111 protein-coding genes and 1 tRNA gene (1 of these 112 running past the window's edge) are annotated in these 115343 nt (G+C 36.2%); 69 read left to right on the top strand and 43 right to left on the bottom strand.

Going from position 1 to position 115343, the window contains the following annotated elements:
- The first annotated feature begins 675 nt into the window (after positions 1-675).
- From FN817_RS21205 to FN817_RS21225, 5 genes are all read left to right on the top strand, one after another.
- The gene (locus tag FN817_RS21205; protein ID WP_142719666.1) at positions 676-1842 is read left to right on the top strand and encodes a T9SS type A sorting domain-containing protein; all 1167 of its coding nucleotides are present in this window, start codon (positions 676-678) and stop codon (positions 1840-1842) included.
- Between the two features lie 126 nt (positions 1843-1968).
- Entirely contained in the window at positions 1969-4620 is a 2652-nt protein-coding gene (locus FN817_RS21210; RefSeq protein ID WP_142719667.1) for a 4-alpha-glucanotransferase, read from the top strand.
- 139 nt (positions 4621-4759) lie between these two features.
- On the top strand, positions 4760-5761 hold the full coding sequence (locus tag FN817_RS21215) for a hypothetical protein (protein ID WP_142719668.1): 1002 nt from the start codon (positions 4760-4762) through the stop codon (positions 5759-5761).
- 187 nt (positions 5762-5948) lie between these two features.
- Entirely contained in the window at positions 5949-6398 is a 450-nt protein-coding gene (locus FN817_RS21220) for a hypothetical protein (RefSeq protein WP_047420317.1), read from the top strand.
- Between the two features lie 127 nt (positions 6399-6525).
- Complete coding sequence (locus FN817_RS21225; protein ID WP_047374012.1) at positions 6526-7035, top strand: ferritin; 510 nt, start codon at positions 6526-6528, stop codon at positions 7033-7035.
- Positions 7036-7135: 100 nt separating this feature from the next.
- Here FN817_RS21225 and FN817_RS21230 read toward each other — a convergent pair whose 3' ends face one another.
- Positions 7136-10276 (bottom strand): UvrD-helicase domain-containing protein, encoded by a 3141-nt coding sequence (locus FN817_RS21230; RefSeq protein WP_142719669.1) that lies wholly within the window; start codon positions 10274-10276, stop codon positions 7136-7138.
- A 182-nt stretch (positions 10277-10458) separates the two neighbouring features.
- On the opposite strand from FN817_RS21230, the gene FN817_RS21235 reads away from it, so the two are divergent.
- From FN817_RS21235 to FN817_RS21250, 4 genes are all read left to right on the top strand, one after another.
- Positions 10459-11205, top strand: a complete 747-nt coding sequence (locus FN817_RS21235; RefSeq protein WP_142719670.1) for a hypothetical protein — start codon at positions 10459-10461, stop codon at positions 11203-11205.
- Complete coding sequence (locus FN817_RS21240; RefSeq protein WP_142719671.1) at positions 11206-12012, top strand: carboxypeptidase-like regulatory domain-containing protein; 807 nt, start codon at positions 11206-11208, stop codon at positions 12010-12012.
- Between the two features lie 15 nt (positions 12013-12027).
- A complete protein-coding gene (locus FN817_RS21245) occupies positions 12028-12831 on the top strand; it encodes a carboxypeptidase-like regulatory domain-containing protein (RefSeq protein WP_228451628.1) in 804 nt (267 codons plus the stop codon).
- Between the two features lie 84 nt (positions 12832-12915).
- Positions 12916-13650, top strand: a complete 735-nt coding sequence (locus FN817_RS21250) for an SIMPL domain-containing protein (protein ID WP_142719672.1) — start codon at positions 12916-12918, stop codon at positions 13648-13650.
- 242 nt (positions 13651-13892) lie between these two features.
- Here the strand turns inward: FN817_RS21250 and FN817_RS21255 are convergent, their stop codons facing one another.
- The 5 genes from FN817_RS21255 to FN817_RS21275 form a co-directional block, all read right to left on the bottom strand.
- Positions 13893-14405 carry a GNAT family N-acetyltransferase gene (locus tag FN817_RS21255; protein WP_142719673.1) on the bottom strand — a complete coding sequence of 171 codons (513 nt, stop codon included), beginning with the start codon at positions 14403-14405 and terminating at the stop codon, positions 13893-13895.
- A gap of 3 nt (positions 14406-14408) precedes the next feature.
- The gene (locus FN817_RS21260; RefSeq protein WP_034695702.1) at positions 14409-14630 is read right to left on the bottom strand and encodes a PspC family transcriptional regulator; all 222 of its coding nucleotides are present in this window, start codon (positions 14628-14630) and stop codon (positions 14409-14411) included.
- A 92-nt stretch (positions 14631-14722) separates the two neighbouring features.
- Positions 14723-15979, bottom strand: a complete 1257-nt coding sequence (locus FN817_RS21265; protein ID WP_142719674.1) for a DUF2851 family protein — start codon at positions 15977-15979, stop codon at positions 14723-14725.
- A 28-nt stretch (positions 15980-16007) separates the two neighbouring features.
- On the bottom strand, positions 16008-17156 hold the full coding sequence (gene bshA, locus FN817_RS21270) for an N-acetyl-alpha-D-glucosaminyl L-malate synthase BshA (RefSeq protein WP_047374001.1): 1149 nt from the start codon (positions 17154-17156) through the stop codon (positions 16008-16010).
- A 26-nt stretch (positions 17157-17182) separates the two neighbouring features.
- Positions 17183-18886, bottom strand: a complete 1704-nt coding sequence (locus FN817_RS21275) for a glycoside hydrolase family 3 protein (protein ID WP_142719675.1) — start codon at positions 18884-18886, stop codon at positions 17183-17185.
- Positions 18887-19002: 116 nt separating this feature from the next.
- On the opposite strand from FN817_RS21275, the gene FN817_RS21280 reads away from it, so the two are divergent.
- A complete protein-coding gene (locus tag FN817_RS21280; protein ID WP_142719676.1) occupies positions 19003-19551 on the top strand; it encodes a hypothetical protein in 549 nt (182 codons plus the stop codon).
- Between the two features lie 264 nt (positions 19552-19815).
- Here FN817_RS21280 and ribA read toward each other — a convergent pair whose 3' ends face one another.
- From ribA to FN817_RS21320, 8 genes are all read right to left on the bottom strand, one after another.
- A complete protein-coding gene (gene ribA / locus FN817_RS21285) occupies positions 19816-20412 on the bottom strand; it encodes a GTP cyclohydrolase II (protein ID WP_034695719.1) in 597 nt (198 codons plus the stop codon).
- An 18-nt stretch (positions 20413-20430) separates the two neighbouring features.
- Positions 20431-20889 (bottom strand): hypothetical protein, encoded by a 459-nt coding sequence (locus FN817_RS21290; RefSeq protein WP_142719677.1) that lies wholly within the window; start codon positions 20887-20889, stop codon positions 20431-20433.
- Positions 20886-21500: a DUF4254 domain-containing protein gene (locus FN817_RS21295; RefSeq protein WP_047420296.1), complete on the bottom strand. Its 615-nt coding sequence runs from the start codon at positions 21498-21500 to the stop codon at positions 20886-20888. Before FN817_RS21295 ends, FN817_RS21290 begins: the two co-directional genes overlap by 4 nt.
- Positions 21501-21510: 10 nt before the next feature.
- Complete coding sequence (locus tag FN817_RS21300; protein ID WP_047420295.1) at positions 21511-21723, bottom strand: twin-arginine translocase TatA/TatE family subunit; 213 nt, start codon at positions 21721-21723, stop codon at positions 21511-21513.
- Positions 21724-21754: 31 nt separating this feature from the next.
- Positions 21755-23317: a peptidoglycan DD-metalloendopeptidase family protein gene (locus tag FN817_RS21305; protein WP_142719678.1), complete on the bottom strand. Its 1563-nt coding sequence runs from the start codon at positions 23315-23317 to the stop codon at positions 21755-21757.
- Positions 23314-24165: a DUF4292 domain-containing protein gene (locus FN817_RS21310; protein ID WP_142719679.1), complete on the bottom strand. Its 852-nt coding sequence runs from the start codon at positions 24163-24165 to the stop codon at positions 23314-23316. Before FN817_RS21310 ends, FN817_RS21305 begins: the two co-directional genes overlap by 4 nt.
- A 108-nt stretch (positions 24166-24273) precedes the next feature.
- Positions 24274-25290: a sugar phosphate nucleotidyltransferase gene (locus FN817_RS21315; protein ID WP_142719680.1), complete on the bottom strand. Its 1017-nt coding sequence runs from the start codon at positions 25288-25290 to the stop codon at positions 24274-24276.
- A 152-nt stretch (positions 25291-25442) separates the two neighbouring features.
- The gene (locus tag FN817_RS21320) at positions 25443-26870 is read right to left on the bottom strand and encodes an oligosaccharide flippase family protein (protein ID WP_142719681.1); all 1428 of its coding nucleotides are present in this window, start codon (positions 26868-26870) and stop codon (positions 25443-25445) included.
- 100 nt (positions 26871-26970) lie between these two features.
- Between FN817_RS21320 and FN817_RS21325 the strand changes: the two genes are divergently transcribed.
- The gene (locus tag FN817_RS21325; protein ID WP_142719682.1) at positions 26971-28308 is read left to right on the top strand and encodes a dihydroorotase; all 1338 of its coding nucleotides are present in this window, start codon (positions 26971-26973) and stop codon (positions 28306-28308) included.
- A gap of 140 nt (positions 28309-28448) precedes the next feature.
- Here FN817_RS21325 and FN817_RS21330 read toward each other — a convergent pair whose 3' ends face one another.
- From FN817_RS21330 to FN817_RS21340, 3 genes are all read right to left on the bottom strand, one after another.
- Positions 28449-30746 carry a GH92 family glycosyl hydrolase gene (locus tag FN817_RS21330; protein ID WP_142719683.1) on the bottom strand — a complete coding sequence of 766 codons (2298 nt, stop codon included), beginning with the start codon at positions 30744-30746 and terminating at the stop codon, positions 28449-28451.
- A gap of 77 nt (positions 30747-30823) precedes the next feature.
- Positions 30824-31507 (bottom strand): response regulator transcription factor, encoded by a 684-nt coding sequence (locus FN817_RS21335; protein ID WP_142719684.1) that lies wholly within the window; start codon positions 31505-31507, stop codon positions 30824-30826.
- Between the two features lie 2 nt (positions 31508-31509).
- Positions 31510-32772: a sensor histidine kinase gene (locus tag FN817_RS21340; RefSeq protein ID WP_142719685.1), complete on the bottom strand. Its 1263-nt coding sequence runs from the start codon at positions 32770-32772 to the stop codon at positions 31510-31512.
- A gap of 160 nt (positions 32773-32932) precedes the next feature.
- Between FN817_RS21340 and FN817_RS21345 the strand changes: the two genes are divergently transcribed.
- The 9 genes from FN817_RS21345 (at position 32933) to FN817_RS21385 (ending at position 41339) form a co-directional block, all read left to right on the top strand.
- Positions 32933-33343, top strand: coding sequence for a DUF1573 domain-containing protein (locus FN817_RS21345; RefSeq protein WP_034695742.1), 411 nt, complete (start codon positions 32933-32935; stop codon positions 33341-33343).
- Positions 33344-33517: 174 nt separating this feature from the next.
- Positions 33518-34399: an SDR family oxidoreductase gene (locus tag FN817_RS21350; RefSeq protein ID WP_047382900.1), complete on the top strand. Its 882-nt coding sequence runs from the start codon at positions 33518-33520 to the stop codon at positions 34397-34399.
- Between the two features lie 84 nt (positions 34400-34483).
- The gene (locus FN817_RS21355) at positions 34484-36424 is read left to right on the top strand and encodes a M1 family metallopeptidase (protein WP_142719686.1); all 1941 of its coding nucleotides are present in this window, start codon (positions 34484-34486) and stop codon (positions 36422-36424) included.
- 366 nt (positions 36425-36790) lie between these two features.
- Positions 36791-37678: a DUF2589 domain-containing protein gene (locus tag FN817_RS21360; RefSeq protein ID WP_228451629.1), complete on the top strand. Its 888-nt coding sequence runs from the start codon at positions 36791-36793 to the stop codon at positions 37676-37678.
- A gap of 15 nt (positions 37679-37693) precedes the next feature.
- Positions 37694-38392 carry a hypothetical protein gene (locus tag FN817_RS21365; RefSeq protein ID WP_142719687.1) on the top strand — a complete coding sequence of 233 codons (699 nt, stop codon included), beginning with the start codon at positions 37694-37696 and terminating at the stop codon, positions 38390-38392.
- The gene (locus FN817_RS21370; protein WP_142719688.1) at positions 38392-38970 is read left to right on the top strand and encodes a hypothetical protein; all 579 of its coding nucleotides are present in this window, start codon (positions 38392-38394) and stop codon (positions 38968-38970) included. The genes FN817_RS21365 and FN817_RS21370 overlap by 1 nt, the downstream gene beginning before the upstream one ends.
- Before the next feature lie 12 nt (positions 38971-38982).
- The gene (locus FN817_RS21375; protein WP_142719689.1) at positions 38983-40245 is read left to right on the top strand and encodes a S8 family peptidase; all 1263 of its coding nucleotides are present in this window, start codon (positions 38983-38985) and stop codon (positions 40243-40245) included.
- Positions 40242-40445, top strand: a complete 204-nt coding sequence (locus FN817_RS21380; RefSeq protein ID WP_047420260.1) for a hypothetical protein — start codon at positions 40242-40244, stop codon at positions 40443-40445. Before FN817_RS21375 ends, FN817_RS21380 begins: the two co-directional genes overlap by 4 nt.
- A 66-nt stretch (positions 40446-40511) precedes the next feature.
- The gene (locus FN817_RS21385) at positions 40512-41339 is read left to right on the top strand and encodes an endonuclease/exonuclease/phosphatase family protein (protein ID WP_142719690.1); all 828 of its coding nucleotides are present in this window, start codon (positions 40512-40514) and stop codon (positions 41337-41339) included.
- Between the two features lie 3 nt (positions 41340-41342).
- Here FN817_RS21385 and FN817_RS21390 read toward each other — a convergent pair whose 3' ends face one another.
- Positions 41343-42029 carry a response regulator transcription factor gene (locus tag FN817_RS21390; RefSeq protein WP_142719691.1) on the bottom strand — a complete coding sequence of 229 codons (687 nt, stop codon included), beginning with the start codon at positions 42027-42029 and terminating at the stop codon, positions 41343-41345.
- Positions 42019-43341 carry a sensor histidine kinase gene (locus FN817_RS21395; RefSeq protein WP_142719692.1) on the bottom strand — a complete coding sequence of 441 codons (1323 nt, stop codon included), beginning with the start codon at positions 43339-43341 and terminating at the stop codon, positions 42019-42021. Before FN817_RS21395 ends, FN817_RS21390 begins: the two co-directional genes overlap by 11 nt.
- A 114-nt stretch (positions 43342-43455) precedes the next feature.
- Here FN817_RS21395 and FN817_RS21400 point away from each other — a divergent pair, with 114 nt between their 5' ends.
- The 3 genes from FN817_RS21400 (at position 43456) to FN817_RS21410 (ending at position 48804) form a co-directional block, all read left to right on the top strand.
- Positions 43456-44289 (top strand): GLPGLI family protein, encoded by an 834-nt coding sequence (locus tag FN817_RS21400; RefSeq protein ID WP_142719693.1) that lies wholly within the window; start codon positions 43456-43458, stop codon positions 44287-44289.
- A gap of 173 nt (positions 44290-44462) precedes the next feature.
- Entirely contained in the window at positions 44463-46832 is a 2370-nt protein-coding gene (locus FN817_RS21405; protein ID WP_142719694.1) for an outer membrane beta-barrel family protein, read from the top strand.
- Positions 46833-46938: 106 nt separating this feature from the next.
- Positions 46939-48804: a M1 family metallopeptidase gene (locus FN817_RS21410; protein WP_142719695.1), complete on the top strand. Its 1866-nt coding sequence runs from the start codon at positions 46939-46941 to the stop codon at positions 48802-48804.
- A 36-nt stretch (positions 48805-48840) separates the two neighbouring features.
- Here the strand turns inward: FN817_RS21410 and FN817_RS21415 are convergent, their stop codons facing one another.
- The 9 genes from FN817_RS21415 to clpB all read right to left on the bottom strand — a co-directional run bounded on the left by FN817_RS21415 (position 48841) and on the right by clpB (position 59889).
- Positions 48841-50253, bottom strand: a complete 1413-nt coding sequence (locus FN817_RS21415) for a phosphatase PAP2 family protein (RefSeq protein ID WP_142719696.1) — start codon at positions 50251-50253, stop codon at positions 48841-48843.
- 106 nt (positions 50254-50359) lie between these two features.
- Positions 50360-51373, bottom strand: coding sequence for a zinc metalloprotease (locus tag FN817_RS21420; RefSeq protein WP_142719697.1), 1014 nt, complete (start codon positions 51371-51373; stop codon positions 50360-50362).
- A 502-nt stretch (positions 51374-51875) separates the two neighbouring features.
- Positions 51876-52880: a zinc metalloprotease gene (locus FN817_RS21425; protein WP_142719698.1), complete on the bottom strand. Its 1005-nt coding sequence runs from the start codon at positions 52878-52880 to the stop codon at positions 51876-51878.
- Between the two features lie 248 nt (positions 52881-53128).
- Positions 53129-53770 carry a response regulator transcription factor gene (locus FN817_RS21430; RefSeq protein ID WP_142719699.1) on the bottom strand — a complete coding sequence of 214 codons (642 nt, stop codon included), beginning with the start codon at positions 53768-53770 and terminating at the stop codon, positions 53129-53131.
- A complete protein-coding gene (locus FN817_RS21435) occupies positions 53767-54423 on the bottom strand; it encodes a sensor histidine kinase (RefSeq protein WP_228451630.1) in 657 nt (218 codons plus the stop codon). Before FN817_RS21435 ends, FN817_RS21430 begins: the two co-directional genes overlap by 4 nt.
- Positions 54424-54530: 107 nt before the next feature.
- Entirely contained in the window at positions 54531-55175 is a 645-nt protein-coding gene (locus FN817_RS21440; protein WP_142719701.1) for a hypothetical protein, read from the bottom strand.
- 27 nt (positions 55176-55202) lie between these two features.
- Positions 55203-55733 carry a hypothetical protein gene (locus FN817_RS21445; RefSeq protein ID WP_142719702.1) on the bottom strand — a complete coding sequence of 177 codons (531 nt, stop codon included), beginning with the start codon at positions 55731-55733 and terminating at the stop codon, positions 55203-55205.
- Positions 55734-55972: 239 nt separating this feature from the next.
- Complete coding sequence (locus FN817_RS21450) at positions 55973-56977, bottom strand: zinc metalloprotease (RefSeq protein ID WP_142719703.1); 1005 nt, start codon at positions 56975-56977, stop codon at positions 55973-55975.
- A gap of 317 nt (positions 56978-57294) precedes the next feature.
- On the bottom strand, positions 57295-59889 hold the full coding sequence (clpB, locus tag FN817_RS21455) for an ATP-dependent chaperone ClpB (RefSeq protein WP_142719704.1): 2595 nt from the start codon (positions 59887-59889) through the stop codon (positions 57295-57297).
- 367 nt (positions 59890-60256) lie between these two features.
- On the opposite strand from clpB, the gene FN817_RS21460 reads away from it, so the two are divergent.
- From FN817_RS21460 to FN817_RS21565, 23 genes are all read left to right on the top strand, one after another.
- Positions 60257-60835 carry a TetR/AcrR family transcriptional regulator gene (locus tag FN817_RS21460; protein ID WP_142719705.1) on the top strand — a complete coding sequence of 193 codons (579 nt, stop codon included), beginning with the start codon at positions 60257-60259 and terminating at the stop codon, positions 60833-60835.
- Positions 60836-61044: 209 nt separating this feature from the next.
- On the top strand, positions 61045-62361 hold the full coding sequence (locus FN817_RS21465; RefSeq protein ID WP_142719751.1) for a phenylacetate--CoA ligase family protein: 1317 nt from the start codon (positions 61045-61047) through the stop codon (positions 62359-62361).
- Positions 62361-63446, top strand: coding sequence for a 2Fe-2S iron-sulfur cluster-binding protein (locus FN817_RS21470; RefSeq protein ID WP_047420216.1), 1086 nt, complete (start codon positions 62361-62363; stop codon positions 63444-63446). The genes FN817_RS21465 and FN817_RS21470 overlap by 1 nt, the downstream gene beginning before the upstream one ends.
- Before the next feature lie 104 nt (positions 63447-63550).
- A complete protein-coding gene (paaA, locus tag FN817_RS21475; RefSeq protein ID WP_142719706.1) occupies positions 63551-64489 on the top strand; it encodes a 1,2-phenylacetyl-CoA epoxidase subunit PaaA in 939 nt (312 codons plus the stop codon).
- A 111-nt stretch (positions 64490-64600) separates the two neighbouring features.
- Positions 64601-64882: a 1,2-phenylacetyl-CoA epoxidase subunit PaaB gene (paaB, locus tag FN817_RS21480; protein ID WP_039364405.1), complete on the top strand. Its 282-nt coding sequence runs from the start codon at positions 64601-64603 to the stop codon at positions 64880-64882.
- A 101-nt stretch (positions 64883-64983) separates the two neighbouring features.
- Positions 64984-65733 (top strand): 1,2-phenylacetyl-CoA epoxidase subunit PaaC, encoded by a 750-nt coding sequence (gene paaC / locus FN817_RS21485; RefSeq protein ID WP_047420209.1) that lies wholly within the window; start codon positions 64984-64986, stop codon positions 65731-65733.
- Positions 65734-65738: 5 nt separating this feature from the next.
- Positions 65739-66548 (top strand): alpha/beta hydrolase, encoded by an 810-nt coding sequence (locus tag FN817_RS21490; protein WP_142719707.1) that lies wholly within the window; start codon positions 65739-65741, stop codon positions 66546-66548.
- A 3-nt stretch (positions 66549-66551) separates the two neighbouring features.
- Positions 66552-67016 (top strand): 1,2-phenylacetyl-CoA epoxidase subunit PaaD, encoded by a 465-nt coding sequence (gene paaD, locus FN817_RS21495; RefSeq protein WP_142719708.1) that lies wholly within the window; start codon positions 66552-66554, stop codon positions 67014-67016.
- Positions 67017-67167: 151 nt separating this feature from the next.
- A complete protein-coding gene (locus tag FN817_RS21500; RefSeq protein WP_142719709.1) occupies positions 67168-67968 on the top strand; it encodes an enoyl-CoA hydratase/isomerase family protein in 801 nt (266 codons plus the stop codon).
- A 106-nt stretch (positions 67969-68074) separates the two neighbouring features.
- Positions 68075-69211: a 3-hydroxyacyl-CoA dehydrogenase NAD-binding domain-containing protein gene (locus FN817_RS21505; protein WP_142719710.1), complete on the top strand. Its 1137-nt coding sequence runs from the start codon at positions 68075-68077 to the stop codon at positions 69209-69211.
- A gap of 89 nt (positions 69212-69300) precedes the next feature.
- Positions 69301-69609, top strand: a complete 309-nt coding sequence (locus FN817_RS21510; RefSeq protein ID WP_142719711.1) for a hypothetical protein — start codon at positions 69301-69303, stop codon at positions 69607-69609.
- A 5-nt stretch (positions 69610-69614) separates the two neighbouring features.
- A complete protein-coding gene (locus FN817_RS21515) occupies positions 69615-70028 on the top strand; it encodes a PaaI family thioesterase (RefSeq protein WP_142719712.1) in 414 nt (137 codons plus the stop codon).
- Positions 70029-70058: 30 nt separating this feature from the next.
- Positions 70059-70754 carry a DUF6624 domain-containing protein gene (locus FN817_RS21520; protein ID WP_142719713.1) on the top strand — a complete coding sequence of 232 codons (696 nt, stop codon included), beginning with the start codon at positions 70059-70061 and terminating at the stop codon, positions 70752-70754.
- Positions 70755-70814: 60 nt separating this feature from the next.
- Positions 70815-72020 (top strand): 3-oxoadipyl-CoA thiolase, encoded by a 1206-nt coding sequence (pcaF, locus tag FN817_RS21525; protein ID WP_142719714.1) that lies wholly within the window; start codon positions 70815-70817, stop codon positions 72018-72020.
- A 97-nt stretch (positions 72021-72117) separates the two neighbouring features.
- A complete protein-coding gene (locus FN817_RS21530; protein ID WP_077413742.1) occupies positions 72118-72711 on the top strand; it encodes an acyltransferase in 594 nt (197 codons plus the stop codon).
- A 50-nt stretch (positions 72712-72761) separates the two neighbouring features.
- Positions 72762-73340 carry a transposase gene (locus FN817_RS21535; protein ID WP_142719715.1) on the top strand — a complete coding sequence of 193 codons (579 nt, stop codon included), beginning with the start codon at positions 72762-72764 and terminating at the stop codon, positions 73338-73340.
- Between the two features lie 58 nt (positions 73341-73398).
- Positions 73399-74226: an alpha/beta hydrolase gene (locus tag FN817_RS21540; RefSeq protein WP_142719716.1), complete on the top strand. Its 828-nt coding sequence runs from the start codon at positions 73399-73401 to the stop codon at positions 74224-74226.
- Between the two features lie 14 nt (positions 74227-74240).
- Positions 74241-74513, top strand: a complete 273-nt coding sequence (locus tag FN817_RS21545) for a hypothetical protein (RefSeq protein ID WP_142719717.1) — start codon at positions 74241-74243, stop codon at positions 74511-74513.
- 8 nt (positions 74514-74521) lie between these two features.
- Complete coding sequence (paaZ, locus tag FN817_RS21550) at positions 74522-77017, top strand: phenylacetic acid degradation bifunctional protein PaaZ (RefSeq protein WP_142719718.1); 2496 nt, start codon at positions 74522-74524, stop codon at positions 77015-77017.
- Between the two features lie 129 nt (positions 77018-77146).
- Entirely contained in the window at positions 77147-77764 is a 618-nt protein-coding gene (locus FN817_RS21555; protein WP_142719719.1) for a transposase, read from the top strand.
- Between the two features lie 128 nt (positions 77765-77892).
- Positions 77893-78054: a bacteriocin-like protein gene (locus FN817_RS23280; protein ID WP_167497914.1), complete on the top strand. Its 162-nt coding sequence runs from the start codon at positions 77893-77895 to the stop codon at positions 78052-78054.
- A gap of 152 nt (positions 78055-78206) precedes the next feature.
- Positions 78207-78983, top strand: coding sequence for a DUF4241 domain-containing protein (locus FN817_RS21560; RefSeq protein ID WP_142719720.1), 777 nt, complete (start codon positions 78207-78209; stop codon positions 78981-78983).
- A 2-nt stretch (positions 78984-78985) separates the two neighbouring features.
- Entirely contained in the window at positions 78986-79681 is a 696-nt protein-coding gene (locus FN817_RS21565) for an SMUG2 DNA glycosylase family protein (protein ID WP_142719721.1), read from the top strand.
- 75 nt (positions 79682-79756) lie between these two features.
- Here the strand turns inward: FN817_RS21565 and FN817_RS21570 are convergent, their stop codons facing one another.
- Complete coding sequence (locus FN817_RS21570; protein ID WP_142719722.1) at positions 79757-80578, bottom strand: T9SS type A sorting domain-containing protein; 822 nt, start codon at positions 80576-80578, stop codon at positions 79757-79759.
- A gap of 35 nt (positions 80579-80613) precedes the next feature.
- Complete coding sequence (locus tag FN817_RS21575) at positions 80614-81165, bottom strand: phage tail protein (RefSeq protein ID WP_142719723.1); 552 nt, start codon at positions 81163-81165, stop codon at positions 80614-80616.
- Positions 81166-81420: 255 nt separating this feature from the next.
- On the opposite strand from FN817_RS21575, the gene FN817_RS21580 reads away from it, so the two are divergent.
- On the top strand, positions 81421-82185 hold the full coding sequence (locus FN817_RS21580) for an enoyl-CoA hydratase/isomerase family protein (RefSeq protein ID WP_142719724.1): 765 nt from the start codon (positions 81421-81423) through the stop codon (positions 82183-82185).
- A 258-nt stretch (positions 82186-82443) separates the two neighbouring features.
- On the opposite strand, the gene FN817_RS21590 is transcribed toward FN817_RS21580, so the two are convergent.
- Complete coding sequence (locus FN817_RS21590; protein WP_142719725.1) at positions 82444-82959, bottom strand: hypothetical protein; 516 nt, start codon at positions 82957-82959, stop codon at positions 82444-82446.
- Between the two features lie 134 nt (positions 82960-83093).
- On the opposite strand from FN817_RS21590, the gene FN817_RS21595 reads away from it, so the two are divergent.
- The 10 genes from FN817_RS21595 to FN817_RS21640 all read left to right on the top strand — a co-directional run bounded on the left by FN817_RS21595 (position 83094) and on the right by FN817_RS21640 (position 89332).
- Positions 83094-83711 (top strand): hypothetical protein, encoded by a 618-nt coding sequence (locus tag FN817_RS21595; protein WP_142719726.1) that lies wholly within the window; start codon positions 83094-83096, stop codon positions 83709-83711.
- Entirely contained in the window at positions 83711-84331 is a 621-nt protein-coding gene (locus tag FN817_RS21600; RefSeq protein ID WP_142719727.1) for a hypothetical protein, read from the top strand. The genes FN817_RS21595 and FN817_RS21600 overlap by 1 nt, the downstream gene beginning before the upstream one ends.
- Positions 84332-84510: 179 nt before the next feature.
- Entirely contained in the window at positions 84511-84801 is a 291-nt protein-coding gene (locus tag FN817_RS21605; RefSeq protein ID WP_047420173.1) for a winged helix-turn-helix domain-containing protein, read from the top strand.
- 65 nt (positions 84802-84866) lie between these two features.
- Positions 84867-85157 carry a hypothetical protein gene (locus tag FN817_RS21610; protein WP_142719728.1) on the top strand — a complete coding sequence of 97 codons (291 nt, stop codon included), beginning with the start codon at positions 84867-84869 and terminating at the stop codon, positions 85155-85157.
- 30 nt (positions 85158-85187) lie between these two features.
- Positions 85188-85484, top strand: coding sequence for a hypothetical protein (locus tag FN817_RS21615; protein ID WP_142719729.1), 297 nt, complete (start codon positions 85188-85190; stop codon positions 85482-85484).
- A 12-nt stretch (positions 85485-85496) separates the two neighbouring features.
- Complete coding sequence (locus FN817_RS21620) at positions 85497-85982, top strand: Coq4 family protein (RefSeq protein ID WP_047420167.1); 486 nt, start codon at positions 85497-85499, stop codon at positions 85980-85982.
- A 99-nt stretch (positions 85983-86081) separates the two neighbouring features.
- Positions 86082-87452 (top strand): DUF4153 domain-containing protein, encoded by a 1371-nt coding sequence (locus FN817_RS21625; RefSeq protein ID WP_142719730.1) that lies wholly within the window; start codon positions 86082-86084, stop codon positions 87450-87452.
- 6 nt (positions 87453-87458) lie between these two features.
- Positions 87459-88136, top strand: coding sequence for a DUF1361 domain-containing protein (locus FN817_RS21630; protein ID WP_142719731.1), 678 nt, complete (start codon positions 87459-87461; stop codon positions 88134-88136).
- Between the two features lie 83 nt (positions 88137-88219).
- Positions 88220-88759 carry a hypothetical protein gene (locus tag FN817_RS21635; RefSeq protein ID WP_142719732.1) on the top strand — a complete coding sequence of 180 codons (540 nt, stop codon included), beginning with the start codon at positions 88220-88222 and terminating at the stop codon, positions 88757-88759.
- A 60-nt stretch (positions 88760-88819) separates the two neighbouring features.
- On the top strand, positions 88820-89332 hold the full coding sequence (locus FN817_RS21640) for a hypothetical protein (RefSeq protein WP_137905297.1): 513 nt from the start codon (positions 88820-88822) through the stop codon (positions 89330-89332).
- A gap of 82 nt (positions 89333-89414) precedes the next feature.
- Here the strand turns inward: FN817_RS21640 and FN817_RS21645 are convergent, their stop codons facing one another.
- The 4 genes from FN817_RS21645 to FN817_RS21660 all read right to left on the bottom strand — a co-directional run bounded on the left by FN817_RS21645 (position 89415) and on the right by FN817_RS21660 (position 92846).
- A complete protein-coding gene (locus tag FN817_RS21645) occupies positions 89415-91073 on the bottom strand; it encodes a S8 family peptidase (RefSeq protein ID WP_142719733.1) in 1659 nt (552 codons plus the stop codon).
- 253 nt (positions 91074-91326) lie between these two features.
- On the bottom strand, positions 91327-91923 hold the full coding sequence (locus FN817_RS21650) for a hypothetical protein (protein ID WP_142719734.1): 597 nt from the start codon (positions 91921-91923) through the stop codon (positions 91327-91329).
- Positions 91924-91932: 9 nt separating this feature from the next.
- On the bottom strand, positions 91933-92382 hold the full coding sequence (dtd, locus tag FN817_RS21655; protein ID WP_142719735.1) for a D-aminoacyl-tRNA deacylase: 450 nt from the start codon (positions 92380-92382) through the stop codon (positions 91933-91935).
- Between the two features lie 8 nt (positions 92383-92390).
- Complete coding sequence (locus FN817_RS21660) at positions 92391-92846, bottom strand: hypothetical protein (RefSeq protein ID WP_142719736.1); 456 nt, start codon at positions 92844-92846, stop codon at positions 92391-92393.
- 109 nt (positions 92847-92955) lie between these two features.
- On the opposite strand from FN817_RS21660, the gene greA reads away from it, so the two are divergent.
- The 7 genes from greA (at position 92956) to FN817_RS21695 (ending at position 98885) form a co-directional block, all read left to right on the top strand.
- Positions 92956-93426: a transcription elongation factor GreA gene (greA, locus tag FN817_RS21665; RefSeq protein ID WP_047420150.1), complete on the top strand. Its 471-nt coding sequence runs from the start codon at positions 92956-92958 to the stop codon at positions 93424-93426.
- A 56-nt stretch (positions 93427-93482) separates the two neighbouring features.
- Entirely contained in the window at positions 93483-93872 is a 390-nt protein-coding gene (locus FN817_RS21670) for an HIT family protein (protein ID WP_065401058.1), read from the top strand.
- Between the two features lie 68 nt (positions 93873-93940).
- Positions 93941-95128, top strand: a complete 1188-nt coding sequence (clpX, locus tag FN817_RS21675; RefSeq protein ID WP_047420145.1) for an ATP-dependent Clp protease ATP-binding subunit ClpX — start codon at positions 93941-93943, stop codon at positions 95126-95128.
- A gap of 74 nt (positions 95129-95202) precedes the next feature.
- On the top strand, positions 95203-97182 hold the full coding sequence (locus tag FN817_RS21680; protein WP_142719737.1) for a T9SS type A sorting domain-containing protein: 1980 nt from the start codon (positions 95203-95205) through the stop codon (positions 97180-97182).
- 6 nt (positions 97183-97188) lie between these two features.
- On the top strand, positions 97189-97413 hold the full coding sequence (locus FN817_RS21685) for a signal peptidase (RefSeq protein ID WP_142719738.1): 225 nt from the start codon (positions 97189-97191) through the stop codon (positions 97411-97413).
- 61 nt (positions 97414-97474) lie between these two features.
- Positions 97475-98767, top strand: coding sequence for a TlpA family protein disulfide reductase (locus tag FN817_RS21690; protein WP_142719739.1), 1293 nt, complete (start codon positions 97475-97477; stop codon positions 98765-98767).
- Positions 98768-98811: 44 nt separating this feature from the next.
- Positions 98812-98885 (top strand) — tRNA-Met (locus FN817_RS21695).
- Positions 98886-99272: 387 nt separating this feature from the next.
- Here the strand turns inward: FN817_RS21695 and FN817_RS21700 are convergent.
- From FN817_RS21700 to FN817_RS21735, 8 genes are all read right to left on the bottom strand, one after another.
- Positions 99273-100571 (bottom strand): HlyD family secretion protein, encoded by a 1299-nt coding sequence (locus tag FN817_RS21700; RefSeq protein WP_047420137.1) that lies wholly within the window; start codon positions 100569-100571, stop codon positions 99273-99275.
- A gap of 45 nt (positions 100572-100616) precedes the next feature.
- On the bottom strand, positions 100617-100811 hold the full coding sequence (locus tag FN817_RS21705) for a hypothetical protein (RefSeq protein ID WP_142719740.1): 195 nt from the start codon (positions 100809-100811) through the stop codon (positions 100617-100619).
- Positions 100812-100871: 60 nt separating this feature from the next.
- A complete protein-coding gene (locus tag FN817_RS21710) occupies positions 100872-103067 on the bottom strand; it encodes a peptidase domain-containing ABC transporter (RefSeq protein ID WP_142719741.1) in 2196 nt (731 codons plus the stop codon).
- 188 nt (positions 103068-103255) lie between these two features.
- Positions 103256-104770: a thioredoxin domain-containing protein gene (locus FN817_RS21715; protein ID WP_142719742.1), complete on the bottom strand. Its 1515-nt coding sequence runs from the start codon at positions 104768-104770 to the stop codon at positions 103256-103258.
- A gap of 1117 nt (positions 104771-105887) precedes the next feature.
- A complete protein-coding gene (locus FN817_RS21720; protein WP_142719743.1) occupies positions 105888-106949 on the bottom strand; it encodes a DUF3810 domain-containing protein in 1062 nt (353 codons plus the stop codon).
- Entirely contained in the window at positions 106939-108384 is a 1446-nt protein-coding gene (locus tag FN817_RS21725) for an MFS transporter (protein WP_142719744.1), read from the bottom strand. Before FN817_RS21725 ends, FN817_RS21720 begins: the two co-directional genes overlap by 11 nt.
- 30 nt (positions 108385-108414) lie before the next feature.
- Positions 108415-109152, bottom strand: coding sequence for a lysophospholipid acyltransferase family protein (locus FN817_RS21730; protein ID WP_142719745.1), 738 nt, complete (start codon positions 109150-109152; stop codon positions 108415-108417).
- Positions 109153-109155: 3 nt separating this feature from the next.
- Entirely contained in the window at positions 109156-109614 is a 459-nt protein-coding gene (locus tag FN817_RS21735; RefSeq protein WP_142719746.1) for a GtrA family protein, read from the bottom strand.
- A gap of 363 nt (positions 109615-109977) precedes the next feature.
- Between FN817_RS21735 and FN817_RS21740 the strand changes: the two genes are divergently transcribed.
- From FN817_RS21740 to sov, 5 genes are all read left to right on the top strand, one after another.
- On the top strand, positions 109978-110241 hold the full coding sequence (locus tag FN817_RS21740; protein WP_047373857.1) for a hypothetical protein: 264 nt from the start codon (positions 109978-109980) through the stop codon (positions 110239-110241).
- Between the two features lie 85 nt (positions 110242-110326).
- Complete coding sequence (locus tag FN817_RS21745) at positions 110327-111178, top strand: BadF/BadG/BcrA/BcrD ATPase family protein (RefSeq protein WP_142719747.1); 852 nt, start codon at positions 110327-110329, stop codon at positions 111176-111178.
- Between the two features lie 16 nt (positions 111179-111194).
- Positions 111195-113486: an NADP-dependent malic enzyme gene (locus FN817_RS21750; RefSeq protein ID WP_047420115.1), complete on the top strand. Its 2292-nt coding sequence runs from the start codon at positions 111195-111197 to the stop codon at positions 113484-113486.
- A 178-nt stretch (positions 113487-113664) separates the two neighbouring features.
- Positions 113665-114249: a Holliday junction branch migration protein RuvA gene (ruvA, locus tag FN817_RS21755; RefSeq protein WP_047420113.1), complete on the top strand. Its 585-nt coding sequence runs from the start codon at positions 113665-113667 to the stop codon at positions 114247-114249.
- Between the two features lie 57 nt (positions 114250-114306).
- Positions 114307-115343, top strand: partial view of a T9SS outer membrane translocon Sov/SprA gene (gene sov / locus FN817_RS21760; RefSeq protein ID WP_142719752.1) — the start only. The gene runs 6007 nt beyond the window's last position; the window shows 1037 of its 7044 coding nt (coding positions 1-1037); it begins with the start codon at positions 114307-114309; the stop codon falls past the right edge of the window.

Here is a 115343-nt window from a genome sequence, read left to right on the forward strand (position 1 = left end):
TCATCGTTCTATTGTCATCAGTATCAGAGATTATACATCATTGATCCCTCATCATTTATTATTTATTACTTATCACTTATCATTGATAACACATCTTTGTCACTCCGCAGGAGTCTAAACAACCCGGGATTGTATTGTATCATTTTCCTCAACGAATGTCTTACCAAATAATAAATTTTGGCTAAAGCCGGACAAAGACAATATTTGAGTAAACGGCTTCCTTCGACTACGCTCAGGATGACGGCCCGCTCCTATTGAATAGGATAAAACTATTATTTATAATCTGAACCTCAGAAAAACGTAACGCGAATCCCGAATCCCGCAACTCATCATTCATAATTAATCGTTCATCATTCGTCTTACCTAGCCCCGATAGGAATGGTTACCCCGCAGCTTGCGTGGGAGAGTTGTGGGTTTGAGGGTAGGAAAGCGCTGGCGCGAGGAGTATGAATGGATAGCGGGAGAATGCTCCTGAAATATATGGAGGATTAATCAATTTATATAGCTCGAACTACAATAAAACTGATTATGCAGGGTGAGGAAATAACTGATATAACTATACATTCATTAATTTATCATCAACTTTATTCAAATACCCGGGATTTTTGTTTTTTTAACTTGAAAATTGTGTAACTTAGTAATATCAAAATGATTACGAATCTAAAAATATATAGCATGAAAAAACATTTATTCCCTCTATTTTTATTGTTATTCGGTGTGAATGCACAAGCACAGCAAGATTTCTTTGCGATTGCTGGAAAACAGACTCAGAGTATCACTTTCAATGATTTCCGTACCATTGATGCGGCTAATGGAACTTCCGGAGAGAAAATTTTTACGGCCGATTCTTCAGCGAAGGTATTTTCACAGACGAGAAGAGGCATTGTAGCTGAAGATAAAAGCTCATACAGTAATTCTCAAGCCATAACGATGGCTGCACTAGCCTATGATCCTTCGAATAATAATCTGGTGTATATGCCTATGTTTTCGTCTAATATCTATGTTTTAAATCCACAGACTAAGGAGATTACATTGGTAGAAAATACAGTTGCCAGAGTATCATCATGTGATATCAATTCTCATATTACAAGAATGGCAACAGGCTATAATGGAAATGTTTACGCAGTAAATAATGCCGGAACACAGTTTTTGGAAATCAGTAAAAAAAGTGGACAATATACAGTAAATGATCTGGGGATTATTAAAGATGATCCTTCTAACGGAAGAAATTCATTCACCACTATGGAAACTGGGTTTGGCGGAGATATGATAGCTGATGCAGATAATAATTTCTATGTCTTCGCAGCTTCAGGAAATGTTTTTAAGGTTCTGACAAAAGAGTTAAAAGCAAAGTTCGTTGGTAAAATTGCCGGAATTCCGGATAATTATTCTGTTAACGGATCCGCTGTAAACGCTCAGGGTAAAGTGGTGATTGCAAGTGCAAAAGGAGCAGCCTTATATGAGGTAGATCTCTCAACTTTAGAGGCCAAACAGCTACCGGGAGAACAAGGGCTGCATATTTACGATCTGGCAAGCAAATATTTTGCGAACGATAAAGCTTCCAATATCAACGCTGTGGCAGCTAACCTGGATATTTACCCAACAAAGGTTGATGAGCATTATATTAACGTTCATACTAATAAGGATTTGAAAGGTACTATTAAACTGAATATCTTTGATATGTCAGGTAAAAATGTAATGACTCAGGCTCTGTCTGTAAAAGACACTTCACTGGATGAGAAAGTATATCTTAAAGGATTGGTGAGTGGGGCTTATATAGTAAATATTACTGATGAATCCGGAAAAGCAATTTTCAATAAGAAGATTCTCGTAACAAGATAATTACAAAATATCATTAAGAATATAAAGACCTTTTCAAATCAGTTTGAGAAGGTTTTTTAATGATTATTTGATATTCAATAAGTTTTATTTTTCGATATTATAATGTACTTTTATAAAAAAATATAGATGAAACTATACTTTAATGTAGGATATATTGTAAAGGCTGGAGAAAGTTTGCAATTGGTCATTGGTGAAGAAGGAACTGCAGTACATATCCATACTATGTTTTATGCTGAGAATGGAGTTTGGAAATGTGAAGTTGACAATTTCTCCAAATCTATTTCTTACCAATATCGGGTAGTTAATGAAAAAGGCAATGTATTAAGAGAGGAATTTGTTCCGCATCATCTTAGTTTTCCTCATAATTATAAGGAGTTTATAGTTTTTGACGAATGGAATAACAAAAATTTTCCTGAAAACTATTTAAACAATAAAATCCTTTACAATAAGCTGCATGATTTTGTTCCCGAAAAAATAACGGTTTTAAAAAAACATACCCATTTATTCCGAATAGAAGCCCCTATCTATAATCCGGATTGGAGAATTGTGCTTTTTGGAAGCACCGAATCCTTAGGAAACTGGAGTTACGAAAAAGTTATTCACCTGCATCAGACAGATTTTGGTATGTGGGAAGCTTCTGTTGAAATTCCGGAGGATGAATTGATCCAATTCAAATATTGTATTTACGATATCAAAGAAAACAGGGTCATTGATGTGGAAACCGGAGAAAACAGGTTTACGGTTGCTAATCCGTTAAGTGATGTTCTGCAGATTGTTTCCAATCATTATTTTAGATTCAAGGGATATCAGATGTATCATGATGCCGGCGTTGCTGTTCCCGTATTCTCTCTGAGAAGTGAAGATGGCTTCGGGGTAGGAGAGTTTGCGGATATTAAAAAATTAGCAGACTGGACAAAAGAGACGAATCTTGGTATTATTCAGATTCTTCCGATCAATGATACAACAGCGAATTATTCCTGGACGGATTCTTATCCTTATGCAGCAGTATCTGTTTATGCTTTGCATCCACAATATATCTCTATAGAAAAGCTTGATTATTCTTTACCGAAAGAATTAGTTGAAGTATATTTAGCTGAAAAAGAGAAGTTAAATGCTTTGGAGCTGATTGATTATGAAAAAATGATAGAAGGTAAGTGGAAATATCTTACCGCTGTTTTCTATGCGGAGAAAGATAAAATCTACAAAGACAAAAACTTCAAAAAATTCATCAAGGATAATGAATATTGGCTTGTTCCTTATTCTGCATTCTGTGTATTGAGGGACAAATATAAGACACCTAATTTTAACGAGTGGAAAACCCACAAAAAATATATTGCAGGAAAAATCTTACAGTTTTTTACAACAAAAAGTAAAGATTATGATTCCTCTATGCTTCATGCATGGGTACAGTATCAATTGCATGTACAGTTGAAGGATGCTGTTGATTATGCCCATAACCTGGGAATTTCGTTGAAGGGAGATCTTCCGATCGGAATTTACAGATATTCCGTAGAAGCCTGGACAGAGCCGGAATTATTCGGGATGGATTTTCAGGCAGGTGCACCCCCGGATCAATTTACTGAACTCGGACAAAACTGGGAATTCCCGACTTACAATTGGGAAGCCATGAAAGCAGATGATTACAGATGGTGGAAAAACAGGTTTAAAGCACTGGAACAGTATTTCGATGCAATGAGGATTGATCACATTCTTGGTTTCTTCAGAATATGGAGAATGCCTGTTTCTGCCGTACAAGGGATTTTAGGGTACTTTTATCCGGCTGTTCCTATAGTGGTGGAGGAATTTAAAGCCTGGCAGATTCCGTTTAATTTTGACAGGTATTGCAAGCCTTTTATCAATAATCAGGTTTTATGGGACTATTTTGGAAAAGATAGCGGAAAAGCTCTTGAATTTATGAACCGTAATGTAGACGGAACCTATGCATTCAAAGAAGAGTTTGATACCCAGAGAAAACTGGCTGATTTCTTTAAGAAAAAATCATACGGTCCGCTTGAAGAACAACTGATCGCTCTGTGTGCCAATGTTTTGTTTTTACCAGAAGAGAGAAACGGGAAAACAGTTTATCACCCAAGATTCAATGTATACAATACAGAGTCTTACAAACATCTTTCCGAACTGGAGCAGAAAAATATTTATGACCTGTATCACGATTATTTCTTCAGAAGACAGGATCACCTGTGGTCTGAAAAAGCAATGGAAAAGCTTCCCGTTATCCTGAATGCTACTAAAATGCTGATCTGCGGAGAAGATCTGGGAATGGTTCCTGCATGTGTACCGGTTGTAATGGACGAATTGGCTATCATCGCTTTGAAAGTACAGCGAATGCCTTCTGAAAATATTCCGTTCTATAATCCTAAGCATGCCAACTATATGAATGTAGTGACTGCATCTTCACATGACAGCTCTACCTTGAGACAGTGGTGGAAAGAAGATCCTGCCCTTACCCAAAAATATTATAACCAGCAGCTGATACAGTATGGTAAAGCCCCAGCAGACTTGAGTCCTCACCTTGCAGAGATCATCATGAAGCAGCATTTATACAACGAAGCTATGCTGGCTATTTTTCCGATTCAGGAGTTTCTGGCAACGGATGCTGCACTTACTAATAAGAACATTGATAATGAAAGAATTAATAATCCTGCGGTTTTCCCACATTATTGGCGTTACAGAATGCATATAAAGCTGGAAGATCTTAAACAGCAAAAATCTTTCAATGAAAAGATAGCTTTTTGGATAAAAGACAGTGGCAGGATGTAAATTTAACATCTGATTATCAATTGGTTAAAAATAATTTAAAAGAAGTTTGATCTTATGATTTAACTTCTTTTTTTTATTTGTATCAAAAAGATAGAATTAAGATATTCTGCTATATATTAACCAATTAACGACTATAGAGATGAAAAAAATATTTTTAGGATTAGCTTTTGGGTTGGGCGTTTTGACGGCAGCTCAGCAGTATCCGAACAATGGTTGGGGTGATGACGGTTATTATCAGAATGGAGATGGCTATTACAGCGATGAAGATGACAGAAATTATTTCCCTGACGATTATTATTACAATTATCCTCAGGACTATTATCCAAGTGATTATTATCAAAGCTATTATAACGACTACAGAGGAAGTATCATTAATATCGACTGGAACGGATTTTTCGTACAGAACAGATTAAGCCGCTGGCAGGTAGACCAGATCATGAGACTTAATAATCTGTATGCAAGTTTTACAGCGTGGGATAATTTCTACCGATATAATCCGGACAGATGGTACTATGACAGATTTTATGCACTGGAAAGAATTTTGGGACCAAGAGTATTTGTTGTTTTCCAAAATAATTATTACAGAGGTTCAAGTCCTATTGTCTATTTCCAGAATTACAGAAGATCATATTATGGACCGAGATATACTGTAATGCCAAGATATAGAAATATCAATATCAATATTTACAGAGTAGACAGATCAAGATTCCGTAGAATGGATAACCCTACTTTTGATATTGTCAGAAGAGACAACAGAGGGGGCAATGGTTTCAGAAATACGAGAACCGAAAACTCAGGTGGTTTCCGTGATAATAATGGCGGCTTTAGAAGCAGTAATGGAGGAAATAGAGGAAACTCTGACAATAACGGTGGCTTCAGAAGTAATAATGGAGGATTCAGAGGGAATTCTGACAATGGAGGAACCCGGGGAAATTCCGATAATAACGGAGGATTCAGAACTAGTAACGGAGGTGGTTTCAGAGGAAACAGTGAAATGAGAAGAGAAGCTCCCAAAAGAGAAGATAACGGCGGATTCAGAGGAAATGGAGGAGGCTCCAGACAAAGATCTGAAAGTTCTGCTCCAAGCCAGCATAACCGTGGTAATAACGGAGGCTTTAGAGGCAGCTTAGTAAAGAATTAATTTTCATATATTATATTTAAGTGGTGTGAAGGGCAGGTTTTTATAATCTGTCCTTTTTTTTGTTTGTTTACTAATTTATTTTAGTTAAAATTTAACATTATTTATGAATTTGTTAATTTAACTTATGTTTTAATTAATAATCAAAAAGGTATAATAACAAAATAACAATTAATTAAATTTTAAAAAGATGAAAAAATTAGTTTTAGCAATAGCATTTATCGGAATGGGAAGTTTTGCCATGGCGCAACAGACTACAACTCCACAGGATAGACAGGCAAGAGCCGTAGAAATGAAGCAGAAAATGGAGCAGAAACAACAGGAACGTCTTGCAGAAATGCAAAAAGACCTTAATCTGAACCAGTCTCAGGTAGCTCAGATAAAAGACCTTCAGGAGAAAAGAAATGCAGAAAGGAAAGCCGAGTTTGAGAAAAATAAAGGAGACAGACAAGCTAAGATGCAGGAGATGATGGCCAAAAGAGCACAAATGGATGCTGACATGAAGAAAATTCTAAACCCTGAACAATATGATAAATGGCAGGCTGACAGAAAAGCAAAAGCAGAAAAAATGAAGATGGCAATGAAAGAAAGAAGAATGATGAAAAAGCCGATGAATACTGGAGCTGCTGACGTAAAATAACAGCCTGTAATTTTAGTTTTTTAATGTGTTAAGGATGGATTTTTTTCCATCCTTTTTGTATTAATTTTCTTTAAAACTTTTGATTTCGGGCTTTTATTCCCTATTTTTGACTATAAATTTAATACTTATGGTTAGCGAAAAAATTGCAAAATTAATCAACGAACAAATTGCCCACGAACAATACGCCGCTCAATATTATCTTTCAATGTCTGCATGGTTTTCCGGAAAAGATCTGGATGGAATTGCCAACTATTTCAGAGTACAGAGCAAAGAAGAATTAATGCACGCAGATAAAATGTTTGATTATTTGAATGATGTAGGCGGGGAAATTATCATTGGAGAAATTCCAAAACCTCCACATGAGTTCGAAAATGCAACAGATATTTTTGAGAAAGCTTTGGCCCATGAGAAAATAGTAACTAAAAGTATTTTCAATATTGTAAAAAATGCAAACGATGAAGGAGATTTTGCAACAACGTCATTCCTGCAGTGGTTTATCAACGAGCAGGTAGAAGAGGAAGCCAGCGCTTCTCAGTACGTAACGAAAATCAAAATGGTATGTGATAATCCATCAGCACTATACCTTTTTGACCAGGAATTGTCTCAGAGAGTATTTGTTCCTGCTACGACAGCTTAAGACTTAAACTTCTTAAAATATAAAACCGCTTTTCAATAGAATAGCGGTTTTTATTTTTATCTGAAGATCTTTTAAAAAGAAAAATTGGGAATTGGAAAATTTATAAATAAATAATCTGAGTTTTAAGAACCTTTTTACCCAGACGTTCAAGGATATTTTTATAACCTTCCACCTGTGCCTCGTCCTTAGTTTTTTGTTCACCAGTTTTAAAATCAACAATGATATATCCTTCCTCACCCTTTAAAATACGGTCAGGCCTGAAGATATGACTTTCCCCGTTTTCTGAGATCATAATATCTTTCTCGTTGATCACTTCCCATTTTTCATCAAAGAATTCCGCATATGTTTTCACAATCTCCTCTAAAGTGAGCTGTATTTCATTTTTTTCCTCAAGCGTAATCTGTCCTTCCAGCGCGTAACCTTCCAGTACTTTTGAAATATCTTTTTCAGTATTGATTTTTGATAAAAGTTCATGAACAAATAACCCGATTCTTACTTTTTCATTCCGTACCTGGTAGTTTTTAGACGGTGTAGCAATCTTGATAGAAGTACTTTTTTCATTGACATTCTTGAGATCCTGAATATTCTGTGTTTTAAAAGATGAACTTTTATCTTTCGAATATTTTTTCAGCATTTCAGGATTCACTTCATACACATCAAACTCATCAGCCTGTTCCGGATTTTTTGTTTGAAGGAATTCAAGAAGCTCAAGATTATTAGAGGTCTTATTGGCTTTCTGAAGATAGAAAAACAGCTGCTCAACAGGTCTGGTGGTCGCAACATACTGCAGACATAACCTGTCAATCATGTTTTTATAAGAGTTTTTACTGTTGAAAAACAGGATTTCCTCATCATAAACTTCCAGATTTTTATTAAACTGATTGATGTTTACAGATTTTAAAGCTTCATTTTCATTTGTATCAAACCAGTTGGTAAATTCATTATCCCGGTTTTTGTTCATCATAGGAATAAAAACAATAGGGAACTCCAGCCCTTTAGACTTATGGATAGTCATGATCTGGATGGCATCAATGTTTTCCGAAGCCTGAATGGTGTAAGAAGAAGCTTCTTCATCCCAATATTTCAAAAATTCTTTCGTACTGGCACCCGCATTCTGGGTGAAGTTGAAAAGCATTTCCAGGAAGTTCAGTAAAAAGTCGGTCTCTTTTTTTTCAACAGAAAATTCGTTGATGTAATATTCTATGAAATTATACAGATTAAATCTTGGGAAATTATCCTGCTTAAGCTGCAGCGAATATTTCTGCTGAATAAACTGAAGTATTTCTTCATGGCCCTCAATATCCAGAATTTCTTTCATTTCCAAAGTGAAATCCGGCATATGAATTTTTCCCAATGTATTCAGATGATACATCATCATGATCAGGCAATGCTTATTCTTAGGATTAAGTTCCCACCGCAGAAATTCAATAACAGCCTTTAACGTATTGGAAAGTTCCAGTGTAAGACCTTTATCGGAAATTGTTTTAATATTTGTTTCCCCGCCTCGATATTGAACTTTTAAACTTCCCAGTTTTTGAGAGTAGCTGAAAATATCAAAATTTCCACGACAGAGAATCGTAATGTCAGAAAACTTAAAGCCATTATCCAGACATTCCTGGATATCTTTCCGCATTCTTTCTGAAGTATCATTGTAAAACTCTTCATTCGTAAGATTGTCGATCAGGTTCACCTTTACACGTCCGTCAAACTTTGATTTTGGACTTTGCTCAGCATCTTCCCCGAAAATATTTTTATGTTCTTCCAAAAGCCCTTCAGAATGGAAACGGTACAGCTCATTATTGAACTTCACAATATTTCTGGCACTTCTCCAGTTGTCCTTTAACACAAGAAGATCGGCTTCCTTCGGTGAAAATTCTTTTTTGTTGATAATATCCAGCATCAGTTTACTCTCTCCACCACGGAATCTGTAAATACTCTGCTTGGGATCTCCCACCAAAGTAAATGAAGTATACTCTGTAGAAACACTATGATCTCTCAGCGGAACAAAATTCTGCCACTGCAGCTCTGACGTGTCCTGGAACTCATCAAAGAAATAATGCTGAAACTGCGCTCCTACCTTTTCGTAAATAAAAGCAGAAGGTTCATTTTTAAGATTTTCATTGATCAGGATATTAAATTTAGAAAGAAGAACAAGATCATTTTCCTCTTCAATTTTTTGAAGTTCATCCTGAATATCCTTATTTACCTTTAAAGGAAGAAGAGCAGACAAAACTTTCTCTTTCTTCTGGGTCTCGATGTACAGAAGAATAAGTTTCATTCTGTGATCAAGAAGTTGGTCAAGAATTTCGAAGATCTCAGATTCTTTATGCTTTGATTTTGAAGAGGCTCCCTTTCTGTAATTGTTGATAACAGACTCTTCCTGAGTGGTGGGAAAAGGAAACCCGGGTCTTTTCTGCTGGTAAAAATCTATAACCTTTGTAAAGAAACCTCCGATTCCGTTTTTACCCTGAGCAAAATCTTCAATATCAATATTTCTGGATTTGAATAATTCAATAGAGCTGGCAGCAAGTTCTGCAGACTGTTTCTTATTGAGAACAATTTCTTTACGAAGTGTATTCTTGATCTTCTCATAATTGGCATCGTCAAAACTTTTGTTGCTTTTCAGATGCTCATAGTGAATATCCTTTACAAATTCTTTTGCCGAATCATAAAGGTTTTTATTAAGATTAATTCTTTCATTATTTTCAAGACTATAATCTACATAATCCATGAAAGAATTGGAGATCGTTTCATTTTCCCCGATCTGGTCCAGCATTTTATCAACTGCTTCTATCAAAAAGGGTTCAGCTTCAATTTCAAGATTAAAATTTTTAGCCAGTCCCAGTTCATAAGAAAAGCTTCTTACCAGCCTTGAATTAAAACGGTCAATAGTTCCGATATTCAATGTGGAATAATTGTGGAGAACATAATCCAATAATTTCTTAGAACGGTCATGAAGTTCATCAATCGTAATTTTTAACCCCTGTTCTTCAAAAGCTTTCTGGATATTTTTAAGATCCGTATTCTCAGCATAATCTTTAGCGGAGAAATTTCCCAGCCAGGATAAAATTCTTTCCTTCATCTCATTGGCTGCCTTATTGGTGAAAGTCAGAGCGAGAATATTCCTGATCGATTGTTGTTGATTAGGATAGCGGAGACAGATCATCAACAGCCTTTGTACCAGGGCATAGGTTTTCCCTGATCCGGCAGAAGCATTGATGACTGTGTAAGAATTTTGCATTGTAAAAAGAGAATTGAGACTGCAAGTTAGCTAAAATTTAAAAGAAACTTTAACAATTTAATCAGGCTATTTAACAGTTTAGAAGGCAAAAATCAAAAAGAAATATTAAAACGCGTTAACTGTGGTTAAACTTATGGTATACATTAAAAATAATTTTAGCTTTGCTCTATAAAAAACAGCCAGTGAAACTCAAACTATTCTTTTTTTTCTCCTTTATTTTTTTTGTCCATACCCATGCCCAAAGTTATATATTCGGAAAAATTACTTCTGAAAATGGTGCTGAAATGGAAGATGTGAATGTAATCAATATCCGGACTGATGAAATTGTACTTTCAAACAGAGACGGCCATTTTATGATTTCCGGAAGACAAGGGGATGAATTACGTTTTATAAAAGCCGGATATGAAAGGCTCATGAGGAAAGTTTCTCAGGAAAATATACAGTCTCCTATGAATATAACCCTTGTTCGCCAAACCATTCAGATTCCTGAAGTGGAAGTAAAGCAAGGCCTTACCGGAAACCTGAAAATAGATTCAAAGCTCTACAACAAGCCTAAAAAGGTTGAAAAGCTGCTCAAAGATATGGACCAATATATGGCTAAGAAATCTGACCCAAGAATATTGGCGGCAAAACCCGGAGAGTTTGTACAGCCTAAAGGGCAGGGGTTCTTTATAGGAAAAGTGAAAGACAAATGGGATGATGTAGATTTGATGAAATACATCAGGGCAAGTTTAGGCGATGATTATTTTACCAATCTTAAGATCGAAAAGCCTCTGATAGACCATTTTATTTACTATGTTTTCGCAGGTGGTTTTGAAAGAAAAAAAATACTGAAATACGGATTCTGTAGTGATACGGATCTGAACAGGTTCCAACGTTTTGTTCTGACAAGAATTTCATCCTACCGCGCTCCACAAACTAAAAGATAGATGGAGATGAGATATACCGGAAGATTTTTATTTCTTGTGCTTTTTTGTATCGCTTCGGGATTGTGGGCACAGCAAAAGATATCTGGAAAAGTGATCACAGGGAATGAACTGGACTTAACTCCAGTACTCGTTGTTAATATTTCACAAGGTAAAAGCATGTTAAGTGATATGTCCGGGAAATTTGAGATTGAAGCAAAAGAAAATGATGAGATCAGATTTGTTAAAGAAGGATATTACCGTGTTGATAAGAAGATTACCAGTGAAGAAATGAATTCTCCATTGAATATTATTCTCAAAAGAATGGAAATCCAGATTCCTGAAGTGAAAATTACCTATAAGCCTACAGGAAATTTAGCGAAAGATAATCAGCATTTGAATGAATCAAGAAAGCTTCAGTCATTAAAATCAGATATGGAGGATTATATGAGAAGCCCGCTTAATCAGCCTTTGCCTACCAATGCTATTTCTAAAACTTTTACCGGACACGATTTTAATGCAGGGCAGGTCAATCTGTTTGGCGTCTTTAATGCTGTAAAGAAATTAGCTAAGCCTAAGGTTACCAAAGCGAATTATAACGAAACTCAGGATTTCCTTAAAAAAGTAAAAACCCAAGTTAATTTGAATTTCCTGAAAAAATACGGAATGGATGAGGAGCAGATAGATACCTTTCTCCTCTATGCAGAAAAGACACGCTCACTGGCCAAGAGATACAGGAAGGATTTTCAAATAAGTGTTGTAGAATACGAGCTTAAAATAGCATTCGGGGAATACAGTAAAATGAATAAATTAGAAGGAACTAAAGAATAATAAAAGTTGGGGTATATGACTGAAAATATTGAAACATCTGGGCAGAGAAAATTTCTTCTTTTCCTTATGCTTCTGTGCAGTACTTTTATTTTTTCTCAGCAGACGGTAACAGGACGGATAGTAGATGATAGTGGGGAAAACTTAAGTAAAGTGATCGTTATCAATATGTCTTCTGACAAAAAAGTATATTCTGATTCAGAGGGTGTGTTTTCTATAGAAGCCAATCCTAATGATGAACTTCGGTTTGTAAAAGAAGATTTCAACAGAACGTCCAGAAGAGTTCTTACTAATGGTATTAATTCTCCGTTGTTTATTACTCTTTATCAGATTCCAAAAGATGTAGGGGAAGTAAAAATCGTAAAAAAACTTACAGGAGATCTGGAAACAGATTCAAGGATTGTAGCAAAAGTAGATAAAGGCGAACAGGTGAGAGATGCGGTAGGCCTTCCGCAGCCTGTGGGAAAAATGAGAGAAAAGCCGGCCGAAGTGAAAAGTGTTCTTTTGCCGATACTCTTGGGAAATCTGAATGTTCAGGGAGTGTATGATCTGATAAGCGGTAAAGCCAGAAGACAGAAAAGACAATATAGATATGATGATCTTCAGGAACATGTGGCCTGGATTCGGGACAGGATTGAGGATGATTACTTTGTAAAAGCCGGAATTCCTGCCGACAGAATTTCAGAATTCATACAGTTTTCATTTTTAGCGAAGCCTCAGGTACGAACTTATGTGAAAGCAAAAAATCTTTCAGGTGTAATGTTGAGATTAGAAGAAACAGCACCTCTTTTTATACAAAGATTGAAAGAGAATCAAAAGTAGTTCAAATGTTAAAAAAGTCTTAAAATATTGGAATGGTAATTGATACAGTTTTCAATGTAACAACAACCCAAATTCACAAATTTTATGAATAAAAACATTTTTGCAGTAGCTATAGCCGCGCTGGGTTTCATAATCGGGCTCGGATTTTTAGGAAATGCCATTAAAAACAGAAACAAATCTGAAAATACAATTTCCGTAACAGGTCTCGGCACAAAACAGTTTACGTCGGATCTGATCACCTGGTCCGGAAGTTTTTCCAAAAATAATGCTGATCTGAAATTGGCTTATGATGAGCTGGCGACAGACAGAAAAGTCATCAATGACTATCTGCTTTCAAAAGGGATACAGCAGAAGGAGATCGTATTTTCTTCCGTGGATATTCAAAAACAGTTCAGAAGTTATAATGATGCTAACGGAAACTATGTACAGGGCGAATTCTCCGGTTATAATCTTACCCAAAAAGTTTCTATAGAAAGTAAAGAAGTTGGCAAAATAGAAAATCTTTCCAGAAATATTACAGAAATTATCAATCGTGGAATTGAATTCACCTCTTCTTCACCAGCTTATTTTTATACCAAACTGGCTACCGTAAAGCAGGAAATGATTGCCAGTGCAACAAAAGATGCCAAAGAACGGGCTGAAAAAATTGCTGAAAACTCGGGGAGCAGCTTGGGAAACCTAAAGAAAGCAACAATGGGAGTGATCCAGATTACAGCACCCAATTCTAATGAAGATTATTCTTATGGTGGAACGTTCAATACTTCATCCAAAGAAAAAGAAGCAAGTATCACAATAAAACTGGAGTATGAAGTAAACTAAAAGTTGTCCAAACTTTACGAAACCATAAAAGTCACAAAAGCATTCATTTTAAAACACTTTAGTAAGTTTAAAATGATGCCTCAGAAGAGCTCACAGAAGATGAAAATCAAAGTTTTTCACAAAACTTAGGTGTACTTATTAAGCATAAAGCTTAGCTCTAAAAGACTTAAGTGTTTAAAACTTTTGTTCCTTTTGTGGTTAAAAAAATAAACGCCGGAATAGTGTTTCCGGCGTTTTATATTTTAATGATAAACAATATCGTAAATTTCCTTTTTCGCTTCCTCCACATTTTCAGGAGTATAATTGGCAAGCAGCCATAAGTTCAAAGACTTTTTCCCCTCACCATAGCTCGGCTGAATATGAGTGTCATCAATCAGACTGAAATTATTTCTCTGATAAAAAGAATAACGTCTTGCAGCATCTTCACTCAAATCTGCAGGTTCAATTTCTAAAATAACACCCGGATAGTTTTCTGAGATATGATTGATGATATGAGAACCTAGTTTCTTACTTCTGAATGCTTCAAATACTTCAAAATGCTCTACAAAAACAAAGTTGCTAAGCTCCCACAAGATGAGGTAGCCAATAGCCTCCGATTCATGAATAACAGACATAAACTTTACATGCGGATTAGAAAATAAGCCTGTAAATTGTTCTTTATCTCGTTGCTCATCTACAGGAAAAGTAGTGGTGTAAGAAGTATAGATTTCCTGAACTCTATGATCTTCAGCAGCTGTGATCGGTAAAAATTCCATAATTTATAAATCAAAGACGCTAGGTCTTCTGGTGATAAAAATATCTTTAATCCAAAGGGTGAACGCCAATCCCAAATAGATCAGAAAGAAGAAGCCGGCTGTGGCAAAAGTAGAGTAGATGAAGAAAATTCTCAATTTTGAAACTGGAATTCCCAGCTTGGCACCTGTTCTTGTCAGTACACCAAACCACTCTCTTTCCATTTTATGACGGATATTACTCAGCATTTCCAGATTGTTATTTAAAAGTTTAAATCCAATACTGCAAGGTAAGGAATTTTTTTGATAAGGTTTTTGTATGTTGCTGTCTATAAAGAGAATTATTCTTTTAAAAGTTTAAATCCAATCCCACATGCTAAACAGTTTTTTTCTTCACAATAAGTTTTATGATGATAGATCAGACTTTGGCTTTCCAAAGCATTAGTAATATTGAGCCCAAGTTTTTTCCATCCTATAATGATGGTGTTTTTTTCAGGAGAAACAGTTTTGTACAGTTCAATAATTTCATCTATAATCTCTTCATGATGGTATTTGTGATAGGTATACTTTAAAGGAAGAACAGTATTTAAAATAAGAAGATCAATGAAATCCTTACTCAGTATTTTAGGCTGTACTTTTGAAATGTTTCCGAAATTAAAATGAAAATCCCAGTATTCGGAAGCTTTTATAGATTTAAAAATACTATACAGCTGATCCGCATTTCTGGCTTCCATCATCTTAGAAAATAAATGCTGATGTTTATAAAGGTCTGCCAGCTGAGACAATCGGATTGTAGGGAAATTAGGTGGCCTTAACCTTAAAAACTTAGGATGAAACTTCAGATCCGGAATCGAAAATTTGGCTTTAATGAAATCAAATTCTCTTTTCCATATTTTCATCTGCCCATCTTTTGGATCCTCGAGCCATCCCGAAATTCCAAATAATAAAGCTTCCAGCTGAAGGGGATTCTGGCGGATTTTATTGATAGTACTGTAATCCACACTTTCGGCAATCTGCCGGAAAATATGGGCATTGACTTTTAATCCGAATGAATAAGCAAAACTGTGAAATAGAATGGCTTCAAAATTATTTTTATACCGGATTAAACTCTGTTCAAGTTCTTCAGATTTTTCGTCCAGTTTTTTCAGGATATTCTCTTCGTGGAAGTGAACAGGAACTTTTTGGGGATTAAAAATGTTTTCACAAGGGATAAATTCATTTCCATTAATGAGCTTTTCATATTTCAAGATGATATTTTCATCGATATGATTTTTCAGTTCCAACGTTGGAACCTGTTTTCCGGTAAGCTCTTGAATGTCTAGGTCATGCTGAAGTACAACATGCAGAATGATATTCTGATAATTGGGATCCTGGGAATGATTATGGAAAATCCAGTCTGAGGAACGAACATGCAGTTCTATGTTTCCTGCGAGAAGCAAGCCGTTGATTTTGATTTTAGCATCCAGAAAATCCGGGCCGGCATTTTTATTCCATTTTCCGAAATGGATGATTTCAACGGAATTTCCTTCAATATCCTTGAAGTCAAAATTTTTGAAAACCTTATAGTTCCAAAGATATTGAAGTAGTTTTTCCGTCATAAGTGTGACGATAAATATAATAGAAATATTATACTTTCGTCAGCTTCTTATTAAAGTTTTCTATAGTCGTTCTATACATTTTCTCATAGATAGGAAGAATGTTTTTCAAATCGAATTTTATAGCCTGATCTTTCGCGTTTTGCTTCATTTTGGTTAAAAGTTCATCATTGCTCAACAGCTTGATGGTGTAGTTGCTCATAGCCTCCACATTTCCGATTTCAGCAAGATATCCTGTTTCCCCCTGAATATTCACTTCAGGAATTCCCCCTGCATTGGAACTGATTACCGGAGTATAAGCGGCCATCGCTTCCAAAGCAGCCAGACCGAAACTTTCCTGCTCGGAAGGAAGAAGAAATACATCAGAAAGCTGTAAAATTTTATACAGATCATTCACCTTTCCTAAAAGACGGATTTTTGAGATAAGATCCGGGTTTTCTTCTAAAAACTGATTGACTTTTTCCATATCGGGACCTTCACCAATGATAATCAGTTTGGATTTTACTTTTTTCTCCACATTCTTAAAGATCTGAAGAACTTCATCCACACGTTTTACAGGACGAAGGTTGGATACGTGAATCAGGATTTTTTCATCAGGATTGGCAAACTGTGTTCTCTGGCACTCAGAGCAGTCATCAAATTCAGAATTATCAATGAAATTGGTAATCACCTGAATCTCTTTTTTGATGTTAAAAAACTGAAGGGTGTCTTTTTTCAGACTTTCAGAAACTGAAGTAATAGCATCTGACTGGTTGATGGAAAACTCTACAGCATGTTTATAACTCGGATGCTGGCCTACAAGGGTGATATCGGTACCGTGCAGTGTAGTTACCAGTGGAATGTCATTATTGTCTTCCTGAAGCATTTGCTTTGCCGTAAAAGCTGCATACGCATACGGAATGGCATAATGTGCATGAAGAAGATCCAGTTTATATAGATTTACAACCCTGTAGATCATTGAGCTCAACGCAATATCGTAAGGCTGATACTGGAAAAGCGGATAAGTCTGAACATTTACTCTGTGGAAGAAAATATTCGGATTGGTAATGTCTAATCTTGCAGGAAGTGCAGAACTGATGAAATGTACTTCATATCCTTTATTGGCAAGGGACATTCCTAATTCTGTTGCTACAATTCCGCTTCCTCCATAGGTTGGATAGCAAAGTATGCCTATTTTCATTAGATTATTGTTGTTTTGATGTTGTATTATTTGGTATTTGCTGAGGTAACTGCATTAAGATCAATCCCCATTCCTGGTTTCAGCTGATCATTAACCAGCACAGGAAGTTTTCCCCATATTTTTGTTTTTCCGTTTAAAGCATCAGCAGCAGCGTTCATAGAGTCATCATTGTTTTCATAAGAGACAAGAACGGTTGAAACTTTTGAAATATCAATATCCTTTAATGCATAAGCACTTCCGAATACATTCAGAATTACATTTTGATTTTTGGTAAGATCAGAAAGTACCTGCTTGGATTCTGCTGAAACTTTATAAGGTTTGTAAGCTGTTGAATTATCTTTATGGAAACCTACAATTACTGTTGATCCCGCTGGAATAGTATTTATTTCACCCGCTTTTTTGATGATTACATTGTTACCCAATCTGTTGGCAAAAGTCTGATAAGGGGCTTCTTCCAAAGGAACATAGTAAATCTGCTTTCCTGCAAGAGGAAGTAATTTCTTTTCATCCTTTAATAAAGTCAGGGCATTGGAATAAAGATTCTGTACCAGCTGGATATGAGAATTATTATTTAAATCAGCATTGATGTTTTCCGGATTTTTTGGTGTGTACTGTGTAAGGCCAAGGAAATACTTGGTCAACAAGATTTTTTTCACACTTTCTTCTACTCTGGATTGAGGAATTTCTCCTTTATCAATGGCTTTCTGAATCAGTTTTTTGCCTTCAGAAACGCCTTGTGAAAAAAGCATAATGTCATTTCCTGCTTTAAAAGCCATAGCATCCAGTTCTCCTGGTTTGTACTTATTGGCTACAGCACCCATGTTTAAAGCATCGGTAATGATTAAACCTTTATAACCCAATTTGTCTTTCAATAATCCGGTAATGATATTTTTAGAAACAGAAGCAGGAATTCCTTTTCCTGATTCTAAGCTTGGAACATATAAATGAGCCACCATTACCCCGCCGATTCCTTTATTCATCAACGCTTTGAAGGGTGCCAGTTCTATTGTGTTAAGCCTTTCCATCGAATGGGAAACCACAGGAAGATCAAGGTGTGAGTCTGTGCTGGTATCTCCGTGTCCCGGGAAATGTTTAATTGCTGCTAAAATATTGTTATCCTGAAGACCATTGGAATAGGATAGGGCAGAACTGATTACATTATCTACTTCAGAACCAAAACTTCTGTTACCGATGATAGGATTATTAGGGTTGGTATTAACATCCACTACAGGAGCAAAATCCCAGTTGATTCCCATTCTGTGACAATCCTCAGCAATCTTTGCAGCCATCTGATACACAAGGTTTTTATCCTGAATAGCGCCCAATGTCATTGCCCATGGAAATTTATGAGCAGTGGCTATTCTCTGGTACAGTCCCCATTCTGCATCCATACCAATCATCAAAGGAACTTTAGATTTTTGCTGAAATTCATTGACCAGGTTGATTTCTCTTGCAGCATCGTCCTGCATTAGGATCAGACCGCCTATTTTATCATTTGTAACAATATTTCTTACCTGGCTGATATAATCTTCACCTTTATTGGTATAAAGTGCCACAATAAAAAGCTGTCCTAGTTTTTCATCCTGAGAAAGGTTTTTATAGGTTTTGTCAACCCAGTGCTGAGCCTTTTTCAAATCTTCCTTAGAAGCATTTTTAGGCTGATATTGGGCGTTCACCTTAGGACTTATCAATGCGACAATAAAGAGTGAAGTATATAATAATTTCTTCATGACTTTTTGAATAAGAACAAAAATACAATTAAAAAAATGAGGAAAACAAAGTTTTTGAGATTTTTGGTATATGATTTGAATACGCAATATAAATAATAACTAAACTTTAATAAGAAATGAAAAAAATACTTCTCTTTTTATTCCTGGGCGCTGTAGGGTTTACTGCTTATAGCTGTGATAATAGTGATGACACTGTAGTACAGGGAACAGATTATGATACTATAAACCAGTCGTTTGATATATCTCCTAGTTTTACTAAAATTGATGATAATCTTTACAGATGGAGCGATGATTTTAAAAGCCCATTAGTACAGTCCGATATGGTTCTTATTTATATGCAGGTTGGAACTGACGGAGGTTCTCCTATCTGGAAACTTCTTCCATATACACGTTATGTAGGTAATGCAAATAATGATGCTGTAGATTATATTTTTGAATTCAGTAAATTTGCGGCTACCATTAATATTAATTCAACAGCTGCATTTAGTTTAACAGCTAATCCATCATATTACCAGAATAAAAATTTCAGAGTTCTTATACTTCCTGCGAATGGAACAGGAACTGGTGGTGCAAAAATGGCAAAAGGTACTGCTGTAGATTACAATGATTATAAGAGTGTAATCAAATATTACAATATTGACGAGTCTAAAATCAAGGCTAAATAATTTAGAAATATCTTTTCAGTTTTTTATAATTAAAAAAGCTCCGGGAGAAATCTCGGGGCTTTTGATTTTTAATGACCGGTTAATTAATAATCAATTTTGATTGTATAATTCAAGTGTTTTGTGAAGGATAGAAGAGAATTAAAGTATTGTCAATTAAAGACCTATTTGAGTACTTTACATGCGAAATAAGCGCGCTGAATTTAAATGATAATTCTTTAATAGTAAAAATAAAAAGCTTCAGAATTTCTGAAGCTTTTGTTGTATTTAGTTATCATTGTCATCCAATAGATGTCCAAAGAAATCTTTTTTTGTTTGCAGATATCCTTTGCTTATTTCGTTCGCGGGAATCTGTAGCGGTACTCTTGAATTAAGGTGAATATTGCTGTCTACCACATATTTTACCTTTTCAGGATTATTGGTGAGAAGGTTGATATCTTTTACATCCAGCAGATTAAGGATTTCAATGGCTACACCAAAGTTTCTGTCATCTGCAGGAAGTCCCAGTTCAAGATTGGCCTGTACAGTGTCCAAACCTTTTTCCTGCAGGGAATATGCCTTCAGCTTATTGATGATCCCGATGTTTCTTCCTTCCTGGCGAAGGTAGATGATAATTCCACCGTTTTCATGGATGTATTTCATTGCAGCATCCAATTGTTGGCCGCATTCACATTTTTTTGAATGGAAAACTTCTCCGGTAATACATTCTGAATGGAAACGAACGTTGACAGGCTTTGAAAAATCTGTATTTTCAGCAACGATGGCCATATGAGGCATCCAGTCGTTTTCGTTTTCGGAGAAAGCTATCATTCGGAAAGTACCGTGTTCTGTAGGAACATTGGCTTCCGCCTGAATTTTAATCATTGATAGTTCAATTAGTTTTTAACTTCCTGGCAAAGCATCTTCAATAACAGAGATATTGGTTTTTAAACGAACCAGATATCTGTTGAGAACTTCATCGTCATCTCTGTCAAGATTCTGTCTTAGCTTTTGAATTTTTTTGTATGATTTTTCAAAGCTTTTAAGGGCTCTGCTCTTACCGGCAGAATTACTGGCATCAATAGCATATAAATAATTCTGAAGGCTATATTTCAAACTGGTAACCTCATCATTCAACCCATTGTTTTTAAACTTGGGAAAAGTGGAGATCATATTTGAAATTTCAGAAGCATTTACATTTTCTTTAACATTGATATTAAAATTCTTCTTTGAGCCTCTGTCGGAATCAGAACCTTTGGTATCACTATAAAAATTATTTGACAACGGGGAAAGGTTTAGCTTTTCCGTTGCACAGGAAGATGTTAATATGATAAGTACTCCAAGAAAAATTAGTCGTTTCATTTCTGTTGCCCTTTTTGATAAAGGATTGGGTTAAGACTTTCATCGTTATACATTTTCATTTGTTTGTATACTTTCATCTTAACGTTACCGTTTTCAATATCAGCAAGCAACTGATTAATAGAAGTTGACAGGTCCTCTTTCTGAGTAAGCAGAACATCCAGTTTAGCCTGGCAGTTGTTTCTGTGTTCTTCAGAAGCAGATTCTCTATTCGCTTCTAACGACATATGATAAACCTTTAATGCAAGAATTGATAATCTGTCTACTGCCCAAGCGGGAGTTTCGGTATTTATTTTTGCGTCAGATTTAGGAGTTATATTTTCAAACTTAGTAAGGAACCAGCTGTCAATGTATTCTACCAGATCAGTTCTTTTCTGATTGGAAGCATCTATTGTTCTCTTGAGTTGAAGAGCTTCAGCCGGATCAATATTTTCATCTCTAATTATATCTTCCAGATGCCATTGAACGGTATCAATCCAGTTCTTTGCATACAAAATCCGTTCCAAAGTATCTTTTTCGAACGGGTTATTAATTAGAGTGTTAACGTCATCAGACACGTGATAGTCTTCAATGGCTTGATTGAAGACTTTCCATGCAGTCTCAGTAAATTTCATTAATGGAATTTTAGTTGCTTGGAGAATTAGTATCGTTCGAAGTTGGTTTCTTTTCAGAACCTGGCTTGTCTTCTTCTTTTACTGCATCTTTAAATTCCTTGATTCCTGAACCTACTCCTCTCATTAATTCCGGAATTTTCTTTCCTCCAAAAAGTAATACTAAAAGTATTGCTACGATAAGGATATGTTGCCAAGATAAGGCAAGTATTGTTAGTGTATTCATCTCTTAAAATTTTTGCAAAGTTACACTTTTTTTAATATGAAATCCAACCTAATGGATCAACTGGTGTACTTCCATTCCATACTTGGAAATCAAGGGTATAAGCGCCATCAAAATCCTGAGCTATAGTCCCTATTGCAGTTCCTGATGAAACCTGCTGTCCTTTGGAAACATTGGCATTGGATAAGTTGGAATAAATAGTAAAATACCCTCCGTGTTTAATAATTACGGTCTTGGTACCATCACTGCTCGCAACAACCGAAGATACGGTTCCCGGGAATACAGATTTAGCACGTGTACCCGAAGGCACGGAAATTTTAATACCTGTATTGTCTTCAGAGATATTTTTGAAAACCGGGTGCTGCTGTCTTCCGAAACGGTGTGTGATTTGTCCGGCTCTGTCTGCAGGATAACCAAGTCTTCCTCTGTTGTCTGCAAAGTTGTTTCCGGTAGCGGTGGAGACTCCGTAGCTTGTCATTGCCTTTGTTTCAGCTGCTTTTTTATCTTCTTCTTTTCTCTTCGAAAGGGCAGCCTCTGCGGCTCTTGCAGCCGTTAATTTATCAGCAGCTTCTTTAGCTCTTGCATTGGCTTCATCTGATGCTTTTTTAGCAGCTATTCTTCTTGACTCATCTCTTGCATTGGCCTCTGCTTTGGCAGCATCTTCGCTGCGTTTTCTTTCTTCTTCAGCTCTTTTTGCTGCCAGATCTGCTGCTCTTTTAGCTTCAGCTTCAGCGAGTCTTCTTTCTCTTTCAAGGGCTTCTGCTCTTGCTTTGGCTTCAGCTTCAATTCTTGCTTTTTCTCTTTCAGCAGCTATTTTTGCCAAACGTATTTTTTCTGCTTCTGCTTTTCTTCTTGCTTCTTCCTCTGCTTTAGCAATTCTGATTTCCTCAGCAATAATAGCTCTGATCTGTCCTTCCAATGCTTTGGACTGAACTTGTTTCTGCTTAAGTTCAGCAGTCAGTTTGGATTCGTTTTTCTTAAAATCAGTGACCAATTGCTCTTTTTGGGCTCTTTCAGCGTTGATCGTCGCCAAATCCTTCTGTTGGTTTATCAGAAGGTTTGCTTTCTCTTTTACAGAGTTTTGTCTTTGTGCAATTGTTTTCTTGATCAGGTTGGCAGCATTGGTAATTTCAGCCGCTTTTTTATCCTGATAATCCGAGTATTGTTTCAGGTACTGTACTCTACGGATACCTTCTCCTAGATTTTTGGCAGAAAGAATAAAAGTTACTTTGTTCTGTACGCCTTTATTTTTATAAGCATTCACCAAAACCTCAGCATAGTTTTTTCTCAATACAGCCAGTTCTTTATTCTGGCGGTTGATTTCCAGCTGGCGTAAATAGATATCATCCTCAATGAATCTTTTTTCTTTCTGAGTATTATTATATACCTTCTCTCTTAAAACCAGCTTTTGGTTCACACTGGAAAGATAGGCTATAGAAAGCTTAGATTCACTTCTGGTTTTGGCTAAATCGGAATTTATTTGTGCAATTTGTTTTTTAAGTTCGGCATTCTGCTTCTGCAGCTGTTCTTTGTTCTGTTGTCCCTGGTGCAGTCCAAACATCAAAACACCTATTAAAAAGCTAAATTTTTTAATCATTTAATCTCAATTTTCTTATAACTGGATGGTACAGAATAAGGTGTTTCCATCCTCGAAAAGTCAAATTTCGTATTTTCCATTAAGATCTGACTAGATTTTGAGCCTTTTATAATTATTTTAACATTTTTCGGAAGGCGGATTCCTTCATATTCATTCCAGTCACTATACGAAACATCAAGTTCGTCTGAAGACTGGATATCTTTTAAATTGACGGACAATAAATCGTAATTAGTGTCATATTGAAGTGCAATTTTATATTCCCTGTTTTTTTCATCCGTCGTGATTTTCTGATTGATGTTAGAAACCATTTTGAAGCCCTGTGCATTCTGCGTCAGATCAAACTGTCTGTCATTTATTTTGACAAAAGTTCTTCCTAAAAGGATTTTCTCCAAAGATTTATAATCAATGAAATTAACGTTCAGTAAATTATTAAGATAATCAAAGTCAGAATCTATATAGGTTTTATTGATCTTATCCTGTCCTTTTATTCCCTCAGGAGTAGCAATACCTCTGGCTGCATTGATGAATAATGCTCTGAGATTCATCCACACCTTTTTATCATTTTCAATATAAACAGTAGCATCAAGAGTAGGAACATAACTTCCTGTTTCTACACGAACTTTACTGTCTATCTTGATCTGTTCAAATTTGGGTGGAATCAATACATGTTCGAAAAAAGTGAGTTTATCCCTCACCGGCTGGTTTACATCTTTTGGATTTCCATTGTCTCTATCTACCGTTGTAGTAATGCTGTCCCGTGTCTGATCTGTATCATTTTGAACTTTGGTACGGGTCTTACAGGATGATAGGACAAGAAGCAGTAAAAGAAGGGGAATCCAATTTTTCATGTATTTATCTTTAATTAAAAAAATACGTTGCAATATTAACGCCAAACCACACAAAACATTTTGTGTGGCCTGATGATATCTTGTTTAAGTTAAATAATTTCTACTCTTTTATTTGGATAGAAAATCTAAAACGGAATAATCTCCCAAAGAAATTTCTCTGGCTACTCCGAAATATTGTGCAGAATTACCGATCATAGAATTGGAAAGGTTTCCATGATTGATTCTGGTGTTTTCCTGAATCAGGGAGTTTTCAATATTAGAATTAACAACTGTTGTATTGTTTCCTAATGAAACTCCTGGTCCTACTTTTGAGTTGGAGATTTTTACATTTTCACCAATGAAGCACGGCTGAATAATCAAAGAATTTTCAATCACGGCAGAAGCCGGATGATTCTTCATTTCCTCTCTTTCGTATTCAAGGATTTTGCTGTTGGTTTCTACAGTGGCATTTTTATTACCGCAGTCCATCCAGTCATTTACTTTTCCAAGGGTAAACTTCGCTCCTTTAGATCTAAGGTTCTCAAGTGCTGTTGTCAGTTGATACTCACCTCCGTTTTTAATATCATTGTCCATGATATAGTTGATCTCTTCCATCAGTTTTTCAGCACTGTTGAAATAATAAATACCGATGATGGCAAGATCTGAAACGTAAGTAGTTGGTTTTTCAACAAAATCTGTGATAAAACCGTAGTTGTCTAATTTTACAACTCCGAAGGCAGATGGATCTTCCACGCTTTTTACCCAGATCACTCCATCAGAATTTTTGTCTAATTGGAAATCTGCACGGAAAAGAGTATCTGCAAAAGCAATAACGATATCTCCCTGCATAGACTGTTCAGCACATTTGATCGCATGAGCGGTGCCAAGAGGGTCGTTCTGATAATATATGCTTCCTTTTGCTCCCAGCTTTTCAGCGATCTGAATAAGGGATCTTTCGATCTCAGGACCAAAATCTCCGATGATAAAAGCTACCTCTTCAATATTTTCTCCTGCAACTTTAGCAATATCTTCCACCAATCTCTGTACGATAGGTTTTCCTGCAATAGGAATAAGCGGTTTTGGAACTGTCAGTGTATGTGGACGTAATCTGGAACCACGTCCAGCCATTGGGACAATAATTTTCATAAATTATATGTATAAAAGATGTTTTATTAGTTGTTTTTAATATTAGGTTAAAGATAATAATTAAAACCTTTGAGGAGTTATGATTTATATCTTTTTAAATAATTGTTTAAATTAACAATAGGTTTGTTTACAAGCAAAATAAAGACCAAAGTTTAATTCTTCCTGATTCTCGATAAAATCAGGCTTTTTTCGGAATAAACCAAAATTCCGGTAAAGGTCAAAAAGAGTAAATTACTTGTTAGAATATTATAGTTGAGATACTTTACAATGATGAAGCTAAAAACACCAAGCAGTATCAGAAAGAAAGACATTTTTTTCATTCTGTAAGGAATAGGATAGTATTTCTGGCCCAGCAGATAGGATACAACCATCATAATAACATAGGCACCGAACGTAGCCCATGCAGAACCAATCATACTGTGATAATAAGTTAGGGCTAAAAGATTGAGTCCAATATTTATTCCTGCTCCGAGCCACGAAATAACAGTTCCTACACTGGTTCTGTCCGTTACTTTATACCAGGTGGAAAAGTTATAATATATTCCGAAGCAGAGATTGGCAATAACTATGATGGGGATAATATCTATAGCGATCCAGTAAGATTTGTTGGGAATAAAAACCTCTTTCAGCCAGGATATATTGGCGATAATTCCTAATGCTACGGCACAGGCAAAAAAGGAAAAGTATTCTGCTACTTTAGCATATGTTTTTTTAGCATCACCTTTATCCATTTGTTTAAAAAAGAAAGGCTCAATACCCATTCGGTATGCCGTGACAAACAACGTCATCAGTACGGCCAGTTTATAGCAGCCGCCATAAGCACCGGCTTCTTCATCTGAAATATGATTTCTCTGGATGGATTTATCAAAGTTTTCATTGACCATAAAAGCCAGACCAGCCAGCATGAGCGGAAAAGAATATTTGATCATACGCCCGAACAAAGAGGTCACAAACTGAAATCTTACTTTTAATATAACAGGAAGGAGTAGTAAAATTCCTAAAGCACTTCCCGCCAGATTACTGAAGAACGGGTAATCCACATTTTGATCTAAACCAAAACTTTTGGATATATTTTCCGGAATCCAGAAGAATAATGCCGCCGTAAAAACAGCCTGAAATATAGCCTGAACAACTCTTACAGCAGAATATTTGATAGGCTTATTATGAAAACGCAGCCAGGCAAATGGAATCACGAGTAAGTTATCAAAAAACGCAATCAAAGCAAACCACCTGATATATTCGGGATTATCATGATAACCTAAATAATCTGCAATAGGCTGATTGAGCAAATAGCACAAGGCAAGAAAAACCGTGGACGTTGAAAACAAAAACCAGAATGAAGTATTGAAAGTTCTTTTTTCATTATCCTCTTCCGCTGAAAAACGGAAATAAGCCGTTTCAAAACCAAAAGAAAGAATGATATTAACAAAAGAAATCCATGCATACAGTTGGGTGAAAATCGCAAAACCTTCATTGGGAATTTTATAGATCAAAAGTGGATTCAGGATGAATAAAATAATTCTGGGTGCTATAGCCCCCGCTCCATAGATGATTGTCTGCCCTAATAGTTTCTTATACAAAGTCGAAATTTTTTACAAATGTAAAACTTTAAGTATTCGTTTGGTGATTTTGGGGTGAATTAAAACATAAAATCTTAATTTTACGGGGAAATAAATTGAAATGAAAGTTCTTATAAAAAACGTAAATATCGTCAACGAAGGAAAAGTCTTTGAAAGCGATATCCTTATAGAAAATGACTTAATCTCCAGGATAGCTGCTGATATTTCTGAAGAAGCAGATCAGGTTATTGACGGTTCAGGAAAGTATCTTCTTCCGGGTGTGATTGATGATCAGGTGCATTTTCGTGATCCTGGACTTACACATAAAGGAGACATTGAAAGTGAATCAAGAGCCGCTATTGCCGGTGGAGTAACCAGCTTTATCGATCAGCCTAATACAGTGCCAAATGCTGTTACCCAGGAACTGTTAGCAGATAAATATGAGATAGCTTCCCAAAAAGCTTATGCCAACTATGGTTTTATGATGGGAGGAACCAATGATAATCTGGAAGAGGTTTTAAAAACAAATCCAAGGAATGTTCCCGGAATCAAATTATTCTTAGGTTCATCTACAGGAAATATGTTGGTGGATAATCCGGAAACACTGGAAAATATTTTCAGTAATACGCAAATGCTGATTGCTGTACACTGTGAAGATGAAGCTACCATCAGAGCCAATACTCAAAAATACATGGATGAATATGGTGAAGATATTCCTGTAAAATTTCATCATTTGATCAGAAGTGAGGAAGCATGTTATATTTCTTCTTCCAAAGCTATTGAACTTGCCGAAAAAACAAGAGCGAGGCTTCACGTTTTTCACCTTTCAACGGCAAAGGAAATGGAACTTTTCAGAAATGATATTCCTTTAAAAGATAAAAAGATCACTGCTGAGGTATGTGTACACCACCTGACTTTTACCAATGAGGATTATGAAACAAAAGGCGGGCTCATCAAATGGAATCCGGCTGTTAAAACTCAAAAGGATAAAGATGCCCTTTGGGAAGCATTGTTAGATGACAGAATTGATGTTATTGCTACAGACCATGCCCCACATACCGCAGAAGAAAAAAATAATGTGTATACAAAATGTCCTTCAGGAGCACCTTTGGTACAACATTCATTAGTGGTAATGCTTGAAAACTATAAAAACGGTAAAATCTCCCTTGAGAAAATCGTTGAAAAAATGTCTCACAATCCCGCTATCCTTTTCAAAGTTGAAAAAAGAGGCTTCGTGAGAGAAGGTTATAAAGCAGATCTGGTTTTAGTTGATTTAAATGAAAACTGGACGGTTTCCAAAGATAATTTACTGTACAAATGCGGCTGGAGTCCATTAGAAGGAATGAATTTCCATTCCAAAGTTACCCATACATTTGTCAATGGGCATCTGGTGTATGATAATGGTAAGATTGCAGAGGAGAAATTTGGAGAAAGATTGCTTTTTGAAGCAAGGGACTAATGAGATATAATCGAAGAATGTAGTCTCAGTTTAATCTGAAATTGTCAAGATAATTCAATAGGAGCGGGCTAAAGCCCGCTCTCTTTATTTGTAATATTCCATTGGCTTTAGCCAAAACTTATTATTCAATCTTCACTCTCTTACTTCTTCGCCTTACTCCCCACATAAAAAGTAAGCTTCCCTCCATTCATAATCTCAGTATGCTTCAGTGTAAAATTTTTAATCTCTTTTCCATTCAAAAGAACCTTTTGAACATATATATTTTTCGGGCTCTGATTGATCGCTTCAATTTCAAACGTTTTTCCGTTTTCCAGATTCAGTACAGCGTTATCAATCGCGGGACTTCCGATAGAATAATCTTCAGAGCCGGGAGCTACAGGATAAAAACCTAACGTACTTAAAATATACCAGGCACTCATCTGCCCCGCATCATCATTTCCTCCCAATCCGTCCGGTGTTGCTTTATACTGCATTTCCAGAATACGGCGGATTTGTGCCTGTGCTTTCCATGGCTGTCCTGCCCAGTTATAAAAATAAACAACATGGTGAGCAGGTTCATTTCCGTGAACATATCCGCCAATAATTCCTTCACGGGTAATATCTTCAGTGTCTGCGAAAAACTCATCAGGTAGATGCATGGTGAACAGTTCATCCAGTTTTGAGGCAAATTTCTTCTTTCCACCCATTAGGCTGATCAGTTCATCAGGATTTTGCGGAACAAAGAAACTGTAGTTCCATGAATTTCCTTCAATAAAGCCTTGTCCGTGAGTACTTAATACATCGAAATCTTTCTTAAAACTTCCATCTGCCAGACGAGGACGCATAAATCCGATTGTTTTGTCAAAATTATTTTTCCAGTTTTCAGACCGCTTGATAAACTGATTGTAGATTTCTGGTTTGTTCAAATGTTTTGCCAGCTGAGCAATGGCCCAGTCATCATAGGCATACTCCAGTGTATTGGAAACTGAAGTTCCGCTTTTCTCAGCCGGAATATATCCCAGATCAATATATTGTCCAATGCCTTCGTAATTTCTTTTGTTGGCCGTTTCTATACATGCTTGTAATGCTTCTTCAGGATCTCCCTCATAATTTCCTTTAATAATAGCATCTGCTACTACGCTTACACTGTGATAGCCGCTCATACACCAGTTGTCATTGGCATAATGTGACCAGATAGGCAGCATTTTCATAGAAAACTGATTATAATGAGCCATCATGGATTTTACCATATCATTGTTCCGTTTAGGCTGAATAATATTAAAAAACGGATGAAGTGTACGGTAAGTATCCCATAAAGAGAAGGTCGTATAATTGGTAAATCCTTCTGCCTTGTGAACATTTTGGTCTAATCCTTTATATTCTCCATTCACATCCATGTAAGTGGTAGGATTGATAAAGGTATGATACATTGCGGTATAAAAATTGGTCTTCTCTGTTTCAGAGCCTTTGATGACAATTTTGTTCAGTTCTTTATTCCAGTTGTTTTGAGCTTGAGTTTTAGCCTGATCAAAAGACAGATTTCCTGCTTCTTTTTCAAGGTTTTCCAAAGCATTGGTCTGGCTGACAGGTGAAATGGCAAGTTTTACTTCAATCGCTTCATTTTCATTGGTATCAAAATCAAAAAACATCTTCAGGTTCTTTCCAGCAATCTCAGGGAAATTCTGGTTTTGGTCAAATTTTCTCCAAAACCCTTTATAAACCTGTTTCTCATCATAATTTTTTTGTCCATAAGATTTAAAAGGTTTTGAAAACTTCATCGCAAAATAAACCGTTCTTGTTCTTGCCCAGCCATTGGTCTGACGATAGCCCGTGATGGTATTTCCGTTTTCTACGCGAACATATGTCCATACATTTTTCCCGTCATAATTGTAAATACCAGCCATCAGATCCAGAATAATATGAGACTGGTCAGACTTTGGAAAAGTATAGCGGTGGATTCCCACTCTTGGCGTTGCTGTAAGCTCTGCCAGAATATTATGATCGTCCAGTTTTACTTTGTAATATCCCGCTTCTGCTGTTTCGTTTTGATGAGAAAACCTACTTCTATAGCCGCTTTGAGAATTGGTTGCTGTTCCAGGATTCAATTGAAGCTTTCCTACCGTTGGCATGATCAGAAAATCTCCAAGATCGGAATGTCCTGTTCCGCTAAAGTGAGTAGAGCTGAAACCTACAATGGTTTTATCTTCATAGCGGTAGCCGGCGCAGTATTTGTAAACCTCACCATTGTATTTTCCGTTAAGTTCATAAGAAATAGTATCTGTTTCAGGGCTTAGCTGTACCGCACCAAAGGGAACTGTAGCTCCGGGATAAGTATGGCCCATCTTTTCAGTGCCGATCAGCGGGTTGACGTAGTGTATTAATTTTTCAAATTTTTGGGCATGAAAGTTTGCACTTAAAAATACTAGAGACAGAAAAACAATAGGTTTGTGATTTTTCATTAATGACAATTTTTCAAAGTTTAAAATTAATTAAAATCATCATTTGCTGTTATGTTTTAGATAAATTCGGGGTTTATTTATTCTTTTTCAGAAAAGCGAAAACCTATTCCATGCAGGTTTTCTATTAAAATATTCCTCTCTTCAGCAAGTACCTTTCGCAATCGGGAAATAAATACGTCAAGACTTCGTCCCATAAAGTAGTCATCATCGCCCCAGATTGCCTTTAAAATGTCTTGTCTTTTTACAACCAGGTTCTTGTGACAGATAAAATAGAAAAGCAGATCAGATTCTCTCTGGGTAAGAGTAATGCTGTTTTCTGTCCCTTGCAGCGTATAGTTTTTAGGATCAAAATCATACTTCCCAACCTTATATTTTTGAGGAGATGTGTCTGTTTTTTTAGTACGTTTCAGGAATACTTCAATTTTCAGCATCAGTTCTTCGATGCTGAATGGTTTTACAAGATAATCATCGGCACCTATTTTAAGCCCTTTAATTCTGTCTTCTTTTAAAGCTTTTGCAGAAATAAAAATAATAGGAATTTCAGAATTTTTACTGCGGATATGTTCAGCTACTTCAAATCCGTTCATGCCAGGCATCATAATATCCAGAAGACAGATATCAAAATTTTGACTGTTAAATGCTTCCAATGCAGATTCACCATCAGAATAACAGCTGATATCATAATAACTTTCCAGACTGTCCTCTACAAGGAAAGCGATCGTCTGGTCATCTTCGGCATATAAAATTTTAGATTTCGCCATACTTACACATGATTATTTGAAAACGGAAAAAATAGAGTAGTCGTAATTCCTTTATCTTCATTATTTTCCACAGAAATTTTCCAGTGATGCTGCTGAACTACTTTTTTTACATAAAATAATCCCAGCCCAAAACCATTCACTTCTTCACTTCTTTTGGTATGTACCCTGTAAAATTTTTCAAAAATATGAGGAATATTTTTAGCAGGGATGCCCATTCCGTTGTCTTTAAACTTTAAATATAAGCCTTTTGAATCTTTGTCAGTTGAAATTTTAATCACAGGCTTTGTTTCACAATATTTGATGGAGTTATCCAACAGGTTGTAAATGATATTCGTAAAGTGAAATTCATCAGCCATCACTGAAGTACTGTTTTCAATATCAATCTCAATGCTGAGGTCTTTATTTTTGTGCTCTATACTGTCTGCAATCTCCTGAATAAAAGGAAGTAATAGAATTTTTTGAGGCTTTAATGACAATCCTGCGGCATCATTTTTAGCAATATTCAGTATTTTCTCAATGTGGTTATTGAGCTTATGACTTTGATTGATGATAATGGAAGTATAGGTCTGCAGTTTGGTATTATCCTGCACCAGATCCTGCTTATTGAGGGCTTCGGAAGCTAAAAGTATCGAAGATAGAGGCGTTTTAAACTCGTGCGTCATATTATTGATAAAATCACGCTGCAATTCTGAAAATTTCTTTTGCTGAATAATGGTATAAATAGAATACACATACACCAGAAGAATGATGATCAGGGCAAATGTAAGGAGATACCAGAATCTTAATGAACTGATCAGGTAAGTTGTTTTATCCGGAAAACGGATAGAAAAATAATAGATCAGATTTTTGTGCTTCGGGAAATTGATCACTTTATTACTGGGACTTTCCTGGTGTGAAGTCATGTACTTTCCGTAGACCATTTTATCACTGTGGCAGTTGTATAATGCATATACATAATCTGTATTGATCTGGAAGCGGGTAAATTCTGTTTTCAGATAGTATTCCAGAACTACGGGATGAAATTCATTATTAATATTAACTACGTAATAGTCATTGGCAATATTTTGTACAGGATTTTCAGTATAGGACGTTTTTCCTCCGGAGAGCTTTTCCGCAACTTCCATTAAGGCAATATTGACCTTCTGATTAAATTTTTTATCTTCAAGATTATAAGCCTGCCGGGTCCACATCAGCTGAGCTATTAAAATTCCGATAATAGCTACGAATCCCAGCGTTATTATAATATTGAGTTTTTTTATTTTCATTTCCTGAAACAATATTATCCAAAATTATCTATTTATCTTTTATCATTAACAACTCGTTAACAAATGTTTGACAGCGGTTAACAAGTTGTAATCACGGTCTGTTTTACATTTGCTATATCGAAAGAAAATAATAAGTTTCTAACTATTAAAATTTATACTCATGAAAAAATTAAAAATTACCGCTCTTTTAGCTGTTTTGGCTTTCTCTCCTTTTTATGCGAATGTTCTTACTGCAGATGCTCCATCCATTGTGAAAATGGTTGCAGATGCTATTAAATGGAAATCAGAATCTATAGATGTAGGAAATATTCCTCAGGGAAAACCAAAATTAATCAGATTTGAATTTACGAATACAAGTTCAAAACCAATCATTATTCAGAATGTAGCACCTTCTTGCGGATGTACTACAGCTGACTATACAAAAACGCCTATACAGCCAGGAAAAAAAGGATTTGTAGAAGCTAGCTACAATGCAGCAGCAGCAGGTCCGTTCATGAAGACTGTAAACGTTACTACAAGTGACAGCAAAACTCCTAAAACACTTTCTTTCAAAGGAGTAGTAGCTTCTTAATATATTGTTTTAACAGATAAAAAATGGCCTGGTAATTATTACCAGGCCATTTTCTTTTCAAATATTTGATTTGTTTTTAAATTAATCTAAAGAATAATTATTTGTAGCATTATTTATCGACCTTTTTTAAAGGATTGCATGTCAATATTTATTATTTTTAAGAAAAAATAATTTATGAGTCTATATACACAACCTATGCTGCGCGAAGGTGCACTAAAAGATAAAGTAGCAATTGTAACAGGAGGCGGAAGCGGGCTTGGAAAAGCGATGACGAAATACTTTCTTGAACTGGGCGCTAAAGTGGTGATTACTTCCAGAAATCTGGAGAAGCTGCAGACCACAGCAAAGGAACTGGAAGATGAAACAGGAGGTAAAGTACTTTGTGTAGCTTGTGATGTAAGAAACTGGGATGAGGTGGAAGCAATGAAAGAAGCTACCTTGAAAGAATTTGGAAAGATTGATATTTTATTGAATAATGCTGCCGGTAACTTTATTTCTCCAACAGAGAAACTGACTCATTCTGCTTTTGATTCTATTCTGGATATCGTTTTAAAAGGAACAAAAAATTGTACTCTTTCTGTTGGAAAGCACTGGATAGATTCTAAAACTCCGGGAACTGTATTAAATATTGTAACAACATATGCATGGACAGGTTCTGCTTATGTAGTACCATCAGCCTGTGCAAAAGCTGGAGTTCTGGCGATGACCCGATCACTGGCTGTAGAATGGGCAAAATATGGAATCCGTTTCAATGCGATTGCGCCGGGACCTTTCCCTACCAAAGGAGCCTGGGATAGACTCCTTCCGGGAGATCTTCAGGAGAAATTCGATATGAAGAAAAAAGTTCCGTTGAGAAGAGTAGGAGAACACCAGGAACTTGCCAATCTTGCGGCTTATCTGGTTTCCGATTATTCAGCGTATATGAATGGTGAAGTAGTAACCATTGATGGTGGAGAATGGCTTCAGGGAGCCGGAGAATTTAACATGCTTGAAGAAATTCCTCGTGAAATGTGGGATGCTTTGGAAGCCATGATTAAAGCAAAAAAATCAAATTAAATTAAACTTATATTAAAAAATCTCCCGGATGTGTAACAATTCCGGGAGTTTTTTTTACCTATACAGTAAAATAATATTTTTCATATGAATTTTAAATTTCCAACCCTTATTTCCACCGTTGCAGTTCTGTTGTTTTCAGGCTCTGTATATGCGCAGGAAACCCCAAAATATGATTATGTTGAAGCATTTAAGCCATTTTTCTATCCGCAGACAGGTACATCAACGCGTTCTGCAAGCGGACAGCCGGGACATGCGTATTGGCAGAATTCAGCAGATTATCATTTGAATGTCAGCCTGAATGAAGATAAAAAAGAGATTACAGGTACGGCAGAAATTACCTATACCAACAACAGCCCGGATAAACTAGGTTTTCTTTGGCTGCAGCTGGATCAGAACCTCTTTGCAAAAGATTCCAGAGGAAACGGAGTAGTTCCGCTTTCGGGAAGCAGAAACGGAGCTCATGGTGAGGAATTTAATGGCGGTTATAAGATTAAATCAGTAAAGCTTGACGGGAAAAGAGAGGTAAAATATACCATTACCGATACAAGAATGCAGATTGATCTTCCACAGGAACTGAAAGCCAATGGAGGGGTTGCCAAAATAGAAATCGAATATTCTTTTGTTTCTCCTGACTACGGTTCAGACAGAATGGGAATACAGGACACTAAAAACGGGAAAATATTTACCATGGCACAATGGTACCCGAGAATGTGTGTATATGATGATGTTCTGGGATGGAATACACTTCCATACCTTGGAGCTTCAGAGTTTTATTTGGAATACGGGGATATTACAGCCAATATTACCGTTCCGGCGAATCATTACGTCGTAGCATCCGGGGAACTTCTGAATGAAAAGGAAGTCTACAGCAAAGAAGAAATCAACAGATGGAACCAGGCAAGAAACAGTGATAAAACAGTGATGATCCGCCCTGAGTCTGAAATCGGTAAAAATAAAACTTCCGGAACAAAAACATGGAAATTCAAAATTAAACAAACAAGAGATTTTGCGTGGGCATCTTCTGCAGGGTTTATTTTAGATGCAGCAAAAATTGATCTCCCTAGTGGAAAGAAATCTTTGGCCATCTCAGCCTATCCTGCAGAAAGTGCAGGTGAAAAAGCCTGGGGGCGATCTACAGAATATACAAAAGCAGCCATAGAACACTATTCAAAAAAATGGTATGAATATACGTATCCGGCAGCAACCAATGTAGCAGGAAATGAAGGCGGAATGGAATACCCGGGAATTGTTTTCTGTCATATGGATTCAAAAGGAGAAGATCTTTGGGGAGTTACGGATCACGAGTTCGGACATAACTGGTTCCCAATGATCGTTGGATCTAATGAAAGACTTTTTGCATGGATGGATGAAGGATTCAATACATTCATTAACGGACTTTCAACCGAAGCTTTCAATAAAGGAGAATATTATCGTAAACCGAATTTGGCAAGATCAGGAACTTATCTGCTGACCGACAGCCTGGAGCCTGTAATGGTAGGACCGGATAATATGAAAGAAAGAAGCATCGGAGCGTTGGCTTATTATAAACCGGGAACAGGATTGGATGTTTTAAGAGAAACGATCCTCGGGCCTGAAAAATTTGACAAAGCATTCAGAACCTATATAGACCGTTGGGCATTCAAACATCCTACGCCTTGGGATTTCTTCCATACGATGGAGAATGTTTCCGGAGAAGAACTGAACTGGTTCTGGAGAGGATGGTTCTTTAATAAATGGAAAATTGATCAGGCCGTTAAAAATGTAAAATACATTAACGGAGATTTTAAAAACGGAGTTCAGATCACGGTTGAAAACCTTGGCCAGCTGCCAATGCCTACCACTGTACAGCTGAAATTCAAAGACGGAACGGCGCAAACAGTGAAAATTCCTGTTGAGGTCTGGAAAAGAAATACAGAATGGACATTTAAAGTAGATTCTAACAAGGAAATTGATGAGGTGAAGTTGGATCCGAATTCAGTAGTTCCTGATATCAATCTGGAAAACAATAGCAAAAAACCTTCATAGAGATATTGGATGCATTTAAATTTATCGCAAAGTTTTCATTTGTATACTGTAATGTTTTTAAGAGAGCAAAGGATGGAACCAATGAAATTGATTCTTTCTAAGCGAACGCATAGCCATGCAGCTTCATCAGCAACTTGTTGCTTTCTTGGCTTGCTTAAGAATAAGAAGAATTCATTATCATCTTTGCGTTTATGACAGATAAACAGCAGCAAAATATACCTGTTATAAAAGCCTGAGCTTACAACTGTAAGTTCAGGCTTTTTGTTTTAGGGTGTTTTTCCGGGGTAAGTAAAGGGATTTGCCTACAATCTTTTGAGCATCGGTGATCTACTTTTGTCTCACCATATTAATCAAAAACAAAAGAACATGGAAACATTAAAATCGGTGCTTGAAGCAAGCCACGCAAAAAAAACAAAAAATGAGTTAATCGACCTTTTATCAGGAGTTGAAAAAGTACTTACTCCTGCAGTCTATGAAAAGGTATCAGGAATTGAGACTTCAGAATTGAGTGCATTGACGAACAAAGAATTATTGGGTATTGTAGAAGACTTCAAAAAGAACTATGATGCAAAGTGGGAAAAATCTTTTTCCGGAGCTTCTTCAGAAATCATGAAACTGATTGCCGGCAAAATCGCTGCCGATGAAGAAATCTTCAAAACGTCAGATGCTGCCAGTGCAGATTTCGCTGCAGAATTGGGAAGTATTGACTTTGCTACTATTATTGGCGGACCTTTGGATGCCTGTGTAAAAGCACAGTCTAATGCCTCTATTGCCACCGTTAATTTCATCAATGAAGTTGGGTTTGAACTTACAGACCCTGCCAATGCTGCCAGTCCTAAAAAGCTGAGAATGGCAGAATTCAAATACAAAAAAAACATTCCGAATCCGGATTTTAAAGAAGATGAGCCAGTAAGTGCTACCAACCCTAAAACGGTTCCGAATGATGTAGAAATTTCAGTGCCTTTTATTGCGCTGCTGAATGTTCCAAGCTTTAGAATTGAAACTTGTGAAGTAGACTTCAATGTTAAACTTAATTCTACTTACACGAAGGACGTAAGTGATGAATTTGGAATCAACGCAGGAGTTTCCGGAGGATGGGGACCTGTAAAATTCAAAGTGGATGTATCGTATAAAAGAACTTCCAGCACAGGAATCAAAGTGGAAAAAGAATATTCTTTGGGCGTAAAAGTACGTGCAACCAATGATGAAATGCCTGCCGGACTTGAAAAGGTACTTGGACTTCTTTCACAATAATTTATTTTACGAAAAATGATAAAATTATCAGACTACCTGGATTATCTCAACAACGAGATAATTCAGGCTCGTAAAAAAGCAGACGAAAATGCAGTTCTTATTGCAAAAGAATATGCCCGTCATGAATACCTTAAATATTTTAAGGTTCCGAGATATGCGCTGCCCAGTGTAAAGATGGATATTCCGATCAAGATTACAGATATAGATTCTGCTCCTAAATATAATTTTAAACTGAATCAGGATCAGTTTGTTACTGAAATAAATGAGAGAATCCTTCTGGTGAACAAAGAGAAAAGGATGAATATCCCTGAAATTACGAAGAGACAGCTCCAGACCGAAGAGTTTAAAACACTGTTCAGTAAACTGGAAAAAAATGATCAGAAATTTGGAAAACTTCCTGCCAATGAAGTGCTGAAACTGGATCTTAGAAATAAAATAAAAATTCTTAATTCCGGGATATTCAGACCTCAGGATGGGACTACAGAAGAAGAAACCGATGAGCTGAAAGAAATCTTTTCAAAGGTTTTACTGAATAAATACACTCTGGTGAATGCAAAGCTGAACAACATTTACATAGATCCCAATACCAGCGCTGCGGAAGATAAAGACAAGCTGTTCATCAACCTTCACGTAGAAATGGAGGAAGAAGGAATCAGGATTGTCTCCTATAAAGATAAAGATGGTAATGAAATAGAACAGATAACTTTTGAGTAATGCAAGAACTTATTCACTTTACAGTACAGAAAATTAAAGAACTTCTGGAACATTTCAATGATGTTCAGGCTCTTTATCTGTCAAAATCATTTGACTTTGATGCCCGACTGGATGTATTTCTCAACGAAGTCCTGGAATATTTCCGTACCAAAGGAAACACCAGCCACGAATCTGAAGTGTTGAAGATTATGAATATGATTTCCACGGTGAAAAGAGGTTTTAATCCTATTAAAATGGAGAAAATAATGACAGGAAGACGGGAACTCCTCGGAGGATTTTCATTCAATGGAATGGAAAGCATGTATGGTATTCTAATGGAAATCTACGCAAAGGAAAATAAAAAACTTGACGATGCAGAAGAACTTATTTCAGGAATCATTGTGTCATTATACCAAAATGGAATTTTAGATGATGAAAAGCTGAAAGACATGAATTCTATTCCTAAAATTGAACGCTTCTGGACTTCACTGGTTGAGCAGAATACGGCCATATCCGGGATTAATAAAAAACTGAGACTGACCATTATCCCGGAAGATATTTACATCATTCTTGAAAAAGTATTTCTGAAATTAATTTAAAAAAAGAGCATTATGGACACCGGAAGATATATCGTTTTGCTGAAAGATCAGCAGAAGACTGCACTCAAAAAAATAGAGAAAGAGCTGGAAGTGAGTATTACTTCTTCGGAACTTCTTTCCAAAGAAAACCGTTCCTATGAAATTATTGATCAGGATAACGGAGTGCTTTACAAAAACCTGGGCATTCTTGTCGTGGACCATATGGATGAAGATCAGTTGAAAAGCGCTGTGAAAAATGAATCGAATTCTATCGTTTATTACGAAAAAGAACGGGAATTTTTCCCTGCAGATGAACTGCAGTTGATTAATGAGCTTAAAAAACAGTCTGCCGGGCTCACAGAAAAAATTTCAGAACTCGAAAAATACATAACCAGCAAACCTTTGCCTCAAAAATCATTCGTTGAAATGGAATGGGGACTACAAGCGATTGGGCTGGAAAACACTCGTTATACAGGAAAAGGTATTGATGTCTGCATTCTGGATACAGGACTTGAAACTTCCCATCCCGATTTTTCTTCTGAAGAAATGGAAGGGAAATCTTTCATTGATGGTGAAGACTGGAACAGGGATCCCAACGGGCATGGTACACACTGCGCAGGAGTTGCTGCAGGAAATACGAGATCTGATACCGGAAGACGTTACGGAATTGCCAGAGACTGCAATCTGAAAATTGCAAAAGTGCTCGCTGATAACGGGAGAGGAACTACCAGCAGCGTGATTGATGCTATAGACTGGGCGATTACGAAGAAATTCAGAATATTATCACTGTCCTTAGCATCTCCGGTGAAGCTTGATGATCAGCCTTCCATACTTTTTGAAACTATTGGAGAAAGAGCACTGGAAAATAACTGTCTTATTATAGCGGCCGCAGGAAATGACAGCAACAGGCCACAGATTCCGCAGCCTGTTTCAATGCCTGCCAATTCAAAATCTATTATGGCGGTAGGAGCTATTGACGGCCAGATGAAGATTGCCCGGTTTTCAAATGCTGGAATCAATCCTTCTACAGGGGGAAATATCAATGTCTGTGCTCCCGGAGTAGATATTGTAAGTGCCTATCCTAAAAACGCAAAGAACAAAAAGAACTTTTACTATACAATGAGCGGTACCAGTATGGCTGCACCACATGTTTCCGGACTTGCAGCTTTATATATGGAACAGTTTCCTGATAAATCAGCAAAAGAAATCTGGGAACTTATTGAAAACAAGGCAAGACCTATTGAAGGCATAAAATACAGAGATATTGGAAACGGATTAATACAGGTATACCTATGATCACTTATCTCGCCGTTTTAAAGAAAGATATAAATTTAAAAAAGCTTGAAGCTCTTCTTAAAAATAAAAAGATCAGGCTGGCTGCTCACTATACAACCATTGGGGTGGTAAAACTTGAAAGCAGTATACCTGTTTCAGAAACTGATTTTAAGGAGTATTTTATATCTATAGAAGAAGAAAAAGATAATTTAACAATATAATCATATCAATAAAGCTTTTCTGTCACAGAGAAGTTTTATTTTTGTCTCTTACTGATAAAATAACATATGAATTTAAGATTTTCAATGGTGTTCCTGATGTTTTTTGCATTAGGATTTTCACAGGACCTTACCGTAATGAGTTTCAATATCAGACTGAATGTTGAATCCGATAAAGACAATGCATGGCCGAAGAGAAAACAGGATGTTGCAGATTTATTAACCTATTATCATCCAGATTATTTCGGAGTACAGGAAGCGCTTCCGGGACAGATGAAAGATATTAAAACAGGATTAAAAAACTATGATTACATAGGAGTAGGAAGAGACGATGGTAAAGAAAAAGGAGAATTTTCAGCTATTTTTTATGATACCAACAAGCTTGAAGTAATAAAATCAGGAACATTCTGGTTGTCCGAAACTCCGGAAAAACCCTCAAAAGGCTGGGATGCTGCTCTGAACAGAATCTGTACTTATGCTATATTTAAAGATAAAAAATCAAAAAAAGAATTCCTTGCGATGAATCTTCATTTCGATCATGTAGGAAATGTAGCCAGAGTAAAATCTTCCGAACTGATCCTGAAAAAGATCAAAGAACTGAATCCAAAGAACCTTCCGGTAACTCTGAGCGGCGATTTTAACCTCACAGATGATTCAGAACCGATTAAAATTCTTTCCCAGAATATGAAAGACACTTTTTATCATTCCGAAACCAAGCATTACGGGCCGGTAGGAACTTTCACAGGCTTCAATGTCAATGAAGTTCCGAAAGACAGAATTGATTATATTTTTACACAAGGCTTTAAAATAAGATCTCACAGACATATCAATGACAGAAGAGAAAATCTGTTGTATCCATCGGACCATTTTCCGGTGATTGTGAATTTGTCTCTATAAAAATCAGTGGGTTGGAAAATCGACTTCAAATCCAATTCCTCTCAGGGATTGGATTTTTATTTGGGGATCGCTGTTGAAATACTTGCGGAGTCTGCTGATGAACACATCAAGGCTTCTTCCGGTAAAATAATCATTCGTTTCCCAAAGATTATCCAGAATATTATCTCTGGTGATGATCGTCCTGTTATGCTTCAGAAGATATAATAAAAGCTCCTGTTCCCGTATGGTAAGCCGGTTGTTTCCGTTAGGATGCGATAATAGAAGTTTGGTGGTATCCAATGAAAATTCCCCGATTTTTATCTGGCTTTCCGTAGCGACAGGAAACGTTCTTTTCAGAATGTTTTTAATTCGTAACACGAGTTCTTCAGGGTCGCATGGTTTGGCAATATAATCATCGGCGCCTATTTTCAACCCGGTCAGTCGGTCTATTTTTTGATTTTTAGCCGTTAAAAACAGTAACGGGAAATTACTTTTTTCCTTTAAAATCATTTGAGCCAGAGAAAAACCGTCGAGATTGGGCATCATCACATCAAGAATACCCATTTGAAAAGGAAAATCAGATTGAAGTAACGGGACTACATCTTCCGGATTCTGAAACCAGCTGACTTCAAAATCTTCCAATTCAAGATACTGCTTCAGAATCATTCCGAAATCCGGATCGTCTTCTGCCAGAAGGATTTTAGTTTTCATAAGGAATTGATATTTTAAAAGTACTTCCTGCCTGAGGTTTACTGGAAACTTCTATTTTACCTCCGTATTTTGTAATGATTTTTTTAACGAAGTAAAGTCCAAGTCCCAGCCCTTTGCTGTTGTGGATATTATTGTTCTGAATTCTGTAGAATTTTTCAAAAATATGATTCAATTCTTTTGTTTCCATGCCTTGCCCATTATCTGAAACTTTAATTTCAAGATGTTGAGAATGGTTTCGGGTATTTATTGTAACAGCAGATGCCCCATATTTAACACTGTTTTCACAAAGATTTTTAATGACTGTTTCCATCAGGTTTTTATCATAAGGAAGCTTTTGTGAAACTGAATTTTCAAGTTTAAAATCAATGTTCGGGTAAGTAACCGCAAGATCCTGAATGAAAAAATCCCAGTCTTCAGGTTGTATTTCAACCATTTCATCCGGCGTTTCATCCTTATGAAGCTGAACCATCAGGCTTTCAAGGCGGGAAATCTGGCGGTCAATAAGAGGCAGTGTTTCCGGGTTCCATTCTTTTTTTAATGCTTTGGAAGCTATTTTTAAAGTAGCAATCGGAGTTTTAAACTCATGTGAAATGTTATCCACAATCGTGTGGAGAACTTCTACCTGTTTCTGCTGCTGAATCAGATTTCTGATCGTGAAGATATAAAGTAAAAGAACTCCTGCAAGAAGTATAATACAGCAAATGATCAGTAGGGTAAGCTCTTTGAAAACAATACTTTTTATATTTTTAATCTCAAAATCTGTCTGGGTTTTAACCAGAAAACTATTCTTTTTTTCAACCTGCCCATTATCCGTATCATCTCTTTTGGTGGTTGAGGTTTCCCAGCTTCCATTACTGGCGATACGTGGATTTTTAAGCTTATCCTGTGTCTCAAAAATGACAATAGGTTCTGTAATTACTTTTGCGCTGTCTGGCAGATGGACAATGGAAAGATACCGGATTCTTGCGGAAATCTCATATCCGTCTTTCTGATAGCGGCTGTCGATATAATGGATCAGTCTTTCTCTGGCAGATTTCCTGTTTTCTATAAAATAATTGAGAAAATTCCTTTTGTTGATCTCGTTATTATGATACCTTATAATGATTTCCTGAAGAGAGTCATCATTTCTTTCTTTCACCTCCTGGATGTCTTCAAGACTGTCTGTAAAATGGGTAAGCCCGTCATTCACGGATCTGTAGATATCCCTTTCTTTTACCTGATAGGTCTTGTACATAAAGTAGACCTGTATTCCCAGTAAAAGCAGGAACAGAGCGGCAAAAACCGGAATCAGAATTTTACTTTTGGCTATCATTGAAACAAAGATAAAACTTTAACATTTTACTGAAATAGTATTTTTGTCATTAACCTTTTATTAACCTGATGGTTAATGTGTTTTTGGTAATTTTAGAAAATTAATGACCATTTAATGAAAAAGATACTCATTCTTCTGATTCTTATGCTTGGGATGCATACCAATGCACAAACCCATCGCTTTATATATGAACTTCAGTACAGATTTGAACCTAACGGGACCAATTATGATAAAGAAGAAATGGTGCTGGATATCAATCCTGATGAAGTGAAGTTTTATGAATCTGAATTTTTAGCAAGCGATTCCCTGAATATTCTTCACGGAGGAATTTCTTCCCAACATACCAGCCAGTCCGGACAAACCATTATCCGAAAAAGAAATTCCAATAAAAATAAAAACTTTGTTCAGATCATGATGATGCCTTATTATTATGTTTTTGAAACGGAGGATAATATCCAGTGGAAAATAGAGGCTGATACTAAAAAGATCAATAATTATAATTTACAAAGAGCAACTGCTGTGTTTGGAGGAAGAAACTGGACCGCTTGGTTTACGCCGGATATCAACATTCCTGAAGGACCTTATAAATTCAGAGGATTGCCGGGATTGGTTCTGTATGTAGAAGATGACAAGAAAGATTTTATATATTCTTTCTCCCGAAATAAAAACCTGCCAAAAACATACGATACAAAAAGCTTTCTCGAAAAACATTATTCACTGGATGCTATTGCCATTGACTTAAAGAAATGGGTAAAACTGAATCTGGAGTTTTACAATGATCCATATGCCAGAATGAGAACCGATTTTCAGCCGGACTGGAATGTCCGTATTAATGGGCAGCAAATCAAAAGCAAAGAAGAATTTGCAGGTTTGACTAAACAAACGCAGACAGACATCAAAAAATATTATAATCCGATTGAACTGGATAAAGCCATTCCTTATCCATAAAAAAATATACTCTATTAATTTTGAAACCTGAATTTACGAATTCAGGTTTTGTTATTGTAAAGAAAAGACATTAACCTATCATTAACCCATCATTAACCGAAATTCTCCCTTTCAATACAGAATTTTGTAGCCATAAAACAGAACAGTGTTTTTGTTAGGATAAAAAAATGACCATGTATAAAATTCTTTTTTTTCTGTGTTTTCCGGTTTTGATTCTTGCCCAGAAACAAAAACTTAAAGGAACAGTTATGAACACTGAAAATGAAAAGCTTTCATCGGTAAAAATAGAGCTGTATAATTCTCAGAATACATTAATTAAAGAATTAAAAACGGATGAAAACGGAAATTTTATACTGGAGGGAATAGCAGAACAGGATGTAAAACTGGTAGTTAAAAACCTGGGATACTCTTTATTTGAGAAAAAACTTGATCTGAAAGAGCTTGATCCTCTGAATGTTATCCTTAAAAAAGAAACGCAGGAAATAGAAGGAGTGGTAATGACGAAACGCAAGCCCTTGGTGAAAAGAAAAGTGGATCGCCTGGAATTTAATGTTGAAAACAGCAATATTTCCTCACTCAATGCCTGGGAAATTCTAAAGAATACACCAAGTGTCACCGTAAACAATGATGTACTCGGTGTAAAGGGAAGTACTGCAATTTTGGTGACCATTAATGATAAAAAGATAATGCTGACGGGTGATGAGCTTAAAAATCTTTTAGAAAATACACAGGGAGATGATGTGAAATCGGTAGAAGTGATTACCAATCCGCCAGCAAAATATGAAGCTTCAGGAAGTGCAGTGCTGAATATTGTTCTGAAAAAGAATAAAATTGAAGGCTACCGCGGAATTCTTTCATCCAAATATGTGCAGACACAATATGCGAAAGGCGTTTTTGGTCTTTCCCAATATTATAAAAAAGATAAACTTTCCGTTATGGGAAGCTATTATAGAGGGCTGGGGACGTACTACCGGGAAGGAACAGACTATGTAAACTACCCGGAGAGCCAAACCCGATGGGTTAGTACGATGAACAGGAAGGATAAAAACTATAACCAGAATACCCTGAATTTTAATGTGGAATATGAATTGGACAGCTTAACCAATGCAAGCCTCAACTACTCAGGGTATTTTTCTCCGAAATCCTTCGGAACCTACAATGTTCCTACACTGATCTATAATAATCAGGATATCGTAGAATCCAATTATACCACCATCAATGATCACCGCTCCCGTTCCATTAATAACTCTGTAAGTTTTCAGATAGACCGGAAGCTGAATAAGAAAAGCAGTCTTTCATGGATTAGCTATTTTACGGGAAACAACGCCGATAAATATCAGAATGTCATCACCAATCTGAACTTTGCGGGCCAGCCTCCAAAAGAAGATAATTTTCTTACGAAAAATAAAGCCGATGTTCAGCTGTATTCCACTCAATTCGATTATCAGTGGAAAAGTGATAAGCTGGAGCTGGAATCCGGAGCAAAATATAGTTTTGTAAAGACAAGCAGCGCACTTGATTTCTCTGACAATGAAAATGGAATATTACAATACCGTCCGGAAAAGAGCAGTATCTTTGATTATAAGGAGCATAATTTTGCCCTGTATTCTTCATTAGCCTACAATATTGGAAAATGGAATTTCAAAGGAGGGCTTCGCACAGAAATGACAGATCTGGAAGGAGTAGTCTCTGAACCTTATGAATTGAATAAAACCAACTATTGGAAGTTTTTCCCCACTTTTTACGCACAATATACCACAGAAAATAAACAGGAATTCGGTTTCTCTTATGGGAAAAGGATCAGCAGACCTTCCTATTCATGGTTGAACCCTGCAAAATCTTATTACAATCTGTTTTCGTATTATCAGGGAGACCCAAAGCTAAAGGCAACCATTACCCATAACCTCAATCTTACCTACTCATGGAAAGAATGGAATGTGGATCTGTATTACCGTAAAGAAATCTATCCGTCTATGGAAATTTCATATCAGGAACCCAATACCAACAGTCTCATTTATTACTTTACCAATATTGAGAAGGGAGAAGCTTTCGGGTTAAGTTTATACAAAAACTTTCAGGTCAAACCATGGTGGAATATCATTATGTCCGAAAACCTTGAACACAATGAAAATTATTTTAAAGGAACAGACGGAATGTTATATAAAAATAAAGTCTGGAACTGGGTTTCCAATATCTCAACAAGCTTTACACTCGATAAAAATAGTGATTGGAAGATGGAAATGGGACACCGTTACTATTCTCCCGGAATACAAGGGACTTTTAGAATTTCTGCGGCGTGGTCGGCATATTTTGTGATGAACAGAAAGTTCCTGAATAAAAAGCTGGAAGCAAGTCTTATATTCACTGATATTTTCAGAACAACAGGCCAGAAAGTCAGTACAAAATACGCGAATCAGGATAACTATTTTCTGGATTATACGGATGCGCAAGGCATTTCCTTTTCACTGAAATTCAACTTTGGAAATCAATCTGTGAAAAATGCAAAAACAATAAAGAAAACTGCCGAACAAGATAGACTGTAGAATAATATGATATAAACATCATTACAATAAGATATTATTATAAAAGAAATAACCTACTGATGTTACATTTTTGCTATTTTTGACACCTATCTTTAAAAAGGTCATTATGAAGAAAATTTTTTCCGGAATGCTGATGGTTGTTTCCTTGCTGCAATTGTCTGCACAGGAACTCTATATGCCGAGGAATATTAAAAAAGCGTATGAAAAAGGGACCCGCGATATCTCCGGAGCACCAGGTAAAAACTATTGGCAGAATAAGGGAGTATATAATGTGGATGTGAAAGTGGATGCCAATACCAAAATGGTTTCCGGAAAAGAAACAATTGTTTATACGAACAACAGCCCGGATAGTCTGAATGAACTGGCTATTCGATTTGTGAATAACCTTCATAAACCGCAGTCACCAAGATCGGGATTTGTGTCTAAAGATTTTCTGTCTTCAGGACTTAAGATTAAATCTTTCATTGTAAACGGAACAAAATATGACGTTAACAGTGATGATTGGAGTACTGTTGAAAAAGTAAAATTAAAAACAGCTTTAAAACCTAAATCAAAAGCTGAAGTAAAAATTGAATGGGAATATCCGCTTTCAGTACAGAGTGGAAGAGAAGGTCAGATAGATCCGGAAACATTTTATGTTGCTTATTCCTATCCAAGAATTTCTGTGTATGATGATTATAACGGATGGGATATGCTTCCACACTCAGACAGACAGGAGTTTTACAATGACTTCAACGACTACAGCTTTGCGATTACAGCACCTAAAAATTTTGTAGTCTGGGCAACAGGAGATTTCCTGAACCCGGAAGCAGTCCTTCAGCCGGAGTATTTAAAAAGATATAAAGCTTCATTAAAAAGCGATAAAGTAATGCATATTGCTACAGAGCAGGAAATGAAGTCTGGGAAAGTAGCCAAACCTAATAAATGGAATGTCTGGAAATTTAAAGCCAGTCACATTACAGATTTCTGTTTTGCAATGAGCAACCATTATGTGTGGGATGCATCAAGTGTTCAGTTAAAATCGAAAAGAGCAAGCGTTCAGGCAGGATATAAAAATGGCGCAGCAGATTTTGAGCACTATGTAGACTGGATGCGTTATAATCTTGATTGGTTCTCTAAAAACTGGCCGGGAGTAGAATATCCTTATAATGTAATGACTGCTATTCAGGGATATGCAGATATGGAATATCCAATGATGATCAATGATACCAGTATTCCTGATGATCTTCAGGATGCAAGGCTGACTGCAGATCATGAAATTGCGCACACCTATTTCCCTTTTTATATGGGTATCAACGAGACGAGATATGCATTTATGGATGAAGGCTGGGCAACTACCCTGGAATATCTTATAGGAGTTGATGAAAACGGCGAAGCTGCAGCCAAAGAATTTTATAAAAACTTCAGGGTTAAAAAATGGATCAATGACCCATCTGCAGAACAGGATCAACCGGTGATTACCATGAGTACGCAGGTGAGTGGTTCCGGATATGGAAACAATTCTTATGTAAAAGCTTCTTTGTCTTATCTGGCATTGAAAGATTATTTAGGAGACGAACTTTTCAAAAAAGCATTACATCATTATATGGACAACTGGAATGGAAAACATCCGGTTCCATGGGATTATTTCAACTCTATGAATACAGGATCAGGGAAAAACCTGAACTGGTTCTTCCAAAATTGGTTTTATACCAATAATTATATTGATTTAAAAGTAACAGGTGCATCCCAGATTAATGATATGCTTACAGTAAACATAGCCAATGTAGGTGGTTTTGCAATTCCCTTTGATGCGTTAATAACATATGAAGACGGGACTACAGAAAAACTGCATTTCTCTCCTTCTGTCTGGGAAAAAGATCAGAAGCTGACCGATCTTGTGATTCCTATTAAGAAGAAAGTGAAATCTGTAAAGTTGGATGGAGATCTGTTTATGGATTATACTCCCGAAAACAATCAGAAAAACTTATAAAATAAAAGCCTTCAGATTCTGAAGGCTTTTGTATTTTTAAAAATAGGCAGTTAATCTTAACCCTAATGTAATATAATTGATTTTTTCTTTAGCAATAAGGTGGTTAAGTTCCTGATCCAGCTCAGCACTTTCCTTGATCTCATCACTGAAGCGATACCGGATCGTAGAGTTTATCTGATTGTAATCCGTATAGAACGTAAGACCCAGCCCCGGATTGAACCTGTAAGTCATCGCTGCTCCTGTATTCCAACGGAAAGCGGGTTTAGGCTTGTATCGGGCTATCTGAAGTTCGTGGTTAGGAGCGTCTATATCATCTCCTTTTACAAAAACTTTTCCACTGGCAGTAGTAGCATATCCTCCGGTTAACTTTAAAGTAAGCTGCCATTTATCTGAAAATTCATGAGAAAAATAAGGCCCAATCCCTGCAGCCAGGAAGCCCATGGACTGTGTTTTGATTTCATGGTTGCCAAAATCCTGCCCGTCATCAAAAGTTATTCTCTGAGATTTAATAGGGAAGCTGCTGAAGGTAACATCTGCACCCACACCCCATTTTTTTGAAAAGAAATAAGCTCCTTCCAATCCGCCTTCAAAACCTACTTGTTTTTTGTCATCCAGTTCAGATTCCCTCAGGAAATTAGTCGTACCTAATGCGGTACCCATCTTCAGGGTAAGAAAAGAGGGATAATCATTTCCTTGTATTCTGGATAAGATACTTAAATTATCCCCTTTATTTTTATAAATTTTATCAATAAAAAAGTACCCCAGTTCTGTAGATATAATTCCGATACCAGCGCCGGCAAGAATATCCGGAACCCAGTGTCTGTTATTCAAATTTCTGCCAAGTCCTGTAATAGCGGCAGAACCATATCCTGCAATACTGTAGGCTGGGTTTACCATACCATATTCTTTATGCAGAAAACTTGCATTGGTAAAAGCCATTGCTGCATGTCCTGATGGAAATGAATTGTTTTTGGAGCCATCCGGACGTTCAACTTTTGCTGTATATTTAATAGAATTAACTAAAATAGCCATGATGACTAAACTTGTACCATAAGACAGAGTGGCCCGGCCCATATTATTCCGGCCTTTTACACCTGCCAGTTTTAATCCGTAAACAGTTGCAGCCGGGGCATACTGAAGATAATCATCAAATTTGACCTTGAAATTAGGAAGATAGCGGTTTCTTACTTCGCGGATATTCTCTTTTTCTCCCCATGTTGCAGCAGCAGCCGTGAAAAGAAGGGCAGGAGCTACTGATTTTTTCACCCACTCCTTTTTGAAAAATGGTGTTTTCTGCTGAAATACACAACCGGTGGAATTGGTAGGCACAATGTCTTCCATAAGATTTCGGGATCGGATGGTATCCTGTGTTTTAATTTGGATAGTATCCTGTGCTTTTATACAATATAGATGCAATAGTATTCCTGATGCTAATGCTAATTTTTTCATCGTAGTGGTGCTGAAATGTAAGTCGAGTAAAAATATTAAAAAAATCTATCCCAAAAATTGAGATAGACTATTTTAATATTTTTATAATATTCAGCTAACTTGCTAATTATCTTAAGCCAGATCTTGGCCCGGACGCTGCTACTACAGCCTGCATTCTTGTTTTTTGATTAGCTGAGAACATTACCATAGATTTGTCATCTACATAATCCATATAGTTCATGAACATCTGAGAACGGCTTACTCCTCCGCAAATTCTGTTCAGAGGATAAGTTGGGTTTCCGTAGTTAGGGCCTGGAGACACAGGAGTGTCATTAGAGTAATCTGTTTGGCATCCTGTATCAGATGATCCCCAAAGGTGTGGCAGATTCAGATAGTGTCCTACTTCGTGAGTTACCGTTCTTCCTAAGTTGAATGGAGCAGAAGCACCGGTTTTTCCGATATATTGGTATCCTATTACAAGACCATCATACCATTGTCCTGCATTTTCAGGGTAATAAGCATAGCCTAAGGTTCCTGGTTGGTTATTCTCATCAAGGATTGAGTTAACAACCCATATATTCATATTTTTAGTCACATCAGTAGCATCAATACCCCCTGTGCTTGCCTTTTTCATTTGCTCAAGATCAGATCTCCAACCTGTTTTTGTACTTTGTTTACGGTTGGTGGCTACTAATTTGAAACGGATTTTTACGTCTCCTGCTGCCGAAGGTTGAAATGCTGAAGGAATTTTATTAATGTCAGAATTGGTAGCACCATAATCAGCATTCAGTACTGCAATTTGTTCTGCGATTCTTGCGTCAGAAACATTTTGAGCGGAAGTATTGTAAATTACATTAAAAACTACCGGAATCTCAACGGTACCGTCTGCCAGAACTTTTCCCAATTTAAGATTTTCAGCAAATTTTTCAGTACCGAATTCAATATCGGCCATTTTTTGTTTTAGTGCAGGGTTTTTCAGAAGCATTGCCTGTCTTATTCCTTCTGAAGGACAGCTTCTTTTAAGAGCGCCTGGAGCGGAAGCTTCCTGATCCACAGGCGTTTCATTTTGATTACTTAAGTTGTCGGAGTTACATGCTGACATAAAGCCCAGAACCAGGGCTCCGAATAAGAATTTTCTCATATCGTTATAATATAATTTGGTTGAGGCTGTGAAATTATATTATTTAAAATTGATATGCAAACAATTTTAGAAAATATTTAAAGAATATTTATTTAATGGTTATTTTAATTGTGTTTATCTCATCTTAATTTAATATTTATTGAATTTTAATCAATTTTATTGATTTGTTTTATATTTCACGTATAAGTGTATTTTTAAGTGTAAATAATTTTATACTCTATATAATTTGTAGGATATTTTTTATTTAAAATTCGTTAATAAAAATATCTTAAATACATAATTAAAGTGATGTGTTTCATGCATTATTCCCATTTTTAGTTTTTTTTACTGTCCTATATGTTTTTTTAATAAAAAATATAGGTCATCTCTGGCTTTGTTTGTTGAATATATTACTGAGCTAATAATAGAATGGTATTGCTGAGTTTTAATCTAAAAAAGGTACAAAAAAAGCCTATCCCAAATTTGGAATAGACTTTATAATATAATAATTTAAAAATATGTATTAGTATACTCTTAATCCTGATCTGGCACCAGAAGAGGCTACTACAGACTGCATTCTTGTTTTTTGTCCTGAAGAGAACATGAACATGGCTGCGTCATCTACATAATCCATATAATTCATAAACATTACAGATCTTTGTACACCGCTGCAAGTATTGTATAGAGGATAAGAAGGCTTTCCGTAATTTGCTGTAGTTTGTGTAGGAGTATCACTTACCAGGTCATTTCCGCAATTAGCATCACCCCAGATGTGTCTTAAGTTTAAATAGTGTCCTACTTCATGTGTTGCCGTTCTTCCCAGGTTGAAAGGTGAAGATGCACCGGTTTTTCCAAAATATGGAGCAGCAATTACAACACCGTCATTCCAGAGACCTGCAGATTCTGGGAAAGTTGCATATCCAAGAATTGTACGTCCCTGGCTGGTCATTTTGCCCACCACCCATAAATTTAAATAATTAGTAGGATTAGTTGCGTCAATTCCTCCTTTAGATGCTTTTTTCATGTCGTCATTGGTAGCCCAGCTGGTTTTTGAAGTAGATTTTCTAACAGTATTAACAAGTCTGAATTTTACTTTTGTGTCACCAGAGCTCACAGTTTGGAATTCTGTTGGAATTTTGCTGGCATCACTGTTGGTGCCGGAATAGTCAGCATTTAATACTGCAATTTGCTCAGCAATTCTTGCGTCAGAAACGTTTTCAGCTGTAGTCTTGTAGATGACATTCACTATAACCGGAATTTCTACCGTACCATCAGCCAGAACCTTTCCAAACTTGATATCATTGGCGAATTTTTCTGTATTGGTTTCTAATGCTGCGAATCTTTGCTGAAGTTCAGGACTTTTTTTCAATGCTTCCTGTCTGATTTCCTCAGAAGCACAGCCTCTTTGAGCAAAACCTGCTGTAGTTACTGCTTCGTCAGTTGTGTTTTCATTTTGATTGGTGATGTTGTCATTGTTACATGCAGACATCACACTGAGCATAAGAGCTCCAAATAATAGTTTTTTCATATCAAAATCATTTAGGTTGAGGATGTGAAATTATATTATTTAAAATTAATATGCAAATATTTTTCTTATTTTATTAAATAATTGATAATTATTTAGAGGTTTGTTTGATTTAAATTCATGGTTATTTTAAATGTTTTGAATTTTAATCAATTTTGTAAAATTTGTTATTGTGTTTTCTGTTTTTGATTATTTTTCGTGAATACTTTTCGTTTAAATTTATTTAAAAAAGAATTTTTTCATGATAAATTTTAGTTTGCAAAACCATTTTTAATAGCAAATACAGCCAATCCGACACGGGTTTTTAAATCCAGTTTTTCACAAAGCTGATCACGATAACTTTCCACGGTTCTTGGACTGCAGCACATTCTGTCTGCAATTTCTTTATAGCTGAGTTCCGTTACAGTATACTTCAGGAATTCTTTTTCCCTGTCAGAAATTCTTACAGCAATTTCGGATTCTGTTTCTTTATTAAGGTTGGAGAAAATAATTTTAGAGGCCCAGTCCGGATAAAAGAAACCATCACTGTTCAATCGGGTAAGTGCTGTTTCCAGATCTCTTGGGTGGGTGTTTTTTAAAAGGTAACCTTTTGCCCCGCTTTTAATCATTTTAATTACACTATTGTCATCACCCTGCATACTAAGTGCCATGATTTTAATGGCAGGATGATTTTTTGTAAGCCAGACAGCGGTTTCAAAACCGTCCATAATCGGCATGCTGATATCTAAAAGAATGATATCCGGAATAGTATTTCCTTCTTCAATTTTTTGGATGAGGTCTTTTCCGTTCTCGCATACATAGATAACTTCAAATTCGTTGAAATTACCAATAATGCCTTCCAGGGCTTTTGCGATAAGTATATGATCGTCAACAATTACAATAGATTTCTTCATGACTGTTTTTTTAAGATAATATTGATTCGGGTTCCCGTATTTTTCTGACTTTCCATATGAAAATTTGCCCCGATGATTTCAGCTCTGTTTTTCATATTCGTAAGGCCTATTCCGTTGGATTTGATCTGTGAAGTATCAAACCCGATTCCATCATCGCGGATGTCGAGCTCCCAAAGGATATCTTCGGAAGTATTCAGGCATATAAAAATATTTTTACAACGGGAATGCTTTATACTGTTCTGAATAAATTCCTGTGTGATTCTGAGCAGCATGTTTTTATGAACAAAACCTAAATCAAGCTGCTTGAAATTATGTTCAAAGCTGACCATACACTTTTTAAAAGAATTCGTATTGTCTACTTCTTCCTGTATTAAAGTTACAATTTCCTTTTGATTGATGTTGTCGTCAGTCAGCGTTTTCGACAAACTCCTGAGATCCTGCAGAGACTGGTTAATGATTTGTGATACCTGATCTATTCTTTCGCTGGCTTCAGACACCTTATTTTCATAAAGCATTTGCTGAACATACAGGCTTACCAAAGTTAGTTTCTGACCAATATTATCATGCAATTCCCTTCCAATCTGCTGCATGGTGGCCTGCTGGATTTCCAATTGGGTAGCCAGAAGCTCTCTCTGATGAATTTCATTTTTCATCTCTATCTCTGTTAAATATTCTTTTTTGCGTTGTCTGTAACTCCGGATATAGATTAATACTGCCGTTACAAACATCACAAAGAGTATGTTAAATAGAATAATAACTATTAAGAGCTCTGTTTTCCCCATATGAATGAACTTGCAAATAAGATGTACATTACCGAAACCGAGACCAGGAAATAACTGAAATAAATGTCCCAAATTTCCTTGTATTTTACCAGAAGTGATAAAAATGCCATGAAAGGTAATGTTCCAATATATGATATTGTAATCCCAAGATTAATATAAAACATTTTGTTTTTATTGAAATTGAGGATTTCTTGTGAAGTAATTTGTTTATAATACTCCATGATTACCAAAAGCATCAAAATAAGACAGCCAAACGTATAGTTGAAAGCAAATACAATTTTACTTCTGGAAAAATATAATTCGTTGGGAATAAATGAAAGCAGATATAGAATGGAAAATATCCAAAATAATTTGGGTTTTCCTAAAGATTTTGCAGCATATAACCAGTAAAAAAATACAAACTGGATTGGCATTAAAAGGTAGTTGTAGTATTGAGCTTTGGTAAAATGAACAAAACTTCCCCATTTGCCATAAGCTTCCCCAAGAAAAATAAATACCAGATAAAACACAAAAAGTTTCCAATGTTGTTCTTTTAAACGGTTATAATGGAAAAGTGCTATGACTGCAGCAAGTCCTTCAGCCCAAAGCAGACTTTTTTGTGCAAATTCCTGGAATTCTGTCATACAGTTCTAAATATGATATATTTACAATTAAAAAGACTGGCCTAAAGGAGCTTTTGGTGGAACAAGTATTCCGTTATTTTCTCCAAGACTGGTATCATCATCTTCTCCCATGCCTTTGGCAGATTTGTTGGCTAATGCAAAAGATTTTCCTTCAGTACTTTGAAAAGGATTGAAATCATAATCAATAAGTTCTCCTGTTTCATTGGTTTTTTTTAATGTTGGGACCATCACTAGAGTGTGCCTTCCTGCGTATTCTATCGGAACAGGGTGGGAGTCCATAATAGACCAGTTTTCCTGTTTCGGGTAAGTAGCATAATAAAATCTGACCCCTAAATCTTCCGTAGATGCGTCTGGGTTCGCTTTGGTGGCCTCGGCTTCAATATTAGCAATAAAATTTTTTAATTTCGGAAGGTCAAACCAGATGGAATGAGCGTCATCTATTCCTAAAGCGGTATTGATAACATTTAGGTGGGTTTGACGGTAATTGTCGATGAGAGCCTGGATAAGACTATTTGACATTGTTCCAGGTTGTAACGGATTGTTTGATTCTGTATTCATAGCTTAGCAGTATTTTACGGATGAAATTCAATTAATATGCAAATTTCGGAAAAAATATGCTAGAAAATGTATTAGTTAATAGGGAATTATACTGTTATTTTTACCGTGTTTTTACGGATTGTATGTTTTGTGAAGAATTGCCGGGGGGTCAGAAAAAATCCTTCAATATAAATACTGTCTGAAAGAAGGAGAATAAAAAAAAGATCGCTTAAAGAAGCGATCTTTTTTATTTATTTTTATTACAGAACTCTTAATCCTGCACGTGGACCGGATGCTGAAACGGTAGCTTGCATTCTGCTGTTTTGTTGTTGTGTAAACATGAATAACGTTGTTTCATCTGAATAGTCCATGTAGTTCATAAACATTACAGAACGTGAAACTCCACCACATGTTTCGTATCTGGGATAAGTTGGTACACCAGAGTGTTTGGTAATCTGTTGAGGAGTATCACCCACTAAATCATCTCCGCAATTTGCATCTCCCCAAATGTGTCTGAGGTTCAAATAATGCCCTACTTCATGTACGGTAACTCTTCCTTGGTTGTGAGTGGCATCAGGGCCTCCTTCCCCTACATAGTCGTCCATCATAACAACACCGTCGTTCCAAAGTCCGGCGTCTTCCGGAAAAGTAGCGTATCCTAAAACATAACCGGTCTGATAAGGCATATAATCTACCACCCAGATATTCAGATACTGGTTAGGATCCGTAGAATCCATTCCTCCTGTAGATGCTTTTTTCATTTTATCATCCGGTGCCCATCTGGAAGTTTTTGTCGACTTTCTGTTAATGCCCGCCAATCTGAATTTAATTTTGGTATCTCCTGCATTTACCGGTTGAAATTCTGCGGGAATCTTGGAAATATCAGAATGAGTAGATGCGAAAGCTTTATTAAGTACATCTATTTGGGAATTTATTCTGGCATCTGATACGTTATTTGATGCCTTTGTGTAAAGGACATTGAAGATAACCGGTATTTCTACGCTTCCGTCAGGCAAAACTTTACCCATTTTTTTCTGCTCGATATAGTTTGCGGTTTGGCTTTCTATATGAAGCATTCGCTGCATAGCTGCAGGATCTTCAGCAAGGTGTTTTTTTCTAAGAATATCAGAGCCGCAGAAGGCTTCTTTGCCAGCTGTGATATTGGTTTCTTCCATGTTTGTGTTCTCTGGACTAATGTTTTCTGTTTCATTATTATTACATGAAACCAGGAGTGTGATTAAGACTCCTAAAATTGTTTTTTTCATAAAATCTCGTTTTTTAGTAAAAACGAATATAGGAGAAATTCAAATACGATATATTTAATTAATAATTTATTATTTTATGTTAAATTTAATTTATATGTGTTTTGTGTGGAATATTTACATTGTTAGTGCTGTTTTTTAATAAATATGCTATAGGTTGGATTTTTTAATAAGAATATTTTTTCTAAAAATTGAAATTATGTGGAAATTATTATTTATTGAAAATAAATTGCTTAAAAAGATGTTGGTATAAAAAATAAGTGCTGCAGAGTAATCTACAGCACTTATTCACAAAAATAATGTATATGAAAAAAACTATTTTATTGTTCAGTAGGTCTGAAAACCAAACCTGTTTCTACAAAATAATCCAAAGTAATCCTGTCTCCGTCATTTACCTTTCCTGCAAGAATTTCTTTTGACAGTTTATTTAATACTTCCTGCTGGATTACTCTTTTCAATGGTCTCGCTCCGAAAGCAGGGTCGTAGCCTTTTTCCATCAGATAATCTACCGCATCCTGAGTGAAAGTCATGATGATGTTTCGTTTAGATAACATTTCATTGAATCCTCTCAGCTGGTACTGAACGATTTTTCCGATTTCTTTTTTTCTTAAAGGCTGGAACAGTACAATTTCATCAATTCTGTTCAGGAATTCTGGACGCAGCGTTTGTTTCAGCAGATCAAAAACTTCTACTTTTGTTTTATCCACAATTTCATCCTGGTTTTCCTCTGTAAGATTCTCAAAATTTTCCTGAATAAGATGTGAACCTAAATTCGAGGTCATAATGATAATTGAATTCTTAAAGTTAACCACACGTCCTTTATTATCAGTCAGACGTCCATCATCCAAAACCTGAAGTAAGGTGTTGAAAACATCAGGATGTGCTTTCTCAATCTCATCCAGTAGTACTACTGAATAAGGTCTTCTTCTTACCGCTTCAGTCAATTGCCCGCCTTCATCATATCCTACATATCCCGGAGGCGCTCCTACCAATCTCGAAACACTGTGACGTTCCTGATATTCACTCATATCAATTCTCGTCATGTTGTTTTCATCATCAAATAAGAACTCTGCCAATGCTTTTGCCAGCTCGGTTTTACCAACTCCTGTTGTTCCCAGGAATAAGAAGGATCCGATAGGTTTTTTATCATCACTCAATCCGGCTCTGTTCCTTCTGATAGCATCAGCAACCGCCTGGATGGCTTCATCCTGTCCTACGACTCTGTGGTGCAGTTCAGATTCCAGATTTAATAATTTATCCCTTTCAGATTGTAATAATTTGGTTACAGGAATACCTGTCCATTTACCAATCACTTCAGAGATGTTTTCTGCAGTAACTTCTTCTTTGATCAGTTCATTCTGATGGTTCTGCATTTCCAGCTCAACTTTATTGAGCTCTTCTTCTTTTTCACGAAGTTTTCCGTATTGGATCTCCGCTACTTTTGCATAATCTCCGGCTCTGGAAGCCCTTTCTGCTTCATGTTTCAGAGATTCAATATCTTTTTTGATCTGGGTAAGATCTTCACTTTTCTGTTTTTCTTTCAGCCATTTGGCATTGATCTCACTTCTTTGTTCGGAAATTTTAGCAATATCTTCTTTCAGATGATCAATTTTGGTCTGGTTGCCTTCTCTTGAAATGGCAGCCAGTTCAATTTCCAGCTGCATCAGTTTTCTGTCCAGAACATCCAGTTCTTCCGGTTTGGAATTGATTTCCATTCTCAGTTTGGCAGATGCTTCATCAATAAGGTCAATCGCTTTATCCGGTAAGAAACGGTCTGAAATATATCTCTGGGACATTTCTACAGCAGCGATAATTGCCTCGTCTTTGATTCTTACCTTATGGTGGGCTTCATATTTATCTTTAATACCACGAAGGATCGAAATTGCAGATTCAGTATCCGGTTCTTCTACCATTACTTTCTGGAAACGTCTTTCCAACGCTTTATCTTTCTCAAAATACTTTTGATATTCATTCAAAGTGGTTGCTCCAATCGCTCTCAACTCACCTCTTGCCAAAGCAGGTTTTAAGATGTTGGCAGCATCCATAGCTCCTTCACCGCCACCGGCACCTACCAAAGTATGGATTTCGTCAATGAAAAGGATAATCTGTCCGTCAGATTTGGTAACTTCATTCACAACGGATTTCAGACGCTCTTCAAATTCACCTTTGTATTTGGCTCCGGCGATCAAAGCTCCCATGTCCAATGAGAATAAAGTTTTATCCATCAGGTTTTCAGGAACGTCACCGTTGATAATTCTGTGGGCTATTCCTTCAGCAATGGCTGTTTTACCTACACCCGGTTCACCGATAAGGATTGGGTTGTTTTTTGTTCTTCTGGAAAGGATCTGTAAAACCCTTCTGATTTCTTCATCACGTCCGATTACAGGATCCAGTTTTCCTTCTGCTGCTAATTCATTGAAGTTTTTAGCATATTTATTTAAGGATTGGTAGGTTTCTTCTGAACTTGCAGAAGTTGCTTTACTTCCTTTTCTTAATTCTTTGATAGCACCTTCCAGCAGATTTTTGGTTACGCCCATATCTTTCAGCATTTTGGACACTTCCGAGCTGGTTTCCAAAAGGGATAGCCATAAATGTTCAATCGTCACATATTCATCACCCATCTTTTTGGCGATGTTGGGTGCATCCAGCAATACTTTGTTGGCAGATTGTGAAAGATAAATATTTCCTCCCTGTACTTTTGGAAGTTTTTCTAAATTTTCACGGTTGCGCTCTCTTACTAAATTAGCGTCTGCTTCAGATTTTTTAAGTAGGAAAGGCGATATATTTTCATCCACCTGAAAGATTCCTTCAAGGAGATGTTGAGGTTCAATACTTTGGTTGTCCAATTCCATAGCAAGTTGTTGTGCTGCCTGGATGGCCTCCTGTGATTTTACTGTATATTGGTTCAAGTTCATATTTTATATATTTTTGGTATTGTGTTCAAAGTTTACTTTTAAAAAACATCAAGAAACCAAATTTTAAGGCTTAGTTTCTTAATGCCATCAATTATTTAATCATTTATTCGATGACTATATCGCAAAAAGTGTTCAATTATTAAATTTACAAAAAAATAGGACAAATTTTCCGGATATTGTATTTTTAACGGAAATTTAACTTGACAAAATTTCCGATATCGTAATTATTTCTTTGAAATTCATGACCAAATAGTCATACTGTGAGAAGAAAGTTCTACGGGTGAATATGAAAATGGGAAAATTTACTTGATGTAAGTGTTAAAATTCAGCTTTTTATTTTAGAATAATTACTTTTGCATTTTACCAGATGGAACTAAAAGAAAAACAGAGAAAAATATTAGACGTAGCAGTAGAGCTTTTCAAAGAGAAAGGGTATATGGGGAGTTCTGTAAGAGATCTGGCTACGAAACTCAATATCAAGGCAGCATCGCTGTATGCACACATCCGTTCAAAGGAAGAAATTCTGGAATGGATTTGTTTTGGCATTGCTCAGGAGTTTTTCGATGAACTTCAGGAAGTAAAAAACACAGATATTGCCCCAAGGGAAAAACTGAACCTGCTACTGGATAAGCATCTTTCCGTAGTTCTTAAAAACCGCGATGTTACTCACATTTATTCTAATGAATGGAGGCATCTGGAAGAGAAGCTTCCCGAATTTGTAGAGCTGAGAAAAAGATATCAACAGGAAGTAGAAAAGCTTATTTCCGAAATCTATACTGCAGAAAACTGGGAACTTAAATCACCATCATTTACCACAAGATTTATTCTTCATACTTTAAACAATTCTTATTTCTGGTTCAAAAGAAGCAGCGATTCTACTGATGAAATTACAGATGAAATCAGGGAGAAAATCCTTTTTGGTCTTATTGGAAATCAGAAAAATTAAACACTTCTTTGTCTTTCTGACGAAGGAAGAATCTCATTAAGCATTTTTAATTAGATTCTTCACTGCACTTCGTTTCGTTCAGAATGACAGATACCGTTATAAACCACTTTTCTTATTTAGAATCATTCAAAATGTGACAAAAGTCATAAAAATTTTGCCAGCTTGTAAAATCTTTTTAAATTTACACCTAACAAATGTTAGTTAGTTTTATGGATTTTGCAGTTGAATATCTGGAGCTGGGTCAGTTGAGACAGCTTCAATCCGACCGGTTGATGAGTTTGATCAGCTACTTGGGAGAGAAATCGGAATTTTATAAAAAGAAATTTGATGAATTACAAATATCTCCACAGGATATAAGGTCGATTGAAGATATCAGGAAACTTCCTATTACTTACAAACAGGATTTAAGAGATAACTATCCATTTGGTTTATTTACCGTTCCTAAGAATGAACTTCAGCGTATTCACTGTTCAAGTGGAACAACAGGAAAACCAACGGTGGTAGGATATACCAAAGAAGATGTGGATCTTTTCAGTGAAGTGGTGGCAAGATCTTTACACGCTGCAGGAGCGAAACCGGGAATGCAACTGCACAATGCGTATGGGTATGGAATTTTCACAGGAGGATTAGGACTTCATTACGGAGCAGAAAAACTGGGGATGAGTGTTCTTCCTATTTCGGGAGGAATGACGGCGAGACAGGTAGATCTCATTGTAGACTTTAAGCCTGAAGTGATTTGCTGCTCTCCATCCTATGCTTTGACTATTGCGGATGAATTTGCCAAAAGAGGAATTTCTGCAGATGAAATCAGTCTGAAGTATGCTGTGCTGGGCTCAGAGCCATGGACAGAAATTATCAGAGGTCACATTGAAGAAAAATTAGGAGTTCATGCAACTAATATCTATGGATTGAGCGAAATTATCGGTCCGGGAGTTTCAATGGAAGATTTCGAAGAAAAAGGAGGTTCTTATATCTGGGAAGATCATTTTTATCCTGAAATTTTAGATCCGGTTACGAAACAGCCGGTTCCTTTCGGAGAAGAAGGTGTATTGGTGATTACAACATTAACGAAAAAAGCAATGCCGCTGCTTCGTTACTGGACCAATGATATCACAAGCCTTTACTATGATGAAAATGCCAAAAGAACAATGGTGAAAATGAAACCTATTGTCGGAAGAGCAGATGATATGCTGATCGTAAGAGGAGTAAATGTCTATCCAAGCCAGATTGAGGAAGCTTTCTCTTATGTGGAAGGAGTGGTTCCCAATTACTATCTGACGCCTATTGAAAAAGAACATATGTGTGTCGCTTTGGATATTGATGTTGAAATTGATGATGAGCTGGTAAAGACACAGAAAATAGAAGCAAATACCGATGATTATTTTAATTTTGTCGGAAACTTCGGAAAAAACATAGAAAACGAAATAAAAAAACGGGTAGGAATCACCACGAAAGTAAAAGTTCATGCCCAGGACAGCCTGCCGAAGTGCGAAGGTGGAAAAATTAATAGAATACTTAAAAAATAATGAATTCATTTTATAAACTTAAAACAGTTAAAGTTCAGAAAGATACTTCCGAAGCCGTTAGTGTGGCGGTGGAAATCCCTGAAGAACTGAAAGATAAGTTCAGGTTCAAACAAGGACAGTATCTGAATTTCCGAATGATGATCAACGGAAATGAGGAAAGACGTTCTTACTCTATCTGTAATGCTCCGAGTGAAAAAAGCAATACACTGGAAGTATTGGTGAAGTTGCTTGAGGGTGGAAAAGTATCGGGCTATTTCAATGAACATCTCCACATGGATGAAATTCTGGAAGTAATGCCTCCAATGGGTGGTTTTAATACCTCTTATCATCCTACCAATGTAAAAACTTATGTTGGTTTGGCTGCAGGAAGCGGGATTACCCCTGTTTTATCCAATATTAAAGAAAGCCTTTATCAGGAACCTAACAGTAATGCTTACCTGTTCTACAGCAACAGAAGCATGAATCATATTTTAAGAAAAGCTGAAATAGATAGACTGGTAGAACATTTCAATGGAAGGCTGAAAGTTATTTATCTGGTAAGCCGTGAAAAACATGAAGATCCGGTTTTTGAAGGAAGAATTTCTGCTGAAAAACTAGAACAGTTATTTGAAAGATACACAGATATCGACGTAAGAGAAGCTACTTATTTCATCTGCGGACCTGCAGAAATGATCAAGGGGATCGCAGACTATCTGAAAAAAGATAAAAAAGTACCTGCTATCCAGGTGTTATTTGAGTATTTCACCGCTCCGGATGAAGAAAATACGGAGGAAATGAGTGATGAATTCAAGGCCATTGCCAATATTGAAAGTATGGTAACGGTAATTATTGATGATGATGAATATTCGTTCCACCTTAATTCTAAAAAAGAGAGTATCTTAGATAAAGCATTGAAAGACAATCTTCCTGTGCCTTTTGCATGTAAAGGAGGAGTGTGCTGTACGTGTAAAGCGGAAGTTTTGGAAGGAGAAGTTTTCATGGAGAAAAACTACGCACTTACCGAAGAAGAAGTAGCCAGAGGCTTCGTTCTTACCTGTCAATGTCACCCGACAACGAATGTGGTGATGCTTAATTATGATGTTTAATTCAATTTGAAAATGAATTAATGTGCTAATTTGAAAATGTGACTATTGCAGATTAATTTTCAAATTGCCTAATTCTCAAATTATTAATTTCAAATTCAAAAATTATGGACCTAGAAAAATTTGTACAATACGTACATGACGAAAATAAAGTAGAACCAAAAGATGTAATGCCCGATGATTACAGAAAACTATTGGTTCGTCAGATTTCACAGCACGCCCACTCTGAAATTGTAGGAATGCTGCCGGAAGCGAACTGGATTTCAAGAGCACCTTCATTGAGAAGAAAAATGGCTCTTTTAGCTAAAGTTCAGGATGAAGCAGGTCACGGTTTATACCTTTACTCTGCTACCGAAACTTTAGGTGACGGTACTATCAGAGCAGACAGAGACGCTACTTATGATGATATGCTGGAAGGAAAAGCGAAATATTCAAGTATTTTCAACTATCCTACCTTAAGCTGGGCAGATATAGGAGCAATCGGCTGGCTGGTAGATGGTGCTGCCATTATGAACCAGGTAATGCTGATGGGGAATTCTTATGGTCCTTATTCCAGAGCAATGGTGAAGATCTGTAAAGAAGAATCTTTCCATCAAAGACAGGGATATGAGATTCTAATGGCGCTTTGCCGTGGTACCAAACAACAGAAAGAAATGGCTCAGGCTTCATTGAACCGTTTCTGGTGGCCGGCATTAATGATGTTCGGACCGAATGACGACAGCTCTCCAAACTCGAAGATCTCTATGAATTACAGAGTAAAAAGAGAAAGTAATGACAGCCTTCGTCAGAGATTTATCGACGTTACTGTTTCTCAGGCAGAATTCTTAGGATTAACTGTTCCGGATAAAGACCTGAAATGGAATGAGGAAAGACAGCATTATGATTTCGGAGAACTACCATGGGATGAGTTCATGGAAATCTTAAAAGGAAACGGACCTTGCAATAAAAAACGTATCGAAACGAAACGAAAAGCTCAAAGAGAAAACTCCTGGGTAAAGGAAGCTGCAATAGCTTTTGCAGAAAAACAACAAAAAGAAGTAATATAATAATGTAACAATATACCAATGTAGAAATGTAACAATCATTGTCATGCTGAGCTTGTCGAAGCATCTCATTGTTAAACTGGTACATTGATACATTGTTAAATTAATTTGACTATGGCAAATTTAGATATGTGGGAAGTGTTTATTCAAACTAAACCGGGATTATCTCACAAACACGTTGGAATTGTACAGGCACCAACAGCAGAAATGGCTTTGCAGAACGCAAGAGACGTTTATACAAGAAGAAAAGAAGGAACTTCTGTTTGGGTAGTTCCAAGCAAATATATTGTGACTTCAGAAGGAGTGGATAAAGAAGCATTCTTCGATCCGGCTGATGATAAACTATACCGTCACCCAACGTTCTACGACATTCCAAACGATGTAAAAAATATGTAATAAGACTTTTGAGATAATAGACAGATAGATAAAAGACCTTAAGGTTTACTTGTCTATTTTCTATCCATCTATCATCTATCTGTCTTTAAATTGATTAAACAATGAACCCATTATATAATTATTTATTAAAACTCGCAGACGACAGTTTCATTATGGGACAGCGTTTGTCTGCATGGTGCGGTGAAGGTCCTTATTTAGAGGAAGATATTGCATTGACAAACATCGCGTTGGATGAGCTGGGACAGGCTAACAACTTTTATGTTTATGCTTCAAGAGTCATTGACAACGGTAAAAGTGAAGATGACTTAGCCTTTCTAAGATATGAACACGAATATGTAAATGCGCACTGGACAGAACTTCCAAACGAAGATTATGCTCAGACCATTCTGAAAGTGTACGTTTTTGCCGTGTATCAGAAACTGATGTATGAGGCATTGTCCAACTCTGCAGATCAAGAGCTTTCGGCTATTGCTCAGAAATCACTAAAGGAAGTAAGATATCATTATACTCATGCTGCATCCTGGATGAAAATTTTCGCTCAGGGTACAGAAGAAAGCAAATCCCGTGTGGTAAAAGCCATTGAAGATATCTGGGAATATACAAAAGGACTTTTTGCTAAAACAGAAGGTGAAGATGATCTTATTGCTTTGAACATCGTTCCGGATGCAGATGCTCTTTACGAAGAATTCATTGCCATTACGAAGAAAGATTTTGCAGATTTCGGACTGGAATATCCATCAAATCCTTTTATGCAGCCAAAATCAAGAACAGGATATCATACCGAATATTTCGGATTTATTCTTTGTGAACTTCAGTATATGCAGAGAGCATATCCGGGTTGTACTTGGTAACAAGTATGAAAAAGTTACTTCTTGGAATATTTGCTTTTTTTCTTATCGCATATGTGATGTTATGTGTGGGAATCTACTTCTATCAGGAGAAAATTATTTTTTATCCTGAAAAGTTACCGGAGAATTACAAATTTAAATTTGATGGTGATTTTGAAGAAATAACGGTTATAACACAAGATAAAAAACATTTAAACTCCGTTTTATTTAAAGCTCAAAACCCTAAAGGCGTAATTTTTTACCTTCATGGGAATGGAGGCTCATTAAGAGAATGGGGTGAAGTCGCTGAACTGTATACCAATATGAACTATGATACATTTATATTGGATTACAGAGGGTACGGAAAAAGTGAAGATAAGATTAATAATAGAGATCAGCTTTTTTCGGATGTTGAGAGTGCTTACAAGGGGCTTTTGAAAAGATATCCGGAGAACAAAATTATCATTTTAGGATATTCTATAGGAACGGGCTTAGCTGCAAAATTAGCATCAATGCAGAACGCAAGATTATTGATTTTACAGGCTCCGTATTATAGTATGGAAGATGAAATGAGTCAAAAATTTTCATTTCTTCCTAAGTTTTTACTGAAGTATAATTTTAAGACGGGTGAATATTTAAAAACCGTTAAGTCGCCCGTTGTAATTTTTCATGGTGATAAAGATGAGGTTATTAATTATAAGTCATCCTTAAAACTTAAAAATAGCTTTAAAAAAGGTGATAGTCTGATTCTATTAAAAGATCAGTATCACAACGGAATAACAGATAATTTGGATTATCAGAATTCAATGAAAATAATTCTTGATTCTGATAAAAAGTAAAATATGAATCAGCTTTTAGATTTATTAAAAACAATTCCCGATCCGGAAATTCCGGTGATTGATATCGTGGAATTAGGAATCGTAAGAGATGCACAAATCACAGGTGAAAATACTTGTGAAGTGATCATTACGCCTACTTATTCTGCCTGTCCTGCAATGTTTACCATTGAAGAGGATATTATCAAAATGATGAAAGAAAACGGGTGGGAAGCAAAAGTAGTTACCAAGATGTTTCCGATCTGGACAACGGACTGGATAACTGATGAAGCGAGAGAAAAACTTCGTGTTTACGGAATCACCCCTCCTGAAAAAGGAGCCGATGAACATCATATCGGGAAACCGAAAAAATGTCCACGCTGTGGTTCTGAGCATACCAAACAGATCAGCAGATTTGGGTCTACTTTATGTAAGGCCTCTTATCAATGCCTAGACTGCCTGGAACCTTTTGATTATTTTAAATGTCATTAGTGTAACGATAGATTAATGTACAATTTATCAATAAAACTGACGGATATGCAGAGCATAACGATGCTGTTGTTAGATTGTTAAAATCTTAGGTGGTTACATGAATTTATATTGTTAAATTAGTGCATTGTTAAATAATAAATTAATAAAAACTATGTATACACAACTCGATATTGAAACGCATTTTGACGGGAAGCTTAAAATTGCATATCTTAATCAACCGGAAACAATGAACGCCCTCACCAAGCCGGCTTTATCAGATCTTAGAGATTTTGTTAAAGAATGCAGTGAAGACGAAACGGTAAGATGTGTTGCTATCTCCGGAAGAGGAAGAGCGTTTTGCTCAGGTCAGAATCTGGATGAAGCTTTTGTGGTAGGAAAAGAACACCATGATCATGACATTATCAGAAAAATTGTGGTAGACTATTATAACCCTTTAGTGTTAGAAGTTACCCGTTGCAAAAAACCGGTTATTGCTTTAGTAAACGGTCCTGCAGTAGGAGCTGGAGCGATGTTGGCTTTAATCTCTGACTTCGTTTTAGCGAATGAAAAAGCATATTTTGCTCAGGCATTTTCAAATATCGGTTTAATTCCTGATACAGGAGGAACGTACTTCTTACCGAAGCTTTTAGGCAGACAATTGGCCAATTATTTAGCATTTACAGGTAAAAAATTATCTGCAGAAGAATCTAAAGTTCATGGTCTTGTTGCTGAAGTTTTCACTGAAGAAGAATTTGTTCCAAAATCTATGGAAATTCTTGAAAGAATGGCGAATATGCCTACAGCGGCTCTTAAGCTTACAAAAAAAGCTTTTGCCAATTCTTATACCAACACATTGAAAGAACAGCTTGAGCTGGAAGGAGACCTACAGCAGGAAGCTGCAGAAACAGAAGACTTCATTGAAGGAGTAAATGCCTTTTTACAGAAAAGAAAACCTAATTATAAAGGAAAATAAGAACTAATATAACAATGTACCAATGTAGCAGTTTATCAATGAGATGCTTCGACAAGCTCAGCATGACAATGATTGTTACATTGTTACATTGATACACTGTTACATTATGAAATATGTAGGAATTATCGGTGCCGGAACGATGGGAATCGGCATTGCACAAGTAGCCGCAACGAACGGATGCAAAGTTTGGGTATATGACGCCAACGCAAAACAAGTAGAAACGGCAACGGTAGGTCTGGAAAAAACATTGACCAAATTGGTTGATAAACAAAAAATTTCGGCAGAGAAAATGACTGAAATTTTAGCTAATATTTCCATTGCTACAGAATTGAAGGATTTCAAAGATTGTGAGCTGATTATAGAAGCCATTATCGAAAACAAAGAGATTAAAACCAAAGTGTTTACAGAGCTTGAAAATTATGTTTCAGAAAGCTGTATCCTTAGTTCCAATACCTCATCTATTTCTATCACCTCTCTTGGTGCAGAACTAAAGAAACCGGAGCGTTTCATCGGAATTCACTTTTTCAATCCGGCTCCGTTGATGCCTTTAGTGGAAGTTATTCCATCCTTATTGACAGAAAAAACTTTAGCAGAAAAAATCTATAACCTCATGAAAGAATGGGGGAAGACTCCGGTTATTGCCAAAGATATTCCAGGGTTCATTGTCAACAGAATTGCCAGACCTTACTATGGGGAAGGACTTAGAATTGTTGAAGAGAATATTGCAACACCGGAACAGGTGGATGATGCCATGAAAACTTTAGGAAATTTCAAAATGGGACCTTTTGAATTGATGGATCTTATCGGAGTTGATGTAAACTTCGCTGTAACAACAACCGTTTATAAAGACTATTTCTACGATCCGAAATATAAGCCATCATTACTTCAGCAAAGAATGTCTGAAGCCAAACTTCACGGCAGAAAAACAGGAAAAGGTTTCTACGATTATAACGAAGGAGCAGATAAGCCTGTCGCTCAGAAAGATGATTCTTTATACCAGCAGATATTTTTAAGAATCATTTCTATGCTGATCAATGAAGCGGTTGAAGCCAAAAGATTAGGCGTTGCGAATGACGAAGATATTGAGCTGGCAATGCAGAAAGGCGTGAACTATCCAAAAGGATTATTAGGCTGGGGCAAAGAAATCGGATATGCAAAAATCTCCGAAACCTTACAAAACCTTTACGAAGAATATCAGGAAGAAAGATACAGACAAAGTCCTTTGCTTCGTAAAATGAATTAGATAATTTGAAAATGTATCAATTTGAAAATTGATGATAACATGTTTTCATTTTCAAATTCTCAAATTTATTTAATTCTCAAATTAATATTATGAATATAGAAGAGTTCAGAGCGGAGCTGGAGACCAGGCTTTTCATTGAGAAAAAGTATTTAACTCAGGAGGCTTCCTCTGTCGATGCTGAGGAAAGGCTTGAGCTGTTAGGAAAGTTTAATGAGAAATATAAAGAGCTGATCAGAAGATTAGCTATTGAAAATGGAATTGATTTAAATGAATCCTATCCCTCTGAAAATTCATCAGACTCTGAAAATCTTTCATATGAGCAAATCATTCTGGGTAAAACAATGAATGTTTATGACAGATTATCCGATGAGCTGTATGAAGAAATAACAAACATATAATAGAAATGAATCCAAGACAAGTAGCAGATTATATGTTCAATCAGGATTATTTTTCCCAGTGGATGAATATTAAGATGATTGAAGTAAAAGAAAATTACTGTTTAATAGAAATGCCGATTAAGAAAGATATGATTAATGGGCTTAAAACAGTTCATGGCGGGGTTACCTTTGCTTTTGCAGACTCTGCGCTGGCATTTTCATCCAATAATACCGGGGATGCTGCAGTAGCGCTGAACTGTATCATCAATTTTACCAAAGCAGGAAAAGAAGGAGATGTCTTCAGAGCAGAAAGTGTGTTGGTGAATGACACGAGAAAAACAGCCGTTTATGATATTCAGATAACCAATCAAAGTCAGGAGCTGATTGCAAAATTTGTAGGAACGGTTTACAAAATCGGGAAGAAAGTAACAGACTTATAAAAACTAAAACCAGACACCAAATTAAACAAAATGAGAAAAATAATTGCATTGCTTTTCGGGATTTCAGCTCTTTTGATGAATGCCCAACAGAAAGTAAATGAAGCTTTGAAAAAAGAACTCGATGAGATTATGAAGGTGGATCAGGGATACAGAAAACTGTTTGATACCGAAATAACGCCGGAAAAAAGAGAGCAGCTCCTGACAACCCTTAATATTGACAAAGAAGAGTTCAAAAAGAAAGGCTGGCAGATGGTGGCAGAACATGATAGTCTGAACGTGCAGAAAATAGAAAATATTATTGCTCAATATGGCTATCCCGGAAAAACATTGGTAAGAGAACCTACAAACCAGGCCGCATGGTACGTAATCCAGCATTCAACCAAGATTGGAAAATATCTTCCTCTCATAAAAGAAGCTGGAAAAAAGAAAGAAATTCCTTTTACATGGGTTGCCATGATGGAAGATAGGTATCTGATGCAGGAAGATAAAGAACAGATCTACGGTACACAGGGAAAAGGAGAAATGACAAAAGATAAGAACGGAAAACAAGTCTTTGTCAATTTTGTCTGGCCTGTTAAAGATCTTAAAAATGTTAATAAAAGAAGAAAAGAAGCAGGTTTTGATTCCACTATTGAAGAAAACGCCAAAAGAATGTACGGGCCGGATTTCAAATACGAACCCTATACTTTAAAACAGGCTTTAGAACTAAGAAATAAAAACAAATAAATAGAAAAAAGGAGTTTGATAATTTCAAATTATGCATTATCCTATTTTCAAAGTAAAATTATGAACAACGTATACATCATAGACTATGTCAGAACTCCCATCTCAAAACTGCAGGGAGGATTATCAGAGGTAAGAGCAGATGATTTAGCTGCTATTGTGATCAAGGAAGTAGTTGCGAGAAATCCTGAAGTTCCTGTAGAGGAAATTGAAGACGTTATTTTCGGATGTGCCAACCAGGCAGGAGAAGATAATAGAAACGTAGCAAGAATGGGACTTTTACTGGCTGGTCTTCCTTATAAAATCGGAGGTGAGACGGTAAACAGACTATGTGCTTCCGGAATGTCTGCTGTAGCCAATGCATTCCGTTCCATTGCTGCAGGTGAAGGCGAAATTTATATTGCAGGTGGAGTCGAGCATATGACCCGTTCTCCTTATGTGATGTCAAAACCAAGTGCTGCTTTCGGAAGAGACAGCCAGATGTTTGATACCACTTTCGGATGGCGTTTCATCAATCCTAAAATGAAAGAATTATACGGGGTTGCCGGAATGGGAGAAACTGCTGAAAACTTAGCAGATATCCACCAGATCAACAGGGAAGATCAGGATAAATTTGCTCTTTGGTCTCAGCAGAAAGCAACGAAAGCTCAGGAAAGCGGAAGGCTGGCAGAAGAAATTGTAAAAGTTGAGATTCCTCAAAGAAAAGGGGATCCTGTTGTTTTCGAAAAAGATGAATTTATCAAGCCGACGTCTTCTATGGAAGGTTTGGCGAAACTGCGTCCGGCTTTCAGAAAAGAAGGAACGGTAACTGCAGGAAATGCTTCAGGAATGAATGACGGAGCCGCTGCTTTGATTTTAGCAAGTGAAGAGGCCGTAAAAAAATATGGATTAAAACCAAAAGCAAAAATTCTGGGATCATCCGTAGCAGGGGTAGAGCCAAGAATCATGGGAATTGGTCCTGTAGAAGCCACTCAAAAATTATTGAAGAGATTAAATCTTTCTCTTGAAGATATGGACATCATCGAACTCAACGAAGCATTCGCAGCACAGGCACTTGCTGTGACAAGAAGTTTAGGATTAAAAGATGATGACGCAAGAATAAATCCAAATGGTGGAGCAATAGCAATTGGTCACCCACTGGGAGTTTCCGGAGCCAGAATTGTAGGTTCTGCAGCTATGGAACTTCAGAAGCAGGATAAGAAATATGCATTGTGTACCCTTTGTATCGGTGTCGGACAGGGATATGCAATGGTAATCGAAAAAGTATAATTAATTTGAAAGTGAGTTGATTTGAGAATTTGAAAATGTTTTAAAGACATTATCAATATTCAAATTATCCCATTCTCAGATTTTCAAATTAAAAAATATGAACATCTACTCATATCACGGGATTCGTCCCATTATAAAACCATCTGCTTACATTCACCCGCAGGCAGTCATTATCGGGAATGTAGAAATAGGGGAAGAAGTATATATCGGTCCCAATGCGGTAATCCGTGGAGACTGGGGGAAAATTATCATTAAAGACGGAGCCAATGTACAGGAAAACTGTACCCTTCATGTTTTCCCGAATATAGAAACCATACTGGAAGAATCTGCACACATCGGACATGGTGCAATCATTCATTCAGGACACATTGGAAAAAACTGTCTGATTGGAATGAATTCCGTTGTAATGGACAAAGCCTATATCGGTGACGAAAGTATCGTTGGAGCATTGGCTTTTGTACCGGCTAATTTCAGATGTGAACCAAGGAAACTGATCGTTGGAAGTCCTGCAAAGATTATCCGTGATGTTTCCGATGAAATGATCCATTGGAAAACAGAAGGAACAAAACTCTATCAGGAGCTGGCAAGAGAAGGAAAAGAAGCTATTCTGCCTTGTGAGCCTTTTACAGAATATGTTCAGCAGATTCCAACAAAAATTGTTGATTACAGTATTTGGGATGATATAAAATAATAGTGTATAAGAAAATCTATTAGTTTCAAAATTTTAATACCAGATTTAAAATGATTAATACAGAAAATTTTGAATTTGAAGGTACATATCACATCTTCTCTCATGTAAATGGGACTGAAGTTATTTTTCGTGAGCCGTCAAATTATCAATTTTTTCTGAAAAAGGTAGAAAAATATATTCTTCCGATCGCTTATATTTATGCTTATTGTCTATTACCTAATCATTTTCATTTATTGTTAAGATTTAAGAATTTTGATGATGTGAATAGTGAAAATGAGCATCAGTTTTTAATGAAGCATTTTGGGAATTTATTGAATGCTTATGCTAAAGCTTACAACAAAAAATATAATAGAAAAGGAGCTCTTTTTCTGAATGCAATAAAACGAAAGAAAATATCTGATGAAAAATATTTATTGAAAGTTTTACATTACATCCATAATAATCCGATTAATCACGGATTGGTAAATAAAATTGATCAATGGAAGCATTCCTCGTATAATTCGTATTTAAATTCTGAAAAAGAAAGTAAATTGAATAGAAAAGAAATCATGCGGTATTTTGATTCGGTAGAAATTTTTAGAAATTATCATAAGTCTACTATTGAATATGATTTTTTAAATTTTGAATAATTGCTAATAATCAAACCTAACGGGTTTTAAAAACCCGTTAGGTTTAACAAAAATAAATATGATTAAAAAAATTGCATTTGTATGCAGTATGGTGTTGGCGATGAATAGTGTGGTATCAGCACAGACTGTTACAACAAAACCGCTTACAATAGGAGAAGTGAGGACGATCAAGTCCAAAACGTTAAATGAAGACAGAACGTTGAATATTTATCTTCCACAAGGCTATGATAAAACAAAATCATACCCGGTGATCTATCTGTTGGATGGAAGTATGAATGAAGATTTTATTCACGTGACAGGATTAGTACAATTCTTTAATCAGATGTATTCCATGCCGGAAACCATCGTGGTAGGAGTTGCTAATGTAGACAGAAAAAGGGATTTTACTTTTCATACAGATTTGAAGGACTTGCAGAAAGATTATCCTACAACAGGACATTCGGATAAGTTTATAGCATTCCTTGAGAAAGAATTAAAACCTTATGTGGAGAGTCAGTTCAAAACAACAGACAAATATTTGTTCGGCCAATCTTTGGGAGGACTTTTGGCAACAGAAATCCTTTTGAAAAAACCGGAAATGTTCAATAACTATTTTATTATCAGTCCAAGTTTATGGTGGGATGATGAAAGTCTTTTAAAACAGGCTCCTCAATTACTTGCAAAATCTTCGGATACTAAAAAGTTTGTCTATGTTTCTGTAGGAAAAGGAGAACATCCTGTAATGGTAAAAGATGCCGAAGCTTTCTACGATGTTTTGACAAAAGCAGGAAAGAAAAACTGGACATTAGAATATAAAATGATGGAAACAGACAATCACGCAACCATTCTTCACAGAAGTTTATATGAAGGATTAGTGAAAATGTTTCCCTATCAGGAACCGAAGTAAATAAGTTTCAGCTGATGAACGTTCTGAAAAAATACTGGATTGTAATATTGATTATTGTCATCATTGTGAATGCGTTAGGATTTTACTTTGCAAAAGAATCAATAGGGATTTCAGATGCTTTGGAACATGTTGAATCAGATGAGGTAATTGCCAGACTAAAGCAGAAAGACAATTTCTATATTTTTTTTGTTGAAATTGTCATCATTTTAGATTGCTGGCTGGCACTTTTTATCCCTTATCTGGTTATTAGCAATTTTATTAAAAAGAAAAATCTAAGCAAAAAGTAAAAAACTATATGGAAAAGTTAAAAAACTATATCTACGGAGAATGGGTAGAAGGCACCGGAAACGGAGTTCCTTTGTACAATGCCGTTACAGGAGAGCAGGTAGCTGTTTCCGATACAGAAGGGCTTAATTTTGAGCAGGCTCTTGACTATGGAAGAACAGTAGGATATAAAAACCTTTCTTCAATGACTTTCTACGACCGTGGAGAAATGTTGAAAAAAGTAGCACTTTACCTGCTGGAAAGAAAGAAAAAATATTACGACTTATCATATAAAACAGGAGCTACCCGTGTAGATTCATGGGTGGATATTGAAGGAGGTTTCGGAACTTTCTTTACCTATTCCGGATTGGCAAAAAGAATGCTTCCCAATACTTCATTTTGGGTAGATGGAGATACTCAGAAGATTTCTGCTAACGGAACTTTCTTGGGAACTCATATTTTAACACCTAGTGAAGGGGTTTCTGTACAGATCAATGCCTATAACTTTCCGGTGTGGGGAATGCTGGAAAAGCTTTCTACTTCATTGTTAGCAGGTGTTCCTTCTATTGTGAAGCCATCTCCTTTCGGATCTTATCTTACCAATGCAGTATTTCAGGATATGATTGAAAGTGGAGTATTACCTGAAGGAGCTGTTCAGTTAGTTTGCGGAGAACCAGGAAATATTCTGGATTATGTACAGGATGGAGATTCTGTATTATTTACAGGTTCTGCCCATACAGGAAGAAAATTAAAATCCCTTCCTTCTATTGCAGGAAATGCAGTCCGTTTCAATATGGAAGCAGATTCCCTGAACTGTTCTATCCTCGGACTGGAAGCAAAACCGGGAACTCCGGAATTTGACTTATTCATCAAAGAAGTTCGTAACGAAATGACCACAAAAGCAGGACAGAAATGTACAGCGATCAGAAGAATTATCGTTCCTGAGCACTTAATCGGTGATGTTCAGAATGCTTTGTCTAAAGCTTTGGATCAGACTAAAATAGGAAACCCATTAAGCAGAGAAACCAAAATGGGATCTTTGGTGGGGAGACAGCAGTACGAAGAAGTTCTGAGAAAAGTAAATATCTTAAAATCAGAAACAGAACTTGTCTATGACGGAAAGCACGAGCTGGTAGATGCCGATTATGAAAATGGTGCATTTATGAGCCCGAAACTATTCCTGAATGACAAGCCTTTTGAAAAAAATATCTCTCACGATGTAGAAGCTTTCGGGCCGGTATCTACATTGATGCCATATAAAGATGCTGAAGAAGCAGCTGCACTGGCAAAAAGAGGAAAAGGAAGTTTGGTAGGTTCAATCATTTCTCATGACGAGAATTTTATCGCAGAAACTTCATGGAAAATGGCTTCCCAGCACGGAAGAATCTTTGTATTGAACAGAGATAACGCTAAAGAAAGTACGGGCCACGGTTCTCCACTTCCTACATTAATGCACGGAGGTCCTGGTAGAGCTGGAGGTGGTGAGGAAATGGGCGGACTAAGCGGTCTTCATTTCTTCTTACAGAAAACAGCCATTCAGGGATCACCGGATGTACTGAAAGCAATTACAAAGATCTACCAGCAGGGAGCGGAGAAAAAATTCTCAGACAAACATCCTTTCCAAAAGTATTTTGAAGAAGTTGAAGTAGGAGATTCTTTGGAAACCGCAGGAAGAACTGTTACCGATGCAGATATTGTTAACTTTTCCAATGTTTCATGGGATCATTTCTATGCTCATACTGATGCAACAAGTTTATCAGGAACCATCTTTGATAAGACGGTAGCTCACGGCTATTTCATCCTTTCAGCAGCGGCAGGATTATTTGTTTCAGGTAAAAAAGGACCTGTTATTGCCAATTACGGATTAGAAGAATGTAGTTTCTTTAAACCTGTATATGCCGGAGATACGATCACTGTTTATTTAACAGCAAAAGAAAAAATCAACAGAGGAGTAAAAGGAAGAAATATTCCTTCAGGTGTTGTAAAATGGCTGGTTGAAGTGGTGAACCAAAGAGATGAGGTAGTTTGCGTGGCAACAATCTTAACATTGGTTGCAAAACAATCCCCTTTCATTGATCTGGATGTAAAAAATATTCAGAAAATGTTAAATGGATTAACAGAAAGTACGCCTGCGCTTTGGGGGAAAATGTCACCACAACAGATGATTGAGCATTTGGAGAAGGCTCTTCTGGTAAGCTTTGGTGAACCTGAAGCAGAAAAATGTTTCACTCCAGAGGAAAATCTTGAAAAATGGCAGGATTCTCTTTACAATCACAGAGCAATGCCAAAAGAATTTACGGCTCCATTCCTTCCTCAGGATGGCTCACTTCCGGAACCAACACACAGAAATCTGGAAGCGGCAAAACAATCATTCATGGATAACCTGAAGAAATTTGTGGTCTATTATAAAGAAAATCCACAGGCGGAACACATGAATTATGTATTCGGAAAACTGAATAAAGAAATGTGGGAACTAATGCACAAAAAACATTTTACCCACCACTTCCAGCAGTTTGGATTGATTTAATCCAGGAAAATATAAATTTAAAATCCCTTTCAGTAATTGGAAGGGATTTTTTGATGGACAAGGAAAAAGGGTAACAATTGTTGTTTCAGGAATATTTTATATTTTCAAAGTTTAAAAAATACAAATGAAATGGCAGATATTAGAACTACTCCAATTGAAGCAGACTGTTTTTACCATATTTATAATCGTGGGATTAATGGAGAACCTATTTTCAAATCTGAGCGGAACTATGAGTTCTTTCTCGATAAAATCTCCGAATTTCTTATTCCTGTTTGTGATGTGTATGCCTATTGCCTTATGTCTAATCATTTTCATCTTTTAGTTAAGATTAAATCTGATCCTGAATTGAGTAGCCTTGTCAAGGTTCAAAACCTTGACAAGGCTACTCAAACGGGTCTTAATTCTCCTCAGAATATTTTTTCAAAACAATTTGCTCGAATTTTCAATTCTTATTCCCAGGCTTTTAATAAAGAGAACAAAAGATATGGTGCTCTTATTGAGTCTCCATTTAAAAGAAAATTGATTACGTCAGATAAATATTTAATTAACATAATAATTTATATTCACCAAAATCCGCAAAATCATTCTATTGCTCAGTTTTCAAAATATAATTTCTCCTCTTATCAATCTATTTTGAGCAAGTCAAAAACGTTATTAAAAAGAGATGAAGTTCTTGAATTATTTGATAACAGGGAAAATTTTGTATTATCACATCAAAAGACAATTGATTTTGATGGTGAATTTTAATAACCTTTGTTGATTATCCTTGTCAAAGTCTTAAACCCTGACAAGGGTAATGATGAAAAAATGATTAACTTTAATAGGCGAAATCCGAAAAGCATATAGAGTAGGAAAGAATATCAAAACTGATTACTATGAAAAACTTAAAAAAACTTTCAAGACACGAGTTGAGATCTCTTAAAGGAGCCGGGCCAAACTGGTCTTGTGTCCTTAATCCTTGTCCTCCCGGAAGCTGTTGTCTCCCTGGAAGATGGCCTGATATTGCAAGAGCATGTTATATATGTGCCGATTCTTAGATTTTTTTAACTTAAAACAATACATAAAGCTGCATTTCCCTGTGATTTGTAGCTTTGTTTTTATAATCTTTTGTTAAAAATATAGTCTTATTTGATGTCTTTGGATTTATTCATTATTTTCAATCTTAAAATTAATTCAAAAATAAAATACTATGAGCCAAAGCTGGATGCAAAAATGGGAAGAAGTGAAAAATATTTTGATTTGCCCTACAGATCTGGAAGAGTATTTTACTTCTGATGAAATTCTGGGACAGAAAATGGATACAATGGAAATAGGAAATGTTTCTCTTCCTTCAGGAAAAGTGGTGGTAAGAGATCCGTTGGTTTCTTTAAATGCCAATCAATCACCTTATTTTATTCAGGCTCCGAAAGGAAATTTTCCTGTGACCATTGCTGTGGTAAAATCTGAAGATTGGGGAGACAGATATGCTGTTGTAAAAGTTGAATTTACCAAAGAAAAACCTGTTGTTTACAGAGAAGCATTAGTTGGGATTGAAGAATTGGAGGACGTAGCTGAAGATGATTATTTTGGTTTCGCCGTGGATGCTGGTTTAGGATGTATTACTGATAAAGAAGTACTTCCTTTTGTAGATCAATTTGTAGATGGAATGGCTGTTGACAATGTTTATGATGATTATTTCGCTGAAATTTTCTCACAAAGCTATAAAGACCGTCCCAATAATCAGAGGGAAGCGGGTGATTGGATCAATTGGACGGTTCCTGGTACCAGCTACCAGATTCCAATGTTTGCAAGTGGTTTTGGTGATGGTACTTATCCTGTTTACTTCGCGTATGATGCTAACGAAGAAATCTGTGGTTTATACATTCAATTCATCGATATTGAATTGGCTTTAAGTGACGAAGATGAGGACGAAGACGAGGGTGGTGATGACGATCAACCTGAAAATTTTGTTTTTCTTAAAAATTAAGTATGAATACAACTTTTGCAGATCATGTCATTGAGTTCAATAAAAACCTTAACTATACAGGAAAACTTCCTGAAGGTTTTGAAGTTCTGAACCCTTACCTGGATAATCCCGAAACATTGACGGTCATGCAGAAGTTTTATCATAAATATTATAATGATTCAGCCCAGAGAAAATTCATCATTGGAATCAACCCTAGCCGTCATGGAGCAGGGGTTACAGGCGTTCCGTTTACCGATACAAAAAGACTTGAAAGCATTTGTGGTATAAAAATGGAATCTGCCCGTACTCATGAAGTTTCTTCCGTTTTTATGTATGATATGATTGAAGAATATGGCGGTTCAGATCTTTTCTACAAAGACATTTACATCAATTCTCCATTTCCGCTGGCTATTGTGAGAAAAACAAAAAACGGATGGCTTAATGCCAATTACTATGATGATAAAAAGTTGTTTGAAGCAGTAAAAGACTTTATGATCGAATCTCTGCAGAAACATATCAGCCTCAATCTCGATACATCAGAGGTTTTTGTTTTAGGTAAAAAAAATGCTGACTTTATTTTAAAACTAAATAAAGAAGCAAAGCTGTTTGATACCATGACTGTCCTGGAACATCCCAGATACATTCAGCAATACAAATCAAAAGAAAAACAGCTGTATATAGACAAATATATTCTGGCATTGAAAAAACAAAACCCTTAATAAAACATTAAGGGTTTTGTCATTCATGAATTAGAATCTTTATGGGATATAGAACTTTTATAAAATTTCCTGAAATTAGTTTTTAATTACTTTCGTTGATTCTGTTGCTGTTTTGATAATATAAACTCCTTTCGGAAGGTCTGAAATATTGATTTCATTATTTCCTCTCTGGGTTTGTATTGTTTTCAGCGTCTTACCATCCAGGCTGTAGATTTTAGCTTCACTGGCTTTTTCCGTTGTGATAGAAATAGGTCCGTTGGTTGGGTTAGGATAAACAGTCAGGTCTTTTTTAATGCTTTTAGTTTCAGAAGTACCCAATACCAGATTGCTGTCTTTTACCCAGGTGAAAGCATCCAGGCCAACATATCTGAATGCTCCGCCAACTGTTAGTTGTAGTTCATCAATCACAATGTTGGAATAATTTTGACCATTTAAGTTGGTGAGATCAATCAGGGTATATCCGTTTGTACTTCCTAAGCTTGTTGCGAAGCCTGTAGTTTTTGTTTGGGTAAATTTTGTTACTCCGCTTAATTTTCCTGTTACAGTAAGTGTTCCTGCTACATTGAGATCTAGATTTAGTGCTGAAAGATACATCCAGAATCTGTTTACCTTAAATAAATTTGAAGTGGTTTTAATACTGAATGATGGCGGAAATTGAGTGTCATTGGAATTGTCAATGTATCTGTTATCATTCGCTGTTCCGCTCCATCCTGTTCCCGGAAAATTCCCCTGGATGTCAAAAACACTTACATGTGAAATGATATTGAAAATGACTCCATTGTCGGTGAAGCTTGTACTTCCGTGTGATTCCGTTTCAAATTGTTCTGTACTGGTCTGCCCGAATGAGAAAATTGAAATGAGCAGACTACAAATTGTTAAAAAAGTAGTGCTTTTCATGATTTTTTTGTTTTAAATATTAGGTATTATGAATATTAATCTCTTGGAGGATAAATGCCTTCAACACAGATGATATAATTTAAACCCAGATAAGGAGGCATATTATTCACTGGTACATTTTGTCCTACAAAAGAAATGCTTTGTCCGTTAATTACGGTGTCAGGATTAGAATCATTTATAAAGCTGGACACCACGTTGAAATCTCTTCCTACCTGTGTTCCCGAGATGGCAATAGATGATGTTGCAGTAGGGGTTGATGAGTTGGCGTTTTTATTAGCAACTTTCAATTGAAATCCACCTCCGATGCTTGGAAGATTTGAAGTTAAAAGAGTATTCTGTGTAGTACCGGATACCACTCCCAAAGGATAAAACTGGTTGGCATTTACATTTCCTGCTCCCAAAGCCATACGTCCTTTTAAATTAGGCAGCGCAAAAGTAGTGATACCATCTCCTCCGTAAGTTGTTCCTAAAATAGAGAATAAGGCCGAATTTCTTGAAATGCTTATTAAACTTCCGTCGCAAAACATCCAGCCTTTAGGCGCGAAATTTTCTGCAAATAACTTTACAATTCCAATGTACTCTTCCATGGTAATGATTTTTTAGTTTTAAATTCTCTTACTCTTTTAAGGGCTTTTCAGATTCCGCCTTTGGTTATTATTTCTAAGCCAAAGGAACAACTATTAAGAAATGAGTACTAGAGTAGAAAATACCAAATTAAAGATTCCGTATTTCTACGTATAGGGAATCTTGTAAAAGGTACATCTATAATGGAAATTATTATCTTTAAGTTTCTCTGAAAGAGCCGTATTTCGTATTTTTGTAAGAATCCAATAAAAATAAAAATGAGCGAATTTGTAGCATCAGAAATTAAAAATAATATTGCCGAGATCAGTTTCGGAACACCCAAAAGTAACTCTCTTCCGGGAGCAATTTTAGAAAAACTGGCAGCAACCATTCTCGAAGAGGGTGCAAAAGATGAGGTTAAGGCTATTTTAGTAAAAAGTGCAGGGGAAAAAGCTTTCTGCGCAGGCGCAAGTTTTGATGAGCTCTTAGCGATTGAAGAACTGGAAGCTTCCACGCAATTCTTTGGTGGTTTTGCAAAAGTATTGAATGCTATGAGAAACTGTGGAAAGATCGTAGTGGTAAGAGTTCAGGGAAAAACAACCGGTGGGGGGGTTGGAATTGCCTGTGGAGCAGATTATTGTTTTGCAACAAAAGATTCAGCTTTAGCACTTACTGAGATCAATCTTGGAATAGGACCTTTTGTAATAGGACCTTATGTAGAAAGAAAAATAGGGAAATCACAATTCTCAGCGATGGCAATTGATGCAGATTTCAGGTCTGCTGAATGGGCTGAACAGCACAATATTTACCATTCTGTATCAGCTTCTATTGAGGAGATGGATGAGAAGTTGGAGTCCTTTTTACAGACTTTGGCGTCAAGAAGCAATGATGCATTAGCATTAATTAAAAAAGTTTCTTGGGAAGGTACAGACCATTTCAATGAACTGATGCCTGCAAGAATTCATATGAGTGCAAGTCTGATTCTGGAAGATTCTGCGAAGAAAAATATTGAGTCTATTAAAGAAAAGTTGAGAGCGAAATAATTTTTTCTTTATTAAAAAAATAATAGGATTTTAATCTAAATATGAACCGGAAAAACATTTGTTTCTCCGGTTTTTTATGTCTTAATGTTCAATACAGATTTACGCTGGAAATTCCTGATTCCAAGAACGGAGATCAATGCCAATCCATTGATTGTTCAGAATCCGTTATAAAAAAACAAATTTTAATATATCTTTGAGAACCTCGCTTTTAGCGGGGTTTTCTTTTTCCTAAACAGGAAATCACTTGTTGCAAGATAATCAAAGCTCCTTGATAGAAAGAGCTGTTTTGCTGTATTTTAAATACGTGACAACAACTTTTGCTCCGGTTTTATATCGGGAATAATCATCCTGATTCACCAAGAGCCTTATTTTTTTATTTTTAGCTGGGCCGGCAAATGTCAGGTATCCGCCATACTCTGTTGTATCTGAATCAATCACAATGCTTAATAATTTGTTCTTGCCAGTGGTTTTATCTTTTGTCCAGTTCCGACGGTCATATCCGGTTACAAGAAGATACATTGTATAAGCAATACCAAACAGCACCAATCCCGCTCCTGCAAACAGAATGTAATCATAATATTTGAATTTGCTGAATTCGTCTTTAATAAAGAAAGCAGCCAAAGCCATCACAAAAAATGTACAGCCGCCAAGAATAGCAGGCATTACCTGCGTGATTTTTCTTTGATCTGTTTCAAATTTTTGTATTTCCTCATCACTTAGCGGAATATTCTCCTCCAAATGTACCTCCGTATAATCTGGTTGAATTTCTGACATATCACTTTATTTATATTATTTTCTTAAAGTTAGGAATTGCCGGAATGGGATGTGAAAAAAATATCATCAAAATTTAAAACAAATAATTGGTGGATTAAAAATAAATTATAACTTTGTAATTCAAAGTTCTTTTTATGGAGACAAAAAACTATCACGAAGACTTATCCCATATCCGTTCCATGATGGAACGGTCTTCCAGATTTATTTCTTTAAGTGGATTATCCGGAGTTGTTGCCGGATTAACGGCAATTATTGGGGCTATTTATGTATATTTTGTTTTTCAGAGGGAGGGAATCAGCTATTTTGATGGAGACAGGAATATTCTCGGTCCGGCCCTGGTTAAAGAACTTGTTGTAATTGGAATCGTTATTTTAGTGGTTGCTATTCTTAGTGGCTATATTTTTACCGCTCATAAAAGTAAAAAGAAAGGATTGAAGATCTGGGATGCCACTACAAAACGGCTTTTGATTACCTTTGCAGTGCCTTTGATAGCAGGAGGCGTTTTTTGCCTGGCACTTCTTTATCATCATCTTTTTGTTTTCATCGCTCCGGCAACATTGATTTTTTACGGATTGGCATTAGTATCGGCAGAACGATATACCTTAACGGATGTGAAGTATCTGGGATATTTTGAAATTGTCTTAGGACTTATTTCTTTATTCTTTTTAGGTTGGGGGTTAGTGTTCTGGGCTATTGGTTTCGGAATTTTGCACATCATATATGGTTTGATTATGCATAAAAAATATAAATAATGGGAATTGGCTTTGTCATATTGATACATCTTTTCTTCTTATTTGTTTTAAGCTTTATATGTGCTGTTGTAAGTTGTACAATTACTTATTTTATCAGTAAAAAAGAAAGAAGGAAAAGGAAATTACTATTGGCATTTATTGCTCCATTTGTTGGATTTTATACATTCTATATTGTTGGAATTATTGGTTTATCCATTATAACAAATAATAAGAAAGTTGACATCGGTATTGGTGATGCATGGTATGTTCCTTTGAAAAATGACTATCAATTATTATTTATTGACTTACCGGAACAAGCGAGCATTAATAAAGAAAATGGACCGACATTGGTTTCAGGAGTTACAAAAGTGGAAGAGTATGGCAATCAGATTTTTGGAAAAACTTTTGATAATGAATATTTTTTAGTGAATACAAAAACAGATGAGGTGAAAACTTTTCATACAGAGAAAGAATTGATAGGTTTGTATGCAGGAAGGAAACTCAATCTGGCAGACGCAACTGAGTTTTATTCAGAAAGGAAAAACGATATTATGGGTTATTGGCCTATGTTTATAGGATTCTTATCTCTTCTTGTCAGTTTTGGAGCAGTGTATATCTGGAAGATGATATTAATTTTTTAATATAAAAAATTCGCTTCATTCATTATAAATAAAGCGTTCCGGGAAAAAAGGAAATTTTTAATCCTTATTTTTGCACCGATTTTTTAAAGAAAGGAAATTGAATAACCGTGATTCTATTTTGGATAGATCTAAAGAAAATAATCAGCGTCAGCTGTTCAGAATAATTAAGCTAAAATAAAATGATTAAAATAAATCAGCTCAATAAAGAATTCGAAAGCCGTGTAAGACTGGGCATCATGTCCGTTCTTATGGTCAACGACTGGGTTGATTTTTCAGAAATGAAAGGCTTGCTTGGAATTACAGATGGAAATCTGGCCAGCCACAGCAATGCGTTGGAGAAAGCAGGATATATTGAGGTGAAAAAAGAATTTGTCGGGAAAAAGCCCAAGACATCTTACCGTGTTACGCAAAATGGTCGGCAGGCGTTTACAGAACATTTGGATGCTCTTGAAAAACTACTGGGACGATAGTCCTAAATTTTTTTGAAAATTAACTTTGAATTACAAAGTACTTTATAATTTAAAATTTAAATAAAATGATAACACAAAAACAAAAAACAGTGACAATTTATGCCCTTCCATTGGTTTTACTGTGTTTTCCATTGCTGGGAAATCTATTTTCTAAAGAAGTAAACTGGTCAGCTTCAGATTTTCTGATAGCAGGAGCTTTACTCTTTACAACAGCTTTTTCGATCAATCTGGTCAGGAACAAAATCAAAAAACAAAGTCAGAAAGTTTTGATCTGCATTTTCATTTTGCTGGCTCTTGCACTGATCTGGATCGAACTGGCGGTAGGGATTTTCGGAAGTCCGTTTGCCGGAAGCTAAATTACGATTACTTACTAAATCTAAATAACGATGAAAGATTCAGAAATAATAGATCTAGGCAGGGCTATATTCGGAGTGTTTTTTTCAGTGGGAACTCTTTGCCTTTTAGGAGCACTCGTTACAAAGGATGATTGGTTTGCTGGAGCAGGCTACTTGTTAATCATTTTTGGAGTTCCGGTCAACTTATTATGCATACTGGGGTTTTTGACATATGGTGTTATAAATACATCAAAATTCAAAGAATGTATGATAGCCATTGGTATCCTTTTGATCAATATACCCATTGCAATTTTTTATACAGCTATAGGACTTAATAGTCTACATTAAAATAAATACACTATGAAAAAAATACGCGTTCAGTTTCTGCTTTTTGTGTACGATAAAACTCAGAAATTATACAGAAAATACTTTAAAAAGAAAAAAAGACAATGGCAGTTCAATGAAAAACAGCTGCTGGAATTTCAGGAAGACTCTCTGGGAAGAAAGCTGGGTGAATTCTACAGGAAGCATGGGTTTTCAATGATCCCCAAAATGGAAAACCATGATGTACACCATCTGATCACCGGCTGTGGAACCAACTTTGAGGATGAAATCGCCATGCAGTACCTTCTTTTAGGAAACGGGAAGCTCAATGCGCATCTTTTGGCCGCAATTGTTTTAGGAACGGTTATTCTGCCTGAATATGCGAAAATTTATATCAAAGCCTATAAAAAAGGTCAGAATATGCGTGCTTTCCATCATTGGGATTTTGAAGGGCTGCTGAGTCAGAAGTATGAACATGTAATGGACTTTATTCAACAGAAAGAAACTATCGTTCTTCATTAAATTGAATTACCATGAAGAAAAATAAAATTCACGCAGTTCACATGGATTGACGAGGTTCTCAAAATTTAATTCTTTCAATCTTTTAGAATTTTAATTATCATGAAAACACATCACTATATATTTCTTACCGCCATCCTGTTTGTCATTGTCTTCTACGATCAGGATATTGGCTTGAACCTTGGAATTCTGGGAATCATTTATGCCGGATTAACCCTGTTTAAAACTTCTGAGAAAAATAAAACCAAAACCCTGTATATTCTTTTTGCAACAAGCATTTTATCCAGTATAGCATTTGCATGGTATGGAGATTTTCCTTCCTTTATTGCGATGGTAAGTTCTCTCCTTTTGTTGGGATATAAATCGAAAAACAGGAGATTGAAAATTCTATTTTTGATTCCGGTTTTTATTATAAACTGCTGCACTTCATTCTGCCGTTTTTTCAGTTTTGATGAATGGCTGCCCAAAAAGAATATTCCTGGATTATGGCAAAAAACGTTTGCTTTCATTTTAATTCCGTTGGTTCTGGTCTCCATTTTCTTTGGGATTTATTCTGCCGGAAGTGATCATTTTGCTGCCTTTTTCACAGATTATGAATTGGATATTAATCTATGGCAGGCGTTCTGCCTCTTTGTATTAGGTTTTTTTATTGCTTTTAATTACTGGAACTATGCTGTGGAAAAACTCATCTACAAAAACAATCATTTTTTGGATAATGATTTTCAACAAGATTCCCGGATACCGAAGGCTGCCTATTCTTTCCTTGATCTGAGTGCCGAAAGAATGAGTGGAGTCATATCCTTTATCTTGCTTAATATTTTACTGATCTTCTTTATTATTACTTACAATTATGAACAGTTTTATGAAGCCGTAAAAACACCTGTTCAGCTTTCCGAAGAAACCCATGAAAGAGTAAATGCCGTCATCATGTCTATTATAATGGCTATCCTGGTTATCATGTTTTACTTTAAATCCGGATTTAATTTTGATCCGAAAGCGGGATTACTGAAAATCTTAGCCAAAATCTGGATTTTCCTCAATGTTATGCTTGTCATATCAGCTGCTGTTAAAAATTATGAGTATATCGTGAATTATGCATTTACTTATAAAAGATTGGGCGTTTTTGCCTTCCTTATTTTATCAATAGTAGGTCTTGCTTTGACTTTTATTAAAATTCAAAAGAAAAAAAGAAACATATTTCTTGTCAATACAATGGTTTGGTATTTTTATGGGACCATTTTAGTGTGCAGTTACTTCAATTGGGGAGGTTTCATCACTTCACAGAATATGAAAAGAAAAGATTTTGCCGTCAACTATCATTTAACTTCTGTTAATTTCAGCGAAAAAGCCCTGTTGAAATATGCGGACGGAAAAAATGATCAGAAACTTAAAAAGACTTTGCAGACGAAAGTGAAAAGTGAAACCTCAAAAACATTCCTTTCAAAGATTATCTACTATCAAACCATTCAATAATCCATCATGAAAAAGCTCGTTGCGTCTTCAAGGTTTAAAATCAATATGCTCCTGATATTGATGACTGTATTCTGTTTCAGCCTCTCTGCTTTCAGATACTATATCAGTGATACAAAAGTGTTTCTGTTTCTCAACTGGAATCTTTTTCTGGCATGGATTCCTTTATTACTAAGTTCTTTTATTTTTGCCTTTAATATCAAAAGTAAAATATCACTCATCTTTATTATTATCGTCTGGATTTTGTTCTTCCCCAATTCACCCTATATTCTTACAGATCTCTTTCATCTGAGAGCGAGAAATTCAGTACCGATCTGGTATGACCTGATTGTCATTCTTTCCTATGCATGGACGGGACTGATCTGTGGTTTTATAAGTCTTAACGATATTGAAAAAAGCCTTTCCGAATATGGTAAAAGAAACGGTATCAACGCAGTCATTATATTCTTTCTTTTCATGAGCAGTTTTGGAGTCTATCTTGGAAGATTTTTAAGATGGAACAGCTGGGATGTGCTTAATAATCCTTTCGGCCTGTTCTCTGATATTGTGGTACGGTTTATCTATCCGCTGGAATATACCAAGACGTGGGGTGTCACTGTTTTGATGGGAATTATGCTCAACTTTATGTATTTTACATTTAAATGGGTTGAAACAAATAATGATAAAAAATTGAAGCTGGAAAAATAAATCGTTAAACGGATTGGAACAGTTTTAGCATTTAATAGAACTCACCAGAATGCTATGTTGGTACATTCTTAAACTTAATTATTATGAAAAAAAGCTTATTGTTGATTCCATTGATTATTATTTCATGTAAAAAAGAACCTGCCGTGACAAGCGTTCAGGATAAGGATTCTACAGTGGTTACAGAAATGCCGGATTCTGTGGTAAAAGCAGATTCTGTAGCATTGAAAGAAAGAGATTCAATCATTAACAATGCTCCTGCCACGAAAGAAGTTCTGCGAAAAGGCGTAATGAGAACTGAAAAAGAAGGGCAGATCATTAGAATAGCTGATGCTACCCAGCTTCCTTTCACGTTGGGAGAAGAATTTAAAAAAGATGATCAGGAACTTATTTTAAAGCTGACCCATTACGACCGCCCGAATATCAAAGCAAAAATTTCAACCAAAGAGAAAGATTTCAATATCCGTTTCAATCAGATCAAACTTCCTAATGGAGACTACGACGGGCCTTTCGGAAGAGAAATTACTTACGATACTCCCGGGAAAGGTGAAGTATGGCTGATTATCGGTAAAAGTAATATGGCTTCAGGAAATACCAAAGGAAGTTTTACTATAAGTGTGGAATAAGTTCAAATCAATTTGGTACAATTTCTGCAAACTAAACTCTAAGTTTAAAAATTTAAAATTATGAAAAATATAGTTCTAACAGCAATGGCCGCCTCAGCTGTACTTGTAAGTTGCGGAACCGTACAGTCGCTGGTTCAGAATACATTTCCATACACCACTAATGTTTTAGTCTCTACAGGGGTTCCTGCAGATAAAGAAGTTTCTTCCACTGCAACGGCTACCAATGTACAGACATGGTTCGGAGGAAATAATAATGCAAAGATTAAAGACGTAAGAATTTCAGATGCTAAAATTTCTGTTGCATCCCCATCAGGAGGAAATCTGAGTGCATTCAAAACCGTTAAAATATACGTTTCATCCAACGGAACTGGAGAAAGACTGATCGCATCACGCTCCAATATATCGACCAACTCTTCCAGCTTAAATCTGGACCTGAATGATACCGGATTCTTGGATGAAATTGTAAAAAGCTCAGGATTGACGGTAAGAACAGTCTATGAACTGAAGAATCAAACCTCTTCAGACATGAACATTAAAGTAGCCCTGAATTTCAGCAGCGTTCCAGCGCAATAACCGGATAAAAATTAATATTAAAAACCCTCTTCCAGTAGTCTGAAAGAGGGTTTGATGTGAAGTAAAATGTATAAAAATCTTTTTAAAGTTTTGTGAATTTTTCAACAACTCTTCTTTGGCCTTCATTGATATTGATGATATATTGACCCGTTGGGAGCTGTGAAATATCAATTTTTTCATCAGACAAAACAGAACTTTTGATTACTGTACGCCCCTGAAGATTGATGATTTCAAAATCCAGTTTTTTGTTTTCTGTACTTTGAATCGCAATACTACTGCTGGATGGATTAGGGTAAATTTTAACCTCCAGCGGAGATAATGTTTTTACAGGGGTTGCAAATTTACTTTCCAATTGCAGTATCGCATTTTTTACATTAGGAAGAGGCCCGATTTTCTGACCCGTTACAGTACCTCCCTGAGGAATTCCCGTAGAAATTAAAAGGTTTTTCATCGCAGACGGTGTCAGGTTCTGACCTGTAGTCTGGCGATAGAAAGACTGAATTAAAATAGCTGCAGACGATACTACAGGCGTTGCAGAACTTGTACCGCTGAAATAATTATAAGTTCTGTTGTTATCATTGTCATATTTGGCATAAGAACCATAGCCCGCAGCAAGAACACTGCTTCCCCAACCCTGAACGTCCACTCTGTTTCCATAAGTACTGAAACTTAATTTTGAATGGGTAGTATTAGGAGATCCCGCTCCTACAATAATAGCTCCGCTATTTCCTCTGGCAAGATAAGTTGCGTAAAACGGATCATCCAGATTCTGATTTCCGTTACCCGCAGCTGCGATGACAATAATTCCTGAATCAGTAGCTGCTTTCGTAAGATCCCAGATTACATTGTCATACTCTGCAGGACAATATTGGCCGTCTTTTCCTCCGGTCTGCATTTCATACAGAATAATATCGCCTGCCTGGGAAGCATTAATAGACCTGCTCACGGCAGAAGCTCTGTTGTATCCCACAGTAGTCCATTCCATATATCCTTTTATTTCAGAAGTACTGTAGGCAGCACCCGTAAGCCCGATGTTATCTTTTATTGAACCTAAAATACTCACCACTGCAGTTCCGTGGTCACGGTAGTTATTATTAGCTAATCCTGCATTCGGAGAATATCCCGGTTCAAGCTGTATAGAGTTTTGGTTGGTAAGCATCTCATGCGTTTTGTAAAAACCGTATTCTACATCCCTTACCCGAATATTCTGTCCCGTGATTCCTCTTGACCATGCATATTTTGCATTGATTCCCGGATTGTCATTCAGATAGGTCTGGATGCTTTCCAGATCAGGTGTTGCTACAAAAGCGTTAACTAAAGGAGGTTCAATAGGAGTTGCACTCATCACAGATACATATTCTATTTCAGGGAACCTTTCAAGGTTGTGAATGATTTTCTGAGTGGTTTCTTCATTTTGAAGAGGCAGATCAGCCTTATAAATTCTTTTCAGTTTCTCTACAGATTCTGAGGAATTTCCGATGGCTTTGCTGTTTCTGGCCATTTCATCAAGCTTGCCGTCTGTAAAATCCAGATCGTATTTGAATGAAATTTTATTTTCTCTTGAAAATCTCTCCAGATCAGCATTTCTGCTGAATGCTGTTTTTTCTGAATTAATGCCCTTTGAAAAGCATACATAGATGATGGAATTTTGATCCTGATTCAGTTTGGGCTGGCTTTCCTGACCAAAAGACAGGGAAGAACAGAACGCAAACAATGCGAAAAGGTTGATTTTTGTTTTCATGCGATTTTGTTAAATGGTTGTAAATCAGTTTTGATTTATACCAAAAATAATAATAAAATAAAAACAAATCACATTTTTGTGAATTTATTTTTTTATTTCTTATTTCTTCCTTATGTAGAAGACTTTCATCAATTCTTCATAATAAAGCTCACAGGTTTCAAAAAACGTTGAGGTTTGGAAAATATATCTTGCATGATTACAAAAAACCATTCAGGATCGCTGAATGGTTTTGTTGAGGCATAGGTTTTAATTTTTAAAGATCATCAAACCAGTTTAATTTGTTCTTATGGTAGATTACTTTCTGCTTATTCAGTATCCGGTATTCAATACCAATACTGTCCTGATTGGCATTAATGAGTTTTGCTTCCTGGATTGGAAGTCTTTTATCATCTAAATAAGTCTCCTTAGATGGCTGTACTGTTTTTTCTATAATGTCTGAATAAGGAATTATTGAGATTTGTTTTTCAAAAATGCCTTCTTTCTTGTAAATCGTAATAAGCGGTTTGTAAAGTGCTCCCGGACGACCTCTTTCTATTCTGTAAGTATCATCCAGTTGAATTCTTTGCTCACAGCCAATGGTGGAGAAATAATGAAGAATTCCAAAAAATGGAATCATCATGGGTAAAATGCTAAGAATGATCCCTGAGATCAAAAGACCAAAATATACTTTAATCACTTTTTTCTTCCAAAACCTGACAATGATAAAAATGGTCATCAACAGCCAGAGCCAGTTAATTATTTTATCAATGTAATATCCGGCGAAGCTATAATTATTAAGGCTTAAAATTATTCCAAACAGAAAAACTAAAGTCACTGCCAGATAAGTAATGACTATATTTTTATTACTCATCTTCTATACTTAGTTTTTGGTAACTGAGTCCATTACAATAGTGACTGGTCCATCATTGATCAGAGATACTTTCATATCCGCCCCGAAAATTCCGCTTTCTGTTTTTAATCCGGATTGGGCCATTTCTTCTTTAAAATAATCAAAAAGAGGGATCGCTTTATCAGGCTTTGCTGCTTTTATGAAAGATGGGCGATTGCCTTTTTTGTAATCAGCAATCAATGTAAACTGGCTGATGCAAAGGATTTCCCCTGAAATGTCCTTCACAGAAAGATTAAGCTTACCTTCTTCATCTCTAAAGATTCTTAGGTTTAAAACCTTCTGTACAAGCCATTCTGCATCTGTTTTTTCATCATTTTCATCCACACCTACCAGCAGCATTAATCCTTTCCCGATTTCACCAACAATTTTTCCGTCTACTTTTACACTGGCTTCAGAGACTCTTTGTATAACGATCTTCATTTTATATTCTAATAATAAACATTTAAAGTTTTACTTGGTACATCATAGCTATAAGGGTAGGTTTTAGGCGGCAGAGATGTTTTGGCTCCGGCTTCTGGCTGTCCCGTACTTAAGATCCATCTTGTGTTGTCCTGCGGGCAAATAATAGCAATATTGTCCTTTACTTCAAGGGTTGTATTGTTATCAGGGCATATATGAGGCGCATTTCTGTCGTATACTTTAAATCCGCTTGCCGTTCGCACAATAATCAGCCCTCTTGTTCCGGATTGCTGTTCATTCACGTAAATCCAGCCGTTAATATTGTTCAAAGCATAGTAAGCAGGCAGGTTTAGATTAAGAGATACATTAATAGGGTTATTCGGGAAACAGCTCACGGTATCTTCTCTGCTTCCACAAGAGTTTATAGTTAAGTTACTGAAAATCAATAAGCTGAAAATAGATATGATTGAAAAAGTTTTTTTCATTTCAATTTAAATTTTTATATATTTGTAAAAATTAAACGATTACAACACGAAAACATTGTCCGGCAAATGTCGGATTATTTTTTTATACTAAAACTAAATTTTGAAAATTATGGCAAGCTATGTAACTAAGGAGGGCCTAGAGAAAATGAAAGCTGAGCTGGAACAGTTGGAAACTGTAGAGAGACCAAAAATCACTCAGCAGATCGCGGAAGCAAGAGACAAAGGAGATTTGTCTGAAAATGCAGAGTACGATGCGGCTAAAGAGGCTCAGGGGATGCTTGAAATGAGAATTTCTAAGCTGAAAGACGTTATCTCTACTTCTAAAATTATAGACGAAAGCCAATTAGATACTTCAAAAGTTTCCATCTTGACAACAGTGAAACTTAAAAATAATGCTACCAAGCAAGAGCAGGTATTTACATTGGTACCGGATAACGAAAGTGACCTGAAGACAGGGAGAATTTCTGTAAACACGCCTATCGCAAAAGGTCTGTTGGGGAAAGCTGTTGGCGAAACTGCCGAAATTACTTTACCGAACGGAAACAAACTGTCTTTTGAAGTATTAGACATTTCTTTATAGTCTGATACAGTTTCTATTTCTAAACTTCTAAATATCTAACCCTAACTTCTGATAAAATGAGCACTATATTCACAAAGATCATCAATGGCGAGATTCCCTCTTATAAGATTGCAGAAAATGAAGACTTTATTGCATTCTTAGATGCAATGCCTCTGGTGAAAGGACATACGTTAGTAGTTCCGAAAAAAGAAGTGGATTTGATTTTTGATCTTGAAAGTGAAGAATACAAAAACCTTTGGGGATTTGCCCAAGAGGTAGCCAAGAAGATCAAAACTGCAGTTCCATGTGTAAGAGTAGGAGTAGCGGTAGTAGGGCTAGAAGTTCCTCATGCACACATCCATCTGATTCCTTTAAACAAGATGGAAGACATGAATTTTAGAAATGAAAGATTAAAATTAACGAACGAAGAATATACAGAGATTCAAAACTCAATTATTAATTCTTAACAATCAGAAAATCGTAAAAAAGTAATTTTTTACGATTTTCTTTAACATATACATATATATTATATCATATGAATTCCAACCAATGTTCTTTCTGTGGCAGAAAAAGAAATGAAGTACAGATGCTGATTTCTGGCCAGAATGGTTTTATTTGTGAAAATTGTATAGAGCAGGCACACGCTATTGTAAAAGATGGTGCATCCAAAACAGGATATTCACCTGCCGACAGTATGGCTGAACTTAAAAAGCCGAAAGAGATCAAAGAATTTCTTGATCAGTATGTGATCGGGCAGGATCAGGCAAAGAAGCAGCTTTCTATAGCTGTATATAATCATTATAAGAGATTACTCCACGCTCAGGATGAAAACAGAGAAGTGGAACTTGAAAAGTCGAACATCATTATGATTGGGGAGACAGGAACAGGTAAAACTCTTCTGGCAAAAACTATCGCCAGAGAACTGAATGTTCCTTTCTGTATCGTAGATGCTACTATTTTAACGGAAGCAGGATATGTAGGAGAAGACGTTGAAAGTATTCTGTCCAGACTTTTGATGGTAGCAGATTATGATGTGGAAAAAGCGGAGAAAGGAATTGTTTTCATTGATGAGATTGATAAAATTGCAAGAAAATCAGACAATCCAAGTATTACCAGAGACGTTTCCGGAGAAGGAGTACAGCAGGGATTACTGAAACTGCTGGAAGGAAGTATCGTCAATGTTCCGCCGCAGGGGGGAAGAAAACATCCGGATCAGAAATATATCCAGGTCAATACTCAGAATATCCTGTTTATTGCCGGTGGTGCTTTTGACGGGATTAAAGAGATTATCGAAAGAAGAATGAACAAGCAGGCGATAGGGTTCAGTTCTGAGAAAATCAATAAAACAGACGAAGACGAGTATATATTAACAAATATTAATGCAATTGATCTTCGTACTTTCGGATTAATTCCGGAACTTTTGGGAAGATTTCCAATCATCACTTACCTCGATAAACTCACGAAAGAGACGCTGGTAAGAATTATGAAAGAGCCAAAAAATTCAATTGTGAATCAATTTGTGGAGCTTTTCAAGATGGATGGTACAGATTTGGTAATAACAGATGGTGCAATTGAAAAAATCGTAGAGGAAACTATTGAAAAAGGATTAGGCGCAAGAGGGTTGAGAGGTACCACCGAAAAAGTTCTAGAAGACTATATGTTTTCAATAGGAGAGGACAAAGAGATCGTCTTGACGGAAGATAATGTTTTGATTAATAGATAAAATATTTTTTTTTTAAGAAAAATAATAATACCTTTGCGGGTGAAGATTGTATTAACACACAAATAATTTATACAATGAGAAAAAGTTTATTTGCTATAGGTCTTTTAGCAATTAGTTACTCTGTTCAGGCGCAGATACTATGTCATGTTGACACTAATGCTAATATGTATGTGAGCGAAGGCACCCTAGTTTATAGCGGTGGAGGTGTACAGACAAAAGGTAATGGTCTTTTGGATGTACATGGAAATGTTATGGTTGTAGGATCTGCTACAGATAGTTTTAAGACAATAGATGCTGCCGGAGCTGATAAAACTGACGGTGGAAATATCATCTTAAGGCTTAATACTCCTGGTTCTTTTGCTACTTCCACGTATGGTCAGCTGTACATTGACGGACTATCCCAATCCAATATTTCAGGTATTGTAACCAAAGAATACAGAACTACAAGTAACGGTAGCGGTAATTATTTCCAGCAAGTTGCTTTGCCTTTCTCTGGTAAAGCTTATAATTCATTATCCACTGAAGTTGGTAAAACTTTCAATACTGGAAGATATGACAATCCAATTCTTAAGTGGGATAATGCTAATGCTGTTTCTATTACTACCTTGAATCTAGCTCCTACCTCGACTACTTGGGATGCTTCAGGTTATTATATGCTTAAGGTTAAAAATAACGACTGGAATCCAAGTGCTCCTGCATCAGGAAACGTATTCAACATCAACGGGAAACCATATGCTCCATATGCGGGTGCTGTAACATTACAGAACGCAGGGAAATCTAACGTAGGAGCATCCAATGTTGTGTTCGGAACTAATGGTAATGCTCTAAACCAGTACAATGAGAAGTACAATACTTATCTTGATGACAGTTTTGAGTTTACTACAAACCCATGGTCCGGAACATTCGGGCAAAATTTCTATCAATTCGGAAACCCTTTCCTTACCAATTTAGATTTAGCTAACATCGGATATACTGAAAGTGTTACTGGATCTGACGGAAATGCAGTGAGAAATATCTGGGGTATTGAATATGACCCAGGTACCATCGTTACTCTTCCAAGTGGTTCTACTTATGCTACAGCTTCTAAAGTTGTTACTTTCTTACCTACAGGTGACGGAGTAGCTCCAGCTATTGGTGACGTAGACTTACTTGTAATCAAACCTATGCAGTCATTTAAAATAAAGTTAAGAGACAATACGGCTCAGACTTTAAATTTTAATACACTGAGAAGATTCAAATCAACTGCAAGAACAGCAGGTGTCAACTACGATGTAACAGCAGCTAAAATGTCTACTGGTAAGAATACAACCAATACTGTAAAACAGCTTGGTGTAATCGGTCTTGATGCTAATGGAAAAGAACTTTCCAGAACATACTATGTTGTTTCTCCAGGATTAACAACAGGGCACCAGATTTCTGCAGCAACTTCAGTTCAGTCTTCAGCTGGTAAAAATATCATCGGTACTTTTGAAGAATCTTTGAATGGTGGGTATGATAATAATAATACTAACTATTGGTTATATATTAACGAAGCTAATGAGAATAACTTCCAGGGGAAAAATGTTAAGTTAGTTAACTATTACCTTGATCAGGTGAAATCTTATAAATTCGAGATCAGAGAAAATGCAGCGCTAATCCCGGCTGGTGCACACCAGTTATCTTCAGGAATCGGGTTCTATTATAAAGCCGAAAACGGAAACTTAATAGAAGCTAAACAAGGAGATGTTGTAGCGGTAACAAATGAGGAAGCTAATTTGTATTATGGAGAACCAAGTAATATTACTTTAGCAGTAGAAAATAAAGCTGCTACTGCATCAAGAACACTTGTTGTTTATGATCCATCTATTACAAATTATATTGTCAGATTTGATCCAAAATGGAAAAAAGCAGACATCCAGGTTTATGATATGAGCGGTAAATTGGTAATCTCTAAAAAAGCGGTTGAAACATCAAGAGATTTTGTAATCGAGCTAGATGGCTCAGTTAAAAATTCATATGTTGTAAAAATCGTTTCTGACAAAGGAGAAACTGTTAACACTAAAATCTTAAAATAAACTACGATGAAAAAAACTATTAATAAACTAGTATTGGCATTTTTCCTGATTGTTGTATCTCTAGTAAATGCTGCTCCACCACAACCACAAGCAGCCCCAACAGGAAGTGGAAATGGAGGAAATGGTACCGGAGCACCTGCACCCATTGATATGTACGTATATATACTTGGTATTGTAGCAATTGCATTTATTGTTTACTTTACGAAAAAGTACAAGAGCGTAAAAGCATAAAATTTTATTAAAATAATATTAAACTCTCTGATTAATCAGAGAGTTTTTTTATTTTTACTCTATGAAAAAGATTTATACGCTCTCTGCGGTTTTAGCCGCATTTGCTCTGCAGGCTCAGTTTACAGTGACCATTCAGACTCCGGCAGACTTTAAAGATCAGGACGCTATTCTATATACATTAAACGGTTCAAAAGATATCATTGTTACTAAGGAACAGGGTAAGAATAGTGCATGGACTTTTAAATACCCAAGCAGCTATATGGGAATGATGAAAGTCTATTTCCCGGGCTCTAATAATACCGTAAGCTTTATTTCTGAAAATAAAAATGTCAACATTAAACTGGATATCCAGAATAATAAAGTTAAAGATGTTGCCTATCTGGATGAAGCGAATAACCTGATGAGTAAGCAGCAGGAAGGTTCCCAAAAGAAAGAGCTTATTTTGCCGGCTTTAGCACAGATCAAAGAATATTATAAAGACAATACGGACTTTGGAAAAGCACTGAAAATAGAGATCGACAGACTTTCCGGTACTTCCAGCTCTATTGATGCCGCTCAACATCCATTTATTACCTATTATAATACGAATTACAGTAAATTTGTTTCCCCTTCACAAGATGCTACCAAAAAAGTAGATCAGGAGGAAATAATCAACTTTCTGGACAAGTCAAATGATATGCTGGAGACGTCATCATTATTAAGACCAATATTGGTATCCTATCTGAACTCCGGAGGAAATACCAATGTTACTGCTTCTGTTGATAAACTTTTAGACCGATTAAAAGTGGAAACTCCAAGAGGGCAGACTGTTTTATCAGAACTGATCGATATTTTTGATGTATATGAGATGGATGAGTACAAGAGCAAATATTTGTCACTTGCCAAAAATCTTAAGTGTACCATCAACGACAGACTTGCTTCTACACTAAAATCGAATGCCAACATTGAAATGGGAGCTGCTTTCCCTAACTATAAGTTCCAGTCACCTGTAAATACTACCGCGAAGTCGTTATACGATATAAAGGCTGATAAAAAGGTTATTGTGTTTTGGTCATCCACATGCTCACACTGTGAAAGTGAACTACCGAAACTTCTGGAAAAATACAATGAACTGAAATCAAAGAATATTCAGGTTGTAGGGTTTTCTTTAGATGTTGACAAAAATTCTTATACTAAAAAGATTGCTGCATTTCCTTGGGTGAATGACTCGGAATTGAGAGGATGGAACAGTAGTTATACGGATATGTACAATATTCATGCAACTCCGACGTATTTTATTTTAGATGCTAACAATAAGATTATCAACAAACCAGATCATGTGGGAGATGTTTTGGAATATTTTAAGGTAAAATAATTTTGGAGGTAAAGAAATATTTTCTATATTTGCACCACCAAAACGGCGAGGTAGCTCAGTTGGTTAGAGCGCAGGATTCATAACCCTGAGGTCACGGGTTCAATTCCCGTCTTCGCTACAAAAAACCGCAATCATTGATTTAATGATTGCGGTTTTCATTTTTTAGAATAACTGAAAATCTATCTTTTTATTTTCTCCCAATTTTTTCATTATCATCTTTCAATAGAAAATTAAGGGAATGATCCGGCTTTTGAGCTTATCCTACTCTTTATCGAAATGTTTTTAAGATAGAAGGTTATTATTTCCCTTGTATTCGCTTTCTTACAGGCTTTTTTTGATAGATCTGTTTATTTATGATCTTAGATCCGCTTTTGCCTGTAAAAGCTGTAATCAATGAACTTTACTAATTGGATATGTTGAAAGTGTAACTAATCTAAAAAAACCATTAAAAAAAGCCGTTCTACAATCTGTACAACGGCTTTTATTTTTTTATCTAAATTCTTTATCAGACCTGGTATCCAAGAAGCTTTCTGATTTGATAGAAGAATCTTTCAATCAATCGGAGATCTTGCGTTACGATCTCTGCGCTGCCTCTGAGTTCTTTATCGAATGTAAGCGTTTTGTTATAGCTGGTTTTTAATCCTTTTGGCAAAATAACATCTACGTAATAGTTACCTTTATCATCAGGAATAAGAGAGATATTCTGTACTTTTCCTTCGATGATTCCGTACTCCTGGAATCGGTAGTTGTCAAGTTTAATCAATACTTTTTCACCAGGAATTATTTTTCCTGAGTTGGTTGTAGGAACAGACATTCTGCCTACCAGCTGCTCTTTATTTTTAGGAAGGATAGAAAGGATAGGTTCACCCACTTTTACAAACTGATTTTCACCAAAAAATTGCTGGAAGCTGGCAATACCATCCGTAGATGATATGACAAGGTAATTCAGTTCCCACTGTTTTAAAGATTTTCTCAGTTGCTCCAGGAGCTGTAAAGTTTGTGAAGAGTATGTAATTCTGTCTTTTTCTGTGTTAATTGCGGTTCCGCTTTTAGTTTTGTTAAGATTGGAAATACCCTCATCCATTTGTGAAATGGTGATGTTAAGATTTTCAAGATTTTGCTGGGCCTGAAGATATTTGATCTTTTCATTTTCAAGTTCCATAGCTGAAATAACTCCCTGATTGAAAAGTTCCTGAGACCTGTTGAAGTTTTTCTTGGTCAGATCATATTTTATAGACTCCAGGTTTTTCTGTTGTTTTAAGGTAGCTATTCTTACGCGGTATTCAGAAATACTCTGATTGGCTGCCAGGTTTTCCGGAGCATAAGGTTGTAATCTTGTAAAAAGGGCTTCATCCTGAAATGCTTTTGCAAAACTGTTGTATTCGCCCTGTAATTCTCCCAATTTGAACCTTGAAGCCTGGGCAAGAGGGAAGTTATATAAATTATCAGGAGTAATGGAGTCTATCAGCTTTTTAAGCTCTAGAATGTCCTTATAATTGGCCGCAGACTGCATGACCATCAGAACATCATTCTTTTTAACTTCCTGGTGGTCTTTTATGAATATTTTTTCAATTTTGGAACTTGTCCTTGCTTCGATCTTCTCCGGAGGATTCTGTGAAGTTACAATAATAGGTGCCGGTACAAACTCCGGATATTTTATAATGTAACTCATTAAGAGAATCAACAGGAGAATAATAAATATAACGGTATTTCCCCAGCGTATCATCCAATGAGGAGGCTGGGTAAGAATATCCTGTACGCTTTCTGAGCGGAGTTCAATATTGTCTAAAACGTCTTCTTTCATTTTTCTAAGATAAAATTTCCCCCAATATTTCAGGGGGAATATAATTTAACCAAATGGGCAATTCCCGTCGTACCACGATGGTGGTGAAGTATCTGCATCCGGTGGACATGCAATATGATGGACACGGCATGGCATCCAGCTGCCAAGACACCAGGAACCACAACAATTGTTGTCCGGAATAACTACACCTCCGCTGACAAATGCCAGATCTTTTCTCGAAAGTTTTTTTAGATTTTTCATGATTAAAATTAGTTTTTGTTTTTCCTACTCTATAAGCTTTTCGGTTACGCTATAGGTTTACTAGCTTCCTAATTCAAGCTGGTTTCTTACAAGCCTGTAATATTCTCCTCTTAAATCTACAAGGTCTGCATGACTGCCTTCTTCTACAACTTTCCCCTGATCCAGCACAATGATTTTATCCGCATGTCTTACTGTAGAAAGTCTGTGGGCAATAACTACCGCTGTTTTTCCTTTGAAGAACTGTTCAAGGTTTTCCATGATCACTTTCTCGTTATTGGCATCCAGTGCTGATGTAGCTTCATCAAACAAAATATATTCAGGAGATTTATAAACGGCTCTTGCAATGAAGAGTCTCTGTTTCTGACCACCGCTGACTCCAACACCTTCATTTCCGATTTTCGTATTATAACTTAATGGGAGACTTTCAATAAATTCTTTGATATTCGCTATTTCTACAGCACGTCTCAGTTTCTGTTTGTCAATATGATCTTCACCTACAGCAATGTTATTGGCAATAGTATCGTTGAATACATAGCCTTCCTGCATTACCACTCCGCAATGATCTCTCCAGTATCTTGGCGAAATATTCTTCATATTGGTGCTTCCGATTCTGATTTCACCCTGATCAGGGTCATAAAACTTCATTAACAGTTTCAACAGGGTTGTTTTTCCACTTCCACTGGCTCCCACAATAGCTGTAGTCTGCTGATAAGGAATTGTAAGGCTTAAATTCTCAAAAACCGGAACATCAGAACCAATATAGCGGAATGACATATCTCTGATCTCGATGTCTTTCTTTGGAACATCTGTAACGTACTGCTCATTTTTATCTTCCTCATCATCTTTATCATGAATCTCTCCTAATCTTTCAAGGGAAATCTTAGCATCCTGAGTCTGCTTGATAAAGTCGATAAGCTGAAGAAGAGGGCTGTTCAGCTGTCCAATGATATATTGTACAGAAAGCATCATCCCTAAAGTAAGGTTACCGCTTAAAACCAGTTTTGCAGAAAGGAAACTTACCAGAATATCTTTCATCTGGTTGATAAAGTTCCCTCCAACAGACTGCCATTGCTCTAATGAAAGAGATTTTATTCTGATTTTAAACAGTTTTACCTGAAGAAATTCCCAGTCCCACCGTTTTTGTTTTTCAGCATTATGCATTTTGATTTCCTGCATACCGTTGATAAGCTCAATCACTTTACTTTGTTCCTGAGAGACCTGTGAGAACCTTTTGTAATCAAGTTCTTTTCTTTTTTTCAGGAAGAAACTGATCCAGCCAATATACAATACCGCTCCAACAAGGTATACAATGAATAATCTGTAATCATAAAACAGCAATACAATACTGAAGATGATAAGATTCACCAGGGAAAATAAGGTATTTAACGATGAGCTGGTAAGCAGCTGTTCGATTCTGTGGTGGTCATTGATTCTCTGCATGATGTCTCCTGTCATCCTTGTATCAAAGAAGCTTATAGGAAGCCTCATAAGTTTGATGAAGAAATCGGAGATGATGGAAATATTAATCCTTGCTGAAAGATGGAGAAGAATCCAGCTTCGTATGGTTTCTATTCCCATTCTTCCGAGGAACAGCATAATCTGTGCAAGTAAAACTACATAGATAAAATTAATATCCTGGTTCTGGATACCCACGTCTACAATACTTTGGGTAAGAAACGGGAATATAAGGGATAATAAACTTCCTCCCAGAAGCCCTATGGCCAGCTGGATGACAAGTGTTTTATATTTAAGGAGATACTTAGAAAGAAACGTAAAACTGGCCTTACTTTCTTCAGCATCAAATTCTGTCTGGAAAAATGCAGGAGTTGTTTCAAGAATCAGAACAATTCCTTCTTCTGTATTTTCGTTTGCATTTTCTCCGATCCAGGATTTGATAAACTCTTCTCTTGTATAAGTGATCAGCCCATAACTGGGATCCGAAATATATACTTTATTATTTTTGTCAATTTTGTATACCACAACAAAATGGTTTTTATTCCAGTGTGCTATACAAGGGAAAGGAACCTCTTCTGTAAGGGTATTGAAATCAATCTGGACTCCCATTGACCGGAATCCGAGGTTTTCTGCTGCATCGCTTAGTCCAAGAAGGCTGCTTCCTTCACGTGTTGTTTCGGAAAGGTTACGGATCTGCTGCAGGGATATACTTTTACCATAATACTTACTTACGATCCTGAGACATGTAGGGCCGCAGTCTTTGGTATCTGGTTGCTTATAAAAAGGAAACTTTTTTTTCAAAATTACTAGTCATTATAAAATGCCGTCAACGGGTGACGACATTTACTTTAATTCAATTATATTTCAATGAAATGGTAAACCGGAAATAGTCCCATGGTCACTGTTTTTCTACTCTTTTTACATCTTGTCAGATGTGGTTTTTGTTTTTCCTAAGATAGTGAAATTTTCAAATGAATAATATTTATTTACTAAATCTCATCATCTTCTATTAATTCATCAATAAAGAACAAAATATCTTCACGATCATACTTGTCAGGGAATTGGTATCCGTTGATGATAAAAATAGGGGTGAAGTTTAATCCTGCGTTACTGTTTTCAATAGACATCTCAACTAGCGGACTCAGGTTTTCCGATGTTACATTTCCTCCGGAAAGAGCATTGATTTTACTTTCGTCCTTAGTTTCAAACCATTCTTCTACAGCGTGTAGAAACTCTTTTTCAGGCTTGTTATAATAGATATGAGTTAAGTCTGAAATAAGTTGAGTATACTTTTCAGGAGCTCTTTCAGGGCTGTAATTAAATCTCATTTGTAAAGAGATATTATCAGGATATTTTTCCAAAAGACCTTCTGCCAGTTTATGAGCATCTTTACAGAAACCACAATATGGATTGGAAACGATAGAAATGCGAAGTTTAGCGTCATTTTTTCCAACAGCAAAAGTTTCAGTATTCTGGAATTCGATTTTTGGATTCTGTTCCATCTGATTTTTGAAAAGCTCATAATTTCTTTTGAATCTAAGGTTTTTTGCATTAGACTTTTGAAGAGCCTCTTTTTGCTCAAGAAGAGTATTAAAATAAATAACAGCAGAGAATACCAGAGCCCATAGAATACCAGTTAATAAAAGTGTTCCCACACTGAAAGAAAGGTTCTCAAAAAATAAACTGCTTACTACTATCTGTGCAACAAGGATTGAAATAATCAAAAGGCAAACTCTGCAAAACGTTTTTTCTACAAAAGCCTGAATGTATAGAGAATACCCTATGGCAAGGACAGAAACAAAGGTAAATCCTTTTACAATATAAGCTGTAGCCGGTAAAAATAATCCCAGCACTGCAAGTCCTGCAAAATAGATCAGAGAAAAGTCTGCAAACTTTAAACCCAGAATACTGGTCTTATCCTGCTTTATAATTTTATCACATGAGTTGGCTGTCTGGCTGGCAGCAGCACTTCCGCCACCGCAGATACTTCCGATTACAGTAGATGTATTTCCGAATTTCTGATTGAAGATTTCCAGTGAAATATAAACTCCAGCCAAAGAAAGAAGATTGAATAAGGCTTCATAAATGGATTGGCTTATCAATGAGTAAACAAGAACAGCGGCAAAAATTAAATAAAGAACCGGTTTGAAATTGAAGGCCAGTTTATTTTCTGCATTTTCGGTTTTTTCAAATAATAGTACAAAATCAGTTGATTTGGTATAAAGTTCTTCTTTACCGAAGGTTTTTGCTTTTTCTGAGTATACTGAATAATTGCTACCTGACTTTTTTACGAGAGAAAATGAATTTTCAACAATGGCAATAAATTCTTCCGGAAGTTCATCCCAATATTCTTTGTCAAGTTCATAAGCATCATTTTTCACCCCCATAAAGTTAAGCGTGTCACTGAAAGCCAACGCAGATGGATAATTGGGATGTGAGTTGAACTGGAAAATAAATTCCTGTTTATCTAGTTTTAGGTGGTTAATTAGTTTGTCAAAAATCATGTTAATATTTTTATCTAAAATACACAGATGTTTTAAATATACAAAAATTTTTTTCTTTTATTAGTGAGATATAAATGACTGTAGGTAGATTTGATTTGACTTTCAATATTTTATTTCACAAAATTTGAGTTCCAAATTTTATCCTGAGATATGATATTCTCATAAAATTTTATGGCTTATCACTGCTTTAGAGTAAAATTTATTCATAGAATTTAAAGCAAAGAGTTTTAGCTGGGAATAATGAATTTTCAGATGAATTATTTTTGAGGTAAGGTCCAGCTCCCGCAGGCAGGTATTTTAAAGTTTTCATGGATATAGTTTTACATAAAATTTTACCTGCGGGAAACAATGGAGCCTTGCTTTTGTAACAAAGTGTATTGTGTTTTTACCTGGAGCAAAGATGCGTCTGTAGGCTTCATAATCCAAGAAAAGTATGTCGGAATTGACAAATTTTGGGTTCTTTATTTGCCGGATTAAAATTGGATTTTTAAAGTAGTGTGTTGATTTGTAGTGTTTTGGTGTTGGGTGTGTGAAATATTATAAAAAGCTAAAAAATGTAATATTGTGCCTTTAAAGAATATATACAAAGGATCTTTTTTATGTTTTCCTGTTGATTTTTTGCAGGGGAGTTTATACCTTTCTCACGTTATCTGAAAATTCCTGTTTAAAAAAATGGAAAAATTGAAACAATAAGTCTATTATTTTCTGATCAAAATATCTTGAAATTTTTGAATATAAATAGTAGAAATATACCATCAAATATAGCAGATAACTCCAATTTTTAAAACGGTAAAAACAGGGTAAAAACCGAATATTTTTTATTTAAACAAATGTTTGATTCTATGGTGATTTAATAGGCTATACGGGCTTAAATGGTGTTTTTCATATCAAATAATAGTATTGATTGCGATTTGTAATGATGTAGTGTAAACTCAAAAAAACTTAAAAAATCATAAAGTTTTCATAAAGTTTTAAAAAAGGATGTAAATGTTTTTGTATTTATAAAATATGTCGTACTTTTACATCGCCTTGAATGAGGGAACAAGTCAAGGTAATAAATTTTTTTTCATCATTTGTGTTTTTAGAATCGTATCGCCTGATACGATTCTTTTTTTATTTATTTTTCATAGTTTAAGAGAAGATCTATAAAGTAAGAATAGGTGACAGAGCCTTCCTGCTGATTGCTTTTCAGAAAGAGATTATTGGTGTATCCAAAAAAGTCATCCAGCCAACCCTGATGGCTTAGCACAAAGCTTTTTTCATACAGCCGGTCTCTTTTCATGGCAGGAGAGTATTGATGAAGAACCTTCTTGACGAACTCCGGATCTTCCTCCACAATGAATCTTAAAAGGCTTTTTAAAGTGAAAAACTCAGTACTATATCTTAATTCCTTATTACTGGAATGAACTCCTATTAAATACCCCACAAAATTAGCCTCCTGTTCTCTGGCAAAACCAAGCTGATGGGAACTTTCATGAGCGGTTGTGAAAGGGATGAATGTAGAAGGTAATTCAGCGTTATACTGAGCTTCAGCAGTAAAAGGATTGTAATATCCCAAAATACCAGTAAAACTCATTACATTTTTGAATAAGCTGGGTTTAATATCCAAAATCTGAGGTGCCTTTTTATTGGAAATATAAGAAGGTAATTTTGCCTGTTGATGCAGGATTTCCTTTTGTATAGAAATAAGATTCGTAATGATGAACACGCCTTTGTTATCTTCACGGACTGCCTGCCTGGTTGCTTTGCATTTTTCGAGATAAGCAAGAGCCAGTTTCTTGGCTTTTTCCATATCCGGCTCTTTCTGGCTGGAAAGTTTCTTAATAACAGGAGTCTGGAAATACAGCATTCCCCAAAAGATCTGATAGATAAAGTAAAAAATATTAATGATGATCAGAATCCTGAGCATAGAATCATGTCTCCGATGCTTTCTGAACAGCAGGATGAAATAATATAGAAGAAAAGCACCCAGTACAATATATATAAGATCTCCCATAGAAAATGGAATCCAGCTGAACAATGCCTGGTGCGTTTCTTTTTGAAGTTCAAAAAAGTTTTCAAAAAACGAGATCATCACCCCGGATTTTGAGCAGACATAAAACAAAAGAAATTGGGCAAGTAATACACCTGCCCAAAACCTTTTCTTTTTATATATTGTTTTCGTTATATTAATGACCATTGCCTTTAGATATTTTATCAAGATCAATGCCCTGGGCTTTTAGAATCCCACTCACACGGATCGCATAGAATGCAAGATAAGCAAAACAAATAACCCCTACGATATAACTGAAATGAATATTCGTAATATCTGCAATATACCCCTGTATAATGCTGACGATACCTCCACCCATAATCATCATAATAAGTAATCCTGAACCCTGGTTAGTATGCTTTCCAAGTCCGTTGATTGCTAATGCGAAAATACAAGGCCATAACGTAGAGCAGAAAAGACCTACACTGGTAAATGCATACACAGATACCATTCCCGTAGTGAACATTCCTATCAATAGAGCGGTAATCCCAGCCAATGAGAAGATCAAAAGCATTCTTGCCGGATTTCCTTTACTTAAGATATCACAAATAATCATTGCAATAATAATGAATCCGTATACATAGAATGGAGACAGATCATGCTTTGCAATAGCATTCACAAGTAAAAATACGCCAAATGCAAGATAAGGAGCTAAGAACCTTAAGACCTTTTTGAATCCGGCATTCACATCAAATGCTTCTATAGCACCTGTCCAACGGCCGATCATCAATGATGCCCAGTATAAAGAAATATAAGGAGCTACATCTTTGGTTTCAAATCCTAAGTTTTTTTCCATATAAGCCGGAAGATTACTGGCCGTGGAAACCTCTACTCCTACATACACGAAGATCGCAATCATTCCCATCACCAATTGAGGATATTGAAATGCTGATTTTCTGTGCTCACCCGGAACTGAATCGTCTGTATTTTCAGTATTCGTTGGAGTTACAGCAGGAAGAGAAGAAAATTTAAGCATTAAAGCTACAAGAGCAAAAGCTGCTCCTAATATCAGATAAGGAGTTTTTACACTTTCTATACTCGCTTCCGTGTTGCCTGCACTTGCAGAACCAAAAATGGCAAATGCAACAATAAGCGGTCCTATTGTAGTTCCTAAATTATTGATTCCCCCAGCCATTGTTAACCTCTGAGATCCTGTTTCTGTAGGACCTACTTCAATAGCAAGCGGGTTGGCAACAATCTGTTGAAGAGAGAATCCTAAACCTACAATAAATAATCCGGAGATCATTAGAGGGAAAGAATGCATATTGGCAGCCGGGTAAAATAATAAGGTTCCCAATGCGGAAATCAGAAGTCCCACAATAAGGCCGTTTTTATACCCTATTTTATTGATCAAATCCTGTTTCAGGCTCTTTGACACAATCATATAAATTAAAGAGCCTACAGTATACGCTACATAAAAGCATATCTGTACCAGCATACTTTCAGTTTGGGATAGATTGAAGGCTTTTTGAAAAACAGGGATCAGAATATCATTACTGGCTGCTACAAATCCCCAAAAGAAGAATACAGTAACCAATGGAATGAATTGGGCCCAATTGGTTTGTTTAGAATAATTTGACATATTTATTATAGATTTCACAAACAAATATAACTATTTCCTTTCAACGGAATACCTGATTAAGGTTTTTTTTATTTCTTCGTAAGCCTTTGCCTTTGAGTCTTTTGGCGAATCGGTAGGCTCAATGATTCCGTTGAAATACACCTTTACTCTTCCGGGATAGCCTTTTGAGTTTTCAAAAGGGAACATTTCCTTGAGTCCGATAAAGGTATAAACAGCAATAGGAGAGTTATGTTTTGAGGACAGCATAAACGCTCCGTCCTTAAAATCATCAAGGATGATAGAAGTGTCGTCCGGTACACCGCCTTCAGGAAAAATGGCAATACTGTTGCCTTCCTCCATCTTTTCAGCGCATCTGCGGTATACATCAGCACGGCTTTTGGCACTCGTTCTGTCTACCATGACACATATCCTCTTATAAATGGTTCCGAAAATAGGAATTTTTACCAGTTCTTTCTTCCCTACAAAACATATCGGATGATCGGGAAATACAATGCAGGTAAGCATTATATCCATGATGGATGTATGATTGGAGATAAAAACATAAGGTATGCTTTTATCTTTCTCCTGTTCTGAAAGTTTAATGAGGTCATATCGGAAACCCATACCGTAGAACATCCCGAAACACCACATCCTCACAAGTTTATAAGCGTACTTATAATGCTTTTTGTTAAAAGATAAAATATAGACAGGGATCCCGATAGTAACTGTCAGAAAAAATGCCAACAGCAGCAGCCAGAATCTCCAGAGATAATTTAAAATTTTTGTCACAGCCTAACCGTTAAAAATTACTTTCTTCTTTATCGAATAATTCAGAATGGAAACCAGCAATATTGCTGCAATTTTACTGATCATTTCCGGGCTCAAGGTATAAAAAAATAAATTGATATTATCTTTAAATATAAAACTGTAAAAGATCTGGAAAAAACCTAGGCTGAGTAATGTTGAAAAGAAAGAGACCACCATAAAATAAACAAACTCTTTTTTCTTTGAGTGTTTTCCTCTTTCAAATACAAACCAGATACTCAGGAAATAATTGGTAATAATCCCGCAGCTCGTAGAAAAAATGTTGCTTAAAGGATAATGTACACCATGGAAGTTGATTTCTTTTGCAAAGAAATGTGGAAGATAGGTGCTGAAAATCTTAAAGCTGCCTATTTCTACAATAGCACTCAGTCCTCCTGCAATGATGAAGAACAGAACCTGTTTCTGGCGTAAGAGTATTTCTTTCATGTAATGAATATAAAAACTAAATATATAAATACATATTGTATATAGACTGAAATGATTTATATCTCAGAATATAAAGCCTTTAGTGTATCCTGGTTGTTAATAACCGTTTTAGAATGCCAATAATGTTAAACTTCACAATATGAGTATGCAAATTTATAACTATATGTTAAACACTGAAAAAAGTTGTTAAAATATTTTTTTTAATTAAAATTATTTCTAATTTTAATATTCAGAATGATGTAATAATGACCTGATAATAAATTCATTTTCAACTTCTTGTGTTGATGGTTTTTTCTATCTTGTAGTGCACGATTAAGCGCATATACCCCTACATTTTATGACCCAATTATTAATAATATTTGTATGAAAAGTCAAAACAAATACAGAAAATTCCAGCTTCAACAGAAAAATATTGAGGCTCTTGAGAAAGAAAATTCCCGCTTCAAAAGAGTGTATTCAGAATATGAAAATATGTCAGATGAATTGTGGAATCTTGAAAACTCCAAAGGAGAACCGGTGCCTGATGATTTTATCAATGCTATGGTACTACAGACTTCCTATCTGGAAGATGAAATAGAAGATTGGCTGTTACAATTCAACGAAAAAAAAACACAGATTAAACATTAATGATTTTAGACAGCTTCCAGGTTGTTTATAAACGCTAATTGAAGATAAATTCCTAATTTAGCATCCTTAAATTAAAATCTAAAATATGGTTGCTATTGTAGATAGTGGTTCTACTAAAACGGATTGGGTAATACTTGATGACTTTAAGAAAGTTTTTCTGAAAACAGAAACAATCGGTTTCAATCCGAATTTTATCAACAGAGAACTTATCGCTCCTGAAATACAGAAAAATAGCAATCTGATATCGGTTAAAAATTCAATTACTAAGGTCTTTTTTTATGGTTCCGGATGCGGTGTGAAAAAAAACTGTGAAACTATAGAAGAAGAACTGGCAAAAGTTTTTGGAAAAGCGGAAATTATTGTGAAGGAAGATCTGATGGCTGCAGCTTATGCAGCATACAGCGGAAAACCTGCTATCGTGTGCATTCTTGGCACAGGATCAAATTCCTGTTTTTTTGACGGTGACAATCTGAAGATAGAATTACCTTCTCTGGGATTCCTGATCGGGGACGAAGGAAGCGGAAGTGCTATCGGAAAGCAATTGGTACGCAGATATTTCATGAAAAAACTGCCTTCAGACCTTCATACAGAATTTGAAGCCAACTATCAGCTTACCGTAGAAGATGCATTGAAAAATATGTATCATACCCCAAGACCAAATGCATATTTGGCAAACTTTACCAAATTTGTAATCGAAAGAAAAGATCATCCTTATTTCAGGGATATGGTGTTTGAAGAAATGAAAAATTTCTTTGAATATCAGGTTCTACCTTATGAGGAAGCAAGAGACGCCGAGATCAATTTCATAGGCTCTATTGCTTATTATTATGAAAATATACTACGTTCTGTAGCTACAGAACTTAATTTAAATGTGGGACATGTAGTTCAGAAACCAATTGAAAGCTTAGTAGATTACCACATTAAATACATACTTTAACAAAAAACAAAATTTTATGTCAAGTAACAACAATCGTGACGAAAAGAACTTTAGCCAGGCAGCGCTGGATTATCATAAAGCAGAACCCAAAGGAAAAATTGAAGTAATCCCTTCAAAGCCGCACTCTTCCCAAAGAGACTTATCATTGGCCTATTCTCCGGGAGTAGCTGTTCCTTGTATGGAAATTCATGATAAGCCGGAAACTGTTTATGATTACACAGGAAAAGGAAACCTGGTAGCAGTAATTTCTAACGGTACTGCCGTACTTGGACTGGGAGATATCGGTGCTGAAGCTTCAAAACCGGTAATGGAAGGGAAAGGACTTTTGTTCAAGATCTTTGCAGATATCAACGTATTTGATATTGAGATCGACGAGAAAGATCCGGACAAATTTATCGAAATTGTAAAAGGAATTGCTCCTACTTTCGGAGGAATCAACCTTGAAGATATTAAAGCTCCTGAAGCTTTTTATATAGAACAAAGGCTGAAAGAGGAATTGAATATTCCTTTGATGCACGACGACCAGCACGGAACCGCAATTATCTCAGCAGCAGCACTAATCAACTCTCTGCAGATTGCCAATAAAGATATTGATAAAGTGAAAATGGTAGTCAATGGAGCAGGTGCAGCAGCTATTGCATGTACTAAGCTTTATATTTCATTGGGACTGAAAAAAGAAAACGTCCTGATGTGTGACAGTAAGGGGGTTATCAATCATAAAAGAGAAAACCTTACTCCAGAAAAATTAGATTTCATTGCTCAGACAGATATTGAAACATTAGAAGACGCTGTAAAAGGATCTGATGTTTTCGTTGGATTATCTAAAGGAAATGTAATGACCCCGGAAATGTTGTTAAGCATGAACGAAAATCCTATCGTATTTGCATTGGCTAACCCTGATCCGGAAATTGCTTATGATCTTGCCATTGAAACGCGTAAAGATGTAATCATGGCAACAGGAAGAAGTGATTATCCTAACCAGGTAAACAACGTATTAGGATTTCCTTATATCTTCCGTGGTGCATTGGATGTACAGTCTACAGGAATTAATGAAGAAATGAAACTGGCTGCCGTACACGCGATTGCAGATTTAGCAAAAGAACCGGTACCGGAAGCTGTAATTTTAGCATACAACGTTCAGAACCTGCAGTTCGGAAGAGATTACTTCATTCCGAAGCCGTTTGATAACAGACTGATCACAAAAGTGTCAAGTGCTGTAGCAAAAGCAGCCATTGAAAGTGGGGTTGCAAGAAAAACCATTACGGATTTCGAAGAATATGAGCACCAGCTTTTAGACAGAATGGGAAGAGATGAGAGACTGGTAAGAATGATGCAGAGCCGTGCCAAATCCAATCCGAAAAGAATCACTCTTGGAAATGCTGAAGAATATAATGTTTTAAAAGCAGCTCAGATCCTTTATGAAGAAGGGATTGCGTTCCCAAGTCTTTTAGGGGATAAAAAATACATCAAGGAGCAGATGGAGCGTTACGGAATTACACTGGATGTTCCAATCATTGATCCAAGCGATGACGATCAGAAAGAAAACAGAAAAAAATACAGAGAAACCCTTTGGAAACTTCGTCAGAGAAAAGGAATGAACGAGTACAAAGCGAAGAGATACGTTCGTCAGAGAGATTATTTCGGACCTTTGATGTTGAGACACGGTGATACAGATGGTCTTATCGTAGGATTCTCTAAAAACTATACTTCAGTTTTACGTCCTGTTTTAGAAGTTATTGAAAAAGATAAAGGAGTAGATAAAGTAGCAGCAATGATGATGATTCTGTCTGAAAAGAAACCTATTTTCTTCGCAGATACTTCCATCAATCAGAATCCTACCTCAGAAGATCTTGTAAATATTGCTAAAATGGCAGAATTTACGGTGAAGTCTTTTGCTATAGAACCAAGAATTGCGATGCTTGGATTTGAAAACTTCGCTGCCATTTCTGAAACTTCCAAAAAAGTAGCTAAAGCAGTGAGCATCCTGCATGAGAAATATCCTAAAATGGTTGTAGACGGTGAGATTCAGCCGGATTTTGCAATGAATGCTGATCACCTGAGCGATTATCCATTCTCAAAATTAGGAACAACTCCGGCCAACACTTTCATCTTCCCGAATCTGGAAAGTGCGAACCTTTCTTACAAAATTATAAGAGGAATGAAAGTAGCACAGGTTATCGGGCCTATCCTGATGGGACTTAAACAGCCGGTACACGTTCTTCAGATGCGTTCAAGCGTAGATGAAATTGTAAACCTTGCTACGATTGCCGTTCTTGATGCTCAAAGAAGAGAAAAGAAATCAATCTAAAAATTGAGATCGTGATTAACCGTGTTGAGATAATAAAAGACTCCATATTTTGGAGTCTTTTGCTTTTATGTTAATTCATTGAATTCTTATTTGAAATTTAAGTTAAAAATCATTCGCACGTTAAATGAAAACATTAATTAGTTTAAATTGCTATATTTGGGAGTTTTAAAAATTAATAATGATATTTTCTTTACAAGGCAACGTTCAAGAACTTACGCCTACCTACGCTGTCATCAATGTACAAGGAGTTGGTTACTACGTGGGAATCAGTTTGATGACCTCACAGACGCTGGTTTTGAATCAGCCGACTTTTCTATTTATCCAGCAGATCATCCGTGAAGATGCCCATCTTCTCTTCGGATTTAACACACGTTCAGAAAAAGAAATGTTCAATCTGTTAATAAGCGTTAATGGAGTGGGTGCTGTTTCAGCATTGATTCTGCTGTCCACATTGAGCCTTGATGAGATCGCTTCTGCAATCCTTTCCGGAAACAGTGCATTGATTCAAAAAGCTAAAGGAATCGGTGCAAAAACTGCTGAAAGAATTATCGTAGATCTTAAAGATAAAGTACAGAAATACAGTGATCCGAACGCGAATATTTCTGTGATGGTGGATAATAAAATTAAGGAAGAATCGTTATCTGCATTAGAAGTTTTAGGGATTCCTAAACGAGCGAGCGAGAAGATTGCAGATAAAATTATAAAACAAAATCCAAGCATCTCAGTAGAAGAATTGGTTAAACAAATCTTAAAAAACATTTAACATTTGGTGGCGAATATTAAGCATCTTAACATATTTTTGTTCCTGTCGTTCCTGTGTATGTCTGTCAGTGCTTTTGCGCAGGTACAGAAAGATACGGCGATCATAAGAAAAAAATACGAAGTGGCTGACCCTACGAGGTACGAAGCCTATTACGATATAAAAACCGGGATGTACTATGTGTATCCCAAAATCGGAAATACCATAACAGGTCCTCCTACAGCCATGTCTCCGGAAGAGTATAAAGAATATATGCTCGCTACCCAGACTAAAGCCTACTATAAGGAGAAATCTGATAAATACAATCTCCTTTTCAGAAAAGACAGATCAGATGCAAGGAAGAAGGGACTTATCCCTTCATTGTTGATTAATAACAGGCTCTTTGAAACGATTTTCGGAGGTAATAAAATTGAAATCATTCCTTCAGGATATGCATCCCTGGATTTTGCAGGACTTTACCAGAAAATAGATAACCCGATGATCCTGCCACAAAACAGGACCAGTTTTACTTTTGATATTGATCAGAGAATTCAGTTGGGATTATTGGGTAAAGTAGGTGAAAATCTTCAGCTGAAAGCTAATTATGATACCCAAAGTGGTTTTGCCTTTGAAAACCGAATGAATCTCGTTTGGCAGGCAAAAGGAAGCTGGAAAGATCTTCAAAGCAAAGGCCTTGGAAATGTAGATAAACCTAACGAAGGAGGAGAAGATAAAATCATCAAAAGAGTTGAATTTGGTAACGTGAATATGCCGCTTTCAACCAGTCTGATCCGGGGTTCACAATCACTGTTTGGGGTGAAAACAGAATTCCAGCTTGGAAAAACTTTTGGAACCGTTGTCCTTTCCCAACAACAGGGAGAGGCCCGTAATATTGTAGTACAGGGTGGTGGTGTTATGAATAACTTTAAAGTCAACGCTATTGACTATGAAGAAAATCAGCACTACTTTTTAGGACATTATTTCTTTAACAAGTATGATGATGCCTTGCTTAATTACCCGCAGATCAACTCAACCATCAATATTACCAGATTAGAGGTATGGGTACTGGATCAGGGGAACAGTAACCTGGCTTATCAGAAAAGTATTATCGGGATCAG

Origin of the sequence: Chryseobacterium rhizoplanae (assembly GCF_900182655.1) — a bacterium.
GTDB classification, from domain to species: Bacteria; Bacteroidota; Bacteroidia; order Flavobacteriales; family Weeksellaceae; genus Chryseobacterium; species Chryseobacterium rhizoplanae.

Bases quoted from the DNA above. Each gene is read 5' to 3' on its own strand.
- FN817_RS21205 (WP_142719666.1), top strand. From the start codon at position 676: ATGAAAAAACATTTATTCCCTCTATTTTTATTGTTATTCGGTGTGAAT.
- FN817_RS21210 (WP_142719667.1), top strand. From the start codon at position 1,969: ATGAAACTATACTTTAATGTAGGATATATTGTAAAGGCTGGAGAAAGT.
- FN817_RS21215 (WP_142719668.1), top strand. From the start codon at position 4,760: ATGAAAAAAATATTTTTAGGATTAGCTTTTGGGTTGGGCGTTTTGACG.
- FN817_RS21220 (WP_047420317.1), top strand. From the start codon at position 5,949: ATGAAAAAATTAGTTTTAGCAATAGCATTTATCGGAATGGGAAGTTTT.
- FN817_RS21225 (WP_047374012.1), top strand. From the start codon at position 6,526: ATGGTTAGCGAAAAAATTGCAAAATTAATCAACGAACAAATTGCCCAC.
- FN817_RS21230 (WP_142719669.1), bottom strand. From the start codon at position 10,276: ATGCAAAATTCTTACACAGTCATCAATGCTTCTGCCGGATCAGGGAAA.
- FN817_RS21240 (WP_142719671.1), top strand. From the start codon at position 11,206: ATGGAGATGAGATATACCGGAAGATTTTTATTTCTTGTGCTTTTTTGT.
- FN817_RS21245 (WP_228451628.1), top strand. From the start codon at position 12,028: ATGACTGAAAATATTGAAACATCTGGGCAGAGAAAATTTCTTCTTTTC.
- FN817_RS21250 (WP_142719672.1), top strand. From the start codon at position 12,916: ATGAATAAAAACATTTTTGCAGTAGCTATAGCCGCGCTGGGTTTCATA.
- FN817_RS21255 (WP_142719673.1), bottom strand. From the start codon at position 14,405: ATGGAATTTTTACCGATCACAGCTGCTGAAGATCATAGAGTTCAGGAA.
- FN817_RS21260 (WP_034695702.1), bottom strand. From the start codon at position 14,630: ATGCTGAGTAATATCCGTCATAAAATGGAAAGAGAGTGGTTTGGTGTA.
- FN817_RS21265 (WP_142719674.1), bottom strand. From the start codon at position 15,979: ATGACGGAAAAACTACTTCAATATCTTTGGAACTATAAGGTTTTCAAA.
- bshA (WP_047374001.1), bottom strand. From the start codon at position 17,156: ATGAAAATAGGCATACTTTGCTATCCAACCTATGGAGGAAGCGGAATT.
- FN817_RS21275 (WP_142719675.1), bottom strand. From the start codon at position 18,886: ATGAAGAAATTATTATATACTTCACTCTTTATTGTCGCATTGATAAGT.
- FN817_RS21280 (WP_142719676.1), top strand. From the start codon at position 19,003: ATGAAAAAAATACTTCTCTTTTTATTCCTGGGCGCTGTAGGGTTTACT.
- ribA (WP_034695719.1), bottom strand. From the start codon at position 20,412: ATGATTAAAATTCAGGCGGAAGCCAATGTTCCTACAGAACACGGTACT.
- FN817_RS21290 (WP_142719677.1), bottom strand. From the start codon at position 20,889: ATGAAACGACTAATTTTTCTTGGAGTACTTATCATATTAACATCTTCC.
- FN817_RS21295 (WP_047420296.1), bottom strand. From the start codon at position 21,500: ATGAAATTTACTGAGACTGCATGGAAAGTCTTCAATCAAGCCATTGAA.
- FN817_RS21300 (WP_047420295.1), bottom strand. From the start codon at position 21,723: ATGAATACACTAACAATACTTGCCTTATCTTGGCAACATATCCTTATC.
- FN817_RS21305 (WP_142719678.1), bottom strand. From the start codon at position 23,317: ATGATTAAAAAATTTAGCTTTTTAATAGGTGTTTTGATGTTTGGACTG.
- FN817_RS21310 (WP_142719679.1), bottom strand. From the start codon at position 24,165: ATGAAAAATTGGATTCCCCTTCTTTTACTGCTTCTTGTCCTATCATCC.
- FN817_RS21315 (WP_142719680.1), bottom strand. From the start codon at position 25,290: ATGAAAATTATTGTCCCAATGGCTGGACGTGGTTCCAGATTACGTCCA.
- FN817_RS21325 (WP_142719682.1), top strand. From the start codon at position 26,971: ATGAAAGTTCTTATAAAAAACGTAAATATCGTCAACGAAGGAAAAGTC.
- FN817_RS21330 (WP_142719683.1), bottom strand. From the start codon at position 30,746: ATGAAAAATCACAAACCTATTGTTTTTCTGTCTCTAGTATTTTTAAGT.
- FN817_RS21335 (WP_142719684.1), bottom strand. From the start codon at position 31,507: ATGGCGAAATCTAAAATTTTATATGCCGAAGATGACCAGACGATCGCT.
- FN817_RS21340 (WP_142719685.1), bottom strand. From the start codon at position 32,772: ATGAAAATAAAAAAACTCAATATTATAATAACGCTGGGATTCGTAGCT.
- FN817_RS21345 (WP_034695742.1), top strand. From the start codon at position 32,933: ATGAAAAAATTAAAAATTACCGCTCTTTTAGCTGTTTTGGCTTTCTCT.
- FN817_RS21350 (WP_047382900.1), top strand. From the start codon at position 33,518: ATGAGTCTATATACACAACCTATGCTGCGCGAAGGTGCACTAAAAGAT.
- FN817_RS21355 (WP_142719686.1), top strand. From the start codon at position 34,484: ATGAATTTTAAATTTCCAACCCTTATTTCCACCGTTGCAGTTCTGTTG.
- FN817_RS21360 (WP_228451629.1), top strand. From the start codon at position 36,791: ATGGAAACATTAAAATCGGTGCTTGAAGCAAGCCACGCAAAAAAAACA.
- FN817_RS21365 (WP_142719687.1), top strand. From the start codon at position 37,694: ATGATAAAATTATCAGACTACCTGGATTATCTCAACAACGAGATAATT.
- FN817_RS21370 (WP_142719688.1), top strand. From the start codon at position 38,392: ATGCAAGAACTTATTCACTTTACAGTACAGAAAATTAAAGAACTTCTG.
- FN817_RS21375 (WP_142719689.1), top strand. From the start codon at position 38,983: ATGGACACCGGAAGATATATCGTTTTGCTGAAAGATCAGCAGAAGACT.
- FN817_RS21380 (WP_047420260.1), top strand. From the start codon at position 40,242: ATGATCACTTATCTCGCCGTTTTAAAGAAAGATATAAATTTAAAAAAG.
- FN817_RS21385 (WP_142719690.1), top strand. From the start codon at position 40,512: ATGAATTTAAGATTTTCAATGGTGTTCCTGATGTTTTTTGCATTAGGA.
- FN817_RS21390 (WP_142719691.1), bottom strand. From the start codon at position 42,029: ATGAAAACTAAAATCCTTCTGGCAGAAGACGATCCGGATTTCGGAATG.
- FN817_RS21395 (WP_142719692.1), bottom strand. From the start codon at position 43,341: ATGATAGCCAAAAGTAAAATTCTGATTCCGGTTTTTGCCGCTCTGTTC.
- FN817_RS21400 (WP_142719693.1), top strand. From the start codon at position 43,456: ATGAAAAAGATACTCATTCTTCTGATTCTTATGCTTGGGATGCATACC.
- FN817_RS21405 (WP_142719694.1), top strand. From the start codon at position 44,463: ATGTATAAAATTCTTTTTTTTCTGTGTTTTCCGGTTTTGATTCTTGCC.
- FN817_RS21410 (WP_142719695.1), top strand. From the start codon at position 46,939: ATGAAGAAAATTTTTTCCGGAATGCTGATGGTTGTTTCCTTGCTGCAA.
- FN817_RS21415 (WP_142719696.1), bottom strand. From the start codon at position 50,253: ATGAAAAAATTAGCATTAGCATCAGGAATACTATTGCATCTATATTGT.
- FN817_RS21420 (WP_142719697.1), bottom strand. From the start codon at position 51,373: ATGAGAAAATTCTTATTCGGAGCCCTGGTTCTGGGCTTTATGTCAGCA.
- FN817_RS21425 (WP_142719698.1), bottom strand. From the start codon at position 52,880: ATGAAAAAACTATTATTTGGAGCTCTTATGCTCAGTGTGATGTCTGCA.
- FN817_RS21430 (WP_142719699.1), bottom strand. From the start codon at position 53,770: ATGAAGAAATCTATTGTAATTGTTGACGATCATATACTTATCGCAAAA.
- FN817_RS21435 (WP_228451630.1), bottom strand. From the start codon at position 54,423: ATGAAAAATGAAATTCATCAGAGAGAGCTTCTGGCTACCCAATTGGAA.
- FN817_RS21440 (WP_142719701.1), bottom strand. From the start codon at position 55,175: ATGACAGAATTCCAGGAATTTGCACAAAAAAGTCTGCTTTGGGCTGAA.
- FN817_RS21445 (WP_142719702.1), bottom strand. From the start codon at position 55,733: ATGAATACAGAATCAAACAATCCGTTACAACCTGGAACAATGTCAAAT.
- FN817_RS21450 (WP_142719703.1), bottom strand. From the start codon at position 56,977: ATGAAAAAAACAATTTTAGGAGTCTTAATCACACTCCTGGTTTCATGT.
- clpB (WP_142719704.1), bottom strand. From the start codon at position 59,889: ATGAACTTGAACCAATATACAGTAAAATCACAGGAGGCCATCCAGGCA.
- FN817_RS21460 (WP_142719705.1), top strand. From the start codon at position 60,257: ATGGAACTAAAAGAAAAACAGAGAAAAATATTAGACGTAGCAGTAGAG.
- FN817_RS21465 (WP_142719751.1), top strand. From the start codon at position 61,045: ATGGATTTTGCAGTTGAATATCTGGAGCTGGGTCAGTTGAGACAGCTT.
- FN817_RS21470 (WP_047420216.1), top strand. From the start codon at position 62,361: ATGAATTCATTTTATAAACTTAAAACAGTTAAAGTTCAGAAAGATACT.
- paaA (WP_142719706.1), top strand. From the start codon at position 63,551: ATGGACCTAGAAAAATTTGTACAATACGTACATGACGAAAATAAAGTA.
- paaB (WP_039364405.1), top strand. From the start codon at position 64,601: ATGGCAAATTTAGATATGTGGGAAGTGTTTATTCAAACTAAACCGGGA.
- paaC (WP_047420209.1), top strand. From the start codon at position 64,984: ATGAACCCATTATATAATTATTTATTAAAACTCGCAGACGACAGTTTC.
- FN817_RS21490 (WP_142719707.1), top strand. From the start codon at position 65,739: ATGAAAAAGTTACTTCTTGGAATATTTGCTTTTTTTCTTATCGCATAT.
- paaD (WP_142719708.1), top strand. From the start codon at position 66,552: ATGAATCAGCTTTTAGATTTATTAAAAACAATTCCCGATCCGGAAATT.
- FN817_RS21500 (WP_142719709.1), top strand. From the start codon at position 67,168: ATGTATACACAACTCGATATTGAAACGCATTTTGACGGGAAGCTTAAA.
- FN817_RS21505 (WP_142719710.1), top strand. From the start codon at position 68,075: ATGAAATATGTAGGAATTATCGGTGCCGGAACGATGGGAATCGGCATT.
- FN817_RS21510 (WP_142719711.1), top strand. From the start codon at position 69,301: ATGAATATAGAAGAGTTCAGAGCGGAGCTGGAGACCAGGCTTTTCATT.
- FN817_RS21515 (WP_142719712.1), top strand. From the start codon at position 69,615: ATGAATCCAAGACAAGTAGCAGATTATATGTTCAATCAGGATTATTTT.
- FN817_RS21520 (WP_142719713.1), top strand. From the start codon at position 70,059: ATGAGAAAAATAATTGCATTGCTTTTCGGGATTTCAGCTCTTTTGATG.
- pcaF (WP_142719714.1), top strand. From the start codon at position 70,815: ATGAACAACGTATACATCATAGACTATGTCAGAACTCCCATCTCAAAA.
- FN817_RS21530 (WP_077413742.1), top strand. From the start codon at position 72,118: ATGAACATCTACTCATATCACGGGATTCGTCCCATTATAAAACCATCT.
- FN817_RS21535 (WP_142719715.1), top strand. From the start codon at position 72,762: ATGATTAATACAGAAAATTTTGAATTTGAAGGTACATATCACATCTTC.
- FN817_RS21540 (WP_142719716.1), top strand. From the start codon at position 73,399: ATGATTAAAAAAATTGCATTTGTATGCAGTATGGTGTTGGCGATGAAT.
- FN817_RS21545 (WP_142719717.1), top strand. From the start codon at position 74,241: ATGAACGTTCTGAAAAAATACTGGATTGTAATATTGATTATTGTCATC.
- paaZ (WP_142719718.1), top strand. From the start codon at position 74,522: ATGGAAAAGTTAAAAAACTATATCTACGGAGAATGGGTAGAAGGCACC.
- FN817_RS21555 (WP_142719719.1), top strand. From the start codon at position 77,147: ATGGCAGATATTAGAACTACTCCAATTGAAGCAGACTGTTTTTACCAT.
- FN817_RS23280 (WP_167497914.1), top strand. From the start codon at position 77,893: ATGAAAAACTTAAAAAAACTTTCAAGACACGAGTTGAGATCTCTTAAA.
- FN817_RS21560 (WP_142719720.1), top strand. From the start codon at position 78,207: ATGAGCCAAAGCTGGATGCAAAAATGGGAAGAAGTGAAAAATATTTTG.
- FN817_RS21565 (WP_142719721.1), top strand. From the start codon at position 78,986: ATGAATACAACTTTTGCAGATCATGTCATTGAGTTCAATAAAAACCTT.
- FN817_RS21570 (WP_142719722.1), bottom strand. From the start codon at position 80,578: ATGAAAAGCACTACTTTTTTAACAATTTGTAGTCTGCTCATTTCAATT.
- FN817_RS21575 (WP_142719723.1), bottom strand. From the start codon at position 81,165: ATGGAAGAGTACATTGGAATTGTAAAGTTATTTGCAGAAAATTTCGCG.
- FN817_RS21580 (WP_142719724.1), top strand. From the start codon at position 81,421: ATGAGCGAATTTGTAGCATCAGAAATTAAAAATAATATTGCCGAGATC.
- FN817_RS21590 (WP_142719725.1), bottom strand. From the start codon at position 82,959: ATGTCAGAAATTCAACCAGATTATACGGAGGTACATTTGGAGGAGAAT.
- FN817_RS21595 (WP_142719726.1), top strand. From the start codon at position 83,094: ATGGAGACAAAAAACTATCACGAAGACTTATCCCATATCCGTTCCATG.
- FN817_RS21600 (WP_142719727.1), top strand. From the start codon at position 83,711: ATGGGAATTGGCTTTGTCATATTGATACATCTTTTCTTCTTATTTGTT.
- FN817_RS21605 (WP_047420173.1), top strand. From the start codon at position 84,511: ATGATTAAAATAAATCAGCTCAATAAAGAATTCGAAAGCCGTGTAAGA.
- FN817_RS21610 (WP_142719728.1), top strand. From the start codon at position 84,867: ATGATAACACAAAAACAAAAAACAGTGACAATTTATGCCCTTCCATTG.
- FN817_RS21615 (WP_142719729.1), top strand. From the start codon at position 85,188: ATGAAAGATTCAGAAATAATAGATCTAGGCAGGGCTATATTCGGAGTG.
- FN817_RS21620 (WP_047420167.1), top strand. From the start codon at position 85,497: ATGAAAAAAATACGCGTTCAGTTTCTGCTTTTTGTGTACGATAAAACT.
- FN817_RS21625 (WP_142719730.1), top strand. From the start codon at position 86,082: ATGAAAACACATCACTATATATTTCTTACCGCCATCCTGTTTGTCATT.
- FN817_RS21630 (WP_142719731.1), top strand. From the start codon at position 87,459: ATGAAAAAGCTCGTTGCGTCTTCAAGGTTTAAAATCAATATGCTCCTG.
- FN817_RS21635 (WP_142719732.1), top strand. From the start codon at position 88,220: ATGAAAAAAAGCTTATTGTTGATTCCATTGATTATTATTTCATGTAAA.
- FN817_RS21640 (WP_137905297.1), top strand. From the start codon at position 88,820: ATGAAAAATATAGTTCTAACAGCAATGGCCGCCTCAGCTGTACTTGTA.
- FN817_RS21645 (WP_142719733.1), bottom strand. From the start codon at position 91,073: ATGAAAACAAAAATCAACCTTTTCGCATTGTTTGCGTTCTGTTCTTCC.
- FN817_RS21650 (WP_142719734.1), bottom strand. From the start codon at position 91,923: ATGAGTAATAAAAATATAGTCATTACTTATCTGGCAGTGACTTTAGTT.
- dtd (WP_142719735.1), bottom strand. From the start codon at position 92,382: ATGAAGATCGTTATACAAAGAGTCTCTGAAGCCAGTGTAAAAGTAGAC.
- FN817_RS21660 (WP_142719736.1), bottom strand. From the start codon at position 92,846: ATGAAAAAAACTTTTTCAATCATATCTATTTTCAGCTTATTGATTTTC.
- greA (WP_047420150.1), top strand. From the start codon at position 92,956: ATGGCAAGCTATGTAACTAAGGAGGGCCTAGAGAAAATGAAAGCTGAG.
- FN817_RS21670 (WP_065401058.1), top strand. From the start codon at position 93,483: ATGAGCACTATATTCACAAAGATCATCAATGGCGAGATTCCCTCTTAT.
- clpX (WP_047420145.1), top strand. From the start codon at position 93,941: ATGAATTCCAACCAATGTTCTTTCTGTGGCAGAAAAAGAAATGAAGTA.
- FN817_RS21680 (WP_142719737.1), top strand. From the start codon at position 95,203: ATGAGAAAAAGTTTATTTGCTATAGGTCTTTTAGCAATTAGTTACTCT.
- FN817_RS21685 (WP_142719738.1), top strand. From the start codon at position 97,189: ATGAAAAAAACTATTAATAAACTAGTATTGGCATTTTTCCTGATTGTT.
- FN817_RS21690 (WP_142719739.1), top strand. From the start codon at position 97,475: ATGAAAAAGATTTATACGCTCTCTGCGGTTTTAGCCGCATTTGCTCTG.
- FN817_RS21700 (WP_047420137.1), bottom strand. From the start codon at position 100,571: ATGAAAGAAGACGTTTTAGACAATATTGAACTCCGCTCAGAAAGCGTA.
- FN817_RS21705 (WP_142719740.1), bottom strand. From the start codon at position 100,811: ATGAAAAATCTAAAAAAACTTTCGAGAAAAGATCTGGCATTTGTCAGC.
- FN817_RS21715 (WP_142719742.1), bottom strand. From the start codon at position 104,770: ATGATTTTTGACAAACTAATTAACCACCTAAAACTAGATAAACAGGAA.
- FN817_RS21720 (WP_142719743.1), bottom strand. From the start codon at position 106,949: ATGGTCATTAATATAACGAAAACAATATATAAAAAGAAAAGGTTTTGG.
- FN817_RS21725 (WP_142719744.1), bottom strand. From the start codon at position 108,384: ATGTCAAATTATTCTAAACAAACCAATTGGGCCCAATTCATTCCATTG.
- FN817_RS21735 (WP_142719746.1), bottom strand. From the start codon at position 109,614: ATGAAAGAAATACTCTTACGCCAGAAACAGGTTCTGTTCTTCATCATT.
- FN817_RS21740 (WP_047373857.1), top strand. From the start codon at position 109,978: ATGAAAAGTCAAAACAAATACAGAAAATTCCAGCTTCAACAGAAAAAT.
- FN817_RS21745 (WP_142719747.1), top strand. From the start codon at position 110,327: ATGGTTGCTATTGTAGATAGTGGTTCTACTAAAACGGATTGGGTAATA.
- FN817_RS21750 (WP_047420115.1), top strand. From the start codon at position 111,195: ATGTCAAGTAACAACAATCGTGACGAAAAGAACTTTAGCCAGGCAGCG.
- ruvA (WP_047420113.1), top strand. From the start codon at position 113,665: ATGATATTTTCTTTACAAGGCAACGTTCAAGAACTTACGCCTACCTAC.